General features: G+C 42.0%; 95 protein-coding genes, 1 tRNA gene and 1 pseudogene (1 of these 97 running past the window's edge). 44 read left to right on the plus strand and 53 right to left on the minus strand.

Annotation, left to right across the window (positions count from 1 at the left end; all coding sequences use genetic code 11):
* The first annotated feature begins 270 nt into the window (after positions 1–270).
* Positions 271–645, plus strand: a complete 375-nt coding sequence (locus RMY31_RS36235) for a DUF4870 domain-containing protein (protein WP_322658243.1) — start codon at positions 271–273, stop codon at positions 643–645.
* Between the two features lie 105 nt (positions 646–750).
* Here RMY31_RS36235 and RMY31_RS36240 read toward each other — a convergent pair whose 3' ends face one another.
* The 7 genes from RMY31_RS36240 to alaS form a co-directional block, all read right to left on the minus strand.
* Complete coding sequence (locus tag RMY31_RS36240) at positions 751–1059, minus strand: Uma2 family endonuclease (protein WP_322658242.1); 309 nt, start codon at positions 1057–1059, stop codon at positions 751–753.
* A 120-nt stretch (positions 1060–1179) separates the two neighbouring features.
* Complete coding sequence (locus tag RMY31_RS36245) at positions 1180–1419, minus strand: type II toxin-antitoxin system Phd/YefM family antitoxin (protein WP_322658241.1); 240 nt, start codon at positions 1417–1419, stop codon at positions 1180–1182.
* A gap of 114 nt (positions 1420–1533) precedes the next feature.
* A complete protein-coding gene (locus RMY31_RS36250) occupies positions 1534–2295 on the minus strand; it encodes a hypothetical protein (RefSeq protein ID WP_322658240.1) in 762 nt (253 codons plus the stop codon).
* A 7-nt stretch (positions 2296–2302) separates the two neighbouring features.
* Complete coding sequence (locus tag RMY31_RS36255) at positions 2303–2668, minus strand: hypothetical protein (protein WP_322658239.1); 366 nt, start codon at positions 2666–2668, stop codon at positions 2303–2305.
* Between the two features lie 10 nt (positions 2669–2678).
* On the minus strand, positions 2679–3152 hold the full coding sequence (locus RMY31_RS36260; RefSeq protein WP_322658238.1) for a hypothetical protein: 474 nt from the start codon (positions 3150–3152) through the stop codon (positions 2679–2681).
* Positions 3153–3494: 342 nt separating this feature from the next.
* Positions 3495–3791: a hypothetical protein gene (locus RMY31_RS36265; protein WP_322658237.1), complete on the minus strand. Its 297-nt coding sequence runs from the start codon at positions 3789–3791 to the stop codon at positions 3495–3497.
* A 127-nt stretch (positions 3792–3918) separates the two neighbouring features.
* Positions 3919–6561, minus strand: a complete 2643-nt coding sequence (alaS, locus tag RMY31_RS36270) for an alanine--tRNA ligase (protein ID WP_322658235.1) — start codon at positions 6559–6561, stop codon at positions 3919–3921.
* A gap of 21 nt (positions 6562–6582) precedes the next feature.
* On the opposite strand from alaS, the gene RMY31_RS36275 reads away from it, so the two are divergent.
* The 4 genes from RMY31_RS36275 to RMY31_RS36290 all read left to right on the plus strand — a co-directional run bounded on the left by RMY31_RS36275 (position 6583) and on the right by RMY31_RS36290 (position 9371).
* Entirely contained in the window at positions 6583–6774 is a 192-nt protein-coding gene (locus tag RMY31_RS36275; RefSeq protein ID WP_322658234.1) for a hypothetical protein, read from the plus strand.
* A gap of 394 nt (positions 6775–7168) precedes the next feature.
* Positions 7169–7369: a heavy-metal-associated domain-containing protein gene (locus tag RMY31_RS36280; RefSeq protein WP_322658233.1), complete on the plus strand. Its 201-nt coding sequence runs from the start codon at positions 7169–7171 to the stop codon at positions 7367–7369.
* A gap of 773 nt (positions 7370–8142) precedes the next feature.
* Positions 8143–9168 (plus strand): diguanylate cyclase, encoded by a 1026-nt coding sequence (locus RMY31_RS36285; protein WP_322658232.1) that lies wholly within the window; start codon positions 8143–8145, stop codon positions 9166–9168.
* A gap of 2 nt (positions 9169–9170) precedes the next feature.
* The gene (locus RMY31_RS36290; RefSeq protein WP_322658231.1) at positions 9171–9371 is read left to right on the plus strand and encodes a hypothetical protein; all 201 of its coding nucleotides are present in this window, start codon (positions 9171–9173) and stop codon (positions 9369–9371) included.
* 80 nt (positions 9372–9451) lie between these two features.
* Here RMY31_RS36290 and RMY31_RS36295 read toward each other — a convergent pair whose 3' ends face one another.
* The 3 genes from RMY31_RS36295 to shc all read right to left on the minus strand — a co-directional run bounded on the left by RMY31_RS36295 (position 9452) and on the right by shc (position 12708).
* Entirely contained in the window at positions 9452–10123 is a 672-nt protein-coding gene (locus tag RMY31_RS36295; protein ID WP_322658229.1) for an ATP-dependent Zn protease, read from the minus strand.
* A 189-nt stretch (positions 10124–10312) separates the two neighbouring features.
* The gene (locus tag RMY31_RS36300) at positions 10313–10564 is read right to left on the minus strand and encodes a hypothetical protein (RefSeq protein ID WP_322658228.1); all 252 of its coding nucleotides are present in this window, start codon (positions 10562–10564) and stop codon (positions 10313–10315) included.
* A gap of 227 nt (positions 10565–10791) precedes the next feature.
* Complete coding sequence (gene shc, locus RMY31_RS36305) at positions 10792–12708, minus strand: squalene--hopene cyclase (RefSeq protein ID WP_322658225.1); 1917 nt, start codon at positions 12706–12708, stop codon at positions 10792–10794.
* Between the two features lie 117 nt (positions 12709–12825).
* On the opposite strand from shc, the gene RMY31_RS36310 reads away from it, so the two are divergent.
* Positions 12826–14049, plus strand: a complete 1224-nt coding sequence (locus RMY31_RS36310) for a glycosyltransferase (RefSeq protein ID WP_322658302.1) — start codon at positions 12826–12828, stop codon at positions 14047–14049.
* A gap of 35 nt (positions 14050–14084) precedes the next feature.
* Here the strand turns inward: RMY31_RS36310 and RMY31_RS36315 are convergent, their stop codons facing one another.
* Positions 14085–14768, minus strand: a complete 684-nt coding sequence (locus RMY31_RS36315; RefSeq protein ID WP_322658224.1) for a phosphorylase — start codon at positions 14766–14768, stop codon at positions 14085–14087.
* Between the two features lie 268 nt (positions 14769–15036).
* On the opposite strand from RMY31_RS36315, the gene RMY31_RS36320 reads away from it, so the two are divergent.
* From RMY31_RS36320 to hpnH, 3 genes are all read left to right on the plus strand, one after another.
* Positions 15037–17748, plus strand: a complete 2712-nt coding sequence (locus tag RMY31_RS36320; protein ID WP_322658223.1) for an efflux RND transporter permease subunit — start codon at positions 15037–15039, stop codon at positions 17746–17748.
* The gene (gene hpnA / locus RMY31_RS36325) at positions 17748–18734 is read left to right on the plus strand and encodes a hopanoid-associated sugar epimerase (RefSeq protein WP_322658222.1); all 987 of its coding nucleotides are present in this window, start codon (positions 17748–17750) and stop codon (positions 18732–18734) included. Before RMY31_RS36320 ends, hpnA begins: the two co-directional genes overlap by 1 nt.
* Before the next feature lie 91 nt (positions 18735–18825).
* A complete protein-coding gene (gene hpnH, locus RMY31_RS36330) occupies positions 18826–19845 on the plus strand; it encodes an adenosyl-hopene transferase HpnH (protein ID WP_322658221.1) in 1020 nt (339 codons plus the stop codon).
* Between the two features lie 101 nt (positions 19846–19946).
* Here hpnH and RMY31_RS36335 read toward each other — a convergent pair whose 3' ends face one another.
* The 3 genes from RMY31_RS36335 to rpmI are packed head-to-tail and all read right to left on the minus strand — an operon-like array spanning position 19947 to position 21397.
* Complete coding sequence (locus tag RMY31_RS36335) at positions 19947–20813, minus strand: transporter substrate-binding domain-containing protein (RefSeq protein ID WP_322658220.1); 867 nt, start codon at positions 20811–20813, stop codon at positions 19947–19949.
* A gap of 10 nt (positions 20814–20823) precedes the next feature.
* The gene (rplT, locus tag RMY31_RS36340) at positions 20824–21180 is read right to left on the minus strand and encodes a 50S ribosomal protein L20 (protein ID WP_322658219.1); all 357 of its coding nucleotides are present in this window, start codon (positions 21178–21180) and stop codon (positions 20824–20826) included.
* Positions 21181–21199: 19 nt separating this feature from the next.
* Positions 21200–21397: a 50S ribosomal protein L35 gene (rpmI, locus tag RMY31_RS36345; RefSeq protein WP_214433142.1), complete on the minus strand. Its 198-nt coding sequence runs from the start codon at positions 21395–21397 to the stop codon at positions 21200–21202.
* Between the two features lie 241 nt (positions 21398–21638).
* Between rpmI and RMY31_RS36350 the strand changes: the two genes are divergently transcribed.
* From RMY31_RS36350 to uvrA, 3 genes are all read left to right on the plus strand, one after another.
* Positions 21639–22817: a phosphoserine transaminase gene (locus tag RMY31_RS36350; protein ID WP_322658218.1), complete on the plus strand. Its 1179-nt coding sequence runs from the start codon at positions 21639–21641 to the stop codon at positions 22815–22817.
* 455 nt (positions 22818–23272) lie between these two features.
* Positions 23273–24004, plus strand: a complete 732-nt coding sequence (locus RMY31_RS36355) for a zinc metallopeptidase (protein WP_322658217.1) — start codon at positions 23273–23275, stop codon at positions 24002–24004.
* Between the two features lie 453 nt (positions 24005–24457).
* Positions 24458–27388: an excinuclease ABC subunit UvrA gene (gene uvrA, locus RMY31_RS36360; protein ID WP_322658216.1), complete on the plus strand. Its 2931-nt coding sequence runs from the start codon at positions 24458–24460 to the stop codon at positions 27386–27388.
* Positions 27389–27415: 27 nt separating this feature from the next.
* Here the strand turns inward: uvrA and RMY31_RS36365 are convergent, their stop codons facing one another.
* The 3 genes from RMY31_RS36365 to RMY31_RS36375 form a co-directional block, all read right to left on the minus strand.
* Complete coding sequence (locus RMY31_RS36365; protein ID WP_322658215.1) at positions 27416–28981, minus strand: HNH endonuclease family protein; 1566 nt, start codon at positions 28979–28981, stop codon at positions 27416–27418.
* Positions 28982–29295: 314 nt separating this feature from the next.
* Positions 29296–29697, minus strand: a complete 402-nt coding sequence (locus RMY31_RS36370) for a type II toxin-antitoxin system VapC family toxin (protein WP_322658214.1) — start codon at positions 29695–29697, stop codon at positions 29296–29298.
* Between the two features lie 26 nt (positions 29698–29723).
* Positions 29724–29933, minus strand: coding sequence for a hypothetical protein (locus RMY31_RS36375; protein WP_322658213.1), 210 nt, complete (start codon positions 29931–29933; stop codon positions 29724–29726).
* 142 nt (positions 29934–30075) lie between these two features.
* Here RMY31_RS36375 and RMY31_RS36380 point away from each other — a divergent pair, with 142 nt between their 5' ends.
* The gene (locus tag RMY31_RS36380) at positions 30076–30618 is read left to right on the plus strand and encodes a Uma2 family endonuclease (RefSeq protein WP_322658212.1); all 543 of its coding nucleotides are present in this window, start codon (positions 30076–30078) and stop codon (positions 30616–30618) included.
* Positions 30619–30634: 16 nt separating this feature from the next.
* Here the strand turns inward: RMY31_RS36380 and RMY31_RS36385 are convergent, their stop codons facing one another.
* Positions 30635–30835, minus strand: a complete 201-nt coding sequence (locus RMY31_RS36385) for a hypothetical protein (RefSeq protein ID WP_322658211.1) — start codon at positions 30833–30835, stop codon at positions 30635–30637.
* A 446-nt stretch (positions 30836–31281) separates the two neighbouring features.
* On the opposite strand from RMY31_RS36385, the gene RMY31_RS36390 reads away from it, so the two are divergent.
* A complete protein-coding gene (locus tag RMY31_RS36390) occupies positions 31282–32970 on the plus strand; it encodes an alpha/beta hydrolase (RefSeq protein WP_322658210.1) in 1689 nt (562 codons plus the stop codon).
* A gap of 140 nt (positions 32971–33110) precedes the next feature.
* Here the strand turns inward: RMY31_RS36390 and RMY31_RS36395 are convergent, their stop codons facing one another.
* Positions 33111–33689 (minus strand): hypothetical protein, encoded by a 579-nt coding sequence (locus RMY31_RS36395; RefSeq protein ID WP_322658209.1) that lies wholly within the window; start codon positions 33687–33689, stop codon positions 33111–33113.
* Between the two features lie 569 nt (positions 33690–34258).
* Between RMY31_RS36395 and RMY31_RS36400 the strand changes: the two genes are divergently transcribed.
* Both RMY31_RS36400 and RMY31_RS36405 read left to right on the plus strand, forming a co-directional pair.
* Positions 34259–35137: an SDR family NAD(P)-dependent oxidoreductase gene (locus tag RMY31_RS36400; RefSeq protein WP_322658208.1), complete on the plus strand. Its 879-nt coding sequence runs from the start codon at positions 34259–34261 to the stop codon at positions 35135–35137.
* Positions 35138–35354: 217 nt separating this feature from the next.
* Complete coding sequence (locus RMY31_RS36405; RefSeq protein ID WP_322658207.1) at positions 35355–36857, plus strand: glycosyl hydrolase family 57; 1503 nt, start codon at positions 35355–35357, stop codon at positions 36855–36857.
* 645 nt (positions 36858–37502) lie between these two features.
* On the opposite strand, the gene RMY31_RS36410 is transcribed toward RMY31_RS36405, so the two are convergent.
* Complete coding sequence (locus tag RMY31_RS36410; protein WP_322658206.1) at positions 37503–38357, minus strand: lysophospholipid acyltransferase family protein; 855 nt, start codon at positions 38355–38357, stop codon at positions 37503–37505.
* Between the two features lie 813 nt (positions 38358–39170).
* On the opposite strand from RMY31_RS36410, the gene RMY31_RS36415 reads away from it, so the two are divergent.
* Positions 39171–40031, plus strand: coding sequence for a diguanylate cyclase (locus tag RMY31_RS36415; RefSeq protein WP_322658205.1), 861 nt, complete (start codon positions 39171–39173; stop codon positions 40029–40031).
* 295 nt (positions 40032–40326) lie between these two features.
* Entirely contained in the window at positions 40327–41757 is a 1431-nt protein-coding gene (locus RMY31_RS36420) for an IS110 family transposase (RefSeq protein ID WP_409879707.1), read from the plus strand.
* 4 nt (positions 41758–41761) lie between these two features.
* Here RMY31_RS36420 and RMY31_RS36425 read toward each other — a convergent pair.
* The 3 genes and pseudogenes from RMY31_RS36425 to RMY31_RS36435 form a co-directional block, all read right to left on the minus strand.
* A pseudogene (locus RMY31_RS36425) lies at positions 41762–42178 on the minus strand (Uma2 family endonuclease); the annotation flags it as partial.
* A 38-nt stretch (positions 42179–42216) separates the two neighbouring features.
* Positions 42217–43347: an aldo/keto reductase gene (locus tag RMY31_RS36430; RefSeq protein WP_322667284.1), complete on the minus strand. Its 1131-nt coding sequence runs from the start codon at positions 43345–43347 to the stop codon at positions 42217–42219.
* A gap of 223 nt (positions 43348–43570) precedes the next feature.
* On the minus strand, positions 43571–44068 hold the full coding sequence (locus RMY31_RS36435) for a bifunctional nuclease family protein (protein WP_322667286.1): 498 nt from the start codon (positions 44066–44068) through the stop codon (positions 43571–43573).
* A gap of 338 nt (positions 44069–44406) precedes the next feature.
* On the opposite strand from RMY31_RS36435, the gene RMY31_RS36440 reads away from it, so the two are divergent.
* Positions 44407–45087, plus strand: coding sequence for a riboflavin synthase (locus RMY31_RS36440; protein ID WP_322667288.1), 681 nt, complete (start codon positions 44407–44409; stop codon positions 45085–45087).
* Positions 45088–45184: 97 nt separating this feature from the next.
* Here the strand turns inward: RMY31_RS36440 and RMY31_RS36445 are convergent, their stop codons facing one another.
* Positions 45185–46855, minus strand: a complete 1671-nt coding sequence (locus tag RMY31_RS36445; RefSeq protein ID WP_322667290.1) for a M23 family metallopeptidase — start codon at positions 46853–46855, stop codon at positions 45185–45187.
* A 266-nt stretch (positions 46856–47121) separates the two neighbouring features.
* A complete protein-coding gene (locus RMY31_RS36450) occupies positions 47122–47934 on the minus strand; it encodes a biotin--[acetyl-CoA-carboxylase] ligase (RefSeq protein WP_322667292.1) in 813 nt (270 codons plus the stop codon).
* 70 nt (positions 47935–48004) lie between these two features.
* On the opposite strand from RMY31_RS36450, the gene pgeF reads away from it, so the two are divergent.
* The 3 genes from pgeF to RMY31_RS36465 all read left to right on the plus strand — a co-directional run bounded on the left by pgeF (position 48005) and on the right by RMY31_RS36465 (position 50362).
* Entirely contained in the window at positions 48005–48823 is an 819-nt protein-coding gene (gene pgeF, locus RMY31_RS36455) for a peptidoglycan editing factor PgeF (RefSeq protein WP_322667294.1), read from the plus strand.
* Positions 48824–49199: 376 nt separating this feature from the next.
* Positions 49200–49973 (plus strand): 1-(5-phosphoribosyl)-5-[(5-phosphoribosylamino)methylideneamino]imidazole-4-carboxamide isomerase, encoded by a 774-nt coding sequence (hisA, locus tag RMY31_RS36460; RefSeq protein ID WP_322667296.1) that lies wholly within the window; start codon positions 49200–49202, stop codon positions 49971–49973.
* Between the two features lie 263 nt (positions 49974–50236).
* Positions 50237–50362, plus strand: coding sequence for a hypothetical protein (locus tag RMY31_RS36465; RefSeq protein ID WP_322661364.1), 126 nt, complete (start codon positions 50237–50239; stop codon positions 50360–50362).
* A 468-nt stretch (positions 50363–50830) separates the two neighbouring features.
* Here the strand turns inward: RMY31_RS36465 and RMY31_RS36470 are convergent, their stop codons facing one another.
* Together RMY31_RS36470 and RMY31_RS36475 are read right to left on the minus strand one after the other, a co-directional pair.
* Positions 50831–51910 carry a hypothetical protein gene (locus RMY31_RS36470; RefSeq protein WP_322661367.1) on the minus strand — a complete coding sequence of 360 codons (1080 nt, stop codon included), beginning with the start codon at positions 51908–51910 and terminating at the stop codon, positions 50831–50833.
* A gap of 47 nt (positions 51911–51957) precedes the next feature.
* The gene (locus RMY31_RS36475) at positions 51958–52941 is read right to left on the minus strand and encodes a hypothetical protein (RefSeq protein ID WP_322661369.1); all 984 of its coding nucleotides are present in this window, start codon (positions 52939–52941) and stop codon (positions 51958–51960) included.
* 478 nt (positions 52942–53419) lie between these two features.
* Between RMY31_RS36475 and RMY31_RS36480 the strand changes: the two genes are divergently transcribed.
* From RMY31_RS36480 to RMY31_RS36500, 5 genes are all read left to right on the plus strand, one after another.
* On the plus strand, positions 53420–54172 hold the full coding sequence (locus RMY31_RS36480; RefSeq protein ID WP_322661371.1) for a response regulator transcription factor: 753 nt from the start codon (positions 53420–53422) through the stop codon (positions 54170–54172).
* Positions 54173–54230: 58 nt separating this feature from the next.
* Entirely contained in the window at positions 54231–55547 is a 1317-nt protein-coding gene (locus RMY31_RS36485; RefSeq protein WP_322661373.1) for a sensor histidine kinase, read from the plus strand.
* 40 nt (positions 55548–55587) lie between these two features.
* Positions 55588–56256 (plus strand): phosphate signaling complex protein PhoU, encoded by a 669-nt coding sequence (gene phoU / locus RMY31_RS36490; RefSeq protein WP_322661376.1) that lies wholly within the window; start codon positions 55588–55590, stop codon positions 56254–56256.
* A gap of 1179 nt (positions 56257–57435) precedes the next feature.
* Positions 57436–58050 carry a Crp/Fnr family transcriptional regulator gene (locus RMY31_RS36495; RefSeq protein WP_322661378.1) on the plus strand — a complete coding sequence of 205 codons (615 nt, stop codon included), beginning with the start codon at positions 57436–57438 and terminating at the stop codon, positions 58048–58050.
* Between the two features lie 239 nt (positions 58051–58289).
* The gene (locus RMY31_RS36500) at positions 58290–59885 is read left to right on the plus strand and encodes an iron uptake porin (RefSeq protein ID WP_322661380.1); all 1596 of its coding nucleotides are present in this window, start codon (positions 58290–58292) and stop codon (positions 59883–59885) included.
* Positions 59886–59967: 82 nt separating this feature from the next.
* Here RMY31_RS36500 and RMY31_RS36505 read toward each other — a convergent pair whose 3' ends face one another.
* A complete protein-coding gene (locus RMY31_RS36505; RefSeq protein ID WP_322661382.1) occupies positions 59968–60228 on the minus strand; it encodes a hypothetical protein in 261 nt (86 codons plus the stop codon).
* A 230-nt stretch (positions 60229–60458) separates the two neighbouring features.
* Here RMY31_RS36505 and RMY31_RS36510 point away from each other — a divergent pair, with 230 nt between their 5' ends.
* Positions 60459–61055 carry a DUF3318 domain-containing protein gene (locus RMY31_RS36510; RefSeq protein WP_322661384.1) on the plus strand — a complete coding sequence of 199 codons (597 nt, stop codon included), beginning with the start codon at positions 60459–60461 and terminating at the stop codon, positions 61053–61055.
* A gap of 5 nt (positions 61056–61060) precedes the next feature.
* On the opposite strand, the gene RMY31_RS36515 is transcribed toward RMY31_RS36510, so the two are convergent.
* Entirely contained in the window at positions 61061–62722 is a 1662-nt protein-coding gene (locus RMY31_RS36515) for a N,N-dimethylformamidase beta subunit family domain-containing protein (RefSeq protein WP_322661385.1), read from the minus strand.
* 355 nt (positions 62723–63077) lie between these two features.
* Here RMY31_RS36515 and RMY31_RS36520 point away from each other — a divergent pair, with 355 nt between their 5' ends.
* Positions 63078–64808, plus strand: coding sequence for a hypothetical protein (locus RMY31_RS36520; RefSeq protein ID WP_322661387.1), 1731 nt, complete (start codon positions 63078–63080; stop codon positions 64806–64808).
* A gap of 54 nt (positions 64809–64862) precedes the next feature.
* On the opposite strand, the gene RMY31_RS36525 is transcribed toward RMY31_RS36520, so the two are convergent.
* From RMY31_RS36525 to RMY31_RS36535, 3 genes are all read right to left on the minus strand, one after another.
* Entirely contained in the window at positions 64863–65003 is a 141-nt protein-coding gene (locus RMY31_RS36525; protein WP_322661391.1) for a hypothetical protein, read from the minus strand.
* 120 nt (positions 65004–65123) lie between these two features.
* Positions 65124–65966 (minus strand): hypothetical protein, encoded by an 843-nt coding sequence (locus RMY31_RS36530; protein ID WP_409879744.1) that lies wholly within the window; start codon positions 65964–65966, stop codon positions 65124–65126.
* 515 nt (positions 65967–66481) lie between these two features.
* Positions 66482–67423 carry a serine hydrolase gene (locus RMY31_RS36535; protein ID WP_322661393.1) on the minus strand — a complete coding sequence of 314 codons (942 nt, stop codon included), beginning with the start codon at positions 67421–67423 and terminating at the stop codon, positions 66482–66484.
* 22 nt (positions 67424–67445) lie between these two features.
* Here RMY31_RS36535 and RMY31_RS36540 point away from each other — a divergent pair, with 22 nt between their 5' ends.
* From RMY31_RS36540 to RMY31_RS36550, 3 genes are read left to right on the plus strand one after another with little or no spacing between them, the layout of a single operon-like run.
* Positions 67446–68177, plus strand: a complete 732-nt coding sequence (locus tag RMY31_RS36540; RefSeq protein ID WP_322661395.1) for a C40 family peptidase — start codon at positions 67446–67448, stop codon at positions 68175–68177.
* Positions 68178–68192: 15 nt separating this feature from the next.
* The gene (locus RMY31_RS36545) at positions 68193–69206 is read left to right on the plus strand and encodes a glycosyltransferase family 2 protein (protein WP_322661397.1); all 1014 of its coding nucleotides are present in this window, start codon (positions 68193–68195) and stop codon (positions 69204–69206) included.
* Between the two features lie 46 nt (positions 69207–69252).
* Entirely contained in the window at positions 69253–70488 is a 1236-nt protein-coding gene (locus RMY31_RS36550; RefSeq protein ID WP_322661398.1) for an MFS transporter, read from the plus strand.
* 77 nt (positions 70489–70565) lie between these two features.
* On the opposite strand, the gene RMY31_RS36555 is transcribed toward RMY31_RS36550, so the two are convergent.
* Positions 70566–70639 (minus strand) — tRNA-Arg (locus RMY31_RS36555).
* 37 nt (positions 70640–70676) lie between these two features.
* On the opposite strand from RMY31_RS36555, the gene moaC reads away from it, so the two are divergent.
* Entirely contained in the window at positions 70677–71183 is a 507-nt protein-coding gene (gene moaC, locus RMY31_RS36560; RefSeq protein WP_409879747.1) for a cyclic pyranopterin monophosphate synthase MoaC, read from the plus strand.
* Between the two features lies 1 nt (position 71184).
* On the opposite strand, the gene RMY31_RS36565 is transcribed toward moaC, so the two are convergent.
* Positions 71185–71382: a DUF2795 domain-containing protein gene (locus tag RMY31_RS36565; RefSeq protein WP_322661402.1), complete on the minus strand. Its 198-nt coding sequence runs from the start codon at positions 71380–71382 to the stop codon at positions 71185–71187.
* A 305-nt stretch (positions 71383–71687) separates the two neighbouring features.
* On the opposite strand from RMY31_RS36565, the gene RMY31_RS36570 reads away from it, so the two are divergent.
* The 4 genes from RMY31_RS36570 (at position 71688) to RMY31_RS36585 (ending at position 73042) form a co-directional block, all read left to right on the plus strand.
* A complete protein-coding gene (locus tag RMY31_RS36570) occupies positions 71688–71945 on the plus strand; it encodes a hypothetical protein (protein WP_322661404.1) in 258 nt (85 codons plus the stop codon).
* Between the two features lie 117 nt (positions 71946–72062).
* On the plus strand, positions 72063–72371 hold the full coding sequence (locus RMY31_RS36575; RefSeq protein ID WP_322661405.1) for a DUF3181 family protein: 309 nt from the start codon (positions 72063–72065) through the stop codon (positions 72369–72371).
* 65 nt (positions 72372–72436) lie between these two features.
* A complete protein-coding gene (locus tag RMY31_RS36580; RefSeq protein ID WP_322661407.1) occupies positions 72437–72655 on the plus strand; it encodes a hypothetical protein in 219 nt (72 codons plus the stop codon).
* 168 nt (positions 72656–72823) lie between these two features.
* The gene (locus RMY31_RS36585; RefSeq protein ID WP_322661409.1) at positions 72824–73042 is read left to right on the plus strand and encodes an acetyltransferase; all 219 of its coding nucleotides are present in this window, start codon (positions 72824–72826) and stop codon (positions 73040–73042) included.
* Positions 73043–73138: 96 nt separating this feature from the next.
* On the opposite strand, the gene RMY31_RS36590 is transcribed toward RMY31_RS36585, so the two are convergent.
* Together RMY31_RS36590 and cobW are read right to left on the minus strand one after the other, a co-directional pair.
* Positions 73139–73603: an ABA4-like family protein gene (locus tag RMY31_RS36590; RefSeq protein ID WP_322661411.1), complete on the minus strand. Its 465-nt coding sequence runs from the start codon at positions 73601–73603 to the stop codon at positions 73139–73141.
* A gap of 140 nt (positions 73604–73743) precedes the next feature.
* A complete protein-coding gene (cobW, locus tag RMY31_RS36595; RefSeq protein WP_322661413.1) occupies positions 73744–74784 on the minus strand; it encodes a cobalamin biosynthesis protein CobW in 1041 nt (346 codons plus the stop codon).
* Positions 74785–75740: 956 nt separating this feature from the next.
* Here cobW and RMY31_RS36600 point away from each other — a divergent pair.
* Positions 75741–75977 (plus strand): hypothetical protein, encoded by a 237-nt coding sequence (locus RMY31_RS36600; RefSeq protein ID WP_322661415.1) that lies wholly within the window; start codon positions 75741–75743, stop codon positions 75975–75977.
* Between the two features lie 223 nt (positions 75978–76200).
* On the opposite strand, the gene RMY31_RS36605 is transcribed toward RMY31_RS36600, so the two are convergent.
* On the minus strand, positions 76201–77097 hold the full coding sequence (locus RMY31_RS36605) for a LysR substrate-binding domain-containing protein (protein ID WP_322661417.1): 897 nt from the start codon (positions 77095–77097) through the stop codon (positions 76201–76203).
* A 245-nt stretch (positions 77098–77342) separates the two neighbouring features.
* On the opposite strand from RMY31_RS36605, the gene RMY31_RS36610 reads away from it, so the two are divergent.
* Both RMY31_RS36610 and RMY31_RS36615 read left to right on the plus strand, forming a co-directional pair.
* Positions 77343–80654, plus strand: coding sequence for an efflux RND transporter permease subunit (locus RMY31_RS36610; RefSeq protein ID WP_322661419.1), 3312 nt, complete (start codon positions 77343–77345; stop codon positions 80652–80654).
* 60 nt (positions 80655–80714) lie between these two features.
* Positions 80715–81284 carry a GNAT family N-acetyltransferase gene (locus RMY31_RS36615; protein WP_322661421.1) on the plus strand — a complete coding sequence of 190 codons (570 nt, stop codon included), beginning with the start codon at positions 80715–80717 and terminating at the stop codon, positions 81282–81284.
* A 327-nt stretch (positions 81285–81611) separates the two neighbouring features.
* On the opposite strand, the gene RMY31_RS36620 is transcribed toward RMY31_RS36615, so the two are convergent.
* The 6 genes from RMY31_RS36620 to RMY31_RS36645 form a co-directional block, all read right to left on the minus strand.
* A complete protein-coding gene (locus RMY31_RS36620) occupies positions 81612–87512 on the minus strand; it encodes an AAA family ATPase (RefSeq protein ID WP_322661423.1) in 5901 nt (1966 codons plus the stop codon).
* A 450-nt stretch (positions 87513–87962) separates the two neighbouring features.
* Positions 87963–89084, minus strand: a complete 1122-nt coding sequence (locus RMY31_RS36625) for a Gfo/Idh/MocA family oxidoreductase (RefSeq protein WP_322661425.1) — start codon at positions 89082–89084, stop codon at positions 87963–87965.
* Positions 89085–89798: 714 nt separating this feature from the next.
* Positions 89799–90599 carry a trypsin-like peptidase domain-containing protein gene (locus tag RMY31_RS36630; protein ID WP_322661427.1) on the minus strand — a complete coding sequence of 267 codons (801 nt, stop codon included), beginning with the start codon at positions 90597–90599 and terminating at the stop codon, positions 89799–89801.
* A 102-nt stretch (positions 90600–90701) separates the two neighbouring features.
* Positions 90702–91955 carry a M28 family metallopeptidase gene (locus RMY31_RS36635; protein ID WP_322661429.1) on the minus strand — a complete coding sequence of 418 codons (1254 nt, stop codon included), beginning with the start codon at positions 91953–91955 and terminating at the stop codon, positions 90702–90704.
* Positions 91956–92187: 232 nt separating this feature from the next.
* Entirely contained in the window at positions 92188–93510 is a 1323-nt protein-coding gene (locus tag RMY31_RS36640) for a sensor histidine kinase (protein ID WP_322661465.1), read from the minus strand.
* Positions 93511–93556: 46 nt separating this feature from the next.
* On the minus strand, positions 93557–94252 hold the full coding sequence (locus tag RMY31_RS36645; RefSeq protein ID WP_322661431.1) for a response regulator transcription factor: 696 nt from the start codon (positions 94250–94252) through the stop codon (positions 93557–93559).
* 78 nt (positions 94253–94330) lie between these two features.
* On the opposite strand from RMY31_RS36645, the gene RMY31_RS36650 reads away from it, so the two are divergent.
* The gene (locus RMY31_RS36650; RefSeq protein ID WP_409879728.1) at positions 94331–94732 is read left to right on the plus strand and encodes a hypothetical protein; all 402 of its coding nucleotides are present in this window, start codon (positions 94331–94333) and stop codon (positions 94730–94732) included.
* Positions 94733–95567: 835 nt separating this feature from the next.
* Here the strand turns inward: RMY31_RS36650 and RMY31_RS36655 are convergent.
* From RMY31_RS36655 to RMY31_RS36695, 9 genes are all read right to left on the minus strand, one after another.
* Complete coding sequence (locus RMY31_RS36655; protein ID WP_322661434.1) at positions 95568–97805, minus strand: family 1 glycosylhydrolase; 2238 nt, start codon at positions 97803–97805, stop codon at positions 95568–95570.
* Positions 97806–97847: 42 nt separating this feature from the next.
* The gene (locus RMY31_RS36660) at positions 97848–98678 is read right to left on the minus strand and encodes an N-acyl homoserine lactonase family protein (RefSeq protein WP_322661436.1); all 831 of its coding nucleotides are present in this window, start codon (positions 98676–98678) and stop codon (positions 97848–97850) included.
* A 108-nt stretch (positions 98679–98786) separates the two neighbouring features.
* Positions 98787–99716, minus strand: coding sequence for an alpha/beta hydrolase (locus RMY31_RS36665; protein ID WP_322661438.1), 930 nt, complete (start codon positions 99714–99716; stop codon positions 98787–98789).
* A gap of 14 nt (positions 99717–99730) precedes the next feature.
* Positions 99731–101650 (minus strand): cytochrome P450, encoded by a 1920-nt coding sequence (locus RMY31_RS36670; protein WP_322661440.1) that lies wholly within the window; start codon positions 101648–101650, stop codon positions 99731–99733.
* Positions 101651–101794: 144 nt separating this feature from the next.
* Entirely contained in the window at positions 101795–103369 is a 1575-nt protein-coding gene (locus tag RMY31_RS36675) for a hypothetical protein (protein WP_322661442.1), read from the minus strand.
* Between the two features lie 102 nt (positions 103370–103471).
* A complete protein-coding gene (locus RMY31_RS36680) occupies positions 103472–104929 on the minus strand; it encodes a hypothetical protein (protein WP_322661444.1) in 1458 nt (485 codons plus the stop codon).
* 167 nt (positions 104930–105096) lie between these two features.
* Positions 105097–106794 carry an alpha/beta hydrolase gene (locus RMY31_RS36685; protein ID WP_322661446.1) on the minus strand — a complete coding sequence of 566 codons (1698 nt, stop codon included), beginning with the start codon at positions 106792–106794 and terminating at the stop codon, positions 105097–105099.
* Positions 106795–106919: 125 nt separating this feature from the next.
* On the minus strand, positions 106920–107984 hold the full coding sequence (locus RMY31_RS36690) for a DUF6765 family protein (protein WP_322661449.1): 1065 nt from the start codon (positions 107982–107984) through the stop codon (positions 106920–106922).
* 61 nt (positions 107985–108045) lie between these two features.
* Positions 108046–110367, minus strand: a complete 2322-nt coding sequence (locus tag RMY31_RS36695; RefSeq protein ID WP_322661451.1) for a GMC family oxidoreductase — start codon at positions 110365–110367, stop codon at positions 108046–108048.
* Between the two features lie 57 nt (positions 110368–110424).
* Here RMY31_RS36695 and RMY31_RS36700 point away from each other — a divergent pair, with 57 nt between their 5' ends.
* A complete protein-coding gene (locus tag RMY31_RS36700; RefSeq protein ID WP_409879737.1) occupies positions 110425–110667 on the plus strand; it encodes a hypothetical protein in 243 nt (80 codons plus the stop codon).
* Positions 110668–110840: 173 nt separating this feature from the next.
* On the opposite strand, the gene RMY31_RS36705 is transcribed toward RMY31_RS36700, so the two are convergent.
* Complete coding sequence (locus RMY31_RS36705; RefSeq protein WP_322661454.1) at positions 110841–111641, minus strand: SDR family oxidoreductase; 801 nt, start codon at positions 111639–111641, stop codon at positions 110841–110843.
* Between the two features lie 680 nt (positions 111642–112321).
* Here RMY31_RS36705 and RMY31_RS36710 point away from each other — a divergent pair.
* Both RMY31_RS36710 and RMY31_RS36715 read left to right on the plus strand, forming a co-directional pair.
* Positions 112322–113116 carry an FAD binding domain-containing protein gene (locus RMY31_RS36710; RefSeq protein ID WP_322661456.1) on the plus strand — a complete coding sequence of 265 codons (795 nt, stop codon included), beginning with the start codon at positions 112322–112324 and terminating at the stop codon, positions 113114–113116.
* A gap of 9 nt (positions 113117–113125) precedes the next feature.
* On the plus strand, positions 113126–115343 hold the 5' portion of the coding sequence (locus tag RMY31_RS36715) for a molybdopterin-dependent oxidoreductase (protein WP_322661458.1). It continues 527 nt past the right edge of the window; the window shows 2218 of its 2745 coding nt (coding positions 1–2218); it begins with the start codon at positions 113126–113128; the stop codon falls past the right edge of the window.

The following is a 115343-nucleotide window of genomic DNA, read 5'->3' on the forward strand; positions in this document are numbered from 1 at the left end:
AAGCCTTTCGAGGCTTTAATTTCTAAGTTTTGGCTATAAATTTTAGTTACTGTTAGAAAATAAAGGCTCAAAGCTTGACTCAATCAAAGTTTCAGAATCTTGCTTCGATTATTGTTTTCCGAGAGTGACAGAACAGGGATAAGTAGCAGTCAAAGTTAATCTATCTAAAGGCAAAGCCCAAAAAATTCCTGAGTACGGTAAACTGCAATACTATACCGATTAGATGTCCGTTAAAATCAAAGCTAGAAAGCAAATTGAGGAGCCGCCAGGATGCAAGGTACATACGATTCTGATAAACGTAAGTTGCTATCATCTCTGTGTCATGGGGCGATTTTCTTTAGTACAACATTGTTTTCGATTGGAGTTCCTATTGTAATTAACTTACTTTCTGACGACCCTGTTGTTAAAAGTAATGCTAAAGAATCTATTAACTTTCACTTCAATGTTTGGTTCTGGGCAACTGTCATTGGAATCCCTCTAGGGATTATATCTTGGATAACTTTTGGTCTTGGTGGAATTTTGTTTTTTCCTGTAGTTGCTTTGGGTTTTGCACTGCACTGGGGACTGACAATTTGGGCAATTTTGCACTGTTTGAGCAAGCCTGATGAACCTTTCCGTTATCCGTTTATTTTCCGAGTGTTCTAATCGCAGCACCTGAATATAAATTTTTTGGAAAAGGGATTGAGATAATCGTCCCTTTTTTATTGAACTTTTTGCATAAATGCTTTATTGTTTATAAATTTAATTGACCTAAAAACAATCATCAGGTTCTACCCCAGCATCCATAATTTCTTTATCGAATGTCGTAGATCCCAAACTCCAAAATTCAATATCGAGTTCTTCTAACAAGATTTCTACTAAATTTCCAATTATTTTTTTGCTTACCTCATGCTCTGGTAATGGAGCCATGATTTCCAGTACCCCCTGACTGTAAGATATCCTAGAATTGCGATCGCTCCCCAATTCCGCCAATATATCCTTATATTTCGACCAGGAGATATCTTTAATTAACAACTGATGACCAGCAGGTACAATTAGTTGGTTGAGTTTTAGTAACATAACTTTCCTTACAGTACTACTGGAATGGTAAGTTGCATAGTTAAATTGTAGTACGATATCTGACGAGTCACTTTGCGATCACTCTTTGCTGTAAGCTGAGTTAGAAGCTTGGGATAATTTTTATCTGCCCTCAAATGCATTCAGAATCTCTTCGGGCAAAAGTGAATCAAAATCATTAGTTACTGTAAATTCTCCTGCACACAAACCAAATGGTCTTAGCTGTTTGTTATTATTAATAATTGGTTTTAGCTCAGCAATTGGCTTATCTGCTTGGACAATAATAAAGCTTTCACCCGCCTCAACTTGATTAAGGTATTTCAAAGTATCTCGTTGAAATTCATCAAATGTGACTCTCTGCATTTGAATATTTCAAAGTAGTGTTTTAAGGATAGTGCGATCGCCAAACTAAATAACAGATGATTTATATCAGTATTAGTTTTTACTTCACAGAAACAAAATCGATATACCAATCTACTAACCATTAGAATGATACAACATTTTCAAATGAGTAGGTAAATCTATTTCTTGAAATTGCTCAGCTGGAGTAGTAGGAAGACCACTTAATTCCGATAAATCTCTAATTTTTCTAATTAATATTTCAATTAAAGTCCCATTTTTTGTTAATTGAAATAAATCTTCTTTGTCTAGAACAACTATAATTTTATTTGTTCTGGCATGAAAAATTATTTGGCGAAGTCTACAATCACTAACGGCTCTTTGCCTTGTACTATCTCGTTTAGGAAAGCCTGATGCTCCATTTAATGTAACGAAAATTCCAAGACCTGCACCTCTCAAATTATGTTCCATAATGCTACATAATCGAGCAAATTGCTTGTCTTCTAAAGGAGATTTTGTAGCTTTTGCTTCAATAACTATATCTCTATTTTCCCATTCAAGATATAAAGTTTTACATACTACTTTCCAGCCAATATCATCTCCGCTTACTAACAAATCATATTGAGGGCCAGCAGATTGAAAGCTTTTAACGCTTTGTAAACCTTCTAGTCCTTTAAATAATAAAAATACAATCTTTTCTAGTAGTTTGCCTGCGTCTTGTGTTTGTTGGGGTGTAGGTTTTTCTAATTCTGTATATATTTTAAGCTTATCTAAATATTCATAAAGTCTATGATCTGCTTTATACAAATAAGAAGCTAATGTATTTAATGCTGGATCTCCTGACTTCAGCCGTTCCATTGCTTTAATCATGCCGTCAACAAGTTCGTCGTTACTTTCCATGACTCAATCAAACAAATTCAATTGGTTGTTTAGATATCGCCATAAGATCAAAAGATAGCTCATCATAGCTTTCTACAATGCTTTCACAATGGGGACAAGTCCAAGGTAAATCAGGAAACCCTGTACCGTAAGGAATTGCATCTACGGGAACATCTGGGTCGCAATTGTGATAAATAAGAAGCTTCATTTCACAAAGTTCTTCTGCTTCAAGAACCGCTAAGATGGCAATGGCATCAGAGTATTCTATACCCAAAAGTACAGCAAGTTGATGCGGCATTGTCTTTGTCGATGCCGTCATAAAATGCTTGCTCAGTTCAGCTGTCTGATGATCTGACAAAAAGCCTAAACGCTCTTTGTAAATTAAGCTAGCCATTGCCTTAGCCTTAAAGTCCAAGTTCTCTCAGTAGAAATTTCAGAACAGACGTACTACCACCATAATACCCTGAATGGCACTTGAGATGTTGAAGAGAATCTTGTGTTGTGGAGTTAGATTTTAGTCCAAAATAGCAATGTGCTTTGATGAGATGCTTGAATTTAATTTTTTTTAACTTGTTTGTCTCTATTTCAGTGGGAGTTAATTCTCTGTCTAGTTGAAATTCATAAGATTTTGTACCCCACTCTTTGATCAGGGTTAACAAAATTGCATCTTCAATATCACTAATTTTTTCTGAATCATATACTAAACCAAGTTTATTTAAAACTGAATGAGCTAATTTTTCTGACAGAGCTTGTAATCCTTTAACATCAATCTCCTGAACTCCTGCACTATGGGCATTGATAGCAAGTCCTGATGCTTCTGCTCTAATACGTAAGTGTCGCCATTTGTAGGGAAAACGATTGAGATATTTATCCCACATATCATGCAAAACAAGCTTATGGAGATTAGGTTGCTTCCATTGTGCCTGACAATGGTTAGCTAATTCATCAAAAAATCCAGAAATATGATGCCAGAAAGGAAATTGAGAAGGTTCTATACGTTCATTTATTGTTGAACTACAAGTAAATCCATTCCAGGAGAAAGCTACATAATCTTGTGCTACCTCAGCAATAACAGACCAGCGAATGTAGCGTTCATCTGGTTGGTCAGCTATTCCCTGTCCCCGACGGACATAATCGACAATTCTATAAGTTCGGATATACCATTTCGTCTGAGGTTGATTCGATTCCTGAATTGGCCCGTACCAACCATCCTGACCAAATTATTGTAACAAAGATGCAGAAGAATTTAAGTTAGGTGTACGAGCGCACGTCCCTAGTTTCAAGCTCAACCATATTCTTGGCTGTTTTACATATGCAAGTAATATTTCATCTGAGGTAAGTTTACCTTTTTCAAGTGCATTGGCTATGTCTACTGCTAATTCAGCTTTTTTAAGACTACCTGTCCCTGATGAAATAAGTTGGAGGGTTTCAAGAGTAAACTCATTACTAGATAAAAATTTCTCACAGAATTCACTACCAGGAGGAAAACCATGATCGACAAAAGCTTTAATACTCATAGACTATTGCTCAAGATATTGTATCGATGCACTTGAAAGGTTGTTAAAAAAAGAGCATAGCAAAAAGTATCTACGCTTAAGCAATTTATAACAGGGCAGGCAAATGCCCGCCCTCCAGAAAACACAACTAACCCAAAGCAGACTTTAACTCACTTCGCCCTTGTTCCAACGCCTCTGGCAATTTACTCGCATCGCGTCCGCCTGCTTGGGCTAAGTTTGGTCTACCGCCGCCGCCACCACCGCAGATTCTAGCAATATTACCCACAAATTTACCTGCTTGCAGTCCCTTTTTATTCACTTCTGGGCTGAAAGCTGCAACTATGCTAACTTTCCCAGCTTCGGGAACAGAACCCAGCACTACTGCACCGTTACCGATTTTTTGTAGCAAGCGTTCGGCTGCTGTTTTCAAAGATTCCGGATCGACATCTTCCAGCTGAGCAACCAAGATTTTATAATCGCCCACAGATTCAACTGTTTGCAGCAAGCTGTCAGATTTTGCGATCGCCAGCTGTGATTTCAGGGTTGCTAGCTGTTTTTCACTAGTTCTCACTTCATTTTGCAGACTTGTGATTCTGTCTGGTAATTCTTCGGGTTTGACTTTAAAGCGATCGCTTAAATCCTTTACTACTTTATCCCGAACGTTGAGATAATCTAACACCGCCGGCCCCGAAACAGCTTCAATGCGCCGTACTCCAGAAGCTACACCAGCTTCAGAAATAATCTTGAATACGCCAATCTCAGCAGTATTACTGACATGAGTTCCACCGCACAGTTCCATTGACACGCCAGGGAAGTCAATCACACGCACTTCTTCACCGTACTTTTCCCCGAACATGGCAACAGCACCCCTAGCTTTTGCTTCTGCCAAAGGTAATACTTCCACGTTCGCAGCATGGGCTTCAGCAATCCAAGTGTTCACTTGTTCCTCAATTTGTTGGACTTCTTCTGGTGTCAAAGCACGGGGACAGTTGAAGTCAAAGCGCAACCTGTCAAAGGAAACCAGAGAACCTGCTTGAGATATGCCATCATCGACAATTTTCTTCAACGCGGCTTGCAGCAGATGTGTTGCTGTATGGTTAGCTTGGGCGCGACGACGACAAGCGCGATCGATTTGGGCAGTTACAGCATCTCCTACTCGGATTGTACCGCGTTCGATGCGTCCAAAATGGACGAAGAAATCGGATTCTTTTTTCACGTCTTCAACGCGAACTACGATCCCATCACCGGAAATATAACCGCGATCGCCGATTTGTCCCCCGGATTCGGCATAAAATGGCGTTTGGTTGAGGACAACTTGCACTTCTGTCCCCGCTTCTGCTTCCTGTTGGGAAACACCTTCTACCAAAATCGCTTCCACTTTCGCTGTTGTCGCAGGTTGGGTATAACCTAAAAACTCGGTAGCGTGGATATGTTCTGCGAGTTTGTCGAGAGAACCTTGCACAGTTAAATCGATGGTTTCGTGTGCTGCTTTTGCACGTTCCACCTGCTTTTGCATTTCCGCATCAAATCCTGCTTCATCTACTGTGAGATTATTTTCCTCAGCGATTTCTTGAGTGAGTTCTAGGGGAAAACCGTAGGTATCGTAGAGGGTGAAAGCACTTTCACCACTAATAGAGGTTTTCCCTTGCTGCTTCACCTGTTCTATGATTTCTTCCAGCAGTTTTTCGCCTCTTTCCAGAGTTTTAAGGAAATTGACTTCTTCCCGTTGCAGTTCAGCTTTGATTGCTGCTTCCCGTTGGCGCACGTTGGGGTAAGCTGATTCTGAAAGAGCGATCGCAGTTTCTGCAACTTGGGTGATAAATTCGCCAGAAATTCCAATTAATCGCCCATGACGCACCACCCGCCGAATTAATCGCCGCAGCACATAACCCCGTCCCACATTGGAGGCACGAATTTCATCAGCGATCATGTGGACGACAGAACGAACGTGATCGCCAATAACTTTTAGTGAAACTTTGGTTTTCTCGTCGCTAGTGTGGTAACCAATGCCAGCAATTTGTGCTGCTGTTTGGATAATGGGGAAAACTAGGTCAGTTTCATAGTTGTTGGGAACCTTTTGGAGGATTTGCGCCATCCTATCCAAACCCATGCCGGTATCGATGTTCTTGTTTTGCAGCGGTGTTAAATTACCAGATGCATCCCGGTTATATTGCATGAAGACGAGGTTGTAAAACTCGATAAACCGACTGTCGTCTTCTAAATCAATGTTTTCGTCACCGCGTTCGGGGTGAAAGTCATAATATATCTCAGAACAAGGGCCGCAAGGGCCGGTAGGGCCAGATACCCAAAAGTTATCATCTGTGCCTAGACGTTTAATTCTCGCTTCCGGGACACCAATTCGATCGCGCCAAATGCTAAAGGCTTCATCATCATCTTCAAAGACGCTGACAACTAAGTTTTTTGGGGATAAATTAAAAACTTGTGTGGAGATTTCCCAACCCCAAGCGATCGCTTGTTCTTTAAAATAATCACCAAAGCTAAAGTTACCCAGCATCTCAAAGAAAGTGTGATGCCGTTTGGTGCGTCCGACATTTTCAATATCATTGGTGCGGATGCACTTTTGGGAAGTGGTAGCCCGATTAAACTCCGGCGTGCGCTGTCCTAGGAATATCGGTTTAAATGGTAGCATCCCCGCGATCGTCAGCAGCACGGTTGGGTCTTCTGGCACGAGGGAAGCACTTGGGAGAATTTGGTGTCCCCGTTGGGCATAGAAGTTAAGGAATAGGTTGCGAATTTCGTTACCGCTGAGGTACTGGGGATTAGAAGACATGGTTGGACTGAAGTATGAAGTGTGAAATATGAAGTTACTGTTTATTTTCTCGTACTTCATCCTAGCCTACGGCAAGCCGCCCCAAATGTGCTTACAGCCTTTATCCTTCGCCCTTTCTTTGAACAAAGTGTGCCGCTGGAAAAGACATCTATGCCATTAGATAGCTGCTTTTTGGATGCGTACATACTAACGCGGTTAGACAGAAGTAACTGATATTTAACAATATGTTGAAAACTACAAGCAAAAAGGTCTTGTAACTTTCGTGTAGACGCTTGTGCTGTGAGGTAGGCTGCGGGAATGCCACGTCGGACAGGAAAACTTTAAGGAAAACCTGCAAGACATGACAGATTCCTGGCAATGAACTTCAAAAAGGCTTTGCGTGAGGTAGTAGCACTAGGTGTATTTTCATAAGTAGCTTTATATATTTTTGCATTTTATTTCGGTTTGCTGCCAGCAAATTCTGCCAATAAGGATTTATGTGCAGCTATTATTTACTGTTATCTCTGTCATGCCTCAATTACCTTACTCTAGTAAGATGTGCGATCGCTATCTAACCTAATATTCTATTTATCAGGTAGAAATTAAACTTCACGTAATGAGGTAAGTAATGGCACTCGAATTGAAAGTCCCCAACATTAAAGGTGATGACTGTGCAAAAAAGATAACCAAATCTATTCATACTATGGAACCTGATGCACAAGTAGATGTGGACGTTAATGGTAAAACGGTCACTGTAGAATCTGCGGCTTCAGAAGAGTCCATCAAACAGATAATTCAATCTGCTGGGTTCAGCATAGAAGGCTATTAATTATATTCCTAAGTTTTCCACAAAATTTAGCTAAAGTAGCCCAAAGAACATAATTTATTACCGATATATCCGCCTATTTTATAGGCGGATAATTAATCAATAACTATTATTTAATAAAAAAATAAAGTAGTTTTTTATGGAAATTTTATGTATTATTACTATTTTATTTACTAAAATTAAAAAAAATGCAGTCAATTAAACACTTGTAAACAAGCTACCCCTTCTATGTCGCAAGCATACTATTCGTTACCTCTTATATTTCAGTAAATATACTGTTAAAGTAGATAAAAGTCTTTTTAAGCCAATAAATAGCTTTGTAAGTTTTTTGTATATAACATTTTCCATATTCAGAAAGCATCTCGGCTTTTACGGATAAATTGTAAATTTTATATTTTTTTAAAGATTATAGATAGCTAAAAATTGTGCTGCTTCAAGTAATAAGTAGTGCCAAACGTTTATTATTATGATGCGTTTAAATAAATAAGGTCTGTAAAACACAGTAGCAATTTAAATATTAAAAAATAATATTCAGTATTTTTACTGTTTCAAAAGAAATATAGAAAAGCAGAAATTAATTATCAGAGTTTAAACTTTTATGGTCTGTCTTAAAAGTAAGGGATTAAGACGAGATTAAAATTAGTAGGTGGTTGTGAATTTAGCGTTAAGACTATCAGATATAGGGTAATAACCCTGTGAAACAAATACCGAGTAGATTCAATATTCGGAATAAATACCAGTAAGTTTTAACTTGAAATAGGGCAGAAAGCACAGCAATGAAGATTTCCATTCTGGTCTTTGGAAGTGATACCTTTCTCGCCACACTTCCCGATCAGATCCGTGACACAACCGCTTTTAATTTAGAAGTTATTGCCGATGTTCACCAGGCAATATCACACATTCAAAATGCGCCGCCCGATATAATGCTTGTGCAGGCTAGTCTGGATGGCAGTATGAAACTGTGTTCTTGGTTAAAAGAACAGACTCAGCTATCTTGGATATACTGTATTTTTCTAGAGGATCGTCTTCAGAAACTGGCTGCTAGAAGCAAGCATGGTTGGGAGTGGGAATTGCAAATGACCGCCACTGTACTCAATCAAGGAGCTGATGCTTATATACGGCATCTTCCTGAAGAAAAAACAAAACATACTTTGGCAGGTATAACAGCAAACCAGCGTCTCATCCTAGCTCAATTGGCAGTCGGTTTGCGTAAAGTGCAAAAATACCGAGATTTGCTTCAGAAAAATGATTTATTGTCAGCGATCGCTTTAGCTGATTCGTTGACGGAACTTAATAATCGTCGGGCTTTGGAATGGGACTTACCCAGGCAAATTCAAAAAGCTCGCACTCAAGGAACTCCCTTGAGTTTAATTATTTTAGATATAGACTATTTTAAAAAAGTTAACGATACTTATGGACATTTAGCTGGCGATCGCCTTTTGCAGTTGTTGGGTAGCCGTCTGCGGCAAAACCTGCGTTCTCAAGATACTGCTTTTCGTTATGGGGGTGAGGAGTTTGTCGTGGTTTTGGCTAACACTACTGGTGACGAAGCATTGGGAGTTGCAGAACGTCTCAATCGCAAAGTTAGCGAACAACCATTCGCTATTAATAGTAAATTAATTATTGATATTACGATTAGCTTAGGTGCTGCCAGTCTGGAAGCGGATGATGATGACAAAGGGCTGAATCTGCTGCATCGCGCCGATCAATGCTTATTTCATGCGAAAGCGGCTGGGCGTAACCAAGCTATTAGTTGGGACTACTTATCTCAGTTTTCGCACTTGCAAGCTGTTTCTTCATAATAGTGCTGAGGAGCCAGCCGCGTGGTGAGGTAGTCCGGTCTTGGGGAGCCAGTGCAGTCTTGGGGTCTCCCCAAGTGGAGCATCTGGCGTGGTTTCCCCCAGGAGGAACTGCCGTTAGCGCAGCGAAGCGCGAGTCCTCGCCCAAGGGTAGCCACTGCGGTCTTGGGGTTTCCCCAAGTAGAGCAAGTGGCGTGCGACGCTAAAAGCGACCGAGCGTCAAGGGTCTCCCGACTTGAGCGGACTGGCTTTGCTAAGTTAGGAGTTAAAAACTCATGACTTAAGATTAAGTACTAATCGCGCTTTGACAATCTGTTACTGAAGCACGTTCTCGCATGGCTTGGACTAGTGCTTCGTAACTAGACCAATTTTCTTCCAGTAAAGTTTTTGCCTGGAGAGCATGAAAACGCTGTTTCTGCTGACAAGCCGACTCAGGAAAACCCAAAATTTTCAAAACTTCAGCTAGCTTGCTTTTATCATCACCTCCACCTTCAGCATTATCAAAAACGAGGGTTTCGGCAGCAATGCCAGCCATCCAAAGGGTGCAGTAGCGATCCAGCATTTGAGCGCCGATTTTACCCCGTGCTAGTTGAGCTGCTAATTCAGCATCATCAAAGGTAACGCCACCTTGCCCTGGTTGTCCCTGCTTCCAGGCTTCCCAAGCGCTGAGTGTGTAGCCAGTAACGGGAATACCCAGCAGATGAGCTACAAGGAAGTGTCCAGCTTCGTGATGGATGATGCGATCGCGGTGTTCGGGCGAGAAACTAGCAATCCAATCTAAAAAGATACTAGCTCCCTTACCTTGCAAGCTGAAACTATCCAAAGTGGCTATTCCCAAGATAGTGAATGTAGCAAGTGCTGGTACTGTCGGGGACAAGTTGATTAACGGCCCCAGCAGTACCGATAAAGTCATGAGAAATATAGATATGGCAACTAAGTTTAGGGCTGTCTGGCTCATTATGAGTTTGTAAAATCTAGCTTAATATTTCTTTATTATGAAGCAAGATTAGCTGCAAAGGAAATTCCAACTTAATGAATGGCACTACTTACAAAAACGACGGGATGCCTCGTGTTGACTTGCATCTTTAATCAAGTCCTCCATTTTGTTAACTATCTCTTGCATGTAAGCTAAGTCTGTCTCTTCTTCCTATGACTGCGGTTGAAACTGACCGATTCCAGATATTAATTCCTCAAGCCAACTCATTAACCGTATGTGTAATGATGCTGGATCGGTTACGGAGGAAAAATACCAATCATCTCGCTGATACACGTACTCACACTCGCCTCTCATAGCAATGCTGTGTAGAGACCCAGCATATTGCATCTTGGAGAAATTCCCATTTAACCCAATGGGCACGGCTACGTCGAGATTTCCAGGAGTATAAAGTGTACGGCTCAATAAATGTTTGTTGGAATCTTTGGTGGAAGTCCTGCAAATCAATATTTTGCATAGTATTCATGGAACCGTCAATTCAGTGCCCTAAAAGCCAATTCAACTATCTTAATTTCAATGTAAGTATGTAAATATTCTCAGATTAATAGCGGTCATCATGCAAATAAAATAGAGGTAGGGGCACATTGCTGTATGCCCCTAAGAATAATCTATCTTTACACAAGCAAAGAGAATTAACCTTCTTTAATCACTGCTTGATAGCGACCTAAAGCTATCAAAGGAAAGTATTGTTGATACATATGATATTTGAGGTAAAAATGACTGGGGAAGCCAGTACCAGTAAAGTCTGCCTCAAACCAAGTACCATCCGGCTGTTGAGTTGCCAAAAGGTAATTAATTCCTCGCTCAATCGCCTCCAGAGCTAATTTACCAGTTGCTTCACCTGCTGCTATCAGCCCAATTAAAGCCCAAGCAGTTTGAGATGCAGTACTATTTCCTTGTCCTTTAAGACTGGGATCGTCGTAGCTGCGGCAAGTCTCGCCCCAACCACCATCAGAGTTTTGACATCCCACTAACCAAGCTGCTCCCCTTTTTATACTGAGTTGATACTTCTCAGGAGTAATTAAGGCTAGGGCTGAGAGAACGCCACTAGTACCGTAGATATAATTGACACCCCAACGACCAAACCAACAGCCTTCAGTTTCTTGCTCGTTCATCAGATAAGCAAGTGCCCGATCCAGGTCTTGACCATCAATTGACAGGTTAGAAGCACCTAGCATTTCTAGTACTCTAGCGGTGACATCTGCGGTGTTTGGGTCAATCATGGCTTTCAAGTCACCGTAGGGGATGGAATTCAGCCAATCTTGGTCATTGTCCAAATCAAAGGCCGCCCAACCACCTGGTTTACACTGCATCGATGCAATCCAAGTCAACGCACGAGCGATCGCAGCCTGCTTTAATTTTTCATTAGGGAGTTTCGCCAGATGTAGCGCCATGACTACTACAGCCGAATCATCCACATCTGGATAAAAACGATTGTCAAATTCAAACGCCCAAGCGCCTGGTTTTCCCTGGCGATTTTTGACAGCCCAATCACCGTAGTCTAGAATTTGCTTTTGCAGCAACCATTCTCCAGCCTGGACGATAGCCGGATGATCCGGTGCAAAGCCAGACTCTACTAAGGCACGTATTACCCAAGCTGTATCCCAGACTGGTGAAACACAAGGCTGTACTCGGTAGCCTTCCTCTGTTTCAATGGCAAAGTTATCAATTGCTTGCAAACCTCTTTCCACAATGGGATCGCTTTGGTCGTAACCCAGACACCGCAAAGCTAGCATCGAATTCAGCATGGCAGGAATAATGCCACCCCAATCACCTGTAGCTTCTTGCCGTTCTAAAATCCATTTTTCGGCTGCTTTGATACCTTCTTTGCGAAAAGGTACTAAATTCCAGCTTTCTGCTAACTTAAACCCGCGATCTAGGGTAAGAAATAAATCTGTCCAATCGCCACTTTGGGGTAATTCCCATCGAACTTGCTCCACACCTTCAGCATAGAGTTCATCTAAAGTAATAGTTGGGTCGGTCAGAAAAATCGGTTTACTGTCACATACAATCAACAGTGGTACGGTACTAGAACGTGCCCAGCTAGACATTTCGTAGATATTAATTGGGAAAGCTGGGGGTAAGAGCATTATCCAAGGTGGTAGCGAAGGGATGCCGCGCCAGTCGTAGCATCCAATCAGGGCGAGGTGCAATTTGGTAAAAATACGAGTTTTGCTGATGCCACCTCGCTGGAGAATAAAAGACCGCGCCCGCATCATTGCCGGATCGGTTGCTGGTACACCTAGCAACTTCAACGCCATGTAAGCTTCAACTGAGGTGCTGAGTTCTCCGCCATCTCCATAGAAAAGTTCCCAGCCCCCATGCTGCCGTTGCTGTTGACGCAGGTAGGCTTCAACTTTGTGTAAAGGTCTTGTTTGGTCTGTCCCCCAAATTTTATGGAGGAGGACGACCTCAGCAGTGATGGTGACATTTGATTCTAACTCTGCCCACCAGTAACCTGCTGGATATTGCATCGAAAGCAAATACTGCTGGCTGGCTGCGATCGCCGCTGTGACTTTCTTGACTCTTACCCTGTCTTGTGTTTGCATCAACTGAAAGGATGAAGTGTTAAGTATGAAGGAAAGATACCACGGTTAGACGCTGCGGTTTATACCAAGTATAAAATATCAAGGTTTCATCTTTTATTCTTCATGCTTTCTTTAATCATGGGTGCAATTCTACTAGGGCTAACGCTTTTATCGTTGATAATTTGGGTGGGATTATTGACTTTACGAGGACAGTTTTGGCGTTCAGACCAGCAATCAGAGGTAGGAGAAACTCAGCTAAAATCTTTACCAACAGTTTGTGCTGTTATTCCTGCCCGTAACGAAGCTGACTTGTTACCAATTACCTTGCGATCGCTCCTACTCCAAGACTATCCTGGTACTTTCAATGTATTTTTGGTAGACGATCGCAGCACAGATGGCACAGCAGGTTGTGCTGAAGGGGTTGCTTACGCCGTAGATAAACGCCAGCAATTTCATCTAATTTCTGGCGAATCATTACCTCCTGGATGGTCGGGCAAACTCTGGGCTATTGAGCAAGGCATTCAGCAAGCTAAAGCACTCACGCCAGACTATTTTTTACTCACTGATGCAGATATCGAACATGATGCTGGCAATCTCCGCCGACTGGTTGCCAAAGCCGTGCAGGAAGATTTAGACCTAGTTTCTGTAATGGTCAGACTCAGATGTGAGGACTTTTGGGAAAAATTTTTGATCCCAGCTTTTGTTTTTTTCTTTCAAAAACTCTATCCTTTTCGCTGGGTCAATAACCCAAATAATAAAACTGCTGCCGCCGCCGGAGGTTCTATTCTGATTCGTGCAGCAGCTTTAGAGCAAATTGGCGGCATTCAAGTTATTCGCCAAGCTTTAATCGACGATTGCGCCTTGGCTCAAGCTGTTAAATCAGTTAACAAGATTAGCAGCCAAAGTAATTCTTCCCCCCCTGCTCCCCCAGCCCCCCCTGCTCTGTCTAAGGGGCGTATCTGGCTGGGATTGAGTACTTTGACTCGCAGCTTGCGTCCTTATTCTTCCCTGGAAACTATTTGGGATATGGTTGCTCGTACTGCTTATACTCAACTGAATTATTCCCCATTGCTATTACTAGGTACTTTGTTGGGGATGACTCTGATTTATCTGATTCCACCTGTGAGTGTGATTCTGGGTGCAGTTTTGGGGAATTGGGCGATCGCATTTACAGGTTTATCAGCATGGCTTTTAATGTCTTTGGCTTACTACCCCACAATCCGCTTTTATAAATGTTCGCCTTGGTTCGCTTTTAGCTTGAGCGCGATCGCTTTTCTCTATACGCTGATGACTCTAGACTCGGCTATCCGTCACTGGCAAGGGCGCGGCGGTTCTTGGAAGGGACGAGTTTACCTTGGATGAGCAGAGGGCAGGGGCAGAGGAAGAATAAGTAATGACTAATGACTAAAGACTAAGTTTGTAACTTCTTCTAACACTTTTAGTCCTTTTAATGAGCCTCGAATCAGTCGAGTAGCGGCAATAGGTTGTCGCAGTAAACCTAGTGCCAATGGTAAAGGTTGAAGAGAACCGTCTGAACTTATTGCTGAGGACAAATCAGGAATATCGTGCTGACAGTCGTCGCTTACCACTCGTAGCATTGCCACTGCTATCCCCATATCGTTGAAAAAATTTAGGACAGCAAATCCTTCCATGTCAACAACATCAGCCGCCAACGTCTTAGCCAAATGCTCTTTTTCAGCAGCTGAGTAAATAATGCGATCGCTTGTCATAGACTTGACTAAAGATACCTTTTCTTGTGTCAAAAAGTGTAACTGTGCTGTAAAGATGCGATCGCACTCTTGCGAATTCCCCTGATAATTACAATCCTGGTACAGCACAATGTCCCCAATAGCATAGCGCTTGCTCAAGCTACCACATAGACCCATCACTAAGACTCTTGGTTGTGGATGATTCAGCAAATTTTTATCCTTTGACCATTGTTGCAGATACTTAGTTAAGGGTGTGATGCCAATGGGTATCGGCATCACAGTTGGCTTTAAGCCAGTGACTCCACTTAAGCCGCGACACACAGCTTTATACTCTGCTCCCTGAGGCACCAGAATTGTATTGATAGTAGTCATTGAATCTACGCAAGGAATGATACAACTGGGAATCTATATCCTTTATCCTTTTTTAAGAAGGCAATTAAGCATTATTGCTATTTCTTGGTAACTAAAACTCGCAAACTTCAGATGATTAATGTAGCATGACAAATAATTGTGTCATCTAAGAGGAGCAAGGGACACGGAGACAAGGAAGAATTTCTGTTGTAACTTCTCCTGCTCCCCCTGCTCTCCCTGCTCCCCTGCACTTCTACTCATCTACTCACCCACACGATAATTTTCCAAGATGGTCAAGCATAACAGCTCGCGCTCCGCAAGAGAGCGCTTCAATATCTCCAGATTGGCAATTGACTTTTCGTGGTTGACGGTGAGTTTTTGGATTGCCGTAACTGTAGCTGGTGTTCTTGCTTTCAGTTCCCTCAAGTACGCTTTGTTTCCAGATATTACTTTTCCAGTGGTGGTGGTGAATGCTACAGCCACCTCTTTGAAAACTGCCTTGGATACAGAGGCAAAACTTACCAAGCCACTGGAGGAACGACTGCACTCTCTGGAAGGACTTGAGGATATCCGCGCATCCATCTATCCTGGTCAAACTGCGGTTAGTCTGTCTTTTATTGTTGGCACTAATTTAGAATCATCGACCCGCAAGGTAGAAACTGCGCTGAAGCAGGTGACTTTACCTCAGGGAGCAAATTACAAAATTATTCCTCTGAATCTGAACGAGTCAGCTGCTATTAGCTATGCCATTGAAAGTAACTCACAGAATCTGACAGCGCTAACTAAGCTGGCGAAAGACCAAATCGTACCTGCGATCGCAAAACTGCCAGGAGTTCTCAAAGTCTCTCTGCTAGGCACTCCTGTTGCGTCACCTCCCCTAAATAATGTAAATACTGCTGCCATCCCCCAAGCAGGGGTAACATTAGTGCGGTTTAACGGTCAAAACGCACTAGCATTTCAGGTGATTAAACGCGGTAGTGCCAATACCATAGAAGTTGTAAGTCTGGTAGAGAAAGAAGTTCAAAAGCTGCGGTCTAGCCTCAAAGATGTCAAACTTACTTTAGCCGCTACCCAGGCAGAATATATCCGCCATGCCACCCAGTCAACAATAGATGCTCTGATGGAAGCAGTCTTGTTGTCTATTGTGGTAATTTTTCCCTTTTTGTGGAACTGGCGAGCAACTCTCATCTCTGCCTTGGCGATTCCGACATCTTTGTTGGCAACGTTTATCGTCATGGCAATTTACGGCTTCAACCTAGAGACGATCACGCTGCTAGCTTTGGCTTTAGTAATTGGCAGTATTGTTGATGATGCGATCGTTGATGTGGAAAACATTATGCGGCACATCGAAGATGGAGAAAGCCCTCGCCAAGCAGCGCTTTTAGCTACGAATGAAATCGGGTTGACAGTCACTGCCGCTACGTTGACAGCAGTCGCGGTGTTTCTGCCAATAGGTTTGATGGGTGGGGTAATCGGTCAGTTTTTCAAACCTTTTGGGATCACTGTTTCAGCGGCAATGCTCGCTTCTATGCTGGTTGCTCGCACTTTATCTCCAGTTCTGGCTATCTACTGGCTAAAACCTAAATCTTCACGTTCTCCTCGCCGCCGGGAAGCAAACATTTGGGTAGCTTTTGCCCAATCTTACACATACTTGCTGCAATGGTCTTTGAATCACCGAAGGATAGTTATTGGATTAGCTTTAATTAGCTTTATCGCAGGTATAGTACTGATTCCACTAATTCCCAAAGGCTTTATTCCTAAACTAGACCGGGGCGAGTTCAATATTACTTATACGGCTCCTTTGCCGAGTATTGGGGGAGTAGGGGAGCAGAGGAGCAGGAGAGCAGAGGGGCAGGGGAGAAATCCTAGTACCCAGTTCCCCACTCCCAATCCCTTGAATGATTCTCTGGAAGTTGCTAAGAAACTAGAAGAGGTGGTCAGAAAATCGCCAGCAGTTGAAACGGTATTTACCACAGTAGGGTCGCGTGAGGGTGAACCTAATAAAGGTACTCTCTATGTGAAACTCAAGGATAATCGCAATATTACAACGGCAGCTCTACAAGACCAATTTCGCTCTTCTTTGCCTACTCTGCCTGGGGTGACTACTAGTGTTGAAGACATTCAATTTGTCGATACTGGTGGTCAAAAACCTCTCCAGGTAGCATTAAGAGGGAACGATCTTCCAGCCCTAAGCAAAGCAGCCAAGGCAATTAAAGAAAGAATTCAGAAACTACCAGGATTTGCTGATGTCACAGTTACAGGCGAAGCTAATCCACAGGGCACAGTTTTTCAAATAGAGCGGCTGAATAATCAGCGGGTAGCCTATATCAGTGCTAACCTTGGTAAGGATTTGTCTTTGGGTGATGCTACTGATAAATTGGTAGCTGAAGCTCAAGCAGTGTTGCCCCCCAATGTTTCCCTAGATTTGGGTGGAGACTCTGCCCGTCAAGGAGAGGTTTTTGGCAGTTTCGGCACTACTTTGGCTCTATCGGCCTTGTGCATTATAGTAGTACTGATTTTGCTATTTAAAAGCTGGGTAGATCCTTTAGTTATTGGTGTTTCTTTGCCTCTAGCACTGGTGGGGGCAATGTTAGCGCTACTAATTACCAAAAGTGACTTTGGTATGATCTCATTGATCGGCTTTGTCTTTTTACTGGGGCTAGCAAATAAAAATGCCATCTTGCTTGTAGATTACATCAACCAGCTACGCAAAGTTGGCTTAGGGCGCACCGAAGCAATCCTCAAAACCGGATTAGTGCGCCTGCGACCAATCATGATGACGACTGCCTCCACTATCTTAGGAATGCTACCGATCGCTTTAGGTTTAGGAGCAGGTTCAGAATTGCGATCGCCTATGGCTGTAGCTATTGCCGGCGGATTAGTAACCTCGACTATCCTCAGTTTGATTGTTGTACCCGTGGTCTACACGATTTTAGATGATTGGTTTCCCCGGTTTCAGAAGATGGAGAGTAGGAGAGCAGGGGAGCAGGGGAGAAGTTGATGCAAGTCTTTGTCACAGGGGGTACGGGTTTTATTGGCGCTCATCTGGTGCGATTGTTGTTGCAACAGGGATACACAGTTAAAGCGCTGGTACGCCCTAGCAGCAATCTGGAGAATCTGCGCGGTCTAGAGGTGGAAATTGTCAAGGGCGATTTAAACGATTCAGAACTCTGGCAATATATGCTGGGTTGCCAGTATCTATTTCATGTAGCAGCCCACTATTCTCTGTGGCAAAGCGATCGAGAATTACTTTATCAAAATAATGTTTTAGGTACGCGCAATGTGCTAGCCGCAGCCCGCAAAGCCGGAATTGAGCGCACCGTTTATACCAGTTCAGTGGCGGCTATTGGGGTGGGATCGTTTGGTCAAGTTATAGACGAAACTTATCAGAGTCCTTTAGATAAATTAGTGGGTGACTACAAAAAGTCTAAGTTTCTGGCTGAACGAGAAGCTATGCAAGCCGCTGCTATAGGTCAGGATGTAGTTGTGGTCAATCCTAGTAGCCCCATAGGGTCATTGGATATCAAGCCTACCCCAACTGGTGATATCATCCTGCGGTTTTTGCGGCGGCAAATGCCCTTTTATTTAGATACTGGTCTAAATTTTATCGACGTGCGCGATGTGGCATGGGGACATTTACTGGCTTTGCAACGAGGAAAATCAGGCGATCGCTATATCTTAGGTCATCAGAATCTGACTTTGAAGCAATTGCTTGACCAACTCGCCCAGATTACAGGTTTGACAGCACCCCAACAAACTGTACCTACTTGGTTACCTCTAGGTATAGCCTGGGTTGATGAAAAGATTCTCGCACCGTTAGGGAAGCCGCCATCAGTCTCTTTAGATGGCGTTCGTATGGCTAAACAACCTATGTACTACGATGCCTCGAAGGCAGTACGAGAGTTAGGTCTGCCTCAATCTTCTTTAAATGTGGCACTCAAGGAGGCTGTGGATTGGTTTGTTTGTGAGGGCTATGTCAACCCTTAGGGGGAATTAAAAATTAAAAATTAAAAATCCTATAGATAAATCTAGGGCTTCGGAAAGTGGTATTTTGCTCAATACAGGAGTGGTAGAAACAATGGCGATTAATTTACAACAAGCTATGGATATTGGGAAGTATTTAGTCAAGCAGCGTCTTTTAGGGCGTAAACGCTTCCCATTAGTGTTGATGTTAGAACCGCTGTTTCGGTGTAATCTAGCTTGCTCTGGTTGCGGTAAAATCCAGCATCCAACGGAGGTTCTCAAGCAAAATCTGACCCCAGAACAGTGCTTTACCGCAGTGGAAGAGTGCGGCGCACCAGTTGTCTCAATTCCTGGGGGAGAACCTCTGCTACATCCCCAGATTGATGAGATTGTTCGGGGATTAGTTGAGCGCAAGAAGTATGTTTACTTGTGTACCAATGGTTTGTTGTTAGAGAAGAGTTTAGATAAATTTCAACCTTCTCCTTACCTAACTTTTAGCGTGCATTTAGATGGGATGCGGGAGTGGCATGATAAATGTGTAGACCGCAAAGGCGTTTTTGATATTGCCGTGCAAGCTATTCGCGCCGCTAAAGCTAAAGGGTTTCGTGTCACGACTAACACTACCATCTTTGAAGGTTGCAACCCCAAAGAAATGCAGGAGTTCTTTGACTTCCTAGAAACACTAAATACTGATGGGATGATGATTTCTCCGGGTTACAGCTATGAGTGGGCACCAGACCAGGATCATTTTCTCCAGCGCGAACAAACTCGCGCCCTCTTCCGAGAAATTCTAACTCCATACAAAACTGGTGCAAAAAACTGGAACTTTAATCACAATCCCTTATTCCTAGACTTTCTTATCGGTGAAAAAGATTATGAATGCACGCCTTGGGGTAGCCCTAGTTATAGCGTTCTTGGTTGGCAAAAACCTTGTTATTTACTAAACGAAGGTTATTACGCCACCTTCAAAGAATTGTTAGCAAAAACCGACTGGAGTCAATACGGTCGTGCTAGTGGTAATCCCAATTGTGCCGATTGCATGGTTCACTGCGGCTACGAACCCACAGCAGCAATGGATGCAATGCAACCGCAAAATATGGCACGTGCCCTTGGTAGTGTATTGGGAAATCGGTAAATAAAATCTTCGCTTTTCTCTCTGTGACTCTGTGGCTCTGTGGTTTAAAGTATTTATTTAACCACAGAGGCACAAAGAACACAGAGGAAAAAACTCAAAATTCAGAGTAAACCCCAGTACTTAATACGTTCCTCAAGCCAACCTTCTACTGTGTAACGAGCGATCGCTTCATTTACTTGCCGTCTCAAGTCATCATATTGCAAGCCTTTAGGCATCACCACTGACAAAGGTTCAGTTGATAGCTTGATTGGCAGTAGCCGATATTCGGGATATTTTTGTACCCAACCGCTGAGAACGCTAGCATCTGCGGCAAATGCTACCGCAGCACTGCTTTCTATTCGCTCTCGCGCTTCTTCGTAAGAATTCACGCCTAGTAACTCGACATTGGGCACATAGTACCGCACTTGAGCAATAGTGCTGGAATTTTGGAGTACGGCAATTTTTTGTTTTGCCAAATCTTTTAGCTGCTGTATAGAGGTATCTTTTGTCACTAATACAGCGCTATCAAAATAGTAGGGAACACTGAAACTAACTAAGCGAGCGCGTGAATTGGTTGCTGTTACCCTAGCAATGGCCAAATCAACTTTCTTGTCTAAAACAACAGACAGGCGATCGCGATTCATTACAGGTTGCAACTTGACAGCATCTACCTTACCTAGGAAGTCAACTGCCAAGCGCTTTGCTAAGTCAATTTCTAAACCTTGCAAATTGCCGCTGGCATCTTTAAAACCTAAAGGACGCAAGTTATCTTTGACAGCAATATTTAAATAGCCTCGCCGCTGAATTTCTGGTATTTGAGCGGCAGATGCGCTCCATCCTGTTCCCAAAATAGAAAAGCAAAAAATGGCCGCAATTAATAATAGAAAAGAAGAATAAAGGATGAAGGATGAAAAAAAGAATCGTTGTCGTACATAGACTTCCTTTTTCCAGCCCCCAGATTTATCTGTGGGATACACTTCAGCCTTCATACTTCACACTTTATCCTTTGGCTTGGCTGGCCAATTCCGCGACTTTGCTAAAGCTAGCTGGATCGAGAACTGCCAATTGCGCCAACATTTTGCGATTTAGTTGCACATCAACTTTTTTCAAATTGCCGATGAACTGGCTATAACTCAGTCCGTGTTGCCTTGCAGCAGCATTAATCCGAGCGATCCAGAGGCGACGAAAATCGCGCTTTTTCTTTTTGCGATCGCGGTAGGCACTTCGTAGTGCCTTCATCACTTGTTGATTGGCGGTTCTAAACAGAGTTGAGTGGGAACCGCGAAAACCTTTAGCTAGTTTGAGAATTTTATTGCGGCGTTTACGAGCTACGTTACCGCGTTTTACCCGAGTCATAATTTAATTCCTGAAAGACTTACAAATATGGGAGCATCAAACGTACGTTTTCTTCGTCGCGTTCGTGTACAAGTGTAGTTTTGGACAGTTTACGCTTTTTGTTGGAACTTTTGTGTTCTAGAAGGTGGTTTTTGAAAGCTTTACGACGCACGATTTTACCGGTGCCAGTGGCACGGAATCGCTTCGCTGCTGCTTTACGAGTCTTTAATTTAGGCATGTGCTGGCTTTAATTCGACACGATCCATCATTATATACTAATCAACGAGGTAGTAGACAGGAGGCAGTTGTCGTACAGACGCGATTAATCGTGTCTGTACAAGAGTCAGTTGTCAGGAATCAGTAATTATTCTCCCTCATCCCCCTCATCCCCCTCATCTCCCCCTACTCCCTCTGCTCTCTTAATCCCCCTTCTCCGGTACTATGTATATGATCGCTACCTAATGCAGCTCCCTGCACCAATGTCAGAACATTTTACTCCTCCAACAACTAAGCCTCGCGTTCCCCATTTCTCCTCTGGACCTTGTGCTAAACGCCCTGGCTGGTCTGTTTCTAATCTTCAAAACGCCTGTGTAGGTCGTTCTCACCGCTCCGCAGATGGCAGAGCAAAATTAGCAGAAGTTATAGAACGCTCCAAGAAAATCCTAGGCGTTCCTGCCGATTATCGCTTGGGCATCGTTCCGGCTTCCGACACTGGTGCAGTAGAAATGGCATTGTGGTCACTACTGGGAGAACGCCCCCTGGATATTTTGGCATGGGAAAGTTTTGGTCAGGAATGGGTGAAAGATGTCGTAGATGAATTAAAGTTACCTGATACTCGCTTGTTAAAAGCACCCTACGGCAGTTTACCGGATTTAGACCAAGTTGATTTTAGCCATGATGTAGTGTTTTTGTGGAATGGCACAACTTCCGGTGTCAGAGTACCAGATGGTGATTGGATTGAGGACGATCGCCAGGGACTTACTATTTGTGATGCGACATCTGCTGTTTTTGCCATGGATATACCCTGGAAAAAGCTAGATGTGGTTACTTACTCTTGGCAAAAAGTATTGGGTGGAGAAGCACAACATGGAGTCCTTGTACTTTCACCCCGTGCTGTAGAAAGACTAGAAAGCTATCAACCAGCTTGGCCACTACCTAAACTTTTTCGCCTGACACAGAAAGGCAAACTGATTGAAGGCATTTTTAAAGGAGATACTATCAACACGCCATCAATGTTGTGTGTAGAAGATGCCATCGATGGTCTGACGTGGGCTGAAAGTATTGGCGGACTCTCTGGTTTAATTGGTCGTAGCGAAGCTAACCTAGCAGCGATCGCCAAATGGGTTGAGCAAAGCAGTTGGGCAGATTTTTTAGCGGAGAAACCGGAAGTTCGCTCTTGTACCTCCATTTGCTTGAAGATTGCGGATTCTTGGTTTACTGGCTTAAGTCCGGAAGAACAGGCAAAATGCGCCAATAAAATAGCAAAAATTCTAGAAAAGCAAGAAGTAGCTTACGACATTGCATCCTATCGTGCTGCACCTCCCGGATTGCGGATTTGGGGAGGAGCAACAGTAGAAACTGCAAATATTGAAGCCTTACTTCCCTGGTTGGACTGGGCATACACTACCGTGAAAGCCGAATTGGCTACTGTGGCTTAACCTCGTGATGCGAGACAGTGGCAGCATGAGGCAGAAAGCAGGAATTATTTTCTTTATCCCCCTGGTTGCCATTGTCTTCTCTAGCCCCAAAGCAAGATTGTCACGATTTTTTGGAACAGTGAGGCGATCGCTTCTGCTAAAATTTCAAAACTCTGGTTCCACCCCCAACTTTCCTAACTGGGCTGCTAATTGCTCTATATGTTGATGAGATAATTGTTTTTGTTACCGTTTTTTGCTGCTAACTCTGAACTCTAAAGCAATAGTTCCTCGCCTTCATCTTTGTTAAGTATGTAGGCATATTCAACATACAAGAAAATACTAGTTCGTAGTAAGCGATTTATCGCTTTTTCAGAGTTATCAGCACTGAAGTCCTTATTACAATCTTTAATCTAATCTGCTTGTGTACCTGGAGAATATAGTTTGATAAATAAAACTAATTGGTTTCTCTTAAACTAATGAGCTTTTGGTTTTATCTATTTGTTGGAAGTGCAGTTATTTGTTCTGCTCTATCTTTCTGGTCAATTAGTCAGCAAGACAAATTGCAACGACGTTGCGTAGATCGTTTAGCAACTTGTAGATTGACTGGCTATGAAGTTGCAAGAATCTTATTAAACGAGAATGGTCTGGACAACATATTTGTGGAAAAAGCTCAAACATCTAAAAGTGCAGCTTTCAGTCCGCAAGAGGGAAAGCGAGGAATCATACACCTTCCTCCAGAAATTTTTGAAGGTAATTCTCTGCGTGCCATAGCAACTAGCGCTCATAAGTGTGGTCATGCCTTACAGTATTATTTTGGTGGTTCTCACTTATTAATTTCTAGGAGAGCATTTGCTTTATTTTGGATTTTAATGGGAAGCGGATTTTTTCTTTTAAATTTCAGTTTTATTTTTTTAACTTTTATGGGGAGCGAATTTTTTCTGATTCCTCTTTGTGTAGTCATTTTAGGAGGTATTCCTGGAGGATTTTACATAGTAGCGAAACTTAAAGATGAGTCCAATGCTACTCGTTACGGGATTAGAATGTTGGAGATAGAAAGACTTATAGAATCTCAAGAAACTAGTTTTGTAACACAGTATTTGCAAGTATCTTTTTTCAAAGCTGTGTCAGATTCTTGGTTATTTGCTAGTCTTTGGAGCTTTGCGATGGCTGGTGTCATCCTGTGCCATACTCGCTCAGCTTTCTATTGAAAAAGCGACTGGGGACTAGGTATTGGGAAAAGGGAAGGGGGAGGAAAGAACTATCCCTTTGCCATTTCCCCCTCTTATCCAGTCTGGTGCGTTGATAATAGTATTTCGTTGTACCGACAAATACGTTAGGATCGTCAACAAACAACCTATCTAAATTCTGCTGAATCTCTACGAGCCAGCGAAACTATATAGTGTTATTCGCCATTGGCTGTCTGTCGCTATCTGGGTAGACAACCTCTGGCTGTTTCGGTACTCGGATTTGAGATACTATACCTTCACCCTCAGAGAGATATTTAATGGGGATGCTTCCAAATTAGCAGACAGAGGAAGATGTCTGCGGACTGAATCTAGAGCATACACTATTTAAAACAGTACTCTTGTTCTACTATAAACAGATTAAAGATAGTATTATTAAGGACTGTTTCACGGGAAACTCCCTCTCAGCCAGTTAATATGTCAGAAAAACAGCTAGCAGCATCTTTAAACGGGCATCTTCCGTACTCCAGCCAAAATAGCCTGAATACTATCCGTATTCGGGGTGCTAGGCAGCATAATCTGAAAAATATTGACTTGGAATTGCCACGCGATCGCCTGATTGTGTTCACTGGCGTTTCTGGTTCGGGTAAGTCTTCCCTAGCGTTTGACACAATTTTCGCTGAAGGCCAACGTCGCTATGTAGAATCCCTCAGCGCCTATGCACGACAATTTTTAGGACAATTAGATAAGCCGGACGTGGAGGCTATTGAAGGTTTAAGTCCGGCGATTTCCATTGACCAAAAGTCTACCTCTCATAACCCTCGTTCGACTGTAGGGACGGTAACGGAAATTTATGATTATCTGCGGCTGTTATTTGGGCGGGCGGGTGAACCTCATTGTCCGCTATGCGATCGCTGTATTTCTCCCCAGACCATTGATGAAATGGTCGATCGCATCATGGAATTACCAGACCGTACTCGTTTCCAAATCCTCGCCCCTGTTGTTCGGGGTAAAAAAGGGACTCACCGCAAGTTGTTATCGAGTCTGGCATCCCAAGGTTTTGTGCGCGTGCGCGTCAATGGCGAAGTCCGAGAATTGTCAGATTCGATTGAATTAGATAAAAATTTTACTCACACAATTGAAGTGGTAATTGACCGCCTCGTGAAAAAAGCTGGTATACAAGAGCGTTTAGTCGATTCACTTTCTACGTGTCTCAAACAATCAGGTGGTATTGCTAACATTTTAGTCAGTCTGTCGTCTGAGGAACCCTCCCCTAACCCCCCCTTGGCAAGGGGGGGTGCCGAAGGCGGGGGGTCTGAAAACGAACAAGAATTAGTATTTTCCGAAAACTTTGCTTGCCCAGAACATGGGGCGGTGATGGAAGAATTATCGCCGCGATTATTCTCATTTAATTCACCTTACGGTGCTTGTCCTCACTGTCATGGACTCGGAACTTTAAGAAGATTTGCGCCGGATTTGGTCGTACCTGACCCAGAAGCGCCAGTTTATGCTGCGATCGCACCTTGGTCAGAAAAAGATAATTCTTATTATTTGGAATTACTCTATAGTTTAGGACAAGCTCATGGATTTGAGTTGCAGATAAATTGGAGCAAGCTGACAGAAGAACAGCAGCAGATTATCTTACATGGCGAGCAAGAGGAACGAACCAAAGAGAATAAAAAGCAGAGTTTTAAAGGGGTAATTCCTATATTGCAACGGCAGTATGAGGGCGGATCGGAGCTAATTAAGCAAAAGTTAGAGCAGTATTTAATCGATCAGCCGTGTGAGGTATGTGAAGGGAAACGGTTAAAACCGGAAGCGTTGGCGGTACGGTTGGGACAATCGCGAATTTTAGATTTGACTGGAGTATCAATTCGAGATTGTCGGCAGAGAATTGATGAGTTAAAGTTGAGCGATCGCCAGTTTCAAATTGCTGATTTAGTACTTCGAGAAATCAAAGCGAGATTGCAATTTTTGTTGGATGTCGGCTTAGATTATCTCACCCTTGACCGTCCAGCGATGACCCTTTCTGGTGGAGAAGCCCAACGAATTCGTTTAGCAACACAAATTGGTTCTGGTTTAACAGGAGTTCTTTACGTTTTAGATGAACCGAGTATTGGTTTGCATCAAAGAGATAATGGACGGTTGCTCAAAACTTTAACTAAATTGCGCGATTTAGGTAATACCTTAATTGTGGTAGAACATGATGAAGAAACAATCCGCGCAGCAAACTACATTGTTGACATTGGCCCTGGTGCAGGAATTCACGGCGGAAATATTATTGCCCAAGGTGATTTAGAGGCGTTACTAACAGCAGAAAAATCCTTAACTGGTGCATATCTATCAGGAAGAAAGGTAATTACTACCCCAAAAGAACGTCGAGAAGGTAATGGGCGAAGTTTAATAATTAAAAATGCCCATCGCAACAATTTAAGAAATATAGATGTAGAAATTCCACTTGGTAAACTGGTCGCCGTCACTGGTGTTTCTGGTTCTGGTAAATCAACTCTGATTAACGAATTACTCTATCCATCACTGCAACACCATTTAACTAAGAAAGTTCCTTTACCCAAAGATTTGGATAAAATACAGGGTTTAAATGCTGTTGATAAAGCAATTGTAATTGACCAATCTCCTATAGGACGCACCCCACGTTCTAACCCTGCAACTTACACAGGCATTTTCGATGCCATTCGGGATGTATTTTCGCAAACAGTAGAAGCCAAAGCCAGAGGTTATAAACCCGGACAATTTTCTTTTAACGTTAAAGGTGGACGTTGCGAAGCTTGTAGCGGACAGGGCGTGAATGTTATTGAAATGAATTTTCTCCCAGATGTTTACGTGCAATGCGAAGTTTGTAAAGGTGCAAGATATAACCGTGAAACTTTGCAAGTAAAGTACAAAGATAAATCTATTTCTGATGTTCTCAACATGACAGTTGAGGAGAGTTTAGACTTTTTTCAAAACATTCCTAAAGCTGTCGCCCGTTTGCAAACTTTATTTGATGTGGGTTTGGGTTATATCCAATTGGGACAACCAGCAACTACCTTATCTGGTGGCGAAGCGCAGCGTGTGAAATTGGCAACAGAATTATCTCGACGTGCGACAGGAAAGACACTTTATTTAATAGATGAACCGACAACAGGTCTATCTTTTTACGATGTCCACAAATTGTTAGATGTGTTGCAACGTTTGGTGGATAAAGGCAATTCAATTTTAGTAATTGAACACAATTTAGATGTGATTCGTTGTTCTGACTGGGTGATAGATTTGGGGCCAGAAGGTGGCGACAAAGGAGGAGAAATAATTGCTGTGGGTACGCCAGAGGAAGTTGCAGAGAATCCGAGGTCTTATACTGGGCAATATTTACAGCAGGTGTTACAACAGTATCCTGCTATGAAAAAGTAGCAAGCGCGTTACACTTTACTAAAATATTTAGTTTTTAAATGTTGTATTACAGTATAAGTGAGTCAGTTGTGCGTTATCTAATGTACCCAGCCCACCATCAGCCTTTCTTTGAATGTGGTCAATGGAGTTAAGACGACTGGGGATATAGCCACCACAAATTTTACATCGTGGAGAACCAGGTAAAGCATCTCTGATGAAAGCTGCTGCCTTTGTCTCTCGTGAGAATTCTTTACTTTGTATATCATTTGTATTACTTTTTGTCTTAGCTTTTAAAGAACCAAAATCTTTTTCGGCTATGATGTCCTTAATGACACTTTTCTTATCTATTTTCTGAAGTAATTTATCAATAATTTTTACATAAAAATCTTTAACCTTTTCTTTTGCCTTAACTGCATTTCCATGTTTGCTAACTATTTGTGGAACCATATCATCTTGCCAAATTACCCATTCAAAGTCTTTTCGGACTTCTATAAATTTAGAAAAATATTTTGTTTTTTCTAAATGTAATATTAAGGTTACGATGCCATAAAATGAACCAATTTTGGGCTTTCCGGCGCTAGTGTAAAAATATATAATTGGGTGCAAACCCAAAGATGATGGATGATTACTATTTATTCTCTGAACTACCTTTTTACAATTTTTTAGCAGTTCTAAGGTTTTATCTCCTGTTGTGTCTTCTCCCAATTGATCGTCTACGTCTATACCATTAACCATATTTACAAATTCTAATATGACTTCAAGTTTTTCAGCAGTCGATAGATTTCCTACTATCGGTACGTCTAGAGTTTTAATAGGATTTTTCAGTTTAGGTTCAAAAATAAGTTGATGGATCTCTTGGGCTAGTTCTTCAATCTCATTTTGTTTTTCTTGTGAGAAGTCTGACCAATACTTGTGACCATTACCACTTCTCATAATTGCACGAGCAGCAACACCATTAGGTGTTTTTCGTGCTTTTAATAAACGCATTTCAGTTTCACCAATGGGTGCTGCTTTCTGGTTAATTTTGAAAAAAGACGCTTCTGCCTTTTCTGAATCACCCTCAACCCACTGAAGCTGGATACCTAAAGCTCCTAAGTTTCTTGCTCTATCAAGAAATTTCTGATCTACTTGTCCTTGATGCTGTGTTAATGATTGATAATCCTTGTAAGAACCAATAGTTGCTTTAATTAGTTTCCTTACCTCTAGAGCAGCGGCTTTTTGCTCTTCTGTAATGTCTCCATCATAAAATTCTTTGGAAATTTTACCATCACCATAGTCATCATTTATCCAGGCTATTAGAGAACTGAGCCGATGGGAGCCATCAATTACAAAATAATAACTACTAGAACTTCTCCAAAGAATGACAGAGGGTATTAAATCACCATCTAAAAAGCTTTCTATAAACTCACATATTTTCTGAGCTTCCCACTCATTAGTTTCTCTCTGAAAATCAGGTTTACGCAAAAAGGGATAGAAAAAAGAACTTTTTTCTAGATCGCGAATCGATATCATAGGAATATTTCTACCTATGTTTTGACCTTGTTGCCCTTGTACTTCAAATGCTTCTCTACAGATGAGGGCATCTAGGCTCACTTTTGGACTGTCCTTTGGCATTTTCTCTGTCGCTTTAGCTACTTTTTATAATCAACTATGTAATTTAGTATACAAAAAAATTAATTTATCAACATAAATTAGGTAAGACAAAATGAAGGCTTACCCAACGTACCCGTAGTTATGTATCTAATGCTTAAGAGCGATCGCCTACTTCAAAATCAACAAGTTTGCATCAAGATTAAAAAACTTCGCCAAAGCCATAGCATGTTCTTCAAAGATTTCTAACTGACCATTCATGACTTTAGCCACAACTTCATCAGAACCTAAAATTTTCTTCAGTCATCAAACTCATTCTCGATTGCGCGAATGGTGAGTTACCAGATAACATTTACTCCTGATAAAGGCATCTTGGAGTCTCGACTAATCAGAGGTAAACCCAAATGCTTAGCAGTGGCTGCAATAATTCTGTCAGGCATATCAGGAACACTATCTCGTGGTATTGTTGCCAATGCTGCAACTATCTCGTCTGTGAGATTCGATAGAATTAACCCACTAGTACCAGCTATTAATGCAGTATCTAGCTGAAGCTTCATATCTGCTGATATACGCCCTTTTTCCTGTAAGTAAACAATTTCTACAAGACAAATTGTTGGGATGTAAATAATAATCTCACCGCGATCGCACTGTTCAAAAGCCTGGTTAGCAGCAGGACTAAGACGCGGACTATCTTCTAAATACCAAATTAGAGCATGAGTATCGTCCACCAAATCAGACATCAAACATCCTCACGAGGGAAGTTTGCCTACATTTGCTGTCTTAGTTCTGTAATATCTGACTCAGTTATATTACTACCCTTCCACAGTCCCCTTAAAGAACTTCGTGGATTTGATTGAACTTTTGTCAACTCTCTTTCGATTTGGGGTGCAACTTGCTCAATCAAGCGCACTTTATCTACTAATGAAAGCTGCTTTACTAATTCAAGAGCTTCTTCTAACGTTACTATTTTCTCCATGTTGTCTTACTTCAGCTTTTATCAACAGCATATCATCATGACTAAAGTGGTATATCGTGCGATCCTGACCTCAGCGCGATCGCACCACTTTGCTCTCTTCTTTTAAGCTTATACTTGAACTAAATCTTGTCTCCACTACACCATGAAGACCTTAGCAAAGTGGACAATAGAAGACTACCACCGGATGATAGAAGCTGGTATATTATGCGATCGCCAAGTGGAGTTATTAAACGGAGAAATTGTAGAACTGACCCCAGAAGGGCCGTCCCATACATTTTATGGTGAAGAATTAGCAGACTATTTGCGTTCTTGCTTAACTGGCCAAGCGTTGATTAGAGAAGCTCGACCAATCACATTAGCAGATTCTGAGCCTGAGCCAGATATTGCCATTGTGAAACCACCGCGAGAAAATTACCGCGATCGCCACCCCGACCCTGAAGATATTTTTTGGGTAATTGAAGTTTCCGAATCAAGTTTGAAAAAGGACTTGGAGTTGAAAAAACAAATATACGCAACAGCCAACATCCAAGAGTATTGGTTAATAAATCTAAAGTCTAAGCAATTAATTGTGTTTCGTTCACCAACAGGGACTGACTATTTATCAAGACAGGATATCAGTCAAGGTTACATAGCACCACTAACATTTCCTACAGTCCAAGTTTTAGTTGAGCGGTTACTAGCTTAATTTAAGGTTCAAAAAATTAAGCTTCACCAGAAGTCTCGTTAGCTGGCGGTTGTAATGGTTTAACCACAACGCGACCATTTTCAACCACAGTACAATTTTTAACTGCGCTCTTGCTGTGGTGAACTGGAACATCCTGACACTGGTTTTTGTGGGAGATGTTTTGCTCCTGTTGTTGATTAAGGATAACAACACTACAGGCGCATGAAGGTAACGACATATCAGATACTTTGATCTCTAGATCTATTATCGCACTGCTAATTTCATTTGCATGAAAAATTTACTACCTGTACTTTGAGAAATAGGCGAACTCTTTAACTGTCATAGCAAAGCTTAAGATTTTACGTTTGAGCTTAGTCATTCAACTTGCTAAAACAATTTAAAAGCCAGCGCATAATTTATGGCTGTTCTTAATTGTATTCAACACAAATATTCATAGAGGCGTAAAGCATAGCATTTTGTAGTGTAATATACACAACCGAGACCTTTATATTTCAGCGCGGATTATTGCGTATATCAAAGATTGTGGCTGTAAGTACTTGCTTTAATGTACTCATAACTTATTTGATATATGTAAACCTAGTACATAGGAAAGCGGCACAGATCCCGCCCCGTTTTCCTCACCAGCCAAACTTGTTTGGAGGGCGTAGATTGCGGGTTTTGCAGATGAAAAAATTTTTGAAATACCTAAGTTTAGGTCTGCTATCTACGTTTCTGACAGCTACTCCCGGACTGGGCGCTGAACGCATCAGCTTTTTTTACCCTCCTTTTGGCGAATTTTCTTTGTCTGTGGACTCGCTAGAAAAGTTTGCCAAAGAAGGCAAAATCGATGATGACTTGGGATTTTATGCCAGTCGTGCGACTCCTCAACAACTTGCTCAACTGCGAGAACTACTTCAGCAGCGTTTCAATATCACTCCAACCCTAGTATCTCAAGTTACCTACTCGCCTATAGGTGAAAGGTTAATGCAGCGTTTAGGAAATTTGGTGCTGACTGAATCTCGCAAAAATGGTTTCTATGCCTTACGCGGTGCTTTGATTGTGGCTGCTGCTGATAAAGAAGGCTTAACAATTGTGAATTTACTACGCAGGTATCCTAGCGAAACTGTACGACTGAATTTCACAGAAGGGCTAAAGATAGTCGGCGATCTGTCAGAATTGCTTAAAACACGAGATAAAGTTGTTGCTTCTCTGCAAAAAGCATCGATCGCCCAAGCTGCCACTTCTAATATTGACTTTTCCCAACAACCAGATTTGCGAGTGCCTGGAAAATTCAAGTGGGATAAAAAATCCCTGGAACTGAATGATGTTTCTCGCGATCGCCGTTTGCCGGTGGATATCTATTTACCTCAAGCAACACCAGAGAGTGGTGGAGGATCTCCCTTTCCTTTAATTGTGATTTCTCATGGGATCGCCTCAGACCGCTATGCCTTTGCCTACTTGGCTGAACATCTGGCATCTTATGGCTTTGCGGTTGCTGTACTAGAACACCCTGGTAGTAATGCCGAACGCATTCAGCAATATTTTGTGGGTTTGGCTGCCCCACCAGATGCAACGGAATTTACCAACCGACCTTTGGATATTAAATATCTCCTCGATGAACTCCAGCGCCGAGAAAAGTTCGATCCCACCCTCCAAGGCAAACTAAATTTTCAGCAAGTCGGAGCGATCGGTCAGTCATTTGGAGGTTATACAGTTTTAACTTTGGCAGGAGCAAAGATTAACTTTGACCAACTCCAGCGAGACTGTAATCCTGATAATTCAAACTTGAATTTGTCGCTGATTTTGCAATGTCAAGCAACTGAGTTAACCGCGACAAATTATCCGCTTAACGACGATCGCATTAAGGCCATCATTGCGATTAATCCCGTTGACAGTTCCGTTCTAGGTCAAACCGGGATCGGTCAAATTCCAGTTCCTGTGATGTTGGTGGCTGGTAGCCAAGATATTTTCGCCCCACCAATATCTGAGCAGATTCGCCCTTTCACATGGCTTCCTAATCCCAATAAGTACCTAGCTTTAATTGAAAATGCCACCCACTTTACCGCCATTGCAGATTCTCCTGCTAATAATGGTGTGTTACCTGTACCAGCTAGCTTACTAGGCCCCGACCGTACTCTTGCCTATTCTTATCTCAAAGCCTTAAGTGTAGCTTTCCTAGAAACTCATCTTCTCAACCGCCCTGAATACCGCTCTTATTTGCAACCATCTTATGCCCAATTTATCAGTCAAGCTCCCCTCAATCTCACTTTGTTACAATCGCTGACCGCAGATCAGTTGACTCAAGCAGTTAATGAACCAACTCCTCAGTCTGCCAAACCACTACAACTTAAATTGATCCCTACCCCACGTTAGGTCACAATAATTTTTATCTTGATAAGTAGAAAGCAGTCCCAATGAAAAAATTTTATCGCCAAGCATGAAAAAGGGACAAGGGAGAAATTCCCCCTACACCCTCTTTCAAGGCAGAAGGGAAAAGCCGCAATAGCAGTGGGTTAATTTTGATGACCTCTTAAGTAAAACCGAAAGTACCCAATCCAGTAAAACAGGTTAACTATCAGTAGTAAGCCTCTGCTGAGGTGCGATCGCATAGTCATAAAAAGATAAATACTTGTCAGAAATACTAACAAAATTTCCACCAAAGCTACGATACTACCGTAATGTTTGCGATCCCAGTAAGAAATAGGACTGATAAAGCGGTAATTACTAAAAGGAAAAAAGTGCCGATGGGCATCGTTATTATGGATAGGTAAGTCTAAAAGGCAGTGTAGCAATACACTGATGAATCCTACTTCTAGTAATTTCCAACTCAAAAAATGGGCAATAACTATCCCAATCACTCCTAAAGGAATAGAGTGAAATGCACTGAAAATAGCTTGCCAAGAAGGTTGATAATATACTTCTGACCAAATCTGGTACGGTGGCAGACGATACCCAAATTTCATCAAAAAGTAGAATAAAAATATTGGAATATCAGGCAAGATTGCGCCAATAAAAATTGCCCGATTTGCTTGAGTTTGTAATTGTTGATTGATAATAAACAGATTGAGAATGGCATGGCTGGGAGTATTCATTACAAAAATCTAGTGAATCTGCTGACGACAATCCGCTCTGCAATGTTTCCCAAACTATGTGTCTTTTCTATGTCTGAACTATGACTTAGGTGTAACAATTTCTAGGTTATTACAGATTTTTTTACTGATTGTCAAGAAACTTCGATATTTATCTAGTGGTATTCATAAAAACTTATTTGCCAAATTATTTCTTATATATATAATGTTTGTAAAGAAGTATTAAGAAATACTTATTAAAAAATATTGCAATACCTTGATTTAATTGTTAACGTGTGTATGGCAGCGGTACTGGTGATTGCTCTAAATCTAAGAGAGGTAAACCTATGAGCTATATCCATTCAGTCAATTGCGTGAAGTGTTGATTTTCAATCTGGGAAGCGAGGTTAATCTGATTTGTATGAGCAAAATGCAGATTAGCCCAGGAATGTCTCGTTGCCAAAGACTTATTGACGTTTTGATTTCAATGACAACTGATGTGTCTTACCCTGACCGGGATGCAAGTAGCTCTGGTTCGTCTGTTGGGAATAACTAAGAGTACGGTAAGACGGAGATTTTGGAGGTAAAAACCGATGAATATTCAAGGTAAAGTTGCCCTAATTACTGGGGCTTCCCGTGGTATTGGACGAGCGATCGCTCTGGCATTGGCGCAGCAGGGCATGAAGCGGCTGATATTGATAGCACGCGATCGCCACAAGTTAGCCGAGGTAGCAAGCGTTATCGAGGCGATGGGTGTGGAAGTTGCGATCGTACCAGTGGATTTAAGTAAACCAATAGAGGTAAACGTTGCTGTTGCTCAAGTTTGGCGCAGTTATGGCCCTATTCATCTACTGGTTAATTGTGCAGGTGTAGCATACCAAAACTCGTTTCTGCAATCGAAACTATTCCAAGTTCAAGAAGAACTTTCTGTGAATTTATTAGGGATGTATACCCTTACCAGTCTCATAGCCCGACGTATGGCCAGCCAAAGGCAAGGGACAATTGTCAATGTATCGAGCTTAATGGGGAAAGTAGCTGCACCGACGATGGCGACTTATTCAGCCACGAAGTTTGCAATCTTAGGGTTTAGCCAAGCTTTGCGTCGGGAACTAGCCCAATACAATATCCGAGTAATAGCATTACTACCTTCTCTCACCGACACAGACATGGTGCGCGACTTAAAATTATTTCGCTGGGTGATCCCGATGACTCCCCAGCAAGTAGCTGAAGCATTCATCGCCGGATTGCAAAAAGATGCACCAGAAATTTTAGTCGGATGGCAAAGTCATTTAGCTGTGTGGTGTCAACGCCTCGCCCCGTGGTTACTAGAAATGATTTTACGGATTGCAACGCCGCCAGCGCCAAACAAGCAGCTGGAGGAAAAACCGAGTTTCTTACATCGAATCCAGTGTTTCAATGATTTTTGGCTATCCAGAAACATAGATTCATTGGTGTCTGCACTTAAGTTCTGAGAAATAAATCTTTAGAAGCGATCGCCAAACATATACCATCAAGGCGATCGCATTGTTTATCCTTGGCTCAGTACAACAATTCATTAGTTGGTAGGGAAAATCCTCAGCGTCCCTCTGCGTTTAAAAACGCCACCATTTTATGCATTAATTAGAATTCACGTCTGCACTCAAGATAAAGCGATAGAGTGTAAACATAAAATTTCAGCTTTTATCCTTCATGCTGTCCTTGAATACCACAGATTTGCCAGAAATTATTGATGGCTTGCCAAATATTTCTGGATGGGAGAAAGAAGTTCTCTCTGTCGTCAACCATGATGCACCTATATTCTTACCCTCAACCAATATTAAGTTAGAGGATGTGAATGCAGTATTTGCGATCGCCTTGCACATGCACCAGCCAACTATACCCGCTGGACATGGTGGTTCGCTCATTAGCAATCTGCAATATATGTTTGAACATCCCAACGAAGGGGATAACCATAATGCCGGGCCATTTGCCTATTGTTATAGCCGTATGGGGGAATTCATTCCCGAACTCGTTCATCAAGGTTGCAATCCACGTGTGATGCTGGATTACTCTGGGAATCTGTTGTGGGGACTCAGGCAGATGGGACGCGACGACATCATAGATAACCTCAAGCGGATTACTTGCGATCGCACCTATCAACCTTATGTAGAGTGGCTGGGTACAATGTGGAGCCATGCTGTTGTTCCTTCCACTCCTATACCAGACATTAAATTGCACATCATAGCGTGGCAACAGCATTTTGCAGCTATTTTTGGTTGGGAAGCACTAGCGCGAGTCAAAGGATTTTCTCCGCCAGAAATGCATTTACCAAATCATCCTGATACCCTATTTGAATTTGTTAAAGCACTCAAAGAATGTGGATATCGTTGGCTACTCGTACAAGAACATTCTGTAGAAACGATTAATGGTGAATCTCTCACCTACAAACATTTACCACACCGTTTAATTGCTCGTAATTCCCAAGGCGAAACAATTAGCATCACAGCCTTGATTAAGACCCAAGGTTCAGATACTAAATTAGTTGCTCAAATGCAGCCTTATTATGAAGCCAAAACTCTATCTAAACAACAATTAGGGAGTATTTTTATCCCACCAATAGTTAGCCAAATTGGTGATGGTGAAAATGGCGGCGTGATGATGAACGAATTTCCCAGCGCTTTTAAACAAGCTTGGTCGGATATGGTGCATAACGGCGGAGGAAAATCTGGCGTTGTTGGAGTGTGTGGTACAGAATATTTAGAATTAATCGAGGCTGCTGGTTGCAAACCTGAAGAATATCCAACTTGCCAGCCAGTGGGACAATATCAAATTTGGCAGCGAGTCTCACCAGACAATTGTCAGCCTGAAGCTGTAGAAACAGCCATTGGAGAATTAAAGCAAATTAATCCAAATTTTCACATGGATGGCGCTTCATGGACAAATCATATCAGTTGGGTACAGGGATATGAAAATGTTTTATCTCCAATGAATCAACTTAGTAGTTTATTTCATAAAAAACTTGATAAATTGACCTCGACTGACATTGCCGAAAGCATTACTAGAAAATCTGATTATCGCAAGATTCTCTTACACAACTTGTTACTACAAACAAGCTGTTTTCGTTATTGGGGACAAGGTGCTTGGACTGACTACGCGCGGGAAATTTATCAACGTGGCGAAAATTTGCTGCAAACCACAACTTTGGGAGACTAAAGTTAGGAGCAGGCGGAGCAGAGGGAGATGGGATCGTGGAAAGACGCGATGAGCAGTTCGTTGCGGTGAATCAGCGTTCTTGGCGGGGTCTCCCTCCGGAGCCATTGCGGTGAAGCATTTGCTGTCTTGGCGGTGCGAAACTCCAAACCTTTGCGCCGATTGATGTACATCAAATATAAGCGCACCCACCCAAAACTTGAGCAGGAAATTTTATAGTACATTTAAACTATAAATATCATCAGGGCAATAAAGGATGCGATCGCATAAAAAAATAAATTTCCTCAGTGAGCGATTTTCTTATAATCAAGTTTCTTGGGATAAAAAATGATGACTGAATCTCAATGAAGGATGAATTTTTGTCAATTATTGTTGAGAAAATTTTAATAGTTAATCTCTCAGAAATGAAATAAATTCTCACATTTTTTTAAGCTTTTTACTATCAGCTAATATTTAGTTTTATCAAGCATTATACCATCAAACATAGCAAGCATAATAGTTAAATTGAAACTTTTGACAAGTTAATCTGGATGATTCAACAATATATTCAAAGACTGGTCAAAATTCGCAGCTTGCAGAATAAAAAGGAGAAAAAGAATTTTCAAAATATTTAATTTTAGTAGATTGGAACGAGAAAATATCTAGAGGTCAGGTAGATTTATAAGTATCTCTAACTAATTTATCTAACTCCTGCTGCATTTTTATTTGAACTAATTCATAACAAGCATTCACATAGTTACGATCTCTAGCTGCATCTTTGCCATATCTTTCAAAAGTAATTGGATTACAAATACGAGTATGAATTTGCACAGGTAGAGGTATATTAGGTAGAGGGCCAATAGACAATCCCCAAGGTAAACCTAAATAAATCGGAAAGACTCCTGGGTCTATTTGATAAAACCACGGCAATCCCCACTCATTCAATTGTTTTACTAAATCATAACAGTCACATAAAACAATCAAGGTGTCATGAGCACCTACTGATATCAAAGGAATGATTGGAACTTCTTGTTTTAAGGCTAGCTTGATAAAGCCTTTATGACCAGCTAAATGAATTTTATGGCGTTGACTGTGAGGACGAAACATATCATATTGTCCTCCTGGATATACGAGTACGCTAGCACCCATATCAAAAGCAGCACTAGCCATTTTTGGATGTGCGATAATGGCCCCTATTTTTTGAGCTAGTTCGGCTATTTTTGGACTTACTTGCCAAGCGTAAGGATGCATTAAACCGTAGACCAAACGCTTAGTTCCAAATCTATAAAACCAATCGTACATCATCATTACTAGGTCGGGAGAAGCCATTCCCCCATTATGAGAGCCAACTAGTAGTACTTTCCCTTCTGTTGGTATGTGATGCCATCCGTCAGTTTTTACTTGAAAGTAATAACGGTAAAACCATTCCCATACAGGCATTAATAATTCAATAAACTGAGGATCTCGCTCTGTTAATGACCAACCTGGTACACAGCTAGATGTATTTATCACTTGATTACTCATAAGTACTGGACTCACCGGACTGCTCCCTTTGCCTTCCGTAGCTGCCTCAACTAGCTCCATTTTAGGACAAGGCTATGCAGCAACCTTTGATGTTGGGCTTCGGATTGCGTGATTTGAGTACAGGACTTGTGACAACTTTCCATTTTGGCAGCGAAAGCTATTTATCTATTCCGCGATCGCGGTAGCCTGAAAGTAGGTAAGTAGCTAAAAAAGCTAATATTATCACTGTTCATAATGATGGTATGCTACTTCGGTTAAATATAACTATATGTCATGGCCGTCGTGTTGCTTAAAGTAACTTGATTATTGAGTCTTTTCACTTGTATATATAGTTATTCTTGGGCTGAGCTTACCTTTCTGAGTGGCTTTGATTATACATTTTTCAGTTCATATCCTATTTGAATAATAACCTCAACAAGAACCTTAACCCTTGTGAAACATAGATTACTAAGGTTTTTAATGTAACTTTTAATTAATATAAATTTCAGAATAATTACTTATTATTAAATTTTATCCGCGTCTTTTTAACCTCTGGGTTATACTTTAGTAGTAAGGGTTTAAAAGTTCAAGCTACCTTACCATGCAAGTATCTTTCTCTACATCCATTTAGTTAAATAAATCACTGCTAAGTTATAGTGATGCAGAGATTACAGAGAGAAAAAATTTTACGAGTCACCTGGAAACGGCTATATTAATAATTTTAATTATTGACAACGCAGGCAAGATGTGGTTCGGTGAGAAAACAGCCGAAACGGAGTGCGTTCAGCACCCACAAGAGACTGCATATAATGGTGCAGTTAAAATGAGGGGAATATGTATTTAATTAAAATATTAGACGCAAAGCCGAAATCATTCTCAATATTACTAAGTATCTGCCTGATTGCTCTGATAGGCTTGATTGATTATCACATACCACCAGATATTTCTGTATCAATTTTCTATTTATGTCCTATTGGACTCGCTACATGGAAAGCAGGTAATTGTACTGGTTTATTAATCTCAATTATTAGTTCTATAACATGGTTTATAGTTAATCCCAGACCAATAAATTACTATTCACACTTTTTAGTACCTTACTGGAATACAATTGTTAATTTAGCTTTTTTCCTATTTACTAATTATTTAATCTCTGAACTTAAATTTACATTAAAAAATCTAGAAAAACTGGCTCGAACTGATGCTTTAACTGGATTAACAAATAGAATGTTTTTCATGGAGCTAGCCAAACATGAAATTAATAAAGCTCTAAGGCATCAAGAAACTTTGACATTTGCTTATATAGATATTGATGATTTTAAAAAAATCAACGATCAATTTGGACATAATGTTGGGGATAACCTTCTCTGTTTAGTAGCTGAGGCTTCTAAGAGTACCCTACGTAAAATTGATATTATTGCGAGAATTGGTGGTGATGAATTTGCTATTTTACTACCACGAACTAGCTATGAATCAGCAGAAATAGTACTGCATAGAGTCCAAAGACTTCTTTTAGAATCTATGAATCAAAAAGGTTTTTCAGTAACTGTTAGTATTGGTGCTATTACTTTTAACAATCCTCCAAATTCGGTTAGCGACATGATAGAAAAGGCAGATAATTTAATGTACTTTGCCAAAAAACAAGGGAAAAACTTGTTGCAGCACGAATTATCAGTAACTTTACAGGATGCTACTTAAATATTTCTGACCCTACGCAATGTGTTTCTTAAAAGCAGCCCCACTGGCGGCGCACCACCCGTTATGAATGAAAGAAACAGTGTTGAATGGGACTGATTAACAGATAAATTTATAAGTGTCCTGACAGTTAAGACCGAAGTCTCAATAGTGTTTACAAAGCCTGATTGAAAGCATGGTTCTGGGTTTTATGGTTATGACATTGGTGAAGGAGTATTTTCCTATCCCGTTTCAGAGATTATCTATTATTACCGACCCAGGTCAGGACATATTTTAATCATAATATTGGGATACCAAGATGAAATTGTCACCAAATCAATCTCAAAATCAGTCTAGCAGACAAGAAAAAAGACTTGAGCGTTCTAGAGCTTCATATTTAGAGCAGATAAATGAGAACGCAGCAGGGATTGATTTGGGTAGCGCAGAACATTGGGTATGCGTTCCTCCTCTAACAGAGGAGAAAAATGTGCGACGATTTGGATGTTTTACTCCAGATTTAATCGCAATGGCAGATTGGTTGACTCAATCTGGGGTGACAACTGTAGCGATGGAGGCAACAGGAGTATATTGGATTCCAGTATTCCAAATATTGGAAGCAAGGGGGTTTGAGGTCAAACTGGTAAATGCTCACCATTTTAAAACAGTACCAGGACGCAAAACAGATATTTTAGACTGTCAGTGGTTGCAGCAATTACACACTTACGGCTTATTATCTGGCTCATTCCGCCCTGAAGACCAAGTTTGCGTCTTGCGTAGTTATATTCGCCAAAGAGAATGCTTAATCAAGAGTGCTGGAACCCATGTGCAGCGAATGCAAAAAGCACTTATTCAAATGAGTTTACATTTAAATCAGGTTATTAGCGATATTACTGGTCTAACCGGAATGGCAATTATTAGGGCAATTGTAACTGGTGAGCGAAACCCACAAGTATTAGCTAAACTTAAAGATCCTCGAATCAAAAGCAGCACAATAGAAATTGCCAAAGCCTTAACTGGGGATTATCGCAATGAACATGTGTTTGTTCTGAAGCAAGAATTAACCCTTTACGAGGTTTATCAACAAGAGATTACCACTATCGATCAAGAAATTGAAAAATGTTTGGCATCTTTTGAAGCTAAAGTTGATGACGAACCTCCTCCAAGCAAAAGAAAACGCAGAAAAAAGCCAACAGGCAACAATCCAAATTTTGATTTACGTCAATATCTTTACAAGATTGCAGGGGTAGATTTTACCCTTATAGATGGTCTTGATGTTTTAGCTGTACAAACAATCTTGTCAGAAGTTGGATTAGAAAGAGGACGTTTTCCAACTGTCAAGCACTTTTGCTCTTGGTTAGGTTTATGTCCTAGTCAAAAAATTACTGGTGGGAAAGTTAAAAGTTCCCAAACTCGTCCTGTTGTCAATCGTGCGGCAAAAGCATTTCGCATGGCAGCTTTTTCTCTAACTCAAAGTCGTTCCGCTCTCGGTGCTTTTTACAGACGCTTACGATCCCGCTTGGGTGCCCCAAAAGCCATCACTGCTACCGCCCACAAATTGGCACGCTTATTCTACCAAATCTGGGCAACCACAGGACAATATACCGACCCTGGTATGGACTACTACGAGCAAAAATACCAAGAACAAGTTCTTAAGAATCTCAGGAATAAAGCTCATGCTCTCGGCCTTGAACTTGTGCCAATTTCGCAAGATACGCAAAATACTCCATTCTTTTCAACCCTTGCTACATAAGCCTTACGCAAAGTGTTTCTTCAGAGGTAGGAATTGTTCGATAAGCCTCAAATTTATCTTCGCGATCGTAGCCTTTTGTAGATTGAGATAAGACTTCAACAATCACCTGTGGATTCACAATTATGTCTGTGCGGTTGTTGAAATACTCTGGTTCGCCCGCCAAAATCATCACATCTGGATATGTGTAGATGCGCTTTTGATGTATCCACAGACGAACATCACTCATACAAACTCGGTAGTTTTGCCTTTTGAAAGCAAAATTCAACTCACTACTTAAGTTAAGTGCTATTTGGTTATGATTTAGGGTTCCACCTACCATTGGAATTATTTGCCCGTCAAGATATTCGCTTTTGTAGTCAGCAGCTTCCTCTAGTACCAAATATTCCTCTGGTGTGTAGTATCGCTGTTCTGTTACTTGCATATTTGTATCGTCCCATCAAATTAATTTTTAATTGTTATTTATCCCCACAGTTTCCTACCAGCTTTCCCATTTAATCTCTCATGGGCATCTTCCAATAAAGCTGGAATATCTAACTTTTCCGGACAGCGAGGTAAACAGTCACCGCATTCTGTGCAGCGATTAGCTTTCATTCCAGGAAACCAATGACCAGCATTTTCAAACATTCCGTAGCGATATTGTCCATAGTCGGTCATATTGTATGATACTGCCAAATTTCGTAACCGTAATACTTCTGGAATATTGATATTTTCCGGGCAGGGTAAACAAGCATAACACTGGCTGCACTTATCAGTTTCTAAAGCTGCTTTTTGATGCTTTTCTAACCGTTCCAAAGCAAAAATTTCTGCTGATGTTAACTCACCATCACAGTCAGCAACCCGTAAAGGTTCCATTAATTCGTCTGCATTTGCTGGCCCTACACTCAAGGTAGTAATGCGGTTGTCACTCAGCAAAAAGCGATAGTTTAATTCTAAGGGGGAAAACGGCTGACACAGATCTTTTAAAGTTTGAGATGGCGTGTATAAGCGTCCTCCCTTATCAGCAGGGGAAATTATAAAAACGCCCATATCTTTTTCAGCAGCTAGCTGAATCGCTAGTGCGTTGCGTTGAAAGAAATAGTAATAATGCAGATTGACAAATTCAAAAAAATCTGTATTGATCGCCGCCAGAATCACCTCTAATGGCCCGTGGGTGGAAAAACCTACGTGTCGCACTCGGCCATCAGCAACGGCTTCCTGGACAGCTTCCATACAGCCATTTTTGGCTTGCACCCATTCTAGATGTTCCCTGGTGTTTAAGCCATGAATTCCCAAGCAATCTAAATAATCTAGATTTAATCTTTCCAGGGATTCATCAATGTACCGACGCATACTGTCAGCCTCGGCTGTGGGCGGGATTTTGGTGGTTATGTAAAGCCTCGTTCGGGATACTGACAAACCACCTTTGATTGCCCTACCAAGAAACTCCTCACTTTTGCCGTAACCTCTGGCTGTTTCTATGTGATTAATTCCCAGCGCTAAAGCTTTGGCGATCGCCCCTTCAGCATTTTCGGCATCAGCCAAGTAGCGCATGGTTCCTAGAGAAAAAACCGAGAGGCGTAAATTCGTTTTTCCAAAGCGTCGGTATTGCATTGCTTAAGTGCTGAGTCCTAAGTGAAGAAATAATTTTATCTTCATCTCTTCTTTAAGATTTACGCAAAATCATTGAAAAATGAACAACAAAAGACATAAAGAAATAGGGATGAAAGACAAATTAGACTTAAGACCTATTTTTTATTCTTTACTCAGCACTCGGCAACGCCACTTGCTCCACTTGGGGAGACCCCAAGACCGCAGTGGCTCCTCAGCACTTTTTTTAGCTGTCACCATTACCGAAGCGCTTAATTAAATCTTCGGGACGGAGATTGGAGATAAATTCACGGAAGGCTTGCTGTTCTGCTTCATCAGCGTCGCGATCGACAGGAATTGAAGCATCGGCCACCACTTCTTCCATTACCCAAATAGGGGTATTAGTACGGAGGGCGACGGCGATCGCATCGCTAGGACGCGCGTCAATTTCTTTTTTGACTTCGCCTTGCTGAACAATCAAAGCTGCATAAAACGTATCCTTTTGTAAAGAATGAATAATAACCTTTTCTAGAGTCATGTTCCATGTTTCTAAAATATTCACAATCAGGTCGTGGGTTAAAGGTCTGGGAGGCTTTTGATTCTCCAGGGCGCTCATAATTGCCCTAGCTTGTTCTTGACCAATATAAATTGGCAAAGCACGCCGATCTGAGGCATCTTTCAAAAGTACGATCGGGCTGCGGGTGATGGCATCTAATGCTATACCAGCGACTTTCATTTCAATCATTGGCTAAGCCTCTACAATCCTTTTAGCGATTGGACGCGTCGTAACAATTAATACGTTTTTGGGTAAGTATTGGACAGGAATAAACATAAGCATTGTTCTCTATAATTGCTTCTATTAAACTCCGAACTTGTTGTGAACACCAGAGTAAGTCAAATTGGTCTATCTAGACAATAACCTTCTTAACCAAGTATGCCTTGTGAAGGATGCGAATGTGTTAAGATTCCTAATAATTAATTCAGTCAGAAATTATACTTAGATTGTTAGACATTATTGTGAGAATTACCAGTTGATTTTAGGCAAAATTAGGCAATAAATAGAGTTAGTTTTACAAAAGAGCCGTGTTTACAGGATTAATCCAAGCATTAGGAACAATGAAACCCTTAGGGGGCGATTCTTGGCAAATTACTTGTGTAAGTCAGTCATCTGTTGTTATTATGCAGGATTTGGCTTACGGTGACAGTGTAGCTGTAGATGGGGTTTGCCTGACAGTGGAAGAAGTTTTAAAAGATGGGTTTATTGCCACTGCTTCACCAGAAACTCTACGCCGGACGACTCTGGGAAGCGAGCAAACACACCAGAGATACGTTAACTTAGAAGCCTCGCTGCGGGTGGGCAGTAAACTTGGCGGTCATTTTGTAATGGGCCATGTAGACGGCATAGGTCGATTGTTAGGAGCAGAACAAACGGCTAGCTCTTGGGAAATGACCTTCACTGCATCCGAGGCGATCGCGCGGTACATTGTCCCCAAAGGTAGTATAGCTGTAAATGGCATCAGTCTGACGGTGGCTGCCTACGAACCAGAACTATCTCAGTTCACAGTGGCAGTAATTCCCCTCACCTATGCCGAGACAAATCTCCGCTATCTTGTCCCTGGCAGTTTAGTAAATCTAGAAGGAGATATTCTAGGCAAATACGTAGAAAAATTCCTTTACCCCGCTAAAACGAATCACAAAGCAGTAGATGAGGTCAGTTTAGATGCTATTACACCCGCATTCTTAACAGAACACGGGTATTTGTGAGGGATTGGGGATTGAGGATTAGGTATTAGAGATTGGGTACTAAGAAGAAAAACTAATTTTGTGAACTAAATTCTTTCCCAGTCCCCAGTCCCCAGCCTCAGCTGCCTGGTCGCTGTATCACCTGGGCTGTATGTAAGCTATGTACCAACTGACCTAGGCCTGCCTGTAATTGCACGCTTGGGTCAACAGCAACCCATCCATCTTGTGTCAGGTGACGGACTTCAAAGTGTAGGTGAGGTCCTGTGGAGTTCCCGGTGCTGCCAACTCGCCCAATCACAGTTCCTGGTTCTACCCATTGACCGGGTTGAACAAAGATTTCTGACATATGACCGTAAAGGGTTTGTTGAGCAGAAGTGTGCTGAATGACAACAGCTAAACCATAGCCACCCATCCAGTCAGCAGATTCTACTTGACCCTTGGCAGCTGCCAAAATTGGTGTTCCCATCGCCGCACCCAAATCTGTACCAGCGTGGAAGCGTTGACCGCCTGTAATTGGATGAGTCCGCCAACCAAATAAAGAAGTAATAGGAGCGGGTATAGAAAGCGGATAAACCATCCCTGTACCGCCACCATAGGCGATCGCACCACTGAAGGGGATTTGCGGCAATACTGATGCCAGTGCGAAGTCGTAAGACACGGTGCTGGGGCGGGGTGCGACGTTACCATCTGCCATTGGTGGGGGCAAAGTACCAGCACTCGGTGCAATCGGAGATGCACTCACTCTGGTGGTGAAATCGTTAGGGTTAGGAATAAATCTATTGGGACGATATGCGCTCTTAGTGTCACCAGTAGCAACGCTACGAGTAGCACGCCATCCACTGTTTTTGCCAGTAGCAGCTATCTGCCGGACTGGTGAAACGGTTGCTAACTGAGCGTTTTGACTTTTTCTGATCCAATTAGGTGCTGGTTTGCTGTTAGTATCTGCTAAACGCCGATCGCGTGAGGGTGTTTTGGCACAAATACCACCTGATATACTTTGCCCGGACGGCAAAATAGCTCGACAACCACTGGAACGTTCTGTGAGTACTACGGAGTTAGGTGCTTGATAAGTAGCCGTAGTATCAGTGTTGTAATTTGTGGGGTCAATGTAGGAATTATTATAATCCTTTGTTTTCCCTGCCGTTGTAATATTAGGACGGTTCGAGTTGTTTGATGGTCGGGCAACTTCAGGAAGTTTCTCAGGTAAAGAGCGAGGAGCAATGGGTTTAGCTACCTCAATTTTCGGTGTTTCTTCTCTGACACTTGCTTTTGGCTGGGATTCAACTTTGGGTTTTCCTTCACTGACACGGACTGGAGCGACTCGTGAAGTTTGTGCCTGGGTTGCTGACTTTCTCACACGAACTACAGGCTCAAAAGACTCGATTTTGGATTGAGATTGTCTAACAGGCGCTGTTGTTTGGGAAGTCTCTATTTTGGGTTTAGACTGTCTGACTGGCGCTGTTGATTGAGAAACTTCTGGCCTGCGTAATTTCTTTGTGAGTGTGGCTCGCCGTTCGGAAAAATCCGGTTGGGGTCGCACTGTTTTTGGTGCAGCAGTATCTTTTTTTACTAAGCTTGCAGCCGCTGTAGGCTGGGAATTTTCAATAGTAGGAACTATGTTATCTATTTGTGTTTCCGTTTGAGCATAGACTAAGCCGCCGCTGAGGAGGCTGACACTACTCAACAAACAGAGACTTTGTGCTGGTAGGTTATAAGCTAAGCGTCTTGTGCTTAGACCTCGCTGCCATAAGTAGTGCAAACGGTTAGAGGCATTGTTGCGCTGCGTCATTTTTTCTCTCAGTTTTTTCTAGAGCAATCCTAAAGATAGACGTATTTACATTTCTGCTGATTCAATTGAAGTTGCCTTCGGTTTCACATTTTTTAAAGTTATCCGATAGGAGTTACTGCCAAACCATGACTTTCGTCACGATCTAGGAGTTTACTTTTCCGTACTCCAGCATTAATCATTTCGCGGATTACTCCATAATTAGTCTCAAGAGATGATATCTGTGGTTTGTCTTGCCCAATGAGCAATATTTTAAACAAACCTAACAGTTAAACAGAAGACTTGCTATATCCCAAACTGATTATACCGGGTTCAACTGAAATTTCAGGTTTTATGAGTTCATCTGTATTATCGGTTGCCATTCTTAACTGAAGATTTCCTTGAGAAGTTACTCCAACTACAATGCCTGCATGACTGTTGATGTATACCCGATCGCCTATGTTGGTCAGCAAGTCTAAATAGCGAGACAAGAGTATGCTTATTCCTTCTTGGGAAAGGCACTGCATACCGGATTCTATTCCCTGTAAAACTGTGCAGGTTAGCATTTCTAGACAAGAGATTGGTTTAGTAGCTTGGGCAGCTTGCCATAATTCCAAATTGATGCCGGTTTCCGGTACTGGGTTTGCCCAGTTAATGCCAACGCCAATCACTGCTTGCGCGATCTGTCCGTGGCTGACTTTAGTTTCTGTCAAGATGCCGCCTAGTTTGCGACCCTCTAAGACTAAGTCGTTGGGCCATTTAATCCCAACACTTACTCCGCACTGACGCAACTGTGCAGCAATTCCCCAAGCACTTGCCAAAGTGAGTTGGTGGCTCGCACTAGCTTCTAGTTTAGGAGCGATCGCTACCGAAAGATATAATCCTCCGGTATGAGAAATCCACTGCCGACCCCACTGTCCTCGTCCAGCAGTCTGCTGAGTGGCAATCACCACAGAACCAGCCTCAGCCCCTTGGTGAAGCAAGTCCCAGAGAATTTGATTAGTTGAGGAGACGCTTTCAAAAATATGTAAAGAAAATGGTAAATAATCAGACTTACGCTCCGCTTTCAGGGAGGCTTCTAATATTTGTCGATCGAATCCCACAGCAGTTTCCCCAAATTGCGTTGTTCAAGTTAGCATAAATTGGCTGATTTCTGTTTAGGTTTGGTTAAAGATGCACACTTGGCACTGGCACAATTGGCAAGGACTACCCTACCTGACTTGTAGTCTCTTAGAACATTGGTATCACGGTTTTTTTACTCACCATTTTTGGCTGCGATCGCCACAAGAATTAACAACAGTGCTGCAACCAGAAGCATCAGCTTATCGCTTAAAGCAGGTACATGGCAATACTGTTTTCACCGCACGCGAAATTGACAGCATGTTGAGTGTCGGTGGGAATGACCTGGAAGGAGAAGGTGATTCTGCCCTAGCGTTAGCAGATGGTTTAATCAGCGAACAGCCTCTCCAAGCATTGTGGGTAGCTAGTGCAGATTGCACGCCCGTGTTAATTGGGGATGTGAAAACCGGACAAGTGGCAGCACTACACGCGGGATGGCGAGGTACAGCAGCCAAGATTGTCCCCCAAGCGATCGCTCGACTCAAAACCCAAGGCAGCAATCTGGATGATTTAAGAATTGCTATGGGGCCAGCGATCGCTGGTGAAGTATACCAAGTCTCAATTGAAGTGGCTGCTGAAATCGGGGCTAGCATCATACCACATGAAGACCAACAAAAGATTGTACATGCATTACACGAGCTACCAAATTCACCTTTACTACACGACACAGAGCCAGGAAAGGTAAGGCTGGATGTTCGGCGGGTGAATGCCTTACAGCTAGAAAGTTTGGGGATTAGTGCAGAACAAGTAGCGATCGCGCCTTACTGTACTTATCAAACTCCAGAGCATTTCTTTTCTTACCGCCGGGAACAAGAGAAAAAAGTTCAGTGGTCAGGAATTGTCAGTGGTAAAAAGGGTGTGGTTGTTGACTGATGACGGATGAACGCCAGTTTGCTTCAAGTCGCTTGGTGCAAGAAGTCAGTTGTCCTGCGTTTGATATTTTTGTTACTTTCAAAATATTGCAGAAATTCAATAATTACAAACTCAAGATTTGATTGTACATGTTTTGAATTTTACATTTTTCATGCGTTCAGTACGCCTAATGTTTTGAGCATGGATTTTTCAGCATCTCAACCATACTTGTATTCGCAAACAGGCTGTGAGTGATGTCTTGAGAATCTCTTTGAGTAACTCTAACTGAGAAGAACGGACTAGAAGTGGGACAAAATTAGGAGTAAGTAGCTTGCCACAATACTTCCCGTCCACAAAAATGTAGGCAAAGATACTCGTGTCACATAGGAAAAGTTAAATGGACGTAATTCCAGCAATTGATTTACTAGAAGGTCGCTGTGTGCGACTTTATCAAGGAGATTATGAGCGATCGCAAGTTTTTAGCGAAAATCCTGTTGATGTTGCTCAACAGTGGGTCGATGAGGGTGCTACTAGATTACACATAGTTGATTTAGATGGCGCGAAAGCAGGTAAAGTAGTAAACCTGAGGGCGATTGAAGCGATCGCTCAAGCCGTATCAGTGCCTATTGAAGTTGGTGGGGGATTGCGCGATCGCAATAGCGTGCAACAAGTATTCAATTTAGGCGTGCAGTGGGCAATTCTCGGAACTATTGCTGTAGAACAACCCCAATTAGTGCAAGAACTCTGTCAAGAGTTTCCCGAACAAATTATCATTGGCATTGATGCTCGTAATGGATTAGTTGCAACTCGTGGCTGGTTAGAAACCTCGGAAGTTTTAGCAACTCAACTAGCCGTACAAATGCAAGAATTGGGTGCGGCTGCCATTATCTATACTGATATCCATCGTGACGGCACTCTCACAGGCCCGAATTTAGATGCTTTGCGAGAACTTACGGCTGCCATTTCTATCCCTGTAATTGCCTCTGGGGGAGTGAGTTCTGTCACCGATTTGTTGAGTCTGTTGGCGTTGGAACCACAAGGCGTAACTGGTGTAATTGTGGGTCGTGCATTATATACTGGCGATATTTCTCTGAAGGAAGCATTACGCGCGATCGGTCCAGGGCGTATTCAGGACATTCCACCAAACCTAGGTTTTTCCACCTTTGCGTGATCTCAGGAATAATTCAGATAAGTAATCGGACAGAATGAATTACACAATGTCATTGCGAGTGCAACGAAGTGAAACGAAGCAATCGCAAGGGTTTGGGATTGCTTCACTTTGTTCGCAATGACAGTAAATATTTTTGTCCAGCTACTTACATAACTTAATTTTTTAACCGACTTGGAGTCGGTTATTTTTTAGATTTCTGGAATAGCAATTAACACTATCGTAGTAAAGGTAGTAGAGGGTTCACTAACAGTAGGTGTATTTCTATGACTCGCCGCCAACCTCGTAACAATGGCAAGCCGCGTAAAACAGAGCCAGGTGCTGTCCGATTTAAAAGCGATAAAAATAACAACAACGAACAGCAGCACAAAAAACTGGATGAAACAGCATAAATCACGAAGACTAAAGCTTAAATAATTAAATAAATTGGGTCAAGACACCTGCTAAAAATTTTATTTTTTCAAATTTTAAAAAGAATGGGTTACCTCTTTTATAGAGATGCGAACATCAAAGCGTCTCTATTTTTTATATGTAAAATTTTTGACTGCTTTATGAAATCAGTAATATCCTTGTTGTATATAAAACTTGGAGTCAATTTGCAAGTAGCGTCTTATGTCTAGCCAACAACCCAATTCCAACCAACCATCTCAGAAAAAAGCGAACGAAACAAACAAAAACAGAAAAAAACCTCTTAATAATGGTAAACCAGCGAAAACAGACCAATAAATATAAATAACTAATCTAGCTATCCTAAATCATTCGTGAAAAACAAGATTCCCGATTTCTCTAAAAAATCGGGAATTTGTGGCTTTTAGTCACGAGTTAACTGCGAACAGCTTAGTTACGTCCCTAAAAATTACTTATTTATTCTTTACTTGACTTTTTGCCTGTTCTAAAGCTATTTCTTTGATTGCTTGGTATGAATTTACGTTTGCAGTTCCTTCTATAGCCTTAACTGCCAAATCCTGAACTTGTTTGAGGGCTGAATCAAGCTGTTTAGAAAGGTTGTCAATCCGTGTTTCTTGATTAGTAATCGTCTGTTCTAGAGATTGCAGTCTTTGTTCGTAGAAACGCTTTTGACCTTCCACTTCTTTAGCATATAAATCTGCTTTGACTTTGGCTTGGTAATGAGCAATACCTTTACCTTCTTCTGTAGCTTTTTTGAGCGCCGCTTCTTTATCTTTAGGAAAAGCTTCTACCTTAGCTTTAGATTCCTCAAATTGTTTTTCTCGTTCAAAAATTACCTTTTCTCGTTCAGCCCACTGTTTTTCTGTTTCTTGTTGAAAATCTTCCAACTGTTTATATAGTATTTTCTGTCTTTGTTCGTATTCATCAGTTTCTAGTTTACGCTGGAGTTCTAAATCATATTTATACTCTGCTGTATCTCTTTGCCGAGTTTTATTGAGGTTTTCATTCCGCTCTTTGCTCGTCCCTTTATATTCTTCTTGTTCTTTTTGCCAAGTATTCCTTTGCTCTAGTATTTCTTGCGACAATATTTCATAGCGTTGACTAAACTCTTCCTGATATGCTTTGGAATTATCTTCATAGGTTTCGATCAGAGTATCTAATGTATTCTCGGCAACTTCCAAACTATGCAACTGTTTTAATTGTTCGACTTCCTTTTCTACATCTTGTCCAATTTCTGCCAATTTAGAAGCTTTTGTAGTTAATTGTTCCGATAATTCATTAGCAGCACTACCAAAACCCAACTGAATTTTTGCTAAGCTTTCAATTGTATAATTCATCTTTTGCTGGACAGTAGTAGGCTGATTCATAGTTATATTTTGTTCTACTTTGGGCTTTTCTCTAGTTGTAGACTGGCTATCTTTCTGAACTTGGTTAAGTTGAGATTTCAGTGCAGCTGTTTCTTTTGCTAAATCTTCATATGCCTGAAGAATCTCTACTTTCGTATTTTTATCTGTTGGTTTTTTGACTGGCATAATAACCTTCCGCTAATTCAAAGACTGAAAAATTACTTAACTGATGACTATTTAGTGCTAGAAGTATTAAAAGCTTTCATTGCCAAATCTTGGGATTGTTTCAATATCGCTTGCAATTGAGTAGAAATACTTTCTATCTGTTCAGCTTGTTTCTTAATTGATTCTTCCAAAGCTTGGATTTTTAATTCATAACTTTGTTTGCTGCCTTCCCATTCTTTTTCAAATAAATCGGCTTCGATTTTGGCTTTTTGACTAGTTTCCTTAATTGCTTCTTCTCTAGCTTTCTTAACTGCTTCTTCCAATTCACTAGGGAATGCTGAGATTTTTTGTTGATACTCTGTAAATAAAGGTTGGCGTTCAGTCAGTATTTTTTCTCGTTCTGCCCAGTCTTTATCTTTCTGTTGGGTATTTTCTTGGATTTCTCTTTCTAGTTTGCGCTTTTTGGCTTCGTAAGCATCTGTATTTAGCTTGCGAGTAGTTTCTAATTTATATTGATATTCTTCTTGATCTTGCTGGCGTTCTTTAGCAGATAAGTCATTATATGATTGCAGCGCTTCTTCATACTCTGCTTGGTCTTTTTGCCACTCTTTACGTCTAATTGTAATTTCTTTTTCTAGTGCTTCCCGCTTGCTAGCGGTATCTTGCTCTAGTGTTTTTAATTTTTCTTGGTGTTCTTGAGTTAAAATATCTAAAGTATCTGCTACGATTCTGATTCTTTGCAGTTCTTGTAAACGTTGAGTTGCAATTTCTATCCCTCTATTTAGCTCATCTAACTTGGAGTTTTCCTTAGCTAATTTTTCAGACAGGGAATTGACAATACTACCAAACTCCAATTGCAAATCAGCTAAGCCTTTGACAATACTATCAACAGTATATGTAGAAGCAGTAGCCAGAATTTCCTGGTTTTTTGCCTTTTCTGCCTCTTCTTGTTTAGTTGCTATTTTTGATTCTAGTTTTTTCCTTTCTGCCAAAATTTGTTGAAACGCTTGCATCAATTGTTGTTTACTGTCCTTGAATGCAACTGTAGTCATACTTCAACTCCTTGGATAAGCAAAAATTTATTCGGTAGCAAGTCATACCAAGTACTACCTATGCAGACATCAGGGTAGCCTTTAAATAGGCGTTTTTAGCACAGTGGAAATACTAGATTAAAGCAACATAAGACACTTTGCCCTGGTTAGAATTCTCCATACCAGCGTCCTTCTATTTCTCAAGTATATTTTCCTTTTTGAGAATATATAGTATTTATGTACTAGTAACTATACTCAACCTAATCTGCTATTGTCAAGACAGAATTGAAGCTATTTAGGCATTTTAAAGATGCAAAAACGCTAAAAATAATCTTAGGAACTTGCGATCGCAGTGATTTATAATAAAGTGAATACTGTAGCTTATGTTACTTTTTAAGAAAGAATTCACCAGGGTATAAGTCATAGATGCACTGAAACTAGATAATTAAAGCAATTATCTAAATTGATACAAAAACATTCCCAAACTTAAGTGATATCAATGTACACCAGTGAATCGATTAAGCATTCTGCCAGAGCGGATATCGCACAAACAAGCCGCATCCTAGTGGTAGAAGATGAAGAACTAATCCAAGAGATGCTAGCTGTAGCATTAGAAGAGGAAGGTTACGGGGTGATAACCGCTCCAGATGGGCGATCTGCCATCGAGTACCTGAAAAGTTTTGAACCCTCTTCAGGAGAATTTCCTTTTGACTTGATTATTCTTGATTTAATGTTGCCTCAGATCAATGGGCTAGATATTTGCCGCTTGCTGCGTCATCAAGGCAACCCAGTACCAATTCTGATGTTAAGTGCTAAAGGTAGTGAAACCGATCGCGTTCTGGGTTTAGAAGTAGGAGCAGATGACTACCTGACTAAACCTTTTAGTATGCGGGAGTTAGTGGCTCGTTGTCGCGCTCTATTGCGTCGCCAGCGCTTAAGTACTTTGCCACAATTGCCAGTATTGAAATACAAAGATGTCACTTTGAATCCCCAAGAGTGCCGCGTGCTGGTTCGCGGTCAAGAAGTGAATCTTTCTCCCAAAGAATTCCGGCTGCTGGAATTATTTATGAGTTACGCCCGCCGAGTCTGGTCGCGGGAGCAGTTGCTAGATCAGGTCTGGGGGCCGGATTTCGTCGGGGATAGCAAAACTGTAGACGTTCACATTCGCTGGTTACGCGAAAAACTAGAGCAAGACCCCAGTCATCCAGAATATATTGTGACTGTCCGAGGTTTTGGCTATCGATTCGGATAATCTGTTGAGATAGTTGTTAGTTTTTATAAATCACAACGCAACTAGCAACTCAAACCAAATGCTCTTATTGGGATTTATTCTAGGTTTAGCGGTAGGCATTGGGTTTTGGATTTGGCAACAGGTTCAACTTAACCGCTATTTGGGGCGGGTACTCCAGCCGTTGACCTCCCGTTCCAAGGTGGCACTGCCGCTGATTCCTCGCTTGCGGCAAGAAATAGCAATGGTGAAGCAGCAGCGACAAGACTGGCAGCAGTCGTTGCAAACTTACCAAGACCTGCTGGATTTTGTACCAATAGGATATTTGCAAGTAGATGAAGAAAATCAACTGCTGTGGTGTAATCAGCAAGCGCGAGAAATCTTGTATCTGCAAAGATGGCAGCCAGGACAGGTGCGCTTGTTGTTAGAGTTAGTGCGCTCTTATGAACTTGACCAGTTAATTGAGCAAACTCGCGATCGCCAAAAATCACAGACAAAAGAGTGGATATTTCACCCTTCTTGTGATAATGCAGCAGAGATGCCAACAATCAAATCTCTGACTTTACGTGCGTCCAGCTTGCCTTTACCCAATGGACAAGTGGGAGTTTTTCTCGAAAATCGTCAGCCCCTGCTGGATACAAATCAAGAGCGCGATCGCTCTTTTTCCGATCTAGCTCACGAACTCAGAACGCCCTTGACCTCGATTCGTTTGGTGGCAGAAACCCTACAACCCCGCTTAGAACCACCGTTAAATCGTTGGGTTGACCGTTTGATGCAAGAAGTCGATCGGCTGATTAGTTTGGTACAAAACTGGTTAGAACTCACGCAAATGGAAGCAAACCCCAGCATTCAGCTGCAAACTGAAGCTGTAGATGTGCGATCGCTAATTGCATCTGTTTGGGAAACACTAGAACCATTGGCACAGCGCCAACATCTGTCTCTTCAATATTCTGGCCCGGAAAATCTGTGGATTAAGGCAGATCCAGCCCGTATTTATCAGGTTTTTCTCAACTTGCTGGATAATAGCATTAAGTACAGTCTTCCTCGTACAAGTATTCACATCCAAGCGAAAATCTTATCGAAAAAGGATATTTCTAGAGACAATTCTACTTCCCCAGTTTTAGAAATAAATCTTATTGATTCTGGAGTAGGTTTTTCACAGGCAGATTTACCCCACATTTTTGAGCGATTTTATCGGGGAGATAAAGCGCGTACTCATTCTTCATTGTCAAACAATAATTCTATCGGATCGATTGTGGGGAATGGTTTGGGTTTAGCGATCGTTCGGCAAATTGCGATCGCTCATGGTGGTTCCATCAAAGCTATGAATCATCCAGAAACTGGTGGCGCATGGATACAACTTCAACTTCCTGAAGTTATGGCAAACTCACAAAGCTAAGACTATAGTTAAAAATATCTTCACGTTTGAGATTACAAGTGTGAAAGCTGTCCATTATAGTCCCAATCCTGAAATTTCTCAGTTGGCACGCGCTCTTAGACGCTTAGAACGCGATGTATTACGCATGGGAGCTTTGGTAGAACAATCATTTCGCCTCGCCCACCAAGCGTTATTTGCCCGCAACTTAACGGCAGCTGAGGAACTTCCCCGATTGGATAAGAAAATCGATCGCTTTTATAGACAAATAGAATCAGATTGTACAGCAATCATGACAATGCAAGCACCAACGGCTCAAGATTTGCGTTGCTTGAGTGCTTTTATGCAGTTGGTACGAGATTTAGAACGCATTGGCGATTACGCTAAGGATTTGGCTGAGATTGCTATTAAAATCTTTCCTTATCCCCCTCATTCGTCTTTACCAGAGATTGCAGTCATGTCCCACCACGCGCAGGCAATGCTAGCAACTAGCTTGGTGGCATTGGCGGATTTAGACGAAGCTGGTGGGCGCAGCATCAAGCGTCTTGATGATGCTGTAGACAATGCCTACGATCGCCTTTATCAGACTTTAGCCCAGCAACGAGATGTACCGGGCGTAGTCGAACCAATTGTGCTGCTAGCACTGGCGATTCGTTGTCTGGAACGTATGGCAGATCATGCGACTAATATTGGTCAAAGAGTAGCATACATTGTTACTGGCCAACGTTCTTAATTAGGCTTGTTGAATGTTGACCATTGACTGTTGACTGTGAGTATTAACGGTCTACTTGAGTCAATGTGTAATTTTCTTAATTAATAGCTTATACTGCTTTGCGCTTCCTGTACCCCTAGGTCGAAGCAAGCTACGCGTTACGTTTTTGTCAAAACAAGGATATTACGAATTGGTTTTACTACTTTAGACAGATGTGCAAACACAAAAAACTTAAAGTTTAATATTTTTGTGGTTTGCATAAACAATACTTATATTTAGTTTTTATTTATACGTTTACTAAGTAATAATATTTAAGTTTTATATATTTATTATACCAAATAGGCAAAAAATAATTTATTTCCTAATATAGATTTCACGAAAAGCTTACCTATTCTTAAACTTGCACAATTAGAGTAACCGAAGCCAGCCAAAAAATTTTTTTTAGCTAACTGACAGCTAGCCTTCTCCTATAAGAGACGCTACGCATTGTCTACGCACTACTGACCGAAAAGATACGGCTAATCCCCAGCTATTGCTAAGGAGAACATTTTTTGCTGTCAATTTCACCTATCAAGGAAGCGCTGGCTCGACCGATTTTTAAATATATACTTATATTTAAAGTTATATGAATGACAAAATAAAATATACGGTAATAAATCTTACTTCTGAGAATCAATGCAATTAGTAAAACTCTCTAAAATATTGGGTAATAATCCCATCTGGTACTAGCTCAGTAAACTGCATATACCAATATTCAACAGATCGCTATTGTTACCAAATACTAACTATAAGGGACTTACAGACAAATCAATAGATGGACGAAAATATTACATTATCTTAGAACATATTTTTAGTAGATTAAATATTAAATTTTTCTAAAATTATTTGCTGCACAAAATTTATAAAATTCAACCTAAAATTTTTCTAAAAAATCTATGTGTCGCTGCACTAAAATGTATTCCGAAACCTACTTATTTTTATTAAAACTACTGTTTGATAAATTCATTTATCAGTTAACAAAACAATTGTTTGACCATAAATTACAAAATTTTGACAACTTCTACTTTAGTAGCTTATGTACTGATATTTCCTCTTTGCCATAACTGTAATATTAATAATATTGTTGAGTTATACATCTTAATCAATTTTCAAGATCCTTCAATAGTTTTTCAATCAAACCAAAAATTATAATTTATCAAAATGTCTTCCACAAGTCTGATCCCAAATTCTTCTGATACATCCAATAACTCTACCTTCAGCGAACAGTTACCGCAGCAATTATTTACCCGCAGGCAAATAATTCCTTTATGCAATGATTTACTGTGGCGCATCGATCGCGGGGCAGTTCGGACATTAACCTGGAGTGAAGACGGAACATTCGTTACTCTGGGTTATTGGGGTTCTGGGGATCTGATCGGCTATCCCTTGTCCAAAGTCCAGCCTTATCACATTGAATGTCTGACAAGCGTAGAAGTGAGCATTGTACCCCCTCATCTTTGGCATTTATATATTAATGCTTTATTGTCTCATATTCAGCATTCAGAAGAGCTTTTAAGTATAGTACATCGTAAACCTATTTCAGTACGTTTGTGGCAATTTCTGGTGTGGTTAAGTGAAAAATTTGGACGCAACGTAGAACAGGGCAAATTAATTGACCTCAATGTTACCCATCAAGAGATATCAGAAGTATTAAACACAACTCGAGTAACAGTAACACGGCTCTTACAGCAATTTGAAGAAAATGGAATGCTTTTACGCTATAAACGTCGGATTATTCTACGTTTGCCAAATAAATTAACTAGAAAAAGTTCATAAAATATAGTACTAAAAAATTGAGATAACTAGTCTTGTTGAAGGTTCATAGAACAGCCTTTGAATCAAGACTTTAAATCCAAAATCTCAAATCTAAAATCTAAAATTGATACGATCGCTTGTGCTAATCGCTGCGAATTCTGTATAATCATCCCTGAAGTCGTTGGGTAAATTCCCTTAATAGCAAAACGTTAAGTACTTTACCATGACTTGTACTAGTTGGTGTGAGGAAAAGTAAGACTATGACGAAACCATTCTGGAATGTTTTGAAGGTCAGTCCAGTTGTTGTCGCCGCTACATTTTTTGTTGCTAACAGCACCTTAGCTGCGGAAGTGAATGAACAAGCAACAAGTGTTGCCCAACTGTCTCAAGAAACTGACAATCTCGGACAAGTAACATCGGTTTCTCAATTTTCAGACGTGCAACCCACAGACTGGGCATTTCAAGCTTTGCAATCCCTAGTTGAGCGCTACGGCTGTATTGCGGGTTATCCCAATGGTACTTACCGTGGTAACCGTGCTTTGACCCGTTATGAATTTGCCGCTGGTTTGAACGCTTGTTTAGACCGAGTTAACGAATTGATTGCTACAGCTACTGCTGACTTAGTAACCAAACAAGACCTGGCTACATTACAGCGATTACAAGAAGAATTTTCTGCTGAATTGGCAACTCTGCGCGGTCGTGTAGATTCCTTAGAAGCCCGCACAGCTGAGTTGGAAGCAAATCAGTTCTCCACTACTACTAAACTGGTTGGAGAAGCAATTTTCAACGTATCTGACGTTTTTGGCGACACGAGAGTTGGCGGTGCTGACTTACAAAGCAACACCACTTTCGCTGACCGAGTGCGCTTGAACTTGTACAGCAGTTTCAGTGGTAAAGACCAACTGCAAATCCGTTTGCAAGCCGGCAATATTGTCTCTAACAGTAGTGTAACCGGCACCAACATGACCCGCTTGGGCTATGATGTGGCTACAGCTGATAACAGCGTTGGCATCGATAAAATCAACTATGCTTTCAATTTGAGTGATGCCATACGCGTAAAAGTTGATGCTGCTGGTGGTGAGTTATGGGAAAACGTTAACAACTTCAACCCCGACTTTGCTAGCTCTGCTAGAGGTGCTATCTCTCGTTACGGACGTTTCAGCCCCATCTATCGCCAAGGTGCTGGTGGTGCTGGTATAACTGTCACTTTCAATCCAGGCGGGCCTCTCAGCATATCAGGGGCTTATCTAGCAACCACAGCTAATAACCCCAGTGATGGTAATGGTCTTGTCAATGGTGCTAGTACAGCCTTTGGACAAATAGCTTTTCAACCTAGTAAAGCTTTTAACGTGGGTTTGAGTTACGCTCACACTTATCAAAATAATTCCAGCAATGTAAACCTGTTTGGCAGCACAGGAAGTGCTTTGGCGAACCAACCATTTGGTAGAGTTGCTACCACATCCAACAACTATGGTGTAGAAGCAACTTTCCAACCCAGTTCCAAATTTACTATTGGTGGTTGGGCAGGTTATACGGTCGCCACAGCTGAATCGGGTGCTAATGTAGGTAAAAATGCAAATGCATTCTACTGGGCTGCTACTCTTGGTCTCAAAGATTTGGGCAGAGAAGGTAACGTACTCGGTGTAATTTTCGGTCAGTCACCCAAAATCACTGATAATGAAGCCACAACTGGAGAAGATCTAGATACCTCTTATCACTTAGAAGGACTCTATAAAATTAAGGTTAGCGACAACATTCAGGTCACACCTGGCTTGTTGGTGATTTTTAACCCCGAACACAACGACGCTAACGATACCATTTATGTAGGTACACTCCGTACAACCTTCACTTTCTAAAACTAATAGGTTAGTAGTAGGCACTTAAGTGCTTACTACAAGCTACAAAGCCCGCTTTGGTGCGGGCTTTTGCATAGGAAACTTATGTGGGATTACAATCTCGCTGATTAGACAAATCTGATGGGGGGCGATCGCTACTCCACGCCCACCAAACAAAACTACAATGACAATTGTAGAACTCCTGCCATTTGCGACGATGGTTTTCCGTCATGACAGGCGATCGCCGATTAATCCAAACTTGTAGAGCTTCTAAGCTATTTGAACGGCAGTTAGGACAGCAAAACTCATAAGCGTGAACTGCCTTATTCGTCCATTCAGGCGGGATGGGAGCAAAAGCGTCCATGTAGTTAAAAGTGTAGTCTTATTGGTTATCCAATTTAAGGCTTTGAATTTGAGGGCAAGAGGATACCAGATGAATCCCTCCACACTATAAAATTGCTCAACTAGTATTTTTATAACTTTATTAGGATATCATTCAAAATGCTTCAAAAGCCTAGAAATAGGGCATTTTAAATTTTTAATTCTGCCGTACTGTACTAGTTACTATGCATATTATGTCCAATAATTAAAATTATGGAGCCAAACTTTGAAATTCGCCGTTTGTTAGATGTGATGCCTGCTTCTGCTCGTATGACGACAAAAATCGTCAGCAAACCGCAGCAGGCAAAGGTAATAGATGCTTCCTTTCCCCTACCGTGGAATCGCGAGCGACCGATATATATTAACTTTGATTTGTGGAATCGGCTGACGAAACCACAACGGGATTTGCTGCTGTTGCAGAAAGTTAGCTGGTTAACAGGTGTGAAGTGGTTTAAACCAGAACTTTATCAAGGTGTAGTGCTGCTAGGCTTATTGGGTGGAGTAGTGGAATCAGCACAATCGGATGTTGTAGGTGTAGCTGTAGCTGGGGGATTAAGCGCGATCGCCGGTCTGCGGATTTGGCGTACTAACAAATCTCAAGAGTCAGAGTTGAATGCTGATATGGCAGCAATTCGAGTCGCAGGGCGGCGCGGCTACTCAGAAGTTGAAGCCGCCCAGCATTTGTTATCTGCTATTGAAGCGATCGCCGAGATTGAAGGGCATTCTAGCTTAAATTTTTCTGAGTTAATTCGTTGCCAAAACTTACGAGCAATCGCTGGATTGTCTGCCGTAGGTTTGCCAAAAAGTTAAGAGTGCTAATCTAACTGTTGTTTACTTATCATCCGGTTCAAGACGTTGCGTGTCATCGCTTGTGCATCAGGACTCAATATAGAGGGACGTAATTGAGGTGTATTGTAATCATCCAGTCCCCAACTCCATTGCATAGAACCAGTAGCAAACACCGTTGCACCAGAATCTGTAGTGTAAATCGTCATATCTGAATATCTTGTGCCACCCTTGTATCGATAAGGTGAATGGGCAATGCGAATCGTATTAGCTGGCGCGTTACGAAACATGCGATCGACTTCGTAGCCTAGCAGTCCCTCAAGGTGCATTTCTTTGGCAGGTGCTTTGCTATTCGTCTGCACAGATGCTGTAGTACTATTTGGACTCAATTGCGTACCAGTAAGTAACCAATTTGGTGCTGTCCAATCGATAATGATGTCAGCATTTACCTGAAATATTTCGTACATAACTCCAATTAGAGAGTCTTCTGGGCGATTGACAGGTTTGCTTCGCCAAAGAGTTGTCACTAGGAAATCATTCGCCGGATTATTGTCCCTAGCATAAGGATCTAACGCTGCACTTTCTTTGTAAGCAACAATAGTGCGGTTTATCTCTTGAGTAATCAAGCTAGGCTCAAAGCGAATTTGCCAATAACAGGTATTGGCAGAAAAAAAGCCAAGACTGACACCATAATCTCGCGCTGTCTCCACATTTTGCCGCATTCTTGCCGACCAATATTCATCATGACCCACCGAGAGAAATGCTTTGTGCAACCAGAGCATCGGTTTGATGCTATAGGTTTCTAGATCGTTTTCATGCGTGTCAACGTTGGTACAGTAAGTAACATCGTAACCTGAGCGTTCTAGCCACCGCACCATGTTGTATTCCCAGCCAGCATTAGAAGTTCTCCTTTGCGGTTGGAAGTTAGTTAAAAATTCTCCAGCTCCCACCCCATAGGCTGCTGCTGAGTTAGGGCTGTTAGCGTAGGGACGGTTAAAGGAAACTTTCGATGCTTGTTTCCCGCGACTGTTCCAGCGATAAAGGGACATTCCACCCCAATTGTTATAGGCTTGGTAAGTAGTGACGCTCGATTGAAATATAATATCGGAAACGCGACTATCATCACGCACTACAAAGATGATGTAGCTTTGTTTACCACTCTTACTAGCAGTGAGTTTTGCTAAATAAAAACCACTTGCCCACTGTGTTAGGTCGTTTGGGTTGTAGGGAATTTTTAAAACGTAGGGATCTTTCCAATTACATTCAATCAAACCAGTTGCTTGATTTACAATTGGCCGTGGTTGCTTGACTCCAGTGCGTGTAATTGCAGCAGCCATCTGCCGCCCTCCAGCACCCCCATACCAGCCCATACGAAAGATTTCTATTGTGTAACTAGGCTCTTTTGTATTCACAAAAAATTTGATATCGCTGCCGCGATTGATACTAGTCAGCGAAGCATATCCTTCTATTTCCTGCTTAGTAGCAGGATTTGTGAGTTGCCAATCAGAAGTACCGATTTTTTGATTTTCAATGATTGTGGGATTGTTTGGCTCTTTAGATATTGGTATAGCCATAGTCCGAGCAGATGGTTGGACAACAATCAAAAGAAAAATGAAAATTAGCAGTATCGAAAATATAACTGCGATCGCAGAGCATAATTGTTTGTGCAGAAATATTGCAGTAGCAGTCATTTTTATTAAGCCGATACAGTTCGCACTATCTTTGATTTTTTTATTTTGACGTTGAGTCACCATTTAAGGCAATAAAGAAAATCCAAATTTATTAATATCAAAATACAGTGATTGTTGTCAGACAATGTTTTTAGGGCTAAAATCCAAAATCAATACAATCGTATAATTTTAACTATCTATAAAATTGAAATATTTTCTCCATGCTACTTAGTTTATTGCGAAGCGAGTTATAGTATAATACTGTTTTGTATGTATTTTCATAGGCATAATAAAAGGTATCGATCGATAATAAATAATTGTATTTATATTTATCAAATGTTCTATAAATATATTTAGTGAAGGCTTTATATTTAAAATGCAGATAACAAGCTTACAAAGATTTTTTACCGTTTCTAATACTGAAACATCTCAATTCCAAATAAGGTTTTGGTTTTGTTTAAGTCTAGTTTTTGCTTTATTTTATAGTTTTTTAGAATTTCAGCAAGCCTTCGCTAGCAAATATGTAGTGCAAGATGATGCCAGAGTATATGTTTTTTGGTTGCAGCGATTTTTAGAGCCAGATATACTGCCCAATGATTTAATTGCCGATTATTTTGCATCTGTAACCCCAGTGGGATTTACTGCCTTCTATAGAGTAATGGGTATGGTAGGCATTGAGCCACTCTTGTTAAGTAAAATACTACCACTATTTTTAAAAATCCTAACTATCTGTTATTGGTTCCCATTATGTATGCAGATATTCCCAATACCGATGGCAGGATTTATTAGTACGCTGCTACTGGCTCAAAATCTTTCAATGCGGGACGATTTAGTGTCTGCAACACCTAGGTCTTTTATTTTTGTATTTTTCATAGCGTTTTTATACTATTTACTGCGACAATCTTTACTACTATGTTTAGGTGCGATCGCCTTAGTAGGATTATTCTATCCACCTTTTTTATTCATCATAACTGGCATCTTAATCTTCAGGCTGTGGCGCTGGGAAGGCAAGCTCCCTTATCCATCTAATAATCGTCGCGATTACCTATTTTCTTTTGCAGGATTGGCAACTTGTTTAATATTGATGCTGCCTTATGCCTTGAATTCTTCTAAATTTGGGCCAACCATCACAGGAGTAGCGGCAAGAGAATCACTAGGACTTGCACAAACAGGCAGAATACCATTTTTCAGTAACGATCCGATTTGGTTTTGGTTATTTAATCAACATAGTGGTTTGATTCCAAATGTTTTAGAACATCCAATCAATATAATTGGGTTATTTTTACCTCTAATCCTCGTATATAATCGGCGTTTTCCCCTAACTCAGTACATGACTGATAAAGTCAGAGTTTTATCTCAAATTGCCCTAGCATCTGTGGCAATGTTTGTGCTTGCTCATTTACTACTTTATCAGCTGTTTTCTCCTGCTCGTTACACAAGATATACTCTAAAATTTGTGCTGATTATCGCCACTAGTATAGTAATTTTAACAGTTTTAGATGCAATTTTCTGCTGGGTAAAACAACATCAAAATTCATGTTTGCGACAAATTATAGCTTTAGGATTTACTGGATTATTAGCTAGTACCTTAGTTTTTTATCCTTGCTTCTTGAAAAATTTCCCAAACAGCTTTTACCATTTAGAGCGAGCATCGGCAATGTATGAGTTTTTTCATCAACAACCTAAAGACACTCTCATTGCTTCTTTATCAGAAGAGGTAGATAGCATCCCTACCTTTGCTAAAAGATCCATTTTAATCGGCTGGGAATATGCAGTTCCATATCATGTAGGCTATGACCGTCAAATTACACAGCGAGCTACTGATTTGATTCGCGCTCAGTACAGTGAAAATTTAGCCGAATTACAAAATTTTATTCAGAAATATGGAGTAGACTTTTTTGTAGTGAATAAGTCAGCATTTACACTTGAATATATTGCAAAAAACCCTTGGTTTATACAGTTGCAGTCAACAGCGAAAGATATTTTATTTAAATTGCAGCAAGGAACTACTCCAGCTTTATTAAACACCTTAGAGCGTTGTTCTGTTGTAGAGACTGAAGATTTGATTGTCTTAAAGGCAGAATGTGTTAAAAAGTCTGAAGGATGAAAAATTAACTTAGAAAGTATGAAGTATAGAGTTCTCAGAATAAGCGATCGCCTTTTACTCACCAATTATTAATTTACATTGTATGATTCTTGGCGATCGCACCATTAGACACCAAACGATCGCATCGTTTACCACCATCAAAGCCATCGCTCTAGCAGTGTCAAGGTGAAAAAAATAGGATAATTTGTAATTCAAAAGCTCAACTTGCAATCGAGAGAAGCAAATAATGAGAACGGGCGCAAGACTTTGCGCCCATACAAAAGTTAGGAATTAAGCATCACTAACTAATCACTCTTAACTCATAACTTTTAACTTCTAAAAGCCAAAGCCACTAAAGTTATAACCAACTCCTATCATCAAACCGATATCAGTGTCACCAAAAAATCCAGCATTCACAGCTGCTGTGGCTGTAAATTGCTGATTTAAAGGTACGTCGATACCACCAGACAGTAAGAAGCCAACTTCTGAGTCATCGCCAGTTTTAATGGCTGCACCTGCTCCTATGTAAGGTGCTATGGCTAATGGTTCGCTAAATGGATCTGCTTGCTGGAAGGAAAAGTCGTAGGAGAGGGGAAGTAGAATTGTCGTATTGTCCCCAAACACTGCTGATGGTCTGAATGAGAGGGTATTTGTAAGGCCAATTTTGCTGATGGCTGCGAAGTTACCATCTCCTAAGGATGATTCATTACCATCGAGACCTATGTTACCAGCGACACCGATGTAGCTTCTACCACCACGAGTAGGTCTACCTACATCAATATCCGATTGCGCCACCACAGGAGCAGATGGTTGAGAAGTCGGTGAAGCAGGTTCTGCATACTCAGATGTCAATGCTGCTGATGAGGTTGCTACTGTACCTGGAACAGGTGTGAGTATTCGACTGGCACTTTCTTGTGCAGTCGCACTGGGAAACTGCTGCAATGCAGTAGAATCGGATATCTTTGTTTGATTTGCAGTTGTCTCAGTGGAGAGTTTTTGGCTCTTAGTTTCTAATTCGGCACTCGACTGGTTGGGAGACACAGCAGTTACAGAAGTTTCTGTTAACTGGTGACTGCTGATATTGTCCACTGTCTGAGCAGTAGCAGATAAGCTACTACCTAGAACTGTAACAGCAGCAATTGGCAACAACACACTTTTACGAAGAAAAATAGTAATCACATTCACTCCTGACTGAAATATTGCCACAATAGGTATTGAAGCAACAAATTTGGGCAATATTCAAACTTTAACACCAGAAAATCAGTTTTTCCATCCTGAAAGGGTGGTAAGTTTTCAAGATGCGCTCTCAAAAAATTCAATAATTTATCTCAATTTTGAAGGATGACAAAAATTAAGCAGATACACGCACTTTTGTCCTTGGTTCTGCTTAAGATTCAAGCCTCTATTCATCGAGGATATTATCAAAAAAAAGCTTAACTAGTTATGATAATAACCACAGCACATGTGGTCTTTAACAGCTACAAAATATAGACATTAGTTGTGACGAGATGATTGGGGATTATGTCACAGCACGGAAAGAAAAAAAGAAAACAATTCTAAATTTAAATTTAACAAGAAAGGCAGAAGGTAAGATTTCTGCCTCTTGACTTGAAAGTGCCAAGTACTGAGTGAATTAGGAGTGATGAGTGAGTCATCTCCCCTGCCCCTCTGCCCCCACTCTTAGCTACTGCTATTCAGAGACTGCTAATTGCTTCAGCAACTAGCTTAGAGACAAAGGGTAAAATAGCTCGGCTCTTAGCGTGTGCTTTGCCTTCAGTAAATACTACTAAGATATAAGAGCGCTGCTGCTCTGGTAACTCAATATAAGCTGCATCATGGCGGACTTGACTTGTCCAGCCTGCCTTTGACCAAATTTGGGCATTTTGAGGAAGACCACCACCCAAAAAACCTGTCACTTGATCTTCTTCGACATCAGTAGGTAAATCATCAGGGTTGAGGCTACGTTTGAGTAAAGCCATCATCGCTTGCGATCGCCCACTAGAAACGGCTACCCCACCAACAATGCTATGTAGCAAACGCGCGATCGCATTTGTCGTCACCATATTGCGATTTTCTAGCATCTCTCCATAAAATGCCCGCTCTCGCCCATAGGGGCCATCACCCCAAGTTTTTTGGCAGACGTTAATTGTCGCCATTTCCTCCCAACCTAAAGACTGGTAATAGCGGTTCACAATATTACGTTGATATTTCCAAGTCTCGAAGGGACCGATGGGTAACTCTGGCCCCGATGTCGTACCACTGAGGATATCTACAACTAAGCTGGTAGCATCATTGCTAGAATCAACAATCATATCCTGCAAAGCCCGTTCCAATTCTTTGGAAGGTTGGCTCATGCCTTTTTCTAGCCATTCGTTGACCGCGACTAGGTAAAATAGCTTGACTACACTCGCAGGGTAAATGCGCTCAACACCGCGATAAGTGAAACCGCGGACTGGGTGATTCCAAAAAGCATCTGGAGTCAAAGCGCCACCAGTATTTACCGGGACTGGCGGATCGTAAACAATCCAAGTTAGTGCTATTTGGTTACGGGCTAAATTTGGAAATGCTGCCCAAGTTGACTCTAAAATACCATTACCAAGATTTTCGAGTTGTTCGTCTTTTCTGAAAAAAATCATTTTTAACTATTCACCTTAAAGAATGCCTTCTAATCCAAAATCCAATTTGCAATCCCAGCGCACCACAGGTGCGACCCAAAATCCAAAATTGGGAGAATACCAGTGTCTCGCTGACCTGAACTTATATGATTCTCCTGAATGTACGCGCTTGGCAACTCAAGCTGCTGCTGGGCGACATTTACGGGTAACATCAAATCATCAAGGTTCAGCGGTTGAGGTGTATTTATGTGAGGATGACTATCCAGGGTGGGTATCTCTTGCTAATTTGGATTTATTACAACCTGCTACTGTACCTTATCAGGCTAAATTATTTTCTGAATTTGATATTAAAAAACTACTACCAGAGGTCATCGCCTTTACTCAAAAAGCGATGCAACAGTCAAACTATTACCTTTGGGGTGGTACGGTGGGGCCAAATTACGATTGTTCTGGGTTGATGCAGGCAGCATTTGCCTCGGTGGGTGTTTGGCTACCCAGAGATGCCTATCAGCAGGAAGATTTTACTCAAGCAATTGCGATCGCTGAATTAGAACCAGGCGATTTAGTTTTTTTTGGCACTCCTGAAAAAGCAACCCATGTGGCACTTTATCTAGCGGATAGCCATTACATTCATAGTTCTGGGAAAGCTCAAGGACGAGACGGTATTGGGATTGACATTCTTTCGGAACAGGGAGATGCAGTGAGTCAGTCATACTATCAGCAGCTGCGAGGTGCTGGCAGAGTTATTCAGAGTTACGAACCACAGAGACGCTGAGGACGCTGAGGAATTATGAGGAGTGGCTTGGTTTCTGGAGAAATTAATCAGGAGAATGAGGCGATTTTAGGAATTGTCCCAGATGTTTCGGTGGTAGTCCCGGTGCGCGATGAAGTGGAAAGTTTACCGCTTTTATTGGAGGCGATCGCATCTACTTTATCTGCTTGTCAGTTGAATTATGAAATCATTTGTGTGGATGATGGCTCCACAGATGGTTCGGCAAAATTTCTCAAAGAACAAGCGCAAATCCGCAATGATTTAACAGCGGTGATTTTACGTCGCAATTACGGTCAAACTGCGGCGATGGCGGCTGGGTTTAATTATGCCCTAGGCAAAGCGATCGTTACTTTAGATGCTGACCTCCAGAACGATCCGGCTGATATCCCGATGTTGTTAGCCAAGCTAGAAGAGGGTTACGATTTGGTGAGTGGTTGGCGACAAAAACGCCAAGATGGAGCCTTCAATCGCTTGCTTCCTTCCAAAATCGCCAACTGGCTAATTCGGCGTACCACTAGCGTGAATATTCATGACTATGGCTGTTCGTTAAAAGCCTATCGTGCGGAATTAACAGCAGATATGAACCTTTATGGGGAACTCCACCGATTTTTACCTGCTTTGGCCTACATTGAAGGGGCAAGAATTACCGAAATGCCTGTGCGACATCATGCCCGTCGTTTTGGTCAGAGTAAATATGGCTTGTCGCGGACGTTCCGGGTATTGATGGATTTGTTAACCATTTTGTTTATGAAAAAGTTCCTTACACGCCCAATGCATGTTTTTGGGCTGTTGGGTTTAACTTCAATAATTGCCGGGGCATTGATTGGCGTTTACCTGACTTTCGTGAAATTAGCTTGGCATGAGAACATTGGCAATCGCCCTTTACTAATCTTGGCAGTTCTCTTGCTAGTAACTGGAGTGCAACTGTTTTGCTTCGGTCTTTTAGCAGAGTTGCTCATGCGTACATACCATGAATCCCAAGGTCGCCCCATCTATCGCGTGCGGGAGGTTGTAGCAAAAAATGTTAAGTAAGGTAACAATATTCATGAGACACACTTAGCATTACATAGCATCTACCTTGAAAGCTTTTCATAACTTTGACGCGCATTTGCGGCTCAACCTGCTGATTTTATTTACAGCAGGTTTAGTATTCTGGTCGAGCCTGGGTTCGATATTACCAACTCTACCGCTCTACATTCAGGATTTAGGCGGCAGCAAACAAGAAATAGGAATGGTTGTTGGTAGTTTTGGCATCGGATTGTTGTTATTTCGGCCGATGCTGGGACGATTAGCAGATCGATATGGTCGAAAACTGTTGTTGTTAATTGGCACAATCGTAGCTGCGATCGCACCTTTTGGCTATTTGATATTCACATCAATTCCTCTGTTGATGCTATTGCGTGTCTTTCACGGCATTAGTCTTGCCGCTTTTACCACTGGCTATAGTGCTTTAGTAGCGGATTTAGCTCCACTCAAACAGCGTGGTGAAATCATTAGTTATATGAGTCTGACAGCTCCCATTGGTCTAGCACTCGGGCCTGCCTTGGGAGGGTATTTAGAACAGACAAGCGGTGGTTACGGAATGATATTTTTATTAGCAGCAGAATTAGCTTTTATTGGGCTATTGGGAGCTATACAAATTATTAATCCACCAATCCAGACACAGCAGCAAACCTTAAGAAACAACAGCAAATTTTGGCAAATTTTGGTTAGTCCGCGAGTCAGAGTCCCGGCTATAGTAATGTTGCTGGGTGGTTTGGCGGTCGGTGCTGTACATACCTTTGTGCCTTTATTCATCAAATCTACTGGGGTAGATTTGAATGTCGGCTTATTTTTCACCGTAGCGGCAATTTCTAGTTTCAGTTTCAGGATATTTGTAGGTCGAGCCAGCGATCGCTTTGGTCGGGGTTTATTTATTAGCTTTGGTATACTTGCTTACAGTTTATCGTTGCTGCTGCTGTGGCAAGCCAACAGTACTAGCACTTTCTTGGTAGCTGGCATAGTTGAAGGGCTTGGTGGGGGAACGCTGTTCTCAATGATTACAACTATGATGGCTGACCGCTCGCTACCACAAGAACGAGGGCAAATCTTTGCTATATGTATAGCTGGATTTGACTTCGGATTGGCGATCGCAGCTCCTATTTTGGCTTTTGTTGTCGAACAAGTAGGCTATCCCAGCATGTTTGCCTACAGTGCTGGTTTAACTTTCCTGGGTCTGATTATTTTTTTCACCTGGTCCAACAAAAACATCACTAGTTCCATGCGCTTTGCGCTAGGTCGAGGTGAAGATGCTTACTCATTAAATAAGTTATGAGGTATAACTTTTTATTCCTCACTCCTGACTCTTGTACAGACGCGATTAATCGCGTCTGTACTCTTAACTCTTAAAAACGGGCGAGGAGGGATTCGAACCCCCGACACCGTGGTCCGTAGCCACGTGCTCTAGTCCACTGAGCTACACGCCCTTGACCGAAGACCATATTAACATATATCGAGAAAATGATGCAAGACAATACCCTATCTAATTCTGCCAACTTAAGCCATCTGGATAACCAGGGACAAGCACAGATGGTAGATGTGTCTGACAAAGCACCAACTATCCGTCAAGCAGTAGCCGCAGCCAAGGTGCGGATGTCACCAGAAACCTTCGCTGCTATCCAAGCTGGTAATGCTCCTAAAGGGGATGTATTGGCAACAGCAAAATTGGCTGGAATTATGGCAGCCAAGCAAACGGCTGTTTTGATTCCCCTATGTCATCCTTTACCACTACAAAAAATTACAGTCGAAGTTACACCCGCTCCTCAACTACCTGGTTATGAAATTCGCGCCACAGTCAAAACCAAAGCCGAAACTGGTGTGGAGATGGAAGCTTTAACTGCTGTTTCTATTGCAGCGCTGACTTTATACGATATGGCAAAAGCCTTAGAAAAGTCGATTCAAATTGAATCGATTCGACTAGTTAGTAAGACTGGCGGGAAATCAGGAGATTATTACCCGCCAGAACCATAACTTACTCTATTTCACCTAAGGCTTTGTTGAGATCGGTTGGACTTTCAAACTGCTCGTTGTCTGGTAATTGCTCTAACAGGGAAATTATCTCGCGATCGGCTCCCTGTTGTTTAGCGTGTTTAATCAATTCTTGCTTATCAGCGGGATAGTCAACACCTTTCAAGTGTTTTTGTATTGCAACTGGATTTGCCTTAGCCATTGTCATTTACCTCTAAAGGTTATTTACATCTTCACCAGTGAATGTATTAACTCCCTCTATCAAACAGATGAATCATTTTTTACTTATAGTTCTTAAAAGGTCACCCAATTGGTTGATGAGCCAACTTTCTGTATTTGGTAGTTTTTCATATGGGCTATACGAAGAAGACTCTGGGACGCGGAGAATGACAGACGTGGAGAGTCTATCAAAGATTTTCCCCATGTCCTTCATGCCTCAGTTACTCTCTTTGAGCGCAACTCGGTATTAGAATAATTAGGGTGTACTCAAATCTGTAACAAATATTTATGCCTCCTCGTTGGCCTCGCAAACCCGATCGCAAAGACCCAGATTTCCGCAAATTAGACGATCGGATGAATTTTGCTGTGCATGTGGCAGTTGCTGCGGCGATCAATTCTGGGTTGTGGTTTGTTCATAACTTCAAAGCGACTACCTGGGAGTGGTTGCCGTGGTTGACGGTAAGCTGGATAGTAGTATTGTTGGCACATCTGATTTATATTGCTGCGATCGCCAACTATACCGAAACACCACCGAAATCCACCTGAAGATGGACTGCTGAAGCTAGGGCAATTGTAACCTCTGGCAGTGGAAACACTCTGGCTAATTAAGCGATAATAAAAATTAGTCTGATTCGCCCTATTTCCGGACGTAAAGTTATTTTTATGGCTAAAACTAACACCACAGAATTACTAGAAGCCCTAGCATCTGAAATTGGCGAAAACGTTTATATAGACATTGCCAAGTGGCATCTTTACTTATCAGATGCTAAGTTGCATACTATTGTTGCCGAACAACTGTATCCCTTAATTACTTCCAATGATGTAACTGAAGATCGAGTTATTCAAGTATTAGAATCCATCCCAGTTAAAATTGGCGGCGGCAGACGCGAACTTACCTTAATCGATTTACTGCCGCTGCAATGTCAAGTGAATTTGGTAGATATCTTGGAAAAATATCAGCGTGAGATATAATTTTCGCACTCTGAATCGTCCGCTAGGTTGCTTTTTAGGCAAACCTCATTTAGGAGGTGAAGAGCATGGATGCTTATGAATTTCATAATGGATATACTCTAGCAGAAACAGCAGAAAAACTCGGTAAAAAGGCATTGCAATTAGGTCTGATACCCAGTTTTGTTGTACATTATTTTCCTGATGGTAGACAGTATTACATTCCTAACGAAAAAGAATCTGAACCGTTGACACCAGAAGAGGCATATATGCAGTTGAAGAAACTGGTTGAACACTCTGGTAAGTAATAGTAATTTTGGATTTTAGATTAAAAATCTTTACTAAAAAGCTATTCCAGTAGTCTCAAACAATATTACCTATCCTAAATTGGTGTCAGCATTATTTAGTTTTTATATAAACGAGTTTATAATGACGCTCGTCCTAGTTTTTGATGTAAACTTATTGAGGCAAATTATATGCTTTTACAACTCAAAGGTACTAACGACTTAGTGAAAATTGATGATATTGAAGAATTAATCGATCCGAATAACGATATAGTTCATGCAAGAGATCAAGAAGGACAAGAAGAACAAGAATCTGATTCTTTTAAAAAAGAAAATCTTGTTTTTCCTTCTGGAGAAGGACTACCACGCTGTTGGTTGGATGCCAATTATAGAAAAGCTAAGGCTTCATAATTGTTATAGCTTTTCTTTACTGAAGTTCAACATCTATTTTTTTAAGGGTGCAAGGCTTTGCACCCCTAATTATTTGTCAACATTCCACCTATGGTCTTACGCTTCTTCTGGTACCGTTACCGTTTCAGGCTGCTGAAAGTTAGGGAAAAATGCCTTAGTAATCCAGGAAGTCAAGACGTGGGACAGTACTCCCAAGGGGCCAGCAAACAAACATAATGCAAGGGAGTGAATTGTCCAAATACCTGTTTTCTGTCCTTGCCAATATATCCAGCGACCGACAAATAAATCCATGACTAAAAAATGAATCCAACCTGTGGCAGCAGCTTTTTCATCAGCAAAAAATCGAGCAATATCAGCTAATTGAGGATTCGATAAAGCTTGGGCATTTTCTGGCGTAATACTGCTAATGAATAAGTATAAGTATGCACCAGCTAAGACCACAAAAGGCAGATAAGATTCCATTACCCGCCGTGTAACTTGCCAATTTGGCAGGAGAATCATCAATGCCCAAAAAGGCAAAACAAAAAGATTGGCAACGTTAAACAGTTCACTGATAAACATAGTTTGGGAAAATGACGAATTAAAAGTTAGGAGTACAGACGCGATTAATCGTGTCTGTACAGGAGTTTTAAGTTTTTATGTTTGAGTTATGAGTTTTGAATTCAGTAGTTATTCATCACTCATAACACTCAACTTCTAACTCATAAAGCTGCCAATTGTGATTCTATTTCAGAGGATTTCAAATCACGACCAATAAAAACTAAGCGGGTTTGCCTTGCTTCTTCTGGTTGCCAGGGGCGATCGTAAAATTTATCAAATCGCGTTCCTACACCTTGCAATACTAAGCGCATGGGTTTGTTAGGCACTGCTACAAAGCCTTTAATTCGATAAATTTCTTGTTGATGTACTAGTGTTTGCAATTGCTGTTGTAATTTCTCTGGGTCAAAGGCACGGTCTAAAATCAGGTGCGTTGAGGTAATTTCTTCATCGTGGTCGTGGTCTTCTTCGGTGTCGTGATGACTGGGACGACTATCTAAATTATCTTCAACTGCGGCTTGAAATCCTAATAAGATAGATGGGTCAAGTGTCCCGCGATCGCTCTCAACAATCTTCACAACTCTGGGCAATTCTTGTTGAATCAATTTCTCAACTCTTGCTTTTGTTTCACCATCTACCAAATCAGTTTTACTCAATACCACCAAGTCTGCACAAGCAAGTTGGTCTTCAAATAATTCTTGCAAAGGTGTTTCATGTTCTAAGCTATCATCTGCTTGCCGTTGCGCTGCTACTGCTTCTAAGTTATTAGCAAATGTTCCTGCTGCTACTGCTGCACAATCTACTACGGTAATCACTGCATCTACAGTTGCACCAGCACGAATTTCTTGCCAGCGAAAAGCCTTAATTAGTGGTTTTGGTAAAGCTAAACCAGAGGTTTCAATTAAAATACAATCGATACTATCCCGCCGCTTCAGCAACTCTTGCATCGTTGGAAAAAATTCTTCCTGGACTGTGCAGCACAAACAGCCATTGGTTAATTCAAAAATGTTACTCTTACCGTCTTCATCTTCAGGGCAGATTTGACAGGATTTCAACAATTCGCCATCAATGCCGAGTTCGCCAAATTCGTTGACTAAAACAGCAATACGGCATCCTTGGTTATTTTGTAGTAAGTGACGAATTAGACTAGTTTTGCCACTTCCTAAGAAGCCAGTAATCACTGTAACAGGAATTTTTGCAGCCATATTTTTGCCTGATTTTCTCAGTATGGTAAGTTTTACGGGGTACAAACTTAGCTACTGAGGTTAAGCTTGGTTTGAAAATTGACTTAGTTATTTTAAGCTAAAATTCTATGCGAAGCCTCAAAATCTTGCTGCTAGTGAGTTGAGGTTTGGTTTTAGCTCCTCAAATCATTGTGGTACAAACGCTCGAAGAGTTAGAGTAAAAAGCCTCATCTGCCGAAGAAATAAAAAATTATGAAGAAAGGCGCTAATATGTGACGGAGTTTGATTCAAAGCGATCGCATCTGCTTGCAACAAACTGCGGTGTATTAAGTACAGCGATCGCATCGCTTGGAGTGAGACTCATAGTAGCCATCATGAACTATGTACACCAATAACGCATGATAAATTCTCTCCCCCTGCTTTTTCAAGTCAGCGGCTTAATCTCACACATGAAAAGGGCAACCGCTTACCCGGAGAAAAAATGCGCTTGCCCCTAAACCGTAATCAGAAAACAAAATAATGGCACAATCTACGGAAACTGTACTTTCGTCTCATGACAGTTCTTTTGGTGTACTGATGATGTGCTACTGTTGACAACAAGACTCAAATCAACTCCAAGTATTGCGTTCGCTGCCCTTAAACTAACAGACAAGCGTTTGAATCGGAATCTCAGCTTGAGAGTATTCGTGTTTGTTTTTGATAACAGCAAAGAAACGGTTATCACCCTGTATTGTATAAAAATTTAGTAAAAGAATGATAAATAATACAGAGTGTAGAATTGCTAATTAAGTATGTTAAATATTGCAACAGCCAGCTATTAAAAGTAGTAGAAACTAATTTGAGCAGAGAAATTAACAACATGCAAATTCAATTAAGACTCTCAGGTGGCTAAATACTGTTTGTAAGCATGAGATGACGCAGAAATAAGTAAGGAGCAACGAGAGACTTTGGATAAACTAGAGTAGGAGCTAACCCAAATGAAAGAAATACCTAAATTTAATCAGAAAATTTTGCAAATGCTAAGAATTCGCCAAACATCCTTGAATATGAGTGACGAATCTTTTGCTTCATACCGCCGGGCGAGGTTTGTATCCGATGAATACTTACACTCAGTCGAACAGGGGGAAGAAGTGGGTCTATTTCAAATGGGTTTAATTGCTAAAGTCCTGGGAGTTTGGATAGATGAGATTTTAGACATAAAAGAAAGTTGTTAAAATTATTTATGGTTAATAAATTAAAAGATGAAAGTCTCAAGTTAATCTCATTGACCACTAATCACTTACGGGTGTGGGTAACAGATGCTTGCAGGTGATGGGGTGCTATTTACAAACCCGCCAATCGGACAAACTGCGATCGCCTCAACCATCGACACCCCCATAGGCTACTGGAACTACAGCTACATACTGAACTTAACATTGACCCATTACCAGAAGCTGGTCAGCTACTGGGCCTACTTACCTCAACGCAAGCTTGTACAAAGTCTTGAACTACGCTATTTAAAGAATCTCGTCGCCATGCCACAGCAAGCACGCTGGGGCTGACATCCTTTACTGGGCGGAAAGTTTGCCCAGACAAGGTATAAGCCTTTGTCGTGCTTTCTGAGACTAGAGCTACTCCTTGACCATTAATTACTGCTTCCATTGCTTCATTTGTATTGTTTACTTCTGCACCAATGATGATTGGATGACCGCCACGCTCGTCCGTTGCCAGCCAGTGATCTCGCCATATCCCGGTTTCCGCAGGCACTGTAATAAACGGTTCATTAATCAGATCTGCCATCTGTAAAACTTCGCGCTGGGCCAGTGGATGATCGCAGGATAAAGCAACCCATCTTGGTTCGACTAGTAGAATTTCAGTAGATAGTTTTTCTTGTTTGGGTACTGGCAAACGTAATAGGGCAACGTCGGTATTGCCAGAGAGTAATCCAGCAGTTGGATCTGATAACTCGAAGAAACGTATCGTTACTTTCCAACCTTGTCGTAGTGCTTGAAACCGTGTCAGGATAGATTTCGTTAATTCACTACCAATACTGGAAATGAAACCAACGCGCAATGTTTGCATTTGACTTGCCGCTACTTCTCGCACTGCCAATAGGGTAAATTGCCAGTCCTGAAGAAGCTGCTGGGCTAGAGGCAAAAGTGCTGCGCCAGCGGCGGTAAGTTTGACATCGCGACTATTGCGTCGCAAGAGTTCAATGCCCAATTCGCGCTCTAGTTGGCGAATTTGCTTAGATAATGCTGGTTGAGAAATATATAATCGTTCAGCAGCACGGGTGAAGTTTAACTCTTCAGCCACAGCGACAAAGTAACGAAGTAAGCGCAAGTCAGCATCCATGCTGTTTGGTTATTTTAATCTATTCTATCTGGTTATAGCAGCAGGTCTTGGACTTTGATGATAGTCTGCGATACAAACTGGAAATGAGCAATAAAGGGTATTCTGGGGACTAGATACTGAGGAGAACAAAAGGCGTAGGGCCAGAGGGGCGGAACTTGAAATAAATTCTTCCCTAGTTCCCTGCTCCCCCTGCCTCCAAACTTCCAATCCCCAATGCCTAATCCTCAATCCCCAATCTCTGGCTTATGTTTGTCAATACTTTCATCAGACGGCCAGTTTTGACGACTGTCTGTACACTCATCATTTTGCTGCTGGGAAGTATCTGTATTCCTCTGCTGCCTATTTCTCAGCTACCAGACCTCGCCCCAGTGCAAATTACCGTTAGTTCCAATAATATTGGTGCAGATGCTCAAACAACGGAAAACACTGTCACCAACATTATTGAACGACAAATTAATGGTGTTAAAGGTGTGTCTTACATATCCTCTAACACAGGTAATGATGGCTCCAGTAATATAACTGTCTCTTTTCCAACTAATGTCAATGGAGATATTGCTCAAGTCAACGTTCAAAATAAACAAGCCTTAGCTGAGCCTCAATTACCAGATACTGTTCAACGAACGGGTGTCACCGTTGAAACTGCATCGAGTAGTCTCCTTGTTGCCTATGGATTCTACCCAGAGAATAATGAGTATGACAATATTTTTATTAGTAACTATATCGATCTGTATATTCTCGATCAGATCAAACGGGTTCCTGGTGTAGGAAGCGTCAGAATTTTTGGGGAGCGCAAATATGCAATGCGTCTCTGGCTCGATCCCAATAAGCTTGCCCAACATCAGCTGACTCCTCAAGATGTAACTACTGCCCTTCAAGAACAGAATATTCAGGTAGGTGCAGGTGCAATTGGTAAGGAACCAGCACCAGATAATCAGAGCTTTGAATTTGCTTTACGGGCAAGCAGTCGGTTCAAAGACGTGTCTGAATTTGAGAACATGGTGCTAAAGGTAGGTCAAACTGGCAGTAGCACTAATGACCCTAATGTTACCTTAGTTAAGGTTAGAGATGTGGGTCGGGTTGAACTGGGTGCGGAGAACTATCTCTCTGATGCCAAATTCGCTTTCGCAGGGAGTAATCCCAAACCAGCCGTGGGTTTAGGAATATATCAACTTCCAGGCAGTAATGCCTTGCAAGTTGCTCATGCTGTCGAAGAGCAGGTGAAAGCTTTAGAGAAGAGTTTTCCACCAGGATTACAAGTAAAGTTAATATTTGACACTACTCCATTTGTAGAGATTTCCCTGGAAGAAGTCTTGCACACCTTGGCTGAGGCTATTGTCCTAGTGGTTTTAGTCATTTTTATCTTTTTGCAAGACTGGCGCACGACGATTATTCCCACAGTCGCTATTCCGGTTTCTCTGATTGGGACATGTGCGGCTCTATTAGTTTTAGGATTTCAGATTAATACACTGACATTGTTTGGTTTCGTGCTGGCGATCGGTATAGTTGTCGATGATGCGATCATTGTCGTGGAAGCAGTTGCCGTCAAGCTGGAGCAGGGAATGAGACCCTTTGAGGCAGCTGTTGAGGCGATGAAGGAGTTGACTGGGGCAGTCATTGCCACGGCGCTCGTACTCATGGCGGTATTCATTCCAGTCGCATTCATTCCGGGCACCACTGGTATTGTCTACAAACAATTTGCCTTAACCCTTGCTTTCTCCATCGGGATCTCAGCCTTCAATGCCTTAACATTCTCTCCGAGTATGGCAGCTATCCTCATGCGCCCACCTGGGATGGCACGAGGCCCTTTAAGCTGGTTCTTTAGACTTTTTAATCGGGGATTTGCCTGGTTCACGCGCCGATATGTCGGTTTTGTGAGCTTCCTCACCCATGTAAAACCAATTGTGGTTGGGGTTTTTATTACTGGTTTAGTGGCAACGGTTTTGATGTACAGAGCCGTGCCTACCGGGTTTATTCCAGAGGAAGATCAGGGTTATTTCTTTGCGATCGTCCAAGCTCCCGACGGAGTTTCTTTGAAGTATACCGAATCTGTTATGGAAAAGGTTGCCAAAGAAATCATCGCCATTCCAGAGACCAGATCGGCTTTTGCCATTAGTGGCTTTGGTTTTGACGGCAATGCTTCCAATCTGGGGATTGCATTTGTTAACCTCAAACCTTGGAAACAGAGAACTAAAGAATCTCAGTCTGTCTATGGAATACTTCAGAACTTGAACAAAAAGCTTTCTGCAATTACAGAAGCTCGAGCGATCGCGGCAAATGCCCCTCCGGTTCGAGGATTGAGTACTACAGGTGGTTTTGAGTTTATTATTCAAGACCGAACCGGGAGTGCTTCGATTGACACCCTAGTCGAAAATGCTCAAAAGTTTATTGCAGCAGCAAATAAAAAACCTGTTCTACAACGAGTCTTCACTCAGTTCACCGCAAATACTCCCCAGTTTGACATCCAGGTGAACCGCAACCAAGCCAAAGCTCTCAACGTCGATATTAATGATGTCTTTGGGGCGTTGCAAAGTTATTTAGGTTCGCAATATGTAAATAATTTTGTGCAGGGACAGCGACAATACCGGGTATATGTTCAGGCAGATGGGGTGTTTCGCTCTAATCCTGATGATATTGGCAAGCTGTATGTTCGCTCTGCAAGTGGAGTGATGATTCCGTTGAGCAATCTGGTTACAATTACCCCCTTTGTGGGGCCGAAAACTATCCCGCATTATAACTTGTACAGGTCAATCAAGATCCAAGGCGCTCCTGCTCCAGGCGCTAGCTCTGGACAGGCAATTAAAGCGATGGAGGAAGTGGCAGCAGAGGTCTTGCCCCAAGGGTTTGGTTATGAATGGACAGGGACTTATCTACAAGAGAAAACTTCTGGAGGAGCTACAGGTCTGATTTTTGGTTTAGCGATCGTTATTGTCTTTCTAGTGCTGGCGGCTCAGTATGAAAGCTACATTGACCCGATAATCATTTTGCTGACGGTTCCCTTAGCAATTTTGGGAGCAATGACAGCGATTTGGTTGCGCTCCAATGTTTTCATGGCAGGTAGCCTTTTCCCAAAAGTGGTGGATGATATCTATTGCCAGGTGGGTTTGGTGACTCTAATTGGTCTAGCCGCGAAGAATGCGATTTTAGTTGTGGAATTTGCCAATCAACTGCATGAGCAAGGCATGAGCTACACACGAGCGGCGGTGAAAGCTGGGGAAGAACGCTTGCGACCCATTCTGATGACTTCCTTTGCAGCACTGTTAGGATTTTTGCCTTTGGTAATCTCTGAAGGGGCTGGAGCAAGCAGCCGTTGGTCTCTGGGGACAGCACTTTTTGGGGGGCTGCTGCTTTCGACGTTTTTGAGTCTATTTTTAGTACCAATTCTGTACATTCTGGTTAAAAGCTTGGCTCAGGCTATATTTTCTCGTAAGCGATCGGGAGACTCAAACCCTCCAGATTCTCCCAATGGAGCTTCGGGATCTGGACATGGGGCTTTGCCTACTGGCTCAAGTCAGCCAGAAACACAACTCAGATCTCAGCAGGATGGGAAAACTGCTTGATCGAAATTGGGTATTGGGAAGAATTCGGTTACTAGTCCTTTAGGGCGGACGCATCTCCATATGGAAATCATCACTAAAAGGTTTGTGCTGCGAGAATTTACCGAAAAAGATGAACCAGCTTTTCTCACCTATCATGGCGATCCACGGTATGCCGAATTTTGCTCTCCTGAAGAAGTGGAAGCTGACTATACAACAGAATTACTGCGCCAATTCATTCAGTGGGCACATGAACAACCCCGCCGCAATTATCAGCTTGCCGTTATTCGATTAGAGAATCCCAAGGAGTTGCTGGGCTGTTGCGGACTACGGACTGAGGGCTACGATGCTGACATAGCAGAACTGGGAATCGAGTTAGCGCCACAGTATTGGGGACGTTACCGCTACGCCATTGAGGTTGCTAGTGCTATGCTCAAATTCGGATTTGGAGAGTTAGGATTGCAAGAAGTTAGAGGCGTTACCATTAGTGCAAACACAAGGGTAACGCGCTTGGCACATCGGTATGGATTTGTAGCGGTTAGCTCATGTCCTGGTTCAGATTGGATGCACACACGGGGATGGAACCAAACCCAATGGCAGCTAACACGCGAAAAGTGGGAAAGTATGCTAACCCAAATTCGGGTTAAGCAATAACTACAAAACTTCTTCAGGAGCAATGTACTAAGCTCTAAAACCAAAATGGAAAATAGACTGATAAACTTTGCCAATCAAGTATAAATACTAAAAGATGTCACCATAGAGGGAATCGTTACCAAAAATAAATTGACGTGAAGGGGAGCCTTTTTCTTCAGGCGATCGCGCAGAACGTTGTCTATTCAGGATGATTGGCGATCGCTTGTAGGCATCAATTACCTACATAGCTAGACAATTTTTACTCAACAATTGAAACCATTGTGACGATAGCCTTTTAAGGCTATGTCGGTATATTTGCTTGGGGAAGTCCAGTTTAGATGCGTTGCCCTAATCTTGAGTCTGAGCCAGAATCGGTAAGGTGATGACAAATTCGGTTCCCTTACCGAGGGTAGAATTAACTGCGAGCGTTCCTTTATGTTTTTCTTCGATGATAGACTTAGCGATCGCCAGTCCTAATCCTGTTCCTTTACCAACAGCTTTCGTCGTAAATAAATGGTCAAATACTTTTTGTTTTACCTCTTCAGTTATCCCCTTACCATTATCGGCAATTGTAATTTTAACTAGATTATTTTCTACTGTAGTTGTAATTGTAATGCAGTTAGGATTTGCTTTAATTTTGTCAAAACTTCGTCCAATATTCGATTCCTCTAAGGCATCAATGGCATTTGCTAAGATATTCATAAATACTTGATTTAATTGTCCAGGGAAACATTCAACTTCAGGTAAAGTGGTATACTCAGTTATCACTTCAATTGCTGGACGTTGCTCGTTAGCTTTGAGACGATGTTTCAAAATTAAAATCGTGCTATCGATGCCTTGATGAATATTAAACGGTACTTTATAATCTTTGTCAGCACGCGAGAAAGTTCGTAAACTGGTGCTGATATTTTTCAGGCGATCGCACGCCATAGCCATAGAATCAAACATCTTGGGCAAGTCTTCTAAGCTATAATCCAAGTCGATTTCTGCGGCATGGTTAAGAATTTCATCACTCGCATTGGGCAAGGTTTCTTGATAGAGTTTTAAATGTTCAACAATATCAGCAACAGTGGGTTTAGCTTGTTTGAGACTGGCAGCAATAAAACCCAGGGGATTATTCATTTCGTGAGCTACCCCAGCAACTAAGTTGCCCAGTGCTGACATTTTTTCACTTTGAACAATTTGTAATTGGGCGTTTTGCAGATCGGTTAGCGCTTGTTCTAAGTCAAGTGATTTTTGTTGTAAGGCAAGTTCAGCAAGTTTGCGATCGCTAATATCTCGCATCACAACTACTGCACCGATTTTGTTGCCCGCAGAATCGACGATCGCTTGTCCGCTTACTAATAAAATTCTCTTAGAACCATGCTTCGGCGCAATTACCATTTCGGCATTTTCAACTATTTCCCCTTGCAAGGCGCGAAACAGAGGGATTTCCGTTGCTGATAGGGGTGTTTGACCATCAGGTTGATAAAGATCGAAGTGTTCTGCCCATTGTTCTGGTGGTAATGATTCTACTGGTAAGCCATGAAACTCACGAGTTGCGTTATTGAATAAGGTCAACTTGCCACTAGCATCACAGACAACAATCCCATCTGTAATATTGTGAATGATGGCATTCAAAAACTCTCGTTCTTTGGCTAGAGATGCTTCGGTCTGTTTTAATTGTGCCAGTGATGCTTGTAATGACTGGGATTTTTCCTGTTCTCTGGCATACAGTCGGGCATTTTCTAAAGAGATTGCGACTTGAGTACAAAGTAAGTTGAGCAGTTCGACGCGATCGCTGGTAAATGCTCCGGTTGCCAAATTGTTTTCCAGATACAATATACCCAGCAACTTACCCTGATGCAAAATCGGGCTGCACAAGATACTCTTAGGCTGCTGTTGCTGAATGTAGGGGTCATTAATTAATTGGGGATGCACCGTGGGATCCATAATCACTGCTGCTTGTAAGCTGCGTTTGACGGTATTAATTAAGCCAACTGGTACATCAACAGAGTCTTCAACAGACTGTGGGTTCAGCAACATCGGGTAAAAATCGACTTTAGCAGTCTGGTTCTGTACAGCGTTCTGGGAAAGCTGTGCTAAAGCCTGAATTAGCAAACGACCTGACTCCAAAAGCATGAACACACACTTATCGGCTCCGGCATTTTCAATGACGATATGCAGCAAAGCTGAAAGCAGTTTTTCGAGTTCGATTTCCCCAGAAAGGGTTTGGGAAGCTTTGAGAATGGTAGCCAAATCTAAAGCAACAGAAACGCTGCTACTGCTGGAAGTCGCGGAACTGGTGGAGGTGACACTCCCCAATGTGAAAATAGTTTCGTTAGTTGAGAAAGGAGAACGGGTTTGCTGGAGAATGGGGGCGAGGAGTTGAGGATAGCGTTGTTCCAAGTCGGCGACTTTGGCTTTAGCGCCCCAACGAGCATAGCCGTAGTAGGCTTCGGTCATGTATTCCTGGGCAATGCGCTGTTTACCCCAATCTAGGTAAAATTTAGCGGCTAGTTCATTGGCAAGTGCTTCTTCGCAAACATAGCCCTGTTTTTTCGCTCCCAAAATAGCGCTATCATATAACTCTGCGGCTTGCCAATTAATCCCTAATACTCGCACTTTCTCCGCTTCAATTAATTCATATTTATGCTGATTTACTTCTGGCGCATTCTCCGCCCAAAATTTCATTTTTTCTTGATTAATATTAACTTGATTAAAGTATTTTTCTTGTTCATTAACTGTGACTTTATTATAACAATTTAGCAATGTTAGTGAATGGTAAAAATTAATAACTACGACTTGCATAAAACCAAAAGCTGCTCCAGCTTGTTCCTGTGCTAGTTCCACATTTTTTAAGGCTTGGCTACTATCGTTCAACAAGTAAAGTAGAATAGTTTTAGCCACATAAAAAACAAATAAAACTGTTCCCGATTTAGCGGCAATGATGCGGGGCAAAATTTTCTCTTCATCAAAACTTTCACCGATCAATAATAGGGGGTCTTCTGCTTGACGCTGTAAATTCAAACCTAATTGTCGCCATACTTGTGAAAAGTGAATAGGAATTTCTTGTTTAATGTTAATACACAAATCAACATAAACTCTTTGTTGCTGGACGGCAGACTCTAAGTTATCCTCTGTAAAAAATAAGTAACTACACAAATTTGCAGCACAATATCCACCCCATTCTAAATCACCTACTTCTAGCCCTGCTTGTACACCTTCACGCAAAGGTTCAATACTATTTTTGGCGTGTTCTTTCCAAGTGCGAATATTGGAATTAAACAAGTTATAAACTTTAGCTTTTAGTTCTTTAGCGTTAAATTTATCTAATAGTTTCAAGGCAATTAAACCCGCGTGATAACCTCTATCTATTTGACTAAATCCTACTAGCAATAACCCGTAAAATCCATAAGCAAAAGATGATATCGACGAATTCCCATATTGAAGACACAAATTAATCATGGTAATGATTATTTGCGGGAAAATCTCTGGTTTTGCCATAAAAACAGGAGCACAGAGGATTTTTAAAATCTGCATTGCTGCCAGCTTATATGGATCTGTCATGGTAGGCAAGTTATCTAAATCGTCAAGATTTGGTAAGTCAATTATCAACTCCTTGTCCACTTCTACCGTTAGTAAATAAATTGTGAGTTTTTCTAAAACTTCTAACCCAATATCTACTGCCGTTACCATTTCTAGCTGAGCAATATGAATCTGCATTTTTAATTCATAGACTTTTACTTTATCGAGTAAATTATTTACTTTTATCATCGCAATTTCAGCTAAATTTAACGATCCCTCAAAGTTAAGGTTTAAATATTCAGCTTCGGCAGTAGCGACGTAAATATTTAGAGTCAATTCATACTGATTTTGCCAACAGTCTGTTGTCAGTAAACCCATCGCTGTTTGCAAATAGACCATTGCAGCAGCATAAGCGGTAGAAGTTATGGCTTTTTGCCCTGTCACTAGGTTTAATTCGGCTAATTCTTGGCGATCGCTTGGTTGGGTAATTAACTCCTGTCCTAGATTCAAATGCCCAACAATATCAAACAGTTTTTCCTCTTGCTCTATTTCTGAATAATTTTGCTGAAGTAACTGTCCAATTTTGAGATGAGTTGCCTGTTTTTGCCCCTCTGGAATGAGGAGATAAGCAGCTTGCTGGACGCGATCGTGCAAGAATTTGTAAGCACAGGTGTCAACCTTCTGTATTGATGTTTGAACTGTAGCGGCTGATGTTTCAGTTTGATAAAACTTGTAGATATCATTAGTTGGAATCACAAATCCTTCTTGCAATGCTTTCCACAAGTCCGCAGCGGTTTCTGTCTGCGACTTTTCATAGACGATCGCCAACGTCGCCAAATCAAACTGATTGCCAATACAGGCTGCCAGTTTCAAAACATCTTGAGTGTTGGGTGGCAATTTCTGAAGCTGTTGTGCCATAAATTCCACCACATCATCGGTGAGAGCAAGCGAGCGCACTTGCGCTACATCACACTGCCAAAAACCTGCCTCCCAATCAAAGATAATCAGCCCATCCTCATGCAGCGCTTTCAGAAACTGAGTCGTGAAAAAGGGATTGCCTTTGGCTTTTTGATAAACCAACTCTGTCAAGGGTAATGCCTGTTCCGTTGTACAACTGAGGGAGTCGGCGATTAAATGGTTCACATCTGCTTGACTCAAGGGAGCTAGAGTCAAAGTGTTGACGCAGGAGGATGCTTTTTCAATTTCATCTAGTGTCAACATGAGTGGATGAGCTGCAAACACCTCGTTATCACGGTATGCACCAATAATGAATAGATAACCCCAATTGCTCTGGGCCATCAACAGCTTCAGCAAATTGAGCGATGCCGAATCTGCCCACTGCAAGTCATCGAGAAACATCACTAACGGATGCTCTGGTGTCGTGAAGACTTGAATGAACTTTTGGAACAGCAGATTGAAACGGTTCTGTGCTGCACTGCCCGATAGTTCAGCGATTGCAGACTGTTTACCGATAATCTGCTCCAGTTCAGGAATCACTTCAATCAGGAGTTGTCCGTTTTCTCCAACTGCCGCTAAAATCTTGCTCTGCCATTGCTCCAGTTGGGTATCACTTTCACTAAGCAACTGTCCGATCAAATCACGAAAGGCTTGTACAAAAGCAGACAGAGGAATATTGCGGTTGAACTGATCGAACTTGCCTTTGATGAAGTACCCTTTCCACCGCACAATCGGCTTATGCACTTCATTGACGACTGCGGTTTTGCCAATGCCAGAGAAACCTGCCACCAGCATCAGTTCAGAGTCACCATTGGCAACATGGCCAAATGCCTCCAGTAAGGTCTGGACTTCCGATTCCCGTCCATAAAGTTTTTCTCTGATGAGAAAGCGATCGCTAATATCTCGCTGTCCCAACTCAAACCAGGTGTGCTTGCCTATTTGTTGCCACTGTTCTAAGCAGATCGCTAGGTCATGTTTAAGTCCCAGCGCACTCTGATAGCGGTCTTCGGCGTTCTTCGCCATCAGTTTGCGGACAATCTCGCCCAACATCAAGGGCAAATTGGGGTTGAAATCATAGACAAAGGGTGGTTGCTTGGCAATGTGGTAATGCACCAACTCCATCGGCTCATGGGACTCAAAGGGCAGTTGTCCACTTAGTAGCTCAAAGAAAGTCACACCTAATGAATAGAAGTCGCTGCGGTAGTCAATACCCCTGTTCATCCGTCCGGTTTGTTCTGGCGACAGATATGCTAGCGTTCCCTCCAGCCTGTTGGGACTTTGGATCTCCTGGGTTTCTCGTGGTAGGAGCGAGGCAATACTGAAATCAATTAGCTTGATTTGTTTCGTGTCAGGGTGTATCAGGATGTTGGCTGGTTTGATGTCTTTGTGAATGACGCGCTGTTGATGTAACTGGTGTAAGGTGTCTAGGAGTTGCAGAGTAATGGCTAAGAATTGCTCTAATGTGAGTATTTTTCCTTGAGTAAATTCCTGCAAGGAAATGCCACCAAAGTCTTCCATGACTAGGGCATAGGCATTGTCATAAGGTTCTAAGCTGTAGGGTTGGATGATACCGGGAATATTTAAGTTTTTGGCGATCGCATATTGATTGCGAAACTGCACTAATTCGCTGAAACTGGGGTATTCTCGTTTTAAGAGCTTGATGACAACTGGTTGGCGATCGCATTCTCGGATTGCTCGATACACAACTGTGCGCGATCCTGAATATATTTGCTCTGTAATTTGGTAGCCAGCAAGCCTTACAGTTCTATTAACTTTTGCACTCATCACTTTTTGGGGAATTCCTGCACTCAGCTTAGAATTCCCTACACATTATCTTGTATAACAAGCATTGGGGAACTCCAAACAAAAATTAAATTAAGTAATTTCTGCATCTAAGACGATTATCATATTCTTCTTCCCCTACTCTTTCATCCCCTTGTCCTTTTCTGTCCATGGAGAGGCGCTAAGATTGGGAAAATGATGCGTCGGTATCTGCTCATGGAGTAAGCTGGCAATAAATTGACATTATTTGCCTGACGCACTACCTAAAAGTAGATCGTGGAAAACCCAAAACAAACAATAATCAGCGCCTTGCCAATAGTTTGTTGAGATTCTGGAGGAGCGCGATTTCTGACAGAAAAACCAACTACCTAAAAGGGCAGTTGGCGATCGCTCTCCTTGATTTCTGGATATGTAAAGCTACCTTATTGGCACAATCTAAAATCCAAAATGGTATTATGATTCGCCAGAAGGTGCAGTAGCATGAATTAGGTCTGGCTTCTCTTCAATCGGGGGGTGCTTAATGGTTTGAGCCGATGTGGGACGTTGATGGCGATCAAGAGTTTGTATCTGCGCGGGTTTACCTGTCTCAATAGAGTGGTAAAGCGCCTGAACGATCCGAACATCAATTAATCCTTCTATCCCGGATGGCTCTGGGTCTTTATTTTGCAGAATGCAGTCTGAGAAGTAGGTGAATTCAGCCGCTAGCTGATCGTGAGAAGCAAAGGTACGCTCTTGGGTTTCACCATTAATAGTGAGGTAGTGCTTCAGTTCTCCCTGCCATGCATAAGCCGGTTCTACTCGCAAGTCGCCTTTAGTACCTACAATCTGATAAGTTGAAACGCTTGCCGCTCCAAAGCTACAGGTAAACGTTGCCAGTCGCTCATTGGGAAAGCGTAAGATGACACTGGTCATTTCTTCCACTTCACTAAAGCGCTGCTCTCCTTTAGTGGCAGCCACAGCAAACACTTCAATTGGTTCATCTTGAAACAGATAGCGTGCGGCATTAATGCAATAAATGCCAATATCATAGAGCGTGCCACCACCAGTTATATCTCTTAAACGAATATTGCCCTCTTCTACTTGCTGAGTGAAAACCGAGTTGAAAAGACGTGATTCACCAATTTGATTTGAGCGCACAATTTCAACTGCTTGCAAATTTGCTTCTTCTAGATGTAAACGGTAAGCAATCATCAACTTCACACCGTTGTCATTGGCAGCTTTAATCATTGCCTCGCACTCTTGTTCTGTCACTGCCATTGGTTTCTCACACAAAATATGAATTCCCTGATTGGCTGCGCGCACGGTGTAATCGCAGTGCAGGTGATTGGGTAACGCAATATAAACTGCATCAACCTCGCTGCTTGTCAGACAGTCTTCGTATTCCTCGTAGGAGTAAGTATGTTGAATGCCATACTCCTTGCTCAGTTCTTCACATTTCGTCCGATCGCCCGAAACTAGAGCAACTAATTCAGAGTTTTCGGAATGAGCAAAAGCAGGTAAGGCAGCTTCTTGGGCAAACCAACCCAAACCAACAACAGCGTAACGAATTTTACGTTTACCGTTTGTAGCTGTCATTTTTATCTCTCCTGGTGAACAACAAAATTTTCAAAAATAGTTCTTGCAAGCGCTAGCTGGACACAAAGCAGCTTCTGATACTAATTCGTGATTCAGACACCCAGCATAAGGTTTTATACAGAATTTTTTGATTTGTTACCGCGTCGAGCAAAACTTCCTTATTTTCTCAATTGGTATGATTTTTGGAATTTAGCAAATAAAAATTTTACTTTTTTTACAAGTATTTAAATAATTTGCTGATTTTAATGCCTTAGCTACATAAAATTTAGGGATAAATACCCTCTTTTTATAAAAGGATGTTAGATTGTGTGATTTTTTTGAAAAGTAAAGTGGCGTTTACCGTTCCTCGATCAGAGTAAAAAATAATTATTAATTGCACTATCTGAACTAATAATGATCGCTTTTTTTAAGTATTCCATCTTGCCTTTGAGAGAAACTGCATTCGTCCGCAAGAAATATACAGTTAACGTAGGCAACAATACTTCAGTTGCTTTACATCCTTGAAATATCATTAATTATGTCTAGCTAGTTATAATTTGTCGGGCGATCGCGAATCCTAACCCTGTAACCTTACTCATGAATCAACACGCTGAGAATGCCAGTTAATTTTGGGATGTTGAGAAATCTTGTTATCGATCGGCATAACAATCCCCATCTATAATTTTCGATTATAGATGGGGAGCCTTCAAAGCACTATTTTTGCTTAAAAAAGCGTTAACCTGCCTGGGCAATCAATTGAGTAGCAATCTGCTGTGCTTGATTGATGGGAATAGCGAATCCTAATCCCTGGGCACCTTGAATAATAGCAGTATTAATACCGATAACCTGACCGCTTTGATTCAATAGCGGCCCGCCAGAATTACCAGGGTTAATAGCTGCATCTGTCTGGATAAAACCAACACTGCGATCGCGCGTGCCTAGCGCCCGACTAGAACGTCCTGTTCCACTAATGATACCTACTGTTACGGTGTTGTCTAAACCGAGAGGATTACCAATTGCGATCGCCCATTCCCCAGGTTTTAATTGGTCGGAATTACCAATGCTCACAGCAGGTAGATTGTTAGCTTGAATTTGTACAACTGCGACATCAGTCGCTCTATCCGCACCCAACACCCGACCTGTGAAACTCCGACCATCTTTCAATGTTACTTTTACCGTATCCGCACCATCAACTACGTGAGCGTTGGTCAAAATAAAACCATTTGACCTGATGATAAACCCCGAACCTGTCCCCCGTGCTACTCTCCTGCCAGACTGTGTGTATCGACTTGAGAGTGTGCGCGTGGAGTCAATGCGAACCACTGCCGAACCAGTTTTTTCTACCGCTGTGGCAATAAAGTTGGTGTTGGTATTTGTATTAACTGATAGGGTAGAGGGCAATTGCGCGAGCGGTTGTTGAGATGGCATGGCTATAGACGATGGTACCAAATGCGCTCCAAAAAGGGCTGTTATGGCTCCCACAGACACTAGAGACAAATTAGTTAGTGGCTTTTTCCAGGAAAAATTAGCAGACATCTGATTTTGATTTCCAAGTCTAATGATGAGTTTCAACACAATCAGCAACAGACAAGACTCCGTTTTCCTCACCCATCCAAAATGTTCAGCACTGATTAGGTGCTATTTCAGTAACTTCTTGACGATATCCAGCGCTACTTGTGTGGTTGCATTCAGCAGTTTTGGGTCTATCGTTTTATCATTTGGTGTATGGTAGTTTGGTTCTTGACCCCGGTAGAAAAAGAGGACTGGCACGTTTTTGTCAGCAAATGGTGCATGGTCGCTACCACCATTGGCAGCAAAGTTTTTTGCGTTTGGGTCAATAGTTTTGGTGAATGCTGTTAAAGACGACGTGCCACCAATACGAAGCTGGTTGTTAACGCCAACCATGTCAAAATTCAGCATACCTTTCAATCCTGAGAGGAATTCTGGTGCAGCAGTATTCACAAAAGTTCGTGAGCCATGCAACCCGTCTTCCTCACCATCAAAAGCCACGAACCAAGCTTGCCGAGCAAGATTTGTGTTATGTAAATTACGGGCAACCGCTAGTACAACTGCTGTTCCAGAAGCATTGTCGTTCGCTCCCGGAGAACCTGGGACTGAATCGTAATGTCCACCAAGAATAATCTTTGGTTGAGTTACACCTGGAAGATGAGCGATAATATTACGTCCAGTAACAATCTGCCGTTGGGCATTGATATTGAGGCTGACATTGATTGAAGGATTTTGCGCCTGGTTCAGCAAGGGATTGCCACGCTCACCTGAAAGCGCCAAGACAGGGATTTTTGGTGAGTCTACCAGCGTAGCGCCGTTTAAATCGCCTGGTTCGTTATTGACAATTACTAAGCCAATTGCTCCAGCAGCGGCAGCATTTTCAGCTTTTTGGGAGAAGCGAATTTCACCACGCCGAACAATTGCGATCGCGCCTTTGACATTCAACTTAGCAAAGTCGTCAGTTCGTCCAACATTGGGAACTACCACTAGTGCTGCATTCAGCTTGCCAGGAATTGTGCCATTGAGTGCCTTACCCTCGATAATCGCACCATTAACAGTAAGATTTGAACCTAAGTCTACAAACTTTTGATAATTAAAAGTCTGAACTTCGGTGAGATAACCAACTTTACGGTACTCATCAATTAGGTAGGAACTAGCTTTTTCCATCACTGGTGTACCAGCAACTCGCGCACCCATATTCACCAAAGCTTGGACATTTGCATAAGTTGCATTGTTATCGTTCTTAGCATCAGCTTTTGGCAGAAAATCTACAACATTATTTAAACGATTTGTTGGCAAAGTGCAAGCTGTAGGTGGTAAAACCAGAATAGCTAGCATCGCCCCATTTAACCAAGAATTTGTTTTTCTTTTCAAGAAATTCATTTATCCTTTTGGGGATATGTCAAAAGTAGAAGGCAGAGGGCAGAGGGCAGAAGGCAGAAGGAAAGAGAATTTGAGTTAACTTTACTTGTCGTTACATAGTTATGTTTATTTCTACCTTTCTACTTACTTATTAACTCCTGATATTTTTAGTGTGATTGGTAAGAATGACAAAAAAATGTCAATCTTCATGGTTTGAAAAAAGGTAGAGGAACCACTGCTTTTTTTGTAATACCTATAAGTTAAAACCTTTGATAGCTCGGCTATTGACTCTCGATTTTTGCCTAATTCCTGATGAGAGGGGCAGTTGAATTTCCAGGATTGAACCTTGGCCAAGTACACTATTTGCGGTAATTTCCCCTTGGTGTGCTTGAATAATTTGCTGAGAAATCGCCAGCCCTAAGCCAAAGCCTCCTGTTTGTCGCGATCGCACGGTGTCCACGCGATAAAATCGTTCAAAAATATAAGGTAAATTCTCGCTAGGAATACCAATACCGCTGTCTTCTACCTGAATAATAGCTCGATGGGCGCGCTGGAAGAGTCGTAGCCCAACTTTGCCACCTGGCGGGGTGTATTTAAAAGCATTGGCGAGTAAGTTAACAACAGCTTGTTTAAGCAAATCGGCATCAGCTTGCAAGTACAAGGGTTGTTCGGGGAGGTGAGGAGTAAAGTGAAGATTTTGGGCAGTGGCTTGTTGTTGGTATTCATCATAGAGCGATCGCAGCAGTTCAACAAGGTCAATGCTCTTGAGTGCTGCGTTATCTAAAGCTCCTTCATGACGAGCTAAAAATAGCAAATTGCCAATCAAAGTCCTCATTGATTTCGCAATTTCTTCTATATTTTCTAGGCGAAAACGTTGCTCTAATGCATCTTCTGGTGGCATTAATGCAACTTGTGCATTGCTCAAAACCGCAGCAACAGGAGCGCGTAATTCATGGGAAGCATCGGCAGTAAAGCGCTGTAGTTGCTCGTAGGCACGACGAGTTGGTTGCATAGCAAGTCCTCCCAAAAACCAACCAGTAATCCCAATTAAACCTAAAGTTACTGGCACACCCAGCGTCAAAAATAACCTAGCTCGGTTCAAGCTTTCACGCAAGGGGGTCAGAGGAGCAGCTATTTGCAAATAACCGATCGTTACCTCATTGCGGATAACTGGTATCGTTAACTCTCGTAGCCATGTTTTAGTGGTAGTTGCACCGATTTGTCGATCGTTTATTTGGATAGTTTGAAAACTAGAACCAATAGTTAATTGCTTAGGAGGGTTTTTGCTACCAGATTTGACTAATTTTTTTTGGGAGTTGTACCAGCGGATATACACTAGTTGACTACCCAAAGCGGGAATATCATCTTTATTTAACTGCGATCGCTCTGCATCAAGACTATACTCTGCATTTGCTGCAATTGTTTTGCTTGTGGAGTAAAGTTCTTCATCAAAAACCTCAAGCTGGTTTTCTACTCCCAAATAATAGGCTATGGCAGCAAAGACAACGAGGATACTCCCCATCGATAGTGCAAATAAGCAAGCTAGATTACGACGGCTACGAGCAAACGCAAACATAGTCATTAGTTTATGTTCAAAAATTTTTTTGACTATTGACTCTGGACTATTGACTTAACTCTTCAACTTTTTCCGGAACGTTGAGGCGATAACCCATACCATATACATTTTCTAGCCAATCTTTGGCTCCAACTGTTTGCAGGCGTTGTCGCAGTCGGCGCACCAGCGTTGTTACAGCGTTACTTTCAGGTTCTGTTCCCCACCCCCAAAGAGCTTGTTCAATTTGATTATGAGATAAAACCTGACGTGAATGGCGCATCAGGTATTCCATCAGCTGAAACTCGCGACCTGATAGCTGAACACTTACCTGATTTCGCTCAATTGTGAGATTGTTCAAGTTCAGATATAAATCTTCTAAGCTGAGAGTGTCTCCTTGCCAAAGTGGCGAACGTCTTGCCAAGGCTCTGACACGTGCCAGCAGTTCCAAAACATCTACTGGTTTTACCAAATAATCATCTGCACCTGCATCTAAACCTATTACTTTATCTGAGGTGGTGTCCTTGGCGGTGAGCATCAGCACCGGAGAGGTTTTACCTGCTTGTCGATATCCCTGGCAAAGTTGAACTCCGCTAACATGAGGAAGCATCCAGTCTAAAACTAGCAAATCATAATCTTTATGAGATAAAAGCCACTGAGCAGTTTCTCCATCTCCGATGGCATCAATAGTATGTCCTGCTTTTGACAGTGCAGCTCGTAATGGTTCTAATTGGGCGGGGTCGTCCTCCACCAGTAAAATTAACATAAGCGATCGCTGTGTTTATTGTGTTTATTTTCTATATCCTAATCTGCCTTACAACTGTTAATTTCTAATGTTAAGTCTATGCTTAAATCCCGATGGTTTCAAATATTGTGTTCTTTGGGATTAGAGTTTTGGTTACCCTTGCCTCTACTCGGCTTAGCCTTTTGGGTAGGAAGCGGATTTCTAATGGATGGAATTTTGAGTCGTACTCATCAAACCACGAAATACCTGAAGGTTGATTCTCAATTGGTACAGCCTAACAAAACCGTAGCGTCAATCGAAGCAGAAATAAACGAGTATCAAGGTATTTCTAGGGTTAAAGTTAAGACGAATTCTTCAGTGCTAAAAGAACTAAAATTCGAGTTTGCAATAACAGAATTCAATCAACTTGAAGCTGCAATTAGCCAAGAATTAGGATTACCTATTGAGGAAATTAGAAAATTGATGCAAATAAAACAAAAAACAAACTCAGATGAGCAATAAAGAAATTGGTTTTTTGAATTGCGAGGCGTATTTTGAGAGATGTAGCGCAAAGCTAGATTTGAGAAAAAAGTCGCAAATGCTGACAAAGCATCACAGAGGTGACCAAGAAAAATTTAATTAGTAATAGTGTTGCCCATGACTAATATATTTATCTCGGTTTTTAAAATTAGTCATGATAAGTATATGGACAAATATATTTACGGTCATTGCGAGCGAAGCGAAATGAAGCAATCCCAGCCCTTGTGATTGCTTCATTTCGCTTCGCTCCATTCGCAATGACGTTGTGTAATTAATTATGTCTGACTACTTACCAAGTTGCCAAAGTTAGCCTTGTTTAGAATCAAGGTCACTACTGAATTAATTTTTGAGCAAATAATACGAACAAAGACAACTTGGTATAAAGCGTTGCTAATCTCTGTTTCTCCGGCACAGAATTTTTCAAACCCGCCAGTAGTACTAGAAGTTTTAATTGCAAACTGTACCTGATTCTTTTGATTAGCTTGAAACTCTTTAGCGATCGCCTATTTTTTTCTGATTCTTTTTACTTAATTGTTTGTCTATTTTGTCAACCTGTAAGTCCTAAATCTTTGCGATACATGGATTGTTTGTAAAGGCTAAGACCGTACCTGCGGGTTTCGCTTTAGCGGTACACCTCTACCAAAGTATCTGTCGCATTCTTTTTTCAAATTGGTATCAGTTGTTTTTAATAAAAAACGAGAGGATGAAAATATTTCTTCCCCACTCACAAATAGGGACGCAAGACCTTGCGCCCCTATCCCACTACTTGCTACTCCCTATTTTCCAACTTGGTTTATTCTTCTGGCTGAAAGAAAAATTACACCCCACCTTTGTTGATAACCTCTCGATACGCGGCTACAGCAAGAGTTGGCTGGCGCTTTAATTCTGGGTCAGTATCTAGGTCAACATGGTATAGCCCAAAATCGCTATCCGGGCCAAACTTCAGGCCCCATTCACGGTTAGAAGTGATGCACCAAGAGACATAACCCACCACATTCACGCCATCCTGACGGGCACGCTGCACCTGCTGGACGTGCTGACGAAGGTAGTCCACGCGCGTGACCACTTTATCGGCCACATCAACACAGCCGTTCTCAACAATCATAATCTCCTTGCCGGGGAACAGCTGGGCGTGGAATTTGAGCATATCATACAGTACCCCAGACCAAACTGGCGCATTACCAAAACGCCCAAATGCTGCATCCATCAACTGCTGGATACGGTTGAGTCGCAAACTGCTAATGCCCCAGTAGTAATCAAAGCCAACAAAATCCTGCTGACCGACGCACTCTTGGGGACAGAGAAATGTTGGCAGCTTGCCAGCCATACCGAGATGCCACCAGTTACTTGTCAGCGATGTCGAAAGGATGCTGAAGATTTTCAGAATTGGGTCGAAGATACGTGCAATCGAATGCAGCACAGGCAGGCGTTCCTGAGTGGAAACTGGATAAAACTTAACTTTGCTAGGATCGCCGAAAATTTGTTTGGCGACGGTACGAGCCAAATCGATTTCTAAACCGCTGAACTCCTTGGTATTGGGGTCACGATAACCAAACCCAGGCACGTTATCTTTGACGGCAATAATTAAATAACCCCGGTCTTGAATGCGACGCAACGGTGTTCCTGATTTAGCTAGGGGTAGAGGCTGTGCAAAAGTTGCAGTAGGAGAATTTGAGGAACCAGTAGTGATGTCGGCTAGAGTCGATCGCCTGCCTATGGGAGGTACGGAAGGCACGGGTTGATTGGGGAAATAACGGGTAAAGCTGGCTTTCCAATCACCGGATTCTTTGAAATATCGTACAGCTCCATCTACAGCATTGAGTAAAGCGCGATCGCCTTTAACTACAGCGGCAGCATAGTTTTCTTCAGTCAATCTGTCACCGTTATTACCCACCAAGCGGTATTTTCCTGGATACTGCTCCAAGACACCTAACAGAATAATGTCATCAATTAAGATGGCACTAATCTGCTCGTAGTCCAGCGCTCTCAGGGCATCGGTATAATCATCTACCACTTGGATATTGGCCGCAGGAAGTAGTCTATCTACCGTAGATTCGGCGGTAGAGCTTTTGACCACAGCCACAGGTTTGCCATTAAAATCTTCGAGTTGCTGAATGGGACTGTCTGATTTGACTAAAAGAATTTGACCTGCCTGAAAGTAAGCTTCAGAGAATGCCACTTCCTGTTGTCGCTCTTGAGTCACAGTTAAGGTGGCAATAACTACATCTACCTGTCCTTTTTCCAGCAAAGCTCGTTCAGTGTAACGCTTTCCTTGAGCAATAAAATCTTCAGGACGGCGGAGATTAGTGACGTTGCGATCTATCAGTCTTTGTACCCACAAAGGTAGACCCAACAGCATGGGGTTTGCTCCCACTTGGGCATCTGGGTTGACTTTTTTGAGGATAGTTCTGGCTCTAGTGTGTGCCACAAACAAATTCCGCATTAGCTTTTGCACTGAGGTCATCTGATTGGCGATGCTAGCACCTCGGTCGAGACCGGGAGGCATAAAGTAAGCTCTTTCCCACCAAGGTTTGACGTAGCCGTAGATCAATTGGCTGGGTTCGTTAAAACTAATCCAGTAGCGTGCTAAAGGGCCTAAACGCTTAGCAACTTCTGTAGCATAGTTGGCGAAAATAGCAGGGAAATCTGGCGAAGTCAAACCACCTCGTGCTTCTACATGGATGGGATGGGTGAAGTGGTGTAGAGTTACCAATGGTTCCATGTTGTGCGATCGAATGGTTTCAATCACCTGGCGATAATGTTCAAAAGCTTCCTCACTGAACTCACCAGGTTTAGGTTCTACCCGCGACCAAGCGATAGAAAAGCGAAATACCTTACAACCGAGGGACTGCGCCAAGGCTATATCTTCAGCGTAGCGATTCCAAAAATCAGTTGCTTGACCCCTGATGGTGAGGGCACGACGACGCTCCCACACATCCCGAATGTCTTCATAATGGGAATCGTAAGCTTCGCATTGGTGGTCGGCTGTAGCAACACCGAACATGAATGATTTGGGTAAAGGTGCAAAACCGCTAATGGGAAGTGGGTTTGACATGCGGGTAACTCCTTTTGAGATGATTGTGAAAATACACAATAGTTAGACCGAAACAATAGTTTGCTCCGCTAACCTCTGAGCAGCACTAGGATCGTGACTAGGAAGATAAACTGTGGGAAATTCTTGTACGTACTGCAAAATTTGCTTAAGTGTCTGGCGAGATTGTTCTTCATCTTGAGCGACACCGTCAACAATCTGCTCCAACATCAGTTGCTGAGTGTAAGAGGCATCACCAGCAAAAAATAAGGATAGTCCATCAGTTTGTACTAAAACTGATAAATGACCTCCAGTGTGTCCTTGTGTGGGAATTAACTTGACATCTCCAGCCTTTGTCAATGTGAAACTCTCCGGGAAAGGGCCTATAGGTTTAGGCTCATACTCTATTAAGCGGGGGGCTAGCCACTTTGGCCATTGGTGGGTCAAATAGCCTTTTAGCTGTCCGCGCCATCCACCAGTCAGTTCGTACTCTCTGCGAGAGATAATAATTTCTGCATTGGGAAAATGGTGCAGCCCGCCTATATGATCTGTGTGCAGATGAGTGAGAATCACCCAACGGATATCATTTGGTTCTATACCCAAGGCGCACAACCGAAAATTCACCTCATCTTCAGGCTGCAAACATGGTTTGATACTTAGTTGGAAATAAGGGTTCCACCAAGGAAAGTACCCAGGTTCCAAGGTGCGTGCAGTTTCCCCTGTATCAATTAGAATAATTCCTTCGGGATGTTCAATTGCCCAGCTATAAATGGGTAAGGGGTCAGTCCAATTGCGGTCAAGAATGGTGTTTACTAGACGCATGGTACCATGACCTTTGCTGTAGCACTGGCAGGTTTTAATCGATACAAGTCCACTCTGAACAGCGTGTATACGCATTTTTATACCTTGGATATGACCAAATAATTACTAATTCGTAGTTCGTAATTCGTAATAATGGATTTTAATTACGAATTACGAATTATCAATTACGAATTATTCTGTATCTTACTTACTCAAATACCTATCGAAGAAAGTTAGTACTTTGTCTGGGTAATCCACGACGTACTGATACCCGCCAAAGCGGTGATCGGTTTCAGGATACAACGGCTCGACGGCATTGGGAGTGGATGCCACCATGTTGGCAACGTCATCAACACTACCCCATTTGTCGCCGGTGCCTTGTACATAAAGCACAGGAATATCACGAGCTGCGGCTGCTTCATAGGCAGGTTGGATAAAAGCAGTGCTTGGCCCGCCCGATAAACGATAGAGTATTTCTACTGCTGGCCCAAACAGTTTATCTAAGGGGCCGAATTTATCGGCGCGGTAGCGTTGTCCAAATACTGCTGAGGTATTGGGTTGTACGGCGACGGCTGCTTTAATATCTGTAGTATGGGGAAGAGTGAAAACTACAGTGTTGCCTCCCATAGAAAACCCGATAGTACCAATGCGGTTTGAGTCTACTTCGACTCGATTCTTGGCATAATTGATGGCTCCCAATAAGTCACGTTTTTCCAACCAGCCAGAGGTGAGGGGAATTTTGGCATCGCTCTCGCCATGATTGCGTAGATCAAACATCAACACGTTATAGTTTCTTTCGTGCAATGCTTTGGTGAAGGGCAAAAGGTTAATTGGCTTGCTGCCTGGTAAATCTCCTAATAAGTCGTTAGCCTTTGTACCAATCCGGTTCCACGGCCAGCCGTGTACCATAATTACAGTTGCGGCTGGGGTCTGCAATGCTGGGATAAACCAGCCTTTGATAGATACTCCATCTTGAGCTGGAAACTCCACATCTTCGTAATCTAAGCCTACATCTTGCCTGGGATTAGTCCAAATTTGCTGCCGCTTCGGCTTAATTAGTAACCGTGCTGAACTTGCTACCACTACCACGTAGATAAGCAAGATAATAGCGATCGCCCAGATTAAGATATTCACAATACTGCTCTCCTCTAACTAACTTTCTGCTTGGGATTTTCCGCATAAATGCCAAACTTTACTTTCAAACCGTCACGCGGAATGGGAAAAAGGTTACGGTTTAATTCCAGATTCTGCGGCGGTAATTCCCAGTTATACTGACGTAACAAATGCACCGCTATTACTTTTATCAATACTGTAATCAAGTCTTCACCTGGGCAACGGTGACTATCTCGCGCTCCACCGCCGTGGGGTACGTAGCTATTTTCTGGTAAATATGCGAACTTTTCCGCAGCAAAGCGGCAAGGCTGGAAAGTTTCCGGTTCGGGAAATATTTGGGGAATATGCATGGTAGTATGAATTCCTCCAACTGCACCCCAACCCTGCGGTATGCGGAAGTTTTGAAACTTAGACTCTTTTTTAACTAGACCGAAAAAAGTAGCAGCGTTGATGGGATAGAAGCGGCGGAGTTCGTAAGCAATTTGCTTCAAATACACCAGATTTTGCAACTGCGCGAAATTCAACGAGCCACTAGAAGCGTATTGATTGACTTCTTGTCTGGCGCGGCTGATGATTTCTGGATGTTGAGCCAGAGTTAGAGAAAGAAAGGTTAACGAGATATAAATTCCGCCATAAGCTGCAAAGAATAGGTGCAGTACCTCACGGCGTAGCTGTTCGTCAGTGAGGGTACTTCCATCTTCACCACGCGCTGTTAACAGCAGTCCCAGCATATCTGACTGAGGTTGCTGACGGTGCTGAATAATTGCTTTATCGATGAGAGCAAGCAACTTGTCCCGGCTTTGCAGCGCTTTTCCGTAAGCATTCCAACGCAGGTTAATTGGTATTGAGGTGAAACCTTTGAGAAAAGTTTCAATCACTTCCCCCACTGCTTCACTTTCTGGCCCTGGGGAACCGCCAGTAAACAAAGCATTGGTGAGACTGGCGCTCATTTTACGGTATTCAGGTATCCAAGCAAAGCTACCTAGCTTTTCCCAGCGTTCCAGGTAATAAGTGGCTGCTTGTTCAATTAGGGGAATATATTTATCGAAAGCCTGTGGCGTAAAAGCTTCGAGAATAATTTTTTTTCGGCGGCGATGTTCGCTTCCATCTAATAATGGTAAGGACTCCCAGTCTAATAGTTCTTGTATCGGTTGTGGATTAGCTTTCTCACGGGTAAAGTATTCTTGGTTTAGGAAGAAGGTAAAAGCTTCTGGGCCGATAAAGGCGATAACGGGTTTGCCGAAAAGATGAGTCTTGAAGACTGAACCATACTTTTGAAAGCGCTGGCGATAGAACTGGTGATTATCCCAAGCTAGAGCAATAGTTTCTCCGATTAGGGGTAAACCGTAGGAACCAGGTGGTAAATCTTCACTATCTTGACCGTTGCGGCTATTGTGGTAGCGCACCAACAAACCCACCAAAATAGAGATAGCTAAAATAATTCCCAAAATTCGAGCAAATCCCTGTTGTCCAATCAAAGTGCCAACTAAAAAGCTCAAACCAGCATATATATTTACTCCGATTCTTTGCTTCTTAATCCAGGTTGCCGAAGAATCACTAAACCATGCCAAACTGATATCTAATCCCCACCATAAAGCCAGAATTAGTTCGCTTGCAGTAATAGCAGTTCCATCAATTGCAAAAGTTGCTTTGATGCTGTCTGGGACTAAAAATACTTCATAAAACAAATGAACTAAATAAGCTAAAAAGCTAAAAGTCCATAGTAGTAACCAATAATTATTCTTATTAGCTGATTTTCCATGCAAAATATATAAATAAATTGCTGGAATGAATAAAATTGCGCTAGCCCAAAATGAGTAAATAGCACGATGTAAATTCAAATTTGGTTTTAATTCTGCCGCTATTAAAGCAGCAATTAGGATAATTCCAAAAGCTAAAAAAGTATTAGCAAATTCTGCTAAAGAAATCTTTTTTTTTGATTTAAATATTTCCATTTTTAACCTCTTTACTCTGTGTTCTCTGTGCCTCTGTGGTTAAAAAATCATTTATTTAACCACAGAGAGAAGTAGCGTGCGGAGGTTCCCCCCCGTTAAGCAAACTCCTGTAGATACAGAGGCACAGAGATTAAATACAAAATTTTAAAGTGTCTTGAGATACTCTAATAAATCTTCCAAAGCTGCCTTGTCCCAACCTTCTCCTTGATAAGACCAGGGATAGTCATGTCCTTTGTTAGAGTTTCCTTGAACATGAGTATCGAACTTAAAGTAATGTTTATCGTCTGGCTCAGTTGGTGAAGCCAAACCAACATCAACCGGATCGTAGAGATTGTCTCCGCGATAAAAAAGCTCTCGACGAGGTTTGAGATTAACTAACTCTGCCAAAGTCAAAACACTGCCGTTATGCAAATATGGAGCGCGAGCAAAAACCGATTCGATGGGAGCATTAATGAAACCTTTGGTATCTCCTAAAGGCCCTGGTCGAAGATTTTCCCGTTTGGGCTTCAAAGGATGCCCATCAGGGAAGAAACTATCAACGACATCCGGCAGTTCTTTGTAGTAACGATAGTTCAACCGTTCGGAATCAGTTTGAATATCTTCTATTGGGGTAATTAAACCTTGAAGTTCCCCTTTCACCCAACTTCCATCTTCAGAATTGCGATACCCATGACAGCTAGCGCAATTCTGCTGAAAGACAGCACGGCCGCGTTCTACTTTCTGTGGAACGAGCGTAATACCTTGGTCTTTGAAGACCTCTGTATATTTAGGCCCTTGCAAATCTAATGTATATTCAATGGCTTGAACGACATTGTGAGAAATTTCTGGCACGACTAAGTTATTAGGTGTTGCTCCTGCTGCCACTGCTGCAAGTACGCTGCGACTGAGACGATCTTTAACGCTACCGTCATATTGCGCCCAATCTCGATGTTTCTGCTCGTACAATGACGGGAGTTTGGAATAGGACTTGTCCAAGGCGGCGGGACGATCCATCATGAAGTGTACCAACTCTTTAAAAGGTTGGGTGCGAGCAGGGCCGATGGGTGATAACTTAGAGTCTCTCAGGTCTTTGCCATTGTAAGGGTTATCCCATTTCGGAAGTGAAGCTAGTACTTGACCTCTAGCAGTCGACAACCAAAAACCGATTACAGTTTTATCAACAATTCCTAGCGATTTATGGTATTTAGCTTCATAAGCTTTGGCAACGTTTTCTACAGTTAGACGCTTTTCGTCGAGAAGTATTGTTTTGAAAGCATCTACCCAAGCGAACAAGTCTAAGGAAGTACTCCCCATCCCTGTGACGACTACACCCTCATCGTCTGGAAACCTCCGAATATGGGATGTGTGACACAATGCACAGCTAAAACCCACAAATTTTACAGGCGAAGGCTTTCCTGATTGCGGTTGAAAGTTGGAAATATTAAAACCCACTGGCAACCCCTCGTTTTCATCTGGCTTTCCGTGGATAAATCCAAATTGCTGAACCCAATCCCCAGCTTCTTTACCTGCTGGCTGCAATTGATCGGGGAATAAATCGGGAAGGACTTGAAAAACTGGCAGGGGTGCTAACTCAGTGCCGATACTTCCGTGGATAAATGCTTCTTTTGGAGTTCTAAATACAGGTTTCGCCCAAGTTGATTCTATGTACAAAAACCCAAAGGTTCCGATCAGCAAAACGGAAACCAGCGCTATAGCAGCAATCCTGATAACTTTTAACATATTTTCCTCTGACAAAAACACAGGAACAGCCACTCGATTTTGAATTTGGGATTTTAGATTAGAGTACAATCCAAAATCCCAAATCTAAAATCTAAAATTTGATTAGTGCTTGCCCCAAAGCTCAGCATGTTGAGCCTGACGACTGAAAAGAGCGGGGTCGTAATACTTCTGGTAATATTCCAACTCTAGATGGCTAAATTGAAGCCAGATGCCAGGAACGAAGAAAGCATCGATGTGGGCAGGAAAGCGACCGTAGGTGTCGTAGATGTAGTTGCAGATATCTTTGGTATACTGAATCGTTTCTTTGGAGTGGGGTTCTGCATCCCGCAAGAAAGCCTCAGCACTTGATTTTGCTTGATAGGAGCGGGCAAACACCTCTTTATCCCCATAGGCTCCTTGGCTGCCGTACTTCTCTTCGATGACGCGATCGACCGCTTCATCCATAGATTTAACGTAAGGCGGGCAAAGTCCTTCCAACACGCCATCAATACCAACTGGATTGGCTTGAGAAGCTGGTGGCGGTGCCCAAATACTTTGTTTGGGAGTTGGCGGTTCCATGCGAAATCCTAGACCATACCATTCCTTGTCTGGGTCGTGCTGGAGAATGAAGGGCTGGAAGACTGCCCCATGTACCCAACCACCAACACCCATTGCCTGACCAATGAGCATTAAGTTTTGCAAAATAAAGAAACATTCATGCTCGGTACGCATTGTTTGAGCCAGTCCCAAGGGAACGGTGTTGTTGGGATTGACAAAGCCACCTTTGACTCGTTCAATGCCACCGATGGGTTGATAGGGAATTTTGGGACTCAACCCTAGGTGCATTCCTACCCAAGCTGCCCAGTCTGACAAGCTTTTTGGTCTAAACTTTTGCCAGTCATCGACAAACAAAGGTTTTTGACCGTCTGGTTCCGAAAGCAGGATGAGAATGACATTGATATATTGACGAGTGCAATCGACGACTGGGAAAAACAGAGTTGTACCGGGAAGGTTAGAAATTTGCTTGTTCCAGCCTAGATAGTAAGGGTAAATACGGGGGAAATCTAGGCGGCGATCGCTAATTTTATGTTTGACAGCAGCAGCAGCTTTCAGCCAGTCTTGCTCTGACCAATCTTCCCATTTCGGCGGTAGATCGCCAAGGGCTGCTAATGCTTCCCTACCTTTCAGCCGCTTAATTAGCCAGATACCTTCATCATTAATCATGAAAAAGGAAGTCGCTTGCGAATTATCAGCGCTACTCCCAGAACGAGCAACGATGTTGAGAAAAGGGGTTCCTAATTCTTTGCCACCTTCGGGTTTATAAAGAGGGCCGTCGTGAGTTGTGATACCAGTCATCCCCGTAGCGACAATCAAAATTGCCTCTTCTAGGGGAGTCAGAGGGTCTGGTTGATTCGGGCTGGTATAGCTGAGTTCCCCAGCGTCAATGGAAGCACCTTGAGCTACTCTACGAGTACGCCGTTCCACAATTGCTTCTACCAGTGGATAACTTAATAGCGCTTGTAAACCAGGGTGCTTTTTGATATCCGATACCAGAGGTTCACTAACTAGTTGATCGCTCATTTGCAATTACCTTCGGGGTGTATGGGGACTGGGGATTGGGGATTGGGGAACTCGGGGTCCCCTCTGGGGATTAGGGGCAATGGGGATTGGGAACTGGGGATTGAGGATTGGAGTATTAATTCTTTCTTCCCCTGCTTCCCCTGCTCTCTTATCCTCCTCATCCTGGACTAATTGAACTTATCCAATTCCGCTAAGATGGTGGGGAAAATGTCTCTTGCGGCGTTTTTGCCCATGAAACAATCCATGTGTGCATAATCAGGGATAACATGGCGCACGTACAAATCGCCACCATTTTTTTCGCACAATAACTTATAAGTAATTGCCGAACCCTCTGGCAGGAAAAAGGCGTTATCTGCACCGTGAAGTAAAGCAATGGGAATGGCTAGGCGTTCTAAATGAGGCAAGTAAACATCTTTACCATCTTTGTTGACAATGTGACCCTCGCGCAGGATGAGAGATATATGTCGAAAGAAGGTCATATTAGCCGGGCCAAATATCTCATGAACGGCATCGTGAGTTGCTTCATTTAGTTGGGCGATTTTGTAAACTTCTCCGTACATGAACAGAATGCGGCGGTCAACTGGATTGTTGTAAGGTTCTTTGGTGGGATACAGCCTTAAAACTGTGTCGTAAAGTTTATCTTGCCAATCAGCATGAGTATCAAAATCTGGGTCGAGAGTGTCTACTCCCAGTACTGTGAGAAATGAAGCTAGACGCAAACCAGCTCTGATTTCGTTGAGGGTTGCGGCTCTGGGATGGGTAGTTAATTGAGAACAAACGGCGGAACGAACTCCTTGAAGACCTGCTAGCATCGCCATCAAAAAGGACATAGAGCCGACGCAGTGACCGACGACTTGAACTGTTTCTGATTCAGTGATAGCACGTACTTGTTTAACTGCTGCTGGCCAATCGTAAAGCGCAATCTCATCAGCTGAAAACTGGGTGGTGGCAGATGGCAAGTCTGCACTGGCTCGATAATCGAATAGCCAAACATCATAGCCGTGAGCATACAAGAACTCTGGCAGGTTAGTTTCGACGGTATCGATAGAAAATGCCAAGGTGGAAGTACCGAAGCCTGGTGCTAGCATGACTGGCCCTTTCGTCCCGCCTTGATATCGAATCAGTCGCAGCTGCACTCCATCAGTAGTTTTGAAGAAATAAACTTCGGGCGCTGACATCCTTAGAGGACGCTTTTGTCGGGGTGGTGCATCTGGATTGAATATTTTGGAAGGCGCAAATATACCACCGTAAACGTTAAACAAGACTCCAGCAAAGAAGCTGCCAAAGCGGGCAGTTTCTTCTATTTTTTGCTGGAGATTAGTGGTGTTGGTAACTTCCAAGGTAGACAGCTGATGTAGGAAATCTGTTGGCAGAATTTTGATGATTCCCTGTCCCAAAACTGGACTGTTGGGACTGTCGCCATCATGCACGGTAATGTATAAGGTGGTGGTGTCTGCCCAGATGTCAAAACCAGGGTCGTTGTGTACGACTTTGAAGCCTTCAAAATAGTAAACTTTACCGTCGGCGGCAGTCATTTTCATGCGATAGACCATGCGCCGCGTATTGACGCTGGCTGGGTCAACTATGAATAAGTTAAATTCACCATCGCTAACTGTTAAAGGTGTAGGCGATAGTGCTGGTGCGGTGACACTGCCAACTAATTTAGCTTTGTGGCTTTCGTCTGTAAGCATTTTGTCCAAATCGTTGGAAGTCACTGTGAGGGTGAATTCAAATTTGGAGTTATCTTGTGTACCCTGCTGTGCTGCTAGTTGATAATCGTTTTTGACTTTTGTAGAAAAATAGCCGCGCATGGTTTCAGTAAACTGAATCCCTACTTTTTCTGGTGCAGTTGTGGTTGTTGCCATAAAACACCTCTGTGTTGTGAGTGCTGAGAGACGCGATTATACTCTTACGAGAAGCCGCTCTTACGAGCGTCTACGCGTCTGTACAAGAGTAAGGTTTTATTCCCCCTTGTCCCCCTTATTCTCGATCAGGCGACGCAGATTCCATATCTGGGTAGCAGGTCGTGGACGATGTAGAAATGATGAGACTGCAAAGCGTCGTGAAATAGTTTCCAATCACTGGCTAAAAAGTTGGAGTGATAGGGAAATATTTCGTTTTCTCGTTCGACTAAGTCTTCTGTACCTAAAGCTGTATGTTTCCAGGAGTCTTTGCCTTTGGGGATGTAGGTAACATCGGCTTTGCCAAAGCTGAATTTACCTTGGGCGATCGCATCTAACCACTTTTGGTGGCGTACGCTACCGCTATTATCAGTAATATTCCTCAGCAATACATCGATTAAGGTTTTATCTGGTTCTGGCAGTCCCGGTACAATTGCATCTGGATCGCCTGCCAAATATCGCTGCATGGCTTTGCACATCTGGTCGGCGGCTTCTAGAAAGTCTTTGGGATTGTTTCTGATGATTTTCTCTCCCCGCCCGTTGATGTAACCCCAGCTCAAAAAGGGTCTGTCAGGATGGCTGAGAACCGCTCCATGTCCCAAGGGGAAGGCTTCACTGACGAAGTAATTCTGAAGCCTATCCATGAGGTTATAATCTGGTTTGCCGTTTTCATCTAGCAGATTTTTGGCTTCATTAACCTGATGATTAACTCCGGCAAAGCCTTGGTGTGCCCAAGTATCAACATATACATGCATAGTGATGCCAAGTCGATGCAATCCGTAGGGAGAGTGACGTTTCTGAATACACTCTTGCACCATTTGCTGTGCGACATCGCTGTTGGGACGACAAATAAGCTTGTCGATAAATTTCCCATCAGGATCTTCACCTGCTTTTAATCCGGCGTTCCCAGGCAGAAAATGAAACGGAATCCAAACGCGATAATTTGCCAGTTCCTGAAAGTTGCGGTAGTCCAGCATTTTATGAGCGGAACTCATGCGGCTAAACAGTGCGCCGTTGTCAAACCGGATTAATCCGTCGTTGATAGCATCGTCTACATATTGGGCACTGTAAGCGATGGTATTAGCAGCTTTATGCTCAAACCCAGCTAGTCGTGCTGCTACGTAGGTGACACCATGATGAAAGTCGATTTGCATATATATTTTAGTCAGTGGTCAGTGGTACAGACGCGATTAATCGCGTCTGTACAATAGTCATCTAAAAGTAGAGTTCGGATAAGGTGCCGACAAAGAAGCGACTGAAGCGATCGATCGCTTGCAGGCTTTCTGCACGGCTGAGGGCGTTGGTGACTTTGAGGGTAGTCATTTGCTTGATGAAGTCTGCGGGCTGAATTTTGAGAATGCCTTTACCAACTACGGAATTTTTGTTGCTGTCGCCCTCATAAATGGTGATGTAAAGAGTGGTAGTGTCAGACCACAAATCAAAGCCTGGGTCATCGTGAATTTCTTTAAATCCCTCGAAGTAGTATTTTTGTCCTGCTTTTGTTGTCATGTGCAGGTCGTAGCGCATTTGTCGTGTTTTGGCTTTGTCTTGTTCCTTGACGAACAAATTGAATATGCCATCGGTGACGGTTAGTGGTTCGGCTGCGATCGCAGGGGCTGTAACTGTACCAACTATCTTGGCCGTGTGGTCGATGTCGTTGAGCAAGTCTTCCAAGTCATCGGAAATGACTGTCAAAGTAAATTGCAGGGGAGAGTTATCTTTTTTACCCTGCTGTAATGCACGTTGATAGTCATCTTTGACTTGGGTGGAAAAGTAGCCGCGCATGGTTTCGGTGAACTGAATTCCCACTTTGGCGGGTGCTGTCGGTGTTGTTGGCGGTACTGAAGGTAGGTCGTAGTTAATTGTCCAACCCCGGTCTTTGGCGATGAGGGCGCAGCAGCGTTCGGCTACGGCGGAAATGGTCAGTAAAGGATTTACACCTAAAGTACGGGGAATTACTGAACCATCGGCAACATAGAGGTTTTCATAAACGGCTGTACCTCGATCGCGGGAAAATACTTGTCCTTTGTGGTTGACTACGCCGCGTTCGGCATCTTCTGCTAGGATGCAGCCACCAAGTGGGTGGACTGTTACCAAGTCGTGACCAAATAAACTAGTCCAAATGGGGTTGGGAATTTGTGTGCCACCTAAAGGACGAGTTGCTTCTGCAAGGCGATCGTTCACTCGTTGAAAGATGGATTGTTTGCCTACGTCTTCCCAGCGAATTCTCAGACGGTCATCTTCTAAGTACATCTGTCCGGCTGCATCATCGTGGGTCATCACTAAATAAGTCTGGGTGTTGCGAACTGCACCTGTGTAAGCACCGCGAGTCAAACTCTCTGTTTCTCTTAGCTTTTCTTTGATGCGATCGCCCCAACCTTCGTCGCTATCTTTACCCAGTACTTTGCCAGCAGCAGCAAAGCTGGCGGGTAAAAAGGGCGCGAGGGCACCGGGAATTGAACCTTCTTCGATAACCATGCCGTTATCTAGTCGTGGTTGTTCGCGCATATCGATAATGCCGGTGATGCAAGGCCCGACTGATTCCCGCGTTCCAGCGCGGTTGCCAAAGCCAATTCCATTAATGGTTTGGTCAGTGTTGTAGCCAAAGGCTAATACATCGCCATTGCCTGTAAAGTTGTGTCCTAGTTGGTTGGACACAGATAAACCTGCTTGTTGCGATCGCAGTAAAATTTCTGTAGAACCAAGTGTGCCAGCAGCTAAAACAACAATATCGGCACTGACAAACATTGTGGGCGCATCAAATATTTGCTGTCCGGAGTTGAGTAATTGAAAGTGAACCAACCAGCGATCGCCTTGCTTTTCAACTGTCCGCACAGATACTTGCGTATAAATTTCTGCACCGTGGTTTTTTGCATCAGGCAGGTAATTCATTAAAGTAGTATTTTTTGCGCCGTGATTACAACCCGATACACAATCACCGCAAAAGTTACATTTCTTTTGTTCCACTCCTACATGATTCACCCCATCTTTGAAAGTTACATTAATGGGTGGGCGATAAAACTTTTCATTCAAATATTTAGAAGACTTTTCCAGTGCTTGTAATTTAGGCAAAGCTGGCGAATCTTCAGGATAGGAGTTGGGTTTGAGCATTTCTTCAGCGCGACGATACCCTTCTGCTAATAAAGTATCGACATCGTTTTGCAATTCCTTAGGCCAGCGCGGATCTTCAAACACACGCGGTTCGGCTTGCAATGACACATTGGCATTAACTAGCGATGTACCACCCAGTCCACAACCCATGAATACATTGATATCTTGATTAACGCGAAAATCGTACAAACCCGTGCGCGAACCAATGTGTTTGCCTGGTAAATCTACTTGTATTTCACCTACCGCATTGACATCAGTATTTGGATATTCGCCTGGTTGAAATTCTTTACCTCGTTCTAGTACGCATACCTGCTGTCCAGCACGCGATAGGCGTGAAGCCGCGATACCGCCACCATAACCGGAACCAATGACCACAACTTTATAGTGACTTTTTATATCTTCAATTGGGTTTGATAAACGAGTCATAAGTATAAATCCTTGCAAATTGTGGACATGGCAAGATAGTTTTCACCTACATCGAAGATGAAGGCAAAAGCCGACCGAACCAGAATTTTCGACCGCAAAGCAGAGTTTTCTAAGACACTGCCGTTATACTTCAAAAGCGCTAAAGGTGGTTTCGTAAAATCAGCACACAAAAGGGCATTGCTGATAATAAATATGGAAAAATCAAGCTTAAAAGCAGACTTGTTAAGTCTTTCTAAAGAAATTAAGCAATGCCTTCTTGAGAGTTATCGGAGTGGATTAAGAATTTATGCAAGTTCATAAATAACTTTACATATTCTCACTTTAATCCTTAAATCTAGCAACGCTGATACCACTGCCAATAGTTAAGAAAACAAGGAGGTGTTTAATTTACACCTTGGAAATGTTATGTGGAATTTAAAACATCAGCGTAACACCACACACAGCTTTATTGAGTATAAAATAGTAAATTTTTATTACTTACTATTCATACTTCTGGCGATTTTTACCACCATTTTTCTGGGTGTAAATCTGACGGCTTCAGCGAGTAATTTATTTTTGATCCCAGGAACGACAACAGTTTTGTTTGACATTAAGCCTTGATAGCTAATCTTTGCTACGGTTTCCGCATCCATAACGTTTTGACTAGTGACCAGCTTAGATTCTTCCATAGCTGCTCTTTGTTGAAAACCGGATGCCGTTGTTCCCGGACAAACAACAGTTACAGTGACACCTGTACCTTCTAATTCATTGGCGATCGCTTCTGAAAATGATAATACATAAGCTTTAGTTGCAAAATAAACTGCTAATAAAGGGCCTGGTTGAAAAGCAGCACCGGAAGAGATATTTAATATCTTTCCATAGCCTTGCTCCACCATATCCTTAAGAAATAACTTAGTTAAATGAGTCAGGCTGACCACATTTACTTGTAGCATTTCTAGTTCGGTTTTGAGGTCGGTTTCGTGAAAAAATCCATAACTACCAAATCCAGCATTATTTACCAGCACATCAATTTTGATAGCTGCTTGTTGTAGTTTTGTAAAAATTTCTGCTGGCGTTGTTGCCAAGGATAAATCCTTAACAATAATTTCAACTTTTATGCCGGATTTTTCTGTAAATTCTTTAGCAATTTGAGTTAACTTTTCTTCACTTCTGGCGACTAGTACCAAATTATAACCATCACGAGCAAATAACTTAGCTAATTCGTAGCCAATTCCACCAGATGCGCCAGTGATTAAAGCAGTTTTTTCTCTGTTTAGATGATTTGTGGTCTTCATAAACCAAGAAACTCTTGTATTTTGTGTCTTTGAGTTGATGAATCCCTTATACCGTAAAAACTCGCGAATGGCAGGTTTGTAAAGTAAATATAAGAACATCTGATATGTAAACGGGACTGGGGACTGGGTAAAATGAGTGCGCGATCTACTGAAATGAGAAAGCAAACTGGAGTTTGAGAAAGCAATATGCCTTTTTGCTTGCTAAATCTACTGAAATGAGAAAGCAAACTGGAGTTTGAGAAAGTAATATGCCTTTTTGCTTGCTGAATCTACTGAAATGAGAAAGTAAACTGGGGTTTGAGAAAGTAAACTGGGGTTTGAGAAAGCAAACGGGCATTTTTACTGATTAAAATTTACTTTATAAAATCCAAAATCTGGTTTTCTCTCCTTTACAAGGCTACGGTGTATAGACAATTCGGAAAATCTTACCCACATTATTTTTCATCTGGTAGTGGCATGGCAAGGCTAAAATGTTGCATTAAAAATCTCTGAAAAATTGAAGTTTAGACACATAATCGAATTTTTCTATTGCACTACTTTAGCCTTGACACGCCACTACAGCCAAAGACTGGGAGTGATTAAATCATTCATAGCCGGAGTGCGAAGGAATACTCTACAACGCACTGCCTCATCTTAAATTTTATTTTGGTAATATAACTGGAAACTATCCAGGTAAATCAATGGATTTGCCAAACATCGAAACCTATTTACGTCCTGACAATATTCAAACTATCCCCAACTGGGGTGAAGGTTGGGCTTGGTTAGCTGGTGGAACGTGGTTATTTTCCGAACCGCAACCACATCTTAAAGTACTAGTAGATACGCAGTATTTAAGATGGTCTGAAATTGAGATTCAAGCAGATTATTTAAGTATTGGCGCGACTTGTGCATTAATTAAGTTATTAGAATATCCTTGGTTAGCAGAATGGACAGCAACGGCGGGATTTAAAAGTGCAGTTGCGGCACTAGCAGCATCATTAAAAGTAATTAATATAGCAACAGTAGGAGGAAATATTTGTCTTGCCTTGTCTGTGGGAACTTTGGCACCGGTAATGGTGGCGTTGAATGCAAGTTACGAAATTTTGAATTTAAAGGGAGAGTCGCGTCTAGTTACAGCAAAGGACTTTCAACTAGGTTTTAAAAAGACAATTTTACAGCCAGGAGAAATCCTTAGACGAATTTTAATTCCTTTGTCTAATTTAAAATGGACAATTAATTATCAACGCTTTAGCATTGCAGCGACAGATCCGGCTTTGGCAATTGTGGTGATTGCTAGCAATCATCAACAGGTGCGTTGTGTAATTAGTGCTAGTGTTGCCGCACCCCGCTTACTGGAATGCGAACATGTGAAAACAGCACCAACGCAGTTAATTAACTCTTTAGAAAATGAAGATTTTATTGAAGATAGTAGGGCAAGTGCAACTTATCGCCGAGAGATGACGGCAGTTTTAATCAAGCGATGTTTTAATAATTAAAAATTAAAAATGCTAGAAGACTTACAGTTTTTAGTTAATCGTCAATCTTATACGGTAACTTGTCACCCTGGAACTAGTCTTTTAAGTTTATTACGTCAATTGGGTTGGTTTGGTGTCCATCGTGTTTGCGATGCTGGTGATTGCGGCGCTTGTACAGTTTGGGTAAATGATACACCAATCCATAGTTGCATTTATCCAGGAATGCGAATTGCTAATCAATCAGTAACTACCATTGAAGGACTTTCCCAAGATGGGGAACTTGCACCCATGCAGCAAGCCTTTTTGGCAGCACAAGGCTTTCAATGTGGGTTCTGTACTCCTGGCGCAATTATGAGTGCAGCAAAGTTACCTAAATTATCAGAAGAAGAACTGCGCCTAGCTTTAAAAGGCAATCTCTGTCGCTGCACTGGTTATCAAGCAATTGTCGAAAGTATTCAAGAAGGTAGAAGCCAGGAGGTAGAAGGTAGGAGGCAGGGGGGAGCCAGTGCGTTGGGCGGCTCTGCCGACTTGAAGCAACTGGCGTGCAGAGGGGCAGAGGGAAGCCAGTGCGTTGGGCGGCTCTGCCGACTTGAAGCAACTGGCGTGCAGAGGGGTAATACTCAAAACTCTCCACTGCCCACTCCCCACTCAGTCGGAGAAAGCATTTCTAAACAAGATGGTGCAGCAATTGTCACTGGCAAAGCATCTTACACAGCAGATATTTCACCACCTGGATTGTTACATCTTAAAGTACTGCGATCGCCCCATCCCCACGCACGTATCCGTAATATTCATACAGAAGAAGCGAAAGCAGTTTCCGGAGTAGTTGCCATTTTCACCCACGAAGATGTACCTAGGATACCCTACACCACTGCCGGTCATGCCGAACCAGTACCCGATCCGTTAGATCGTTACTTATTAGATAATAAAGTGAGATTTGTAGGCGATCGCGTTGCCGCTGTAGTTGCAGAATCACCCAGTATTGCCGAACAAGCTTGTCAATTAATTACTGTCGATTACGAAATCTTACCCCACGTTATCGACCCGATGGAAGCAATCAAAGGTAACGGGGTTGTAATTCACGATGAACCAGAATCATTGCAAATTCCTCATCGAAATCTAAACATTGCCGGGCAAATATTTCTCGAATCAGGTGATTTAGAACAAGGATTTGCCCAAGCAGATTTGATTGTCGAAAACACTTATTATTTACCAGCAGTTCAACATGTCCACCTGGAACCGCATATAACTATTAGTTGGCTAGAAGCAGATGGTACTTTAGTTGTGCGTTCCAGTACCCAAGTACCATTTCATTGCCAAAGATTACTCTCACAACTTTTCGATTTACCCAAAGAGAAAATCCGCGTTTATAAAGCACAGCTTGGCGGTGGATTTGGCAACAAACAAGAGATTTTATCAGAAGATTTATGTGCTTTAGGAACCCTGCGTACAGGCAAACCCGTGCAATGGGAATTCACTAGAAACGAGGAATTTACTGCTACAAATAGCCGCCATGCGATGACAATCCGTATTAAAAGTGGTGTCAAAGCAGACGGTAAATTAGTTGCCCAAGATATGGAAATTATTGGCAACACAGGTGCTTATGGAAATCATGGGCAAACAGTAGTATTTTTAGCAGGTTATATTCCCCTAGGTTTATATCGTTGCCCAAATAAAAGATTGCAGGGTTTTGCAGTTTATACAAATACAATGCCAGCTGGTGCATTTCGCGGCTATGGTGCAACTCAAGGTACATTCGCCATAGAAAGTCAAATCGATGAAATCGCTAAAAAGCTAAACATCGATTCTGTAGAAATGCGTTTAAAAAACCTAATTCAACCAGGAGATGTGATTAATTTAGGCAGGTCTGAAGACCACTTTAACTTAATTGGTAGCTACGCTGTTCAAGAATGTTGGGAAAAAGTTATCGAGTCCCTTGGTTATGTGACTGGTACATTACCAAAAGTAGAAGGTTCTCGCCGTCGTGGCATAGGTTTTGCTGTTTCGATGCAAGGCAGTGGTTTATCAAAAATCCACCTGGCTAATGTGAAATTATCACGCTTATCTGAAGGCAAATATGAGTTAAGAACTGGTTCGGTAGATGTTGGCACTGGTTCAGATACAACTTTAAGACAAATAGCAGCAGAAATTTTAGGTGTGAGAGTTGCCGATATTCAGATTATTTCTGGCGATACTCAACTCACACCTTTTGATTCTGGTTCTTATGCTTCCGCTACAGTTTATATTT

It is taken from the genome of Dendronalium sp. ChiSLP03b (genome assembly GCF_034531165.2).
Classification (GTDB): Bacteria; Cyanobacteriota; Cyanobacteriia; order Cyanobacteriales; family Nostocaceae; genus Dendronalium; species Dendronalium minutum.

What these genes read in the sequence shown, in the direction of transcription:
- RMY31_RS36650 (WP_409879728.1), top strand. Translation starts at nt 94,331, where the DNA reads ATGCTTAAATCCCGATGGTTTCAAATATTGTGTTCTTTGGGATTAGAG.
- pgeF (WP_322667294.1), top strand. Translation starts at nt 48,005, where the DNA reads ATGCACACTTGGCACTGGCACAATTGGCAAGGACTACCCTACCTGACT.
- RMY31_RS36515 (WP_322661385.1), bottom strand. Translation starts at nt 62,722, where the DNA reads ATGACTGCTACTGCAATATTTCTGCACAAACAATTATGCTCTGCGATC.
- RMY31_RS36480 (WP_322661371.1), top strand. Translation starts at nt 53,420, where the DNA reads ATGTACACCAGTGAATCGATTAAGCATTCTGCCAGAGCGGATATCGCA.
- RMY31_RS36390 (WP_322658210.1), top strand. Translation starts at nt 31,282, where the DNA reads ATGAAAAAATTTTTGAAATACCTAAGTTTAGGTCTGCTATCTACGTTT.
- RMY31_RS36465 (WP_322661364.1), top strand. Translation starts at nt 50,237, where the DNA reads ATGACTCGCCGCCAACCTCGTAACAATGGCAAGCCGCGTAAAACAGAG.
- RMY31_RS36370 (WP_322658214.1), bottom strand. Translation starts at nt 29,697, where the DNA reads ATGTCTGATTTGGTGGACGATACTCATGCTCTAATTTGGTATTTAGAA.
- RMY31_RS36540 (WP_322661395.1), top strand. Translation starts at nt 67,446, where the DNA reads ATGCCTTCTAATCCAAAATCCAATTTGCAATCCCAGCGCACCACAGGT.
- RMY31_RS36600 (WP_322661415.1), top strand. Translation starts at nt 75,741, where the DNA reads ATGAAAGAAATACCTAAATTTAATCAGAAAATTTTGCAAATGCTAAGA.
- RMY31_RS36445 (WP_322667290.1), bottom strand. Translation starts at nt 46,855, where the DNA reads ATGACGCAGCGCAACAATGCCTCTAACCGTTTGCACTACTTATGGCAG.
- uvrA (WP_322658216.1), top strand. Translation starts at nt 24,458, where the DNA reads ATGTCAGAAAAACAGCTAGCAGCATCTTTAAACGGGCATCTTCCGTAC.
- RMY31_RS36250 (WP_322658240.1), bottom strand. Translation starts at nt 2,295, where the DNA reads ATGGAAAGTAACGACGAACTTGTTGACGGCATGATTAAAGCAATGGAA.
- rpmI (WP_214433142.1), bottom strand. Translation starts at nt 21,397, where the DNA reads ATGCCTAAATTAAAGACTCGTAAAGCAGCAGCGAAGCGATTCCGTGCC.
- alaS (WP_322658235.1), bottom strand. Translation starts at nt 6,561, where the DNA reads ATGTCTTCTAATCCCCAGTACCTCAGCGGTAACGAAATTCGCAACCTA.
- RMY31_RS36380 (WP_322658212.1), top strand. Translation starts at nt 30,076, where the DNA reads ATGAAGACCTTAGCAAAGTGGACAATAGAAGACTACCACCGGATGATA.
- RMY31_RS36640 (WP_322661465.1), bottom strand. Translation starts at nt 93,510, where the DNA reads ATGTTTGCGTTTGCTCGTAGCCGTCGTAATCTAGCTTGCTTATTTGCA.
- RMY31_RS36315 (WP_322658224.1), bottom strand. Translation starts at nt 14,768, where the DNA reads ATGACTACTATCAATACAATTCTGGTGCCTCAGGGAGCAGAGTATAAA.
- RMY31_RS36605 (WP_322661417.1), bottom strand. Translation starts at nt 77,097, where the DNA reads ATGGATGCTGACTTGCGCTTACTTCGTTACTTTGTCGCTGTGGCTGAA.
- RMY31_RS36435 (WP_322667286.1), bottom strand. Translation starts at nt 44,068, where the DNA reads ATGATTGAAATGAAAGTCGCTGGTATAGCATTAGATGCCATCACCCGC.
- RMY31_RS36350 (WP_322658218.1), top strand. Translation starts at nt 21,639, where the DNA reads ATGTCAGAACATTTTACTCCTCCAACAACTAAGCCTCGCGTTCCCCAT.
- RMY31_RS36265 (WP_322658237.1), bottom strand. Translation starts at nt 3,791, where the DNA reads ATGAGTATTAAAGCTTTTGTCGATCATGGTTTTCCTCCTGGTAGTGAA.
- RMY31_RS36510 (WP_322661384.1), top strand. Translation starts at nt 60,459, where the DNA reads ATGGAGCCAAACTTTGAAATTCGCCGTTTGTTAGATGTGATGCCTGCT.
- RMY31_RS36520 (WP_322661387.1), top strand. Translation starts at nt 63,078, where the DNA reads ATGCAGATAACAAGCTTACAAAGATTTTTTACCGTTTCTAATACTGAA.
- RMY31_RS36395 (WP_322658209.1), bottom strand. Translation starts at nt 33,689, where the DNA reads ATGAATACTCCCAGCCATGCCATTCTCAATCTGTTTATTATCAATCAA.
- RMY31_RS36585 (WP_322661409.1), top strand. Translation starts at nt 72,824, where the DNA reads ATGCTTTTACAACTCAAAGGTACTAACGACTTAGTGAAAATTGATGAT.
- RMY31_RS36670 (WP_322661440.1), bottom strand. Translation starts at nt 101,650, where the DNA reads ATGGAAATATTTAAATCAAAAAAAAAGATTTCTTTAGCAGAATTTGCT.
- RMY31_RS36630 (WP_322661427.1), bottom strand. Translation starts at nt 90,599, where the DNA reads ATGTCTGCTAATTTTTCCTGGAAAAAGCCACTAACTAATTTGTCTCTA.
- RMY31_RS36365 (WP_322658215.1), bottom strand. Translation starts at nt 28,981, where the DNA reads ATGCCAAAGGACAGTCCAAAAGTGAGCCTAGATGCCCTCATCTGTAGA.
- RMY31_RS36295 (WP_322658229.1), bottom strand. Translation starts at nt 10,123, where the DNA reads ATGAGCCAGACAGCCCTAAACTTAGTTGCCATATCTATATTTCTCATG.
- hpnH (WP_322658221.1), top strand. Translation starts at nt 18,826, where the DNA reads ATGGCGATTAATTTACAACAAGCTATGGATATTGGGAAGTATTTAGTC.
- rplT (WP_322658219.1), bottom strand. Translation starts at nt 21,180, where the DNA reads ATGACTCGGGTAAAACGCGGTAACGTAGCTCGTAAACGCCGCAATAAA.
- RMY31_RS36415 (WP_322658205.1), top strand. Translation starts at nt 39,171, where the DNA reads ATGTATTTAATTAAAATATTAGACGCAAAGCCGAAATCATTCTCAATA.
- RMY31_RS36475 (WP_322661369.1), bottom strand. Translation starts at nt 52,941, where the DNA reads ATGACTACAGTTGCATTCAAGGACAGTAAACAACAATTGATGCAAGCG.
- RMY31_RS36700 (WP_409879737.1), top strand. Translation starts at nt 110,425, where the DNA reads ATGAAGGCAAAAGCCGACCGAACCAGAATTTTCGACCGCAAAGCAGAG.
- RMY31_RS36590 (WP_322661411.1), bottom strand. Translation starts at nt 73,603, where the DNA reads ATGTTTATCAGTGAACTGTTTAACGTTGCCAATCTTTTTGTTTTGCCT.
- RMY31_RS36235 (WP_322658243.1), top strand. Translation starts at nt 271, where the DNA reads ATGCAAGGTACATACGATTCTGATAAACGTAAGTTGCTATCATCTCTG.
- RMY31_RS36280 (WP_322658233.1), top strand. Translation starts at nt 7,169, where the DNA reads ATGGCACTCGAATTGAAAGTCCCCAACATTAAAGGTGATGACTGTGCA.
- cobW (WP_322661413.1), bottom strand. Translation starts at nt 74,784, where the DNA reads ATGGCTGCAAAAATTCCTGTTACAGTGATTACTGGCTTCTTAGGAAGT.
- RMY31_RS36245 (WP_322658241.1), bottom strand. Translation starts at nt 1,419, where the DNA reads ATGCAGAGAGTCACATTTGATGAATTTCAACGAGATACTTTGAAATAC.
- RMY31_RS36495 (WP_322661378.1), top strand. Translation starts at nt 57,436, where the DNA reads ATGTCTTCCACAAGTCTGATCCCAAATTCTTCTGATACATCCAATAAC.
- RMY31_RS36385 (WP_322658211.1), bottom strand. Translation starts at nt 30,835, where the DNA reads ATGTCGTTACCTTCATGCGCCTGTAGTGTTGTTATCCTTAATCAACAA.
- RMY31_RS36285 (WP_322658232.1), top strand. Translation starts at nt 8,143, where the DNA reads ATGAAGATTTCCATTCTGGTCTTTGGAAGTGATACCTTTCTCGCCACA.
- RMY31_RS36310 (WP_322658302.1), top strand. Translation starts at nt 12,826, where the DNA reads ATGGGTGCAATTCTACTAGGGCTAACGCTTTTATCGTTGATAATTTGG.
- RMY31_RS36405 (WP_322658207.1), top strand. Translation starts at nt 35,355, where the DNA reads ATGCTGTCCTTGAATACCACAGATTTGCCAGAAATTATTGATGGCTTG.
- RMY31_RS36615 (WP_322661421.1), top strand. Translation starts at nt 80,715, where the DNA reads ATGGAAATCATCACTAAAAGGTTTGTGCTGCGAGAATTTACCGAAAAA.
- RMY31_RS36705 (WP_322661454.1), bottom strand. Translation starts at nt 111,641, where the DNA reads ATGAAGACCACAAATCATCTAAACAGAGAAAAAACTGCTTTAATCACT.
- RMY31_RS36400 (WP_322658208.1), top strand. Translation starts at nt 34,259, where the DNA reads ATGAATATTCAAGGTAAAGTTGCCCTAATTACTGGGGCTTCCCGTGGT.
- RMY31_RS36545 (WP_322661397.1), top strand. Translation starts at nt 68,193, where the DNA reads ATGAGGAGTGGCTTGGTTTCTGGAGAAATTAATCAGGAGAATGAGGCG.
- RMY31_RS36660 (WP_322661436.1), bottom strand. Translation starts at nt 98,678, where the DNA reads ATGCGTATACACGCTGTTCAGAGTGGACTTGTATCGATTAAAACCTGC.
- RMY31_RS36375 (WP_322658213.1), bottom strand. Translation starts at nt 29,933, where the DNA reads ATGGAGAAAATAGTAACGTTAGAAGAAGCTCTTGAATTAGTAAAGCAG.
- RMY31_RS36710 (WP_322661456.1), top strand. Translation starts at nt 112,322, where the DNA reads ATGGATTTGCCAAACATCGAAACCTATTTACGTCCTGACAATATTCAA.
- RMY31_RS36685 (WP_322661446.1), bottom strand. Translation starts at nt 106,794, where the DNA reads ATGGCAACAACCACAACTGCACCAGAAAAAGTAGGGATTCAGTTTACT.
- RMY31_RS36240 (WP_322658242.1), bottom strand. Translation starts at nt 1,059, where the DNA reads ATGTTACTAAAACTCAACCAACTAATTGTACCTGCTGGTCATCAGTTG.
- RMY31_RS36580 (WP_322661407.1), top strand. Translation starts at nt 72,437, where the DNA reads ATGGATGCTTATGAATTTCATAATGGATATACTCTAGCAGAAACAGCA.
- RMY31_RS36505 (WP_322661382.1), bottom strand. Translation starts at nt 60,228, where the DNA reads ATGGACGCTTTTGCTCCCATCCCGCCTGAATGGACGAATAAGGCAGTT.
- RMY31_RS36255 (WP_322658239.1), bottom strand. Translation starts at nt 2,668, where the DNA reads ATGGCTAGCTTAATTTACAAAGAGCGTTTAGGCTTTTTGTCAGATCAT.
- RMY31_RS36570 (WP_322661404.1), top strand. Translation starts at nt 71,688, where the DNA reads ATGCCTCCTCGTTGGCCTCGCAAACCCGATCGCAAAGACCCAGATTTC.
- RMY31_RS36355 (WP_322658217.1), top strand. Translation starts at nt 23,273, where the DNA reads ATGAGCTTTTGGTTTTATCTATTTGTTGGAAGTGCAGTTATTTGTTCT.
- RMY31_RS36335 (WP_322658220.1), bottom strand. Translation starts at nt 20,813, where the DNA reads ATGAAGGCTGAAGTGTATCCCACAGATAAATCTGGGGGCTGGAAAAAG.
- RMY31_RS36470 (WP_322661367.1), bottom strand. Translation starts at nt 51,910, where the DNA reads ATGCCAGTCAAAAAACCAACAGATAAAAATACGAAAGTAGAGATTCTT.
- RMY31_RS36695 (WP_322661451.1), bottom strand. Translation starts at nt 110,367, where the DNA reads ATGACTCGTTTATCAAACCCAATTGAAGATATAAAAAGTCACTATAAA.
- RMY31_RS36635 (WP_322661429.1), bottom strand. Translation starts at nt 91,955, where the DNA reads ATGAATTTCTTGAAAAGAAAAACAAATTCTTGGTTAAATGGGGCGATG.
- RMY31_RS36260 (WP_322658238.1), bottom strand. Translation starts at nt 3,152, where the DNA reads ATGTGGGATAAATATCTCAATCGTTTTCCCTACAAATGGCGACACTTA.
- RMY31_RS36655 (WP_322661434.1), bottom strand. Translation starts at nt 97,805, where the DNA reads ATGTCAAACCCACTTCCCATTAGCGGTTTTGCACCTTTACCCAAATCA.
- RMY31_RS36690 (WP_322661449.1), bottom strand. Translation starts at nt 107,984, where the DNA reads ATGCAAATCGACTTTCATCATGGTGTCACCTACGTAGCAGCACGACTA.
- RMY31_RS36320 (WP_322658223.1), top strand. Translation starts at nt 15,037, where the DNA reads ATGGTCAAGCATAACAGCTCGCGCTCCGCAAGAGAGCGCTTCAATATC.
- hisA (WP_322667296.1), top strand. Translation starts at nt 49,200, where the DNA reads ATGGACGTAATTCCAGCAATTGATTTACTAGAAGGTCGCTGTGTGCGA.
- RMY31_RS36420 (WP_409879707.1), top strand. Translation starts at nt 40,327, where the DNA reads ATGAAATTGTCACCAAATCAATCTCAAAATCAGTCTAGCAGACAAGAA.
- RMY31_RS36675 (WP_322661442.1), bottom strand. Translation starts at nt 103,369, where the DNA reads ATGTTAAAAGTTATCAGGATTGCTGCTATAGCGCTGGTTTCCGTTTTG.
- RMY31_RS36565 (WP_322661402.1), bottom strand. Translation starts at nt 71,382, where the DNA reads ATGGCTAAGGCAAATCCAGTTGCAATACAAAAACACTTGAAAGGTGTT.
- RMY31_RS36620 (WP_322661423.1), bottom strand. Translation starts at nt 87,512, where the DNA reads ATGAGTGCAAAAGTTAATAGAACTGTAAGGCTTGCTGGCTACCAAATT.
- RMY31_RS36625 (WP_322661425.1), bottom strand. Translation starts at nt 89,084, where the DNA reads ATGACAGCTACAAACGGTAAACGTAAAATTCGTTACGCTGTTGTTGGT.
- shc (WP_322658225.1), bottom strand. Translation starts at nt 12,708, where the DNA reads ATGCAAACACAAGACAGGGTAAGAGTCAAGAAAGTCACAGCGGCGATC.
- RMY31_RS36575 (WP_322661405.1), top strand. Translation starts at nt 72,063, where the DNA reads ATGGCTAAAACTAACACCACAGAATTACTAGAAGCCCTAGCATCTGAA.
- RMY31_RS36535 (WP_322661393.1), bottom strand. Translation starts at nt 67,423, where the DNA reads ATGATTTTTTTCAGAAAAGACGAACAACTCGAAAATCTTGGTAATGGT.
- moaC (WP_409879747.1), top strand. Translation starts at nt 70,677, where the DNA reads ATGCAAGACAATACCCTATCTAATTCTGCCAACTTAAGCCATCTGGAT.
- RMY31_RS36430 (WP_322667284.1), bottom strand. Translation starts at nt 43,347, where the DNA reads ATGCAATACCGACGCTTTGGAAAAACGAATTTACGCCTCTCGGTTTTT.
- RMY31_RS36485 (WP_322661373.1), top strand. Translation starts at nt 54,231, where the DNA reads ATGCTCTTATTGGGATTTATTCTAGGTTTAGCGGTAGGCATTGGGTTT.
- hpnA (WP_322658222.1), top strand. Translation starts at nt 17,748, where the DNA reads ATGCAAGTCTTTGTCACAGGGGGTACGGGTTTTATTGGCGCTCATCTG.
- RMY31_RS36680 (WP_322661444.1), bottom strand. Translation starts at nt 104,929, where the DNA reads ATGAGCGATCAACTAGTTAGTGAACCTCTGGTATCGGATATCAAAAAG.
- RMY31_RS36645 (WP_322661431.1), bottom strand. Translation starts at nt 94,252, where the DNA reads ATGTTAATTTTACTGGTGGAGGACGACCCCGCCCAATTAGAACCATTA.
- RMY31_RS36500 (WP_322661380.1), top strand. Translation starts at nt 58,290, where the DNA reads ATGACGAAACCATTCTGGAATGTTTTGAAGGTCAGTCCAGTTGTTGTC.
- RMY31_RS36610 (WP_322661419.1), top strand. Translation starts at nt 77,343, where the DNA reads ATGTTTGTCAATACTTTCATCAGACGGCCAGTTTTGACGACTGTCTGT.
- RMY31_RS36410 (WP_322658206.1), bottom strand. Translation starts at nt 38,357, where the DNA reads ATGAGTAATCAAGTGATAAATACATCTAGCTGTGTACCAGGTTGGTCA.